Source organism: Geminicoccaceae bacterium, from assembly GCA_020638465.1.
Lineage (GTDB): Bacteria > Pseudomonadota > Alphaproteobacteria > Geminicoccales > Geminicoccaceae > JAGREO01.
This window is the reverse complement of record JACKIM010000002.1, coordinates 1555600-1667775: the sequence shown is the minus strand read 5'-3', so window position 1 is coordinate 1667775 and position 112176 is coordinate 1555600. Positions and strand designations below refer to the sequence as shown.

Below are 112176 nucleotides of genomic sequence, written 5' to 3'. Positions count from 1 at the left end.
CCGGTCGCAGGGCAAGGTCGTCCTGACCATGCGCGGGTGACGTCTGGTCGGATGATGCCTACTTCGTGCCGAAAAAGGGATGGATGACCCTGTCGCCGGTCCTTATGCCCAGCAACTGCGTCACATGGGCGTTGAGTTCCAGCACGCCCAGCACCTTGCCCTCGGAGGAGCGGGTGGTGTCGGTCCGGGGCTCGGCCGCCGCAATGATATGGTGGATGGTGCCGTCAGGGTTGATGAACAGCATGTCCAGCGGGATCAGGGTATTGCGCATCCACATGGCGACTGGCTGCAGCCGTTCGAATTCGAACAGCATGCCATGATCGACCGGCATGTCCTCGCGAAACATGAGCCCCTGCGCGCGACGCCCCGGAGTATCGGCAATCTCGACGGTGAAGCGATGCCTGCCGCTTGACGTTTCGATCCAAAGCTCGGATTGGGAAAAGGTCTCCTGGGCCATCGCGCCCGGGAGTACGTCGCCGCCGGCAACGATGCCCGAAAGGCAAGGGGCCAGCAGACATACCAGCAGGAGACGCAAGCTGATCATGGATCTCGACAGCCACATTCGACGCATTCCTGACTTTCCCAAACCCGGGATCCTTTTCTACGATATCTCGACGCTTCTGCAACATGCGCAGGCATGGAGCGAGGCTGCCCGACGCATGGCCGACATGATCGCGGACCTCAAGCCCGACCTGATCGCGGGCATCGAAAGTCGCGGTTTTCTCCTTGCGGCACCCGTCTCCATTCGCCTTGGTACCGGTATGGTCATGATCCGCAAGGTCGGCAAGCTGCCCGGCACGGTGGTGAGCCATTCCTACGACCTCGAATATGGCAGTGATACCCTGCAGGTTTCCGACGGGCTTGTACCCCGTGGTGCGCGCGTGGTGCTCATCGACGACCTGATCGCTACCGGCGGTACGGCGCAGGCTGCGGTCCAGCTCCTGCGCAAGGTCGGTGCGGATGTGGTCGGTGCCGCCTTCATGATCGAACTCGACGGTCTTGGCGGAGTGGCCAAACTCGGCACTCCCGCGCGCTGCCTGCTGAGCTATCCCGCGTGAGGACCGGACCGGGCCGGCGATTGTCGTTCTTCAGCCGGGGACGAACTGCTCCTTGAGGATCCGCTCTTCGAGATTGTGTTCGGCATCGAACAGGATCTCGAAGAAGAACGTCTCGTCTTCCCAGACTTCGACCTCCACCACATCGCGGACTTCGGTGAAATCCGCCACCGCGCTCACGGGTCGCTTGCGCGCTTCATTGACGCGGATGACGAAGCGCACACTGTTGGGCATCAGCGCTCCGCGCCAGCGACGTGGCCGGAACGCGCTGATCGGGGTGAGGGCCAGAATGGGGCTGCCCAGGGGTATGATCGGTCCATTGGCCGACAGGTTGTAGGCGGTCGATCCGGCGGGGGTCGCCACCAGCAGGCCGTCGCAGACCAGTTCGGACATCCGGCACACGCCGTCGATGTCGATGCTGAGCTTGGCCGCCTGCCGGGTCTCGCGGAAGATCGATACCTCGTTGACGGCATATTCCTCGAAAATGTCGCCGCGTCCGGTACGCGCCCTCATGCGCAGGGGGTGCAGCGCGAATCTCTTCGCCCGTCCAATGCGTTCGGGCAGCCCGCCTGGCCGGTACTCGTTGAGCAGGAAGCCCACCGTCCCCAAATTCATCCCGTAGATGGAGCACGGTCCCTCCGGCAGGTCGTGGAGGGTCTCCAGCATGAACCCGTCGCCGCCCAGCGGCACGATGACGTCGGCATCTTCCAGTCGAGCGTTCCCGTAACGGCGGATCAGTGCCGCCTGGGCGTCTCTTGCATCTTCAGAATCGGCTGCGGGAAATGACAGCTTCATTGACCGATGATATCCATGTAAAACCCGTTCTGGCGGTCCGGACCATAGGCCGGATTGATCGCACTGTCGCGACAAATGCCCTCGATACTTGACCGGCATGCAGGCAACGCCGACATAGAAGTGGGGCCATGGAGGAAGGAAATGCTGATCGACCCGTTCGATCGTCATGTAAGCTATGTCCGCATCTCGGTCACGGACCGTTGCGATTTCCGCTGCGTATACTGCATGGCGGAAAACATGACCTTTCTGCCGAAGAAGGACCTCTTGTCGCTCGAGGAACTGGCCCGGCTGTGTGGCGCCTTCGTGGATCAGGGCGTGCGCCGGATCCGTCTTACGGGAGGCGAGCCGCTGGTTCGTCGAAACATCATGTGGCTCATTCGCGAAATCGGTGCCGATGTGGGGAATGGCCGGCTTGACGAACTCACGATCACCACCAACGGCAGCCAGCTTTCCCGCTTCGCCGACGATCTCGTGAAGGCGGGTGTGCGTCGTGTCAACGTGTCGCTCGACACGCTTGATCGCGACCGGTTCGAGAAGATCACCCGCTGGGGCAAGTTCGACAAGGTGATGGAGGGGATCTCGGCAGCCAAGGGTGCCGGTCTTTCCGTCAAGATCAATGCCGTTGCGCTCAAGGGGTTCAACGAGGATGAGCTTGATCGCATGATCGGCTGGTGCGGTGCCGAAGGCTTCGATCTGACCCTTATCGAGACCATGCCGATGGGCGAGGTCGACGAGGATCGAACGGATCACTACCTCCCGCTGTCACTTCTGCGCGCGCGTCTGGAGGAGAACTGGACGCTCACCGATATTCCTTACAAGACCGGCGGCCCCGCCCGCTACGTCGAGGTGGGGGAAACCGGCGGCCGGCTGGGGTTCATCACGCCCATGACCCACAATTTCTGCGAAAGTTGCAACCGGGTGCGCGTCACCTGCACTGGTACCATGTTCATGTGCCTGGGACAGGATGCCGCTGTCGATTTGCGTGATGCCCTGCGCGCTTCGGACGGCAATCAGGTGCTCGCCGAAGCCATCCGCGGCGGCATTGCCAGAAAACCCAAGGGACACGATTTCATCATCGATCGCCGGCACAATCGTCCAGCCGTCAAGCGCCATATGAGCGTCACGGGAGGGTAGGCAGGAAACCGGTTTGCCGGCTGGCTTGCCTTGCCGCTCCTGTCCCGACCGATCGAGCCTGCTCCGGTGACCAGAGCCACCCGCCCTTCCAGAGCCCCTGCATGTTTGCCTCTCCCGTGTTCGACGGTGTTGAGTTAACGGCATTCAGATCCCAGGATGACCGCTCTCATGAGCGATTGTCTGCATTTTATCGGAGCCATCATGAGCGATCTCACTCATATCGATGCCGAGGGTAATGCCGTGATGGTCGATGTCGGCGGCAAGGATGTCACCGAGCGCAGTGCGACGGCATGCGGTGTGGTCATCATGGAGCCCGCTACGCTGCAGCGAATCTCGGATCGGGGTATCAAGAAGGGCGACGTGCTGACGATAGCCCAGCTTGCCGGAATCATGGGAGCCAAGCGCACCAGCGATCTCATCCCCCTTTGCCACCCTTTGCCGCTGACATCGGTCAGGGTTCGTCTCGAACCTGATACCGAATTGCCGGGAGTGCGTATCGAGGCTGTATGCAAGGTGAGCCACAGGACAGGTGTCGAAATGGAAGCGTTGACGGCAGTCAGTGTTGCAGCTCTGACGATCTACGACATGTGCAAGGCGCTCGACCGGGGCATGCGCATTACCGGCATACGGCTCATCCGCAAGACAGGTGGCCGTTCGGGCGATTATGCGGTGCCGGTTGCATGATCGAAGTGAGTGAAGCGCAGGAGCGCATCTATGCCGCGGCACCGGCCATGCCAACGGAGTGGGTGCCGCTCGGTAACGCATTGGGGCGGGTGCTGGCGTGTGATGTCGAGGCGCGGCGCGATCAGCCGCCACGAGCCGTTTCGGCAATGGATGGATATGCGGTCCGCTCGGTTGATGCGTCGGGGACGATGCGGGTTGTCGGCGAGGTTGCGGCGGGCTCGGCCGTCGACATAGGGCTGGGTTCGGGCGAGGCTGTCCGCATTTTTACGGGTGGCGTGCTGCCCAAGGGGGCGGATGCCGTCCTTATCCAGGAAAATGCGCGGCGAGAGGGGGACATGTTGTCTGCCACCGGGCCCGTGCATCCGGGTCTGTTCGTCCGCCCGCAGGGGCTCGATTTTGCGGCAGGATACCGGGGGTTGCGGGCAGGGCGGGTGCTTGATCCCCGCGCACTGGGGTTGGCAGCCGTGATGGGGCATGGCCATGTCGGTGTTCGGATCCGTCCGCGCGTGGGCGTGCTCGCCACCGGAGATGAACTGCGGCTGCCTGGTGAAACGCCCGAAGCGCACCAGATCACTTCGTCAAACTCCACGGCCCTTTGCGCCATGCTTCGCTGCTGGGGAGCCGAGCCGGTGGATCTGGGCATTGCCCGTGACGACAGGAATGCCCTTGCCGATGCGCTGGCCCACGCCCGGAATGTCGACATGCTGGTAACGACAGGAGGCGCTTCGGTAGGCGAACACGACCTCATCCGCGAGGTCATGACGGGAGTCGGGATCGAATTGAATTTCTGGAAGATTCGCATGAGGCCCGGGAAGCCCCTGATCTTCGGCCGGCTCGCCGAGCGACCGTTCCTCGGACTGCCTGGGAATCCGGTATCGACCATCGTTTGTGGGATTATGTTCCTGCGCGGCGCTGTATACAGCAGTCTCGGCCTGTATGCGGGCTTGCCATGGAGGGATGCCGCGATTGCCCACGATCTGGAGGCCAACGACACCCGGCGCGATTTCGTACGCGGCTTCCGGCTCGATGATGGAAGGGTTGATGTCGCCGCACGCCAGGACAGTTCGATGCTGGCGGTCATGAGCGGTGCCGACGTGCTGCTCGAACGTCCCCCATTCGATCCAGCGCGCAAGGCCGGTGAAACCATGCGTGTACTCGACTTGGCCGAGGTGCTTCACGTGATGGTTTAACTGGACGAGCTGCCGACTGCTAGATGGTTGACCTGAAACGAGAACCAAATTAGAACATCCTGAGATGGACGGGAGTGATACCTTCCCGGTTTTTGCTGCGATGACATTCGGGTGAACGGGTCCGTGCTGACGCAACGACAACTGCAACTTCTGCGATTTGTTCATGAACACATGGATAAGCACGGGATTTGTCCGTCCTTTGAGGAGATGCGGGCGGCGCTTGGTTTGAGATCGAAGTCGGGAATACATCGGCTTGTCTCGGGACTGGAAGAGCGGGGGTTCATTCGCCGGCTTGCATACCGGGCGCGTGCGGTGGAAATCCTCAAGTTGCCACCGGTCGGAAGTGGCGACCGTGACAAGGGCGTGCCGAGACTGGTTGACGATCAGGCCGGTGGGTTGCGCGAGGAGGCTGCGCGGGATTTTGGCAAGGCGAGCGAGCCCGTTCTCTTTGGTGACGCATCGGTGCCGGCGAGTGCATTTGCGAGTGAAGAACCGGGGCGAGACCTTGTCGGATGTCGTGAAGCGGCAAGCAACATCCTGCGAGGCAATTTTCGCGGACGCTCACATCGACCCAGTGACATTGATGGCGGCAGTGTAAGCTTGCCGCTTTATGGCCGAATCGCGGCCGGTACACCCATTGAAGCCTTTGCCGACAACGAGACGGTTATCCAGGTGCCAAACCTGCTCATGGGCGACGGCGAGCACTATGTCGTTCAGGTGGCCGGCGATTCGATGATCGAGGCAGGGGTGGTGGACGGCGACTATGTCGTCATCCAGCGCTGCGACACGGCCGAGAACGGTACCATCGTGGTGGCCCTGGTCGAGGGCCGCGAGGTTACTCTCAAGCGTATCCGCCGGCGTGGCGCGTCCATTGCCCTGGAGCCGGCCAATCCCAACTACGAAATCCGTATCTTTGGCCCGCATCAGGTCAAGGTCCAGGGAAGGCTCGTGGGGTTGTTGCGGCGCTACTGATCGCTCTTTGCCATGTTTCTCCCTCTCTGGATGCTTGCCCGAATGACGTGACGGGAGCATACCAAGGTCGAGTCTCGGCTCGCTGCTGCTATTTCGGGGGATGGACGCATGGATATCGGTGTACCGCTACGCGATCTCGGGCCGGTCAAGGTCGGGCCGTTGGTTGAGCTGGTCAACGGTCTGAGCGAGAAGGATTGGACAGAATACAATTTCCGTCGGGATGCGCTGGCGGACAAGGTTCATTCGGTGACGGACAACATCGTGCTGAAGACCGAATGGCATCCGTCGGCCACCACGACAGGCATCAAGCATTTCGAGGATCTGGTCTGGGCCTGGGCCACCGAGCGCGGCCTCGACCCCACAAAGTTCCTGCCTGTGGCACGTGAGGAAACCGACACATGGCCAGTGTTCACCATGCCCGATTACGCCCGCTACCGGGATATCGTCGAACCCGTCGTGGAACAGGTCGTCGAACGGATCAAGGGACCGCGTGGCATCGTCACCCGCATTGCTCTTGTCCGGTTGCGTGGGGGAGACAAGATTGCTCCCCATGTGGATGGTCACCTGATGGCTACACGCTCCCATCGGATCCATGTGCCGCTCAGTCCGTCCCAGTCGGTCACCTACAAGATCGACGGCCGCAAGCTCGAAATGAAACTCGGGCACGCCTATGACTTCAACAACCGCAAACGGCATTCCGTGCGCAATGAAGGCCGAAGGCACAGGGTCAACCTGTTCATCGACTATTGTCCCGACCGTGGGCTCTTCATACCCGATCCATTTTCCTCTGACGCACCGCTCTATGCGCCTCGTACGCCGGTGCTGGCAGCCTGAACTTACCCGACAAAGCCGGACGAGGAAGGGCAGGCCGTTACGATGTCCGCAGGACAGGGCAGGCGTGACGGCCGGTCGACGGCGATGAAGGCTGCTGCATGCAGCCCCGTTGTGACTGTATGCGATCGTTGCTCAGCGAAGCGGCGCCGTTCCACCAATGGCATCAAAGATGACATCCGGAGCATCGGTGATGATCGAGCTTGCACCGGCCTGCAACAGCTCTACCGCGCGACTTCCATCATTGACGGTATACAGCAGCACGGGAATGCCTTCTTCCGTTGCCGTGGAGAGAAGGTCCGGTGTCACTACCTTGTGGTTGATGTGCAGGCTTGCGCACTGCAACTCATCCAGTGCGCCGGGCCAGTCTCGCATGAACTCGTCGATCAGAAGGCCGCGAGGCATGTCGATGGCGATATCACGTGCTCTGGCCAGGGCCGCCAGGCTGAAACTGGAAAGCAGGGGCCATGGTCGGTGTTCGGGCCAGTGACGACGCAGCACGTCGACGATCGCATCCGTCGTCTCCCTGTCGCTGCCGGGTGTGGGCTTGATCTCGAGATTCAGTCCCATGTCGAGCCGGTCGAGCAAGGCAATCAGTGCAACCAGTGTCGGGAGCCTTTCGCCACGACTGGCCGCGGCGAACCAGCTGCCGGCATCCATGACTGAAAGCTCTTTCATCGTGCGCCTGCTGGCGCGGCCCCTGCCGTCGGTGGTGCGGTCGAGTTTCGTATCATGGAGCAGGAAGGGGATCCGGTCTGCGGACAGCTTGACGTCAACCTCGACCCACTGCACTCCGAGTTCATGCGCCTTCCTGACGGAAGCAAGCGTGTTCTCGGGGGCGTATCGGGCGGCACCCCGGTGGCCGATTACCGCAGGGACGTTCTGGCGAAGATAAAAGCGCTGGTCGTCCAGGTTTTCGGTCGCGACGCTGTCCAATCGGCCTTTCCTCCACTGGTGGATACTCGCCCCGCAGGGTATCGTGAAGCCAACGAGAATAGGTGGTCGGGTGACTGCCTGCCAAGCACAATCCGGGGCGAAGTTTGAGCGAGGGCGAAACGACATTGTCGGGGGTGGTCGAACGGATCATCACCACGCGGCCGGATACGGCGTTTGTCGTGCTCGCGGTGCGGACCCACGACCATGGCAAGCCGGCGACGGTGGTAGGCGAGGTCGTCGACGCGAAACCCGGGCAACTCCTGCGCGCCGAGGGCAACTGGCAGCAGACGGAAGCCTGGGGGCGGCAGTTCAGGGCGCATTCCATCACACTTCTTGCGCCCGCAACCGAGGAAGGGCTGATGGGATTCCTGGCTTCGGGGGCCATTCGCGGCGTGGGCGAGAGTGTCGCGCGCAAGCTCGTCGACCATTTCGGTTCCGGGCTCGGAGCGGTCATCGAGGAGAATGCGACGCGTCTGGAAGAAGTTCCCGGGATCGGCAGGAAAACCGCCGAACGGATCGCCGAGACGTGGCAGGCGGAGAAAGGCAGTCGCGATATCCTCATGTTTCTCCACGGACAGGGTGTGAAGCCCGCGCGTGCGCGCCGCATCCTGGACGCCTATGGCGAAGGAGCGATCACCCGGGTTCTTGGCGATCCCTATCTCCTGGCCCGCGATGTCCGCGGAATCGGCTTTGCGACGGCTGACGCGCTGGCCCGGCAACTGGGGATCCGCCCGGAGGCAGAGATCAGGCGCATGGCGGCACTCAACGAGGCCTTGCGGCTGGCATCGGAGGACGGTCATACGGTGTTGCCCATGGACGAGGTTGTCGTCCGTGCTGCGGACCTCATCGGTGTCGAGGCCGCAGCGATTGCCACGTCGGTTGACTCGGCCATTGACTCGCATCGAATCGTCGCGCGCGGCATGGACGAAACAATTTACCTTCAGTTGCCCGATCTGGCCGCGGCCGAGGAGGGCATCGCGGCGTGGATGAGGGAAAGCCGCGACAGATCACCGGCGGCCCTCTGCAGTGCCCGGCTCGACGATGTGGAAAGACGGCTCGGGCTCACGCTGGCAGCCTCCCAGCGCGAAGCGGTTGCAGGCGCGTTCGCTGCTCATGTCGCCATCATCACCGGGGGACCGGGCACAGGCAAGACGACATTGGTCCGGGCCCTGCTGGCGATCTTCGAGGATGAGGAGCCGGAAATCGCGCTGTGCGCACCGACCGGCCGTGCGGCGCGGCGCCTGACGGAGAGCACAGGCCGGTCTTCCAGCACCATCCACCGGCTGATCGAGGCGGATCCGTTACGCGGGTTTGGCCGCCATGGCGATCGGCCGCTTGTTGCCGACCTGGTGATTGTCGACGAGGTGTCGATGGTCGACACCGTATTGATGCACGGCCTGCTCGATGCATTGCCGCGTCATGCCCGGCTCATACTCGTCGGCGATGTCGATCAGTTGCCTCCCGTGGGGCCGGGGCAGCCGCTTGCCGATCTCATCGAAAGCGACATCGTCCCGGTGTTCAGGTTGACCGAGATCTTTCGGCAGGCAGCGCAAAGCGGCATCGTCCGGAGCGCCCATGAGGTCAATGCGGGCCGGATGCCGCAGCTCAGGAGCTCGGCCAGCCCCGATTGCTTCGGTATCCGTGTCGTCGATGCCGAGGACGCCACCCGCAAGCTGCTGGAACTGGCGGCCCGCCGTATTCCCGAACGTTTCGAGCTGGATCCTGTCGACGATATCCAGATATTGGCACCTGTGAATCGTGGTCCGGCCGGTACGCGCATGCTCAATGACAGGTTGCAGCCCGTGCTCAATCCCTCGCCGGAAGCCTGGATCGAGAAGTCGGGCTTGCGGTTCGCGGTCGGCGACAAGGTCATGCAGACCGAGAACGACAATGCCCGCGAAGTGTATAATGGTGATATCGGCCGTGTGGTGGCGGTCGACACGCGGGCGCGCCTGGTCGATGTGCGTTTCGATGACAAGACCCTGCTCTACGCCTATGACGAACTCGGCCAGCTGTTGCCGGCCTATGCCATAACGGTACACAAGGCGCAGGGGTCCGAATATCCGGCCGTGTTGTTGCTGCTGCTGCGCGAGCATGGGCGCATGCTGCGCCGGCAGCTGCTGTATACAGCCATGACGAGGGCCCAAAGACTGCTCATCGTCGTTACCCAGGGCGACGCGCTGGAGCGGGCCGTGCGGACGGTCCTTCCTCCGCGACACTCCATGTTGAGATATCTTCTGCAAGAGGAAACAGTTTCGTGAATGAGATCGAGGAACGCTTCGAGGAAGCGCAGCGTATCGCCCGTGCGGCAGCGGCACTCGCATTGGACTATTTCGGCCGGCGGGACGAACTCGAAATCGAGCACAAGGGCAAGCAGGATCTGGTATCGATTGCCGACAAGGAGGTGGAGAACCTCATTCGCCACGAACTCGAAAGGCTGTTCCCGGATGACGCCATCCTCGGCGAAGAGGGAGGCGGTAGCGATGCGTCGCGATTGTGGGTCATCGATCCGATCGACGGCACCAGCAATTTCCTGCGCGGCATACCGCTTTGGGGAGTGCTTCTCGCCTATGTCGTCGATGGTGTCACGGAGATCGGCATCACCGTGCTCCCCTGCCAGAACGAGCTGTATGCAGCCCGGCGTGGCCATGGGGCTACCTGCAACGGCCGTCCGATCCGGGTTTCGGGCCATGACCGGACGGAGGAATGCTGTGCGCTGATAAGCTTCAGTTTCAAGCAGCCGCGAGAGCAGATCACCGAAGCTGTCGGGCGCTTGTATGACCTTGGCGTCGATCAGCGGCGCGTCGGTTCGTCGGCTGTCAATCTCGCGTGGGTCGCCGACGGTCGTGTGGACATGGTCGTACTCGTATCCTGCAACAGCTGGGATTGTCTGCCCGGATTGCTGCTGGTGGAAGAGGCCGGCGGTATCGCCACGCGCTACACGGCTGACGGGACGTCGCTGGTCGACCGGCGGCCAGTGGCGGCCTGTACGCCGGCGATTGTCGCGGAAGCCAGCAGTATACAGCCTGGCCTGGGGCTGGAACGATGAACCGCGATACGTCGCGTATCATGCCGGAACCCATTCCGGCCCATCTGCTGGGCAAGGCCGCCATTACCCCGAATGGCGCCTTCGAGGCCGGCTCGTTGCAGAGCTTCGAACTGGTGTATACAGCCGGTTTCTACGGTATCGATGACAGTGGCACAATTCGCATCGTCAGTCGTTTCGCCTCTGACCAGAGCTTGCCACAACTGGATGATCCCGAAGCGTGGAACTACACGACGGTGGAAGCCAGCAATGGCGCTGTCTTGCGGGTGAGGTTCGACAACAAGGGAAATGTCCGTCCGTGGGACCGTACCCTTGAGATCCGTGTCGTGCGGGGATACCTGACCGAGGGAGATACGATCACCGTGCGTTTCGGTGACCGCCGCGAGGGTTCTCCGGGAATGCGCCTGCAGACGTTCTGCGAGGAGACCTTCGAGTTTCGGGTGCTGGTCGACCCCATTGCCACCTTCGTGTTCCAGCCGCTTCCCCGGCAACCGACGATTGCCATTGTGCCGGGCAAGCCCGTTCGATGGCAGCTGGTACTGCCGACATTGAGACGGCCGTCCGACCGGTTCAGGTTGTCGATCAAGGCCGACGACATCTGGGGAAATCCCTCGGATCAGGTCGAAGGCGAACTCCACCTCGCGAGCAACCTGCCTGTCGAAGGACTTCCGTCAACGGTGAGGGTCGTCCGCGGGCAGCGTTCCGTGGTCATCGACGGTCTGCAATGCGGCCATGAAGGTGAACTGGTCATCGAGGCCACGGTCAATGGCGACCGGATTGCCACGAGCAATCCCCTGCGGATCGATGCACAGGTTGAGAATGTGACCTTCTGGGGCGATCTGCATGGCCAGAGCGAGGAAACCATCGGCACCAATTCGGTGCGCGACTATTTTCTCTTCGGCCGCGATCTCGCATTTCTCGATGCCTGTGCGCATCAGGGCAACGACTTCCAGATGACGCAGGACTTCTGGCAAGAGTTGAACGATATCACCGGGGAACTGAACCAGCCGGGCCGCTTTATCACTGTCCCGGGTTTCGAATGGTCGGGAAATACGGCGCTCGGCGGCGATCGCAATGTATATTATTTCAGCGAAGGACGACCGATCCGCCGTTCGTCCCACGCCATGGTGCTCGACCGCTCCGACATCGACAGCGATACCCCGACCGCGGGAGCCCTTTTCGCAGCGCTGGCGGCCGACGACGAGAACGCGATCTGCTTTGCGCATTGTGGCGGACGCTATGCGGATATCAAGCTGTTCCACGATGGCCGCTTCGAACGCTCGGTCGAAGTGCATTCGGCCTGGGGCACCTTCGAATGGCTGCTGCACGACGCCTTCGACAGCGGGTATCGTGTCGGGATCGTCTGCAACAGCGACGGCCACAAGGGCCGACCGGGTGCCTCCTATGCCGGAGCCGCGGCATTCGGCGCCATCGGCGGCCTCACCTGCTACATCATGCCCGAACTCACCCGGGAGGCACTGTTCAGCTGCCTGCGTCGCAGGAGGCATTATGGCACGACCGGATCGCGGATGCATCTCGATGTACGGATGAGCTTCGACCGTGAGGTGCTGGTCCATGCCGACGATCCGAAGATCGTTCCGTCCTCGGGAATGTTATCGCATCAGGCCCTCATGGGCGACATCGTCGAACATGGCGGCGGCATCATGCGATTGAGCGTCGACATTGCGGCCGCGGCTCCCATCGAGCGTGTCGACATTCTCGATGGCAAGACGGTCATCGCGACCCACAGGCCCTACAGTGCGGTCGATCTGGGGCGGCGTATCCGGGTCATCTGGGAAGGAGCGGAATACCGGGGCCGTGCCCGACAGGTCATATGGGATGGCGATGCCCGGATCGAGGGCAATGGCATCCGCGATGCCCGTGCGATCAATTTCTTCAACCGGGACAAGACACTCGACCGGATCGGTGACAACGAACTCCGTTGGCGACACCTCACGACCGGTAATTTCGGCGGGTTCGACCTGTGGCTGGAAGATGAGGGTGCGGGGACATTGATCCTGAATACTCCCCTGATCCGGGAGCGGATCGAGATCGGGGCCATCGGTCTCGACGACATGCTGTTCGATGCTTCGGAGGTACTGCCAAGGCGGATCCGTGTCTTCCGCCTGCCGGACGACAATCCGTCGCGTGGCATGCGTTTCACCGGAGAAATCGCCGTGGAAGGGGCGGGTGACCATCCTGTCCATGTGCGGGTTACCACAGAGGACGGTCATCAGGCCTGGTCGAGCCCGATCTATCTGATCTGACCCGTTCCCGCCATGTGGACAGTTGGAAGAAAGAGAAATGATCGAGTTCGAGGAAATCCGTAACGCGGCAATCATCCGCCACGGCAGCCAGGCCGTCGAGGCAAGGATGCCGGTAGTGAAGACACAGGAAGAGCTGCGGGACATTCCTTCTGACCGGCTGCTCTCGATGATGTCGTTGCGGATCTTCCGGGCCGGCCTGAAACACAGCGTTGTCGATGGCAAATGGCCTGCCTTCGAGGAGGTCTTCCACGGATTCGACGTGCCGCGTGTCGCCGCCATGGGGGACGAGGACATCGAAAGCCTCCTGGGAGATGCGCGGCTGATCCGGCACATGGGGAAGTTGCGGGCCGTGCGCCACAACGCCATGGTGATGCAGGAGATCGGGGACTTCGCAGGCTGGATCGCCGATTGGCCGGGCAGCGACATCGTTGGCCTGTGGGCCGCGCTGGGCAAGCGGATGAGCCAGCTGGGCGGCAATTCCGGGCCGATGTTCCTGCGCATGACCGGCAAGGATACCTTTGTCCTCACTCCGTCGGTGACGAGTGCCTTCGGTCAGTGGAAGCTGGCCGACACGCCACTCGGCGGCAAGTCGGGGGCAAGAGTGGCGCAGGCCGTATTCAACGCCTACGTTGAAGAGACGGGGCTTCCCCTTGCCCATCTGTCGATGATCATGGCCATGTCCGTGGACTGATCGCGACAAGGCGCCCGACCGGATGAAGCCGTCAGTGCCTGCCCGCCGGCAGATGGAAATTGAGCTGGTGGCCTATGGTGGCAAATCCCAGGCCCCGATAGAGCGCGAGGCTTTCTCCGGTTGCAGCCGAAAGCCAGACCAGACGGCCGCCGTGATCGAAGAAGCGGGGCAGCAGCGTGCGGATGACGCGGCAGGCATAGCCCCGGCGGCGGGCCCGGGGGCAGGTCCAGACCGCCGCAAGTTCGGCCACCTCGCCGATGCCTGTCAGCGATGCGCCGGCCACGGGCGTTCCGCAATCATCGCGCAGGCAAACGGTGAGCGTTCGGCCGTCTGCCAGTCGTTTGCGCATCCGCTGGATCTCCATGGGTGCCGGCGGCTCGACGGCACCGAAACTCGCTTCGGCTGCCATCATGTAGATATCGACATCATCGCCGGCAGCGAGCCATTCTCCACCTTGGGGCCCCTCCGCAGGTGTCGAGCGGACCATCACCGGTGCTTCCATGTCGGTCAGAAAACCGCGTTCACGAAGGGTGCCAGCCAATAGCGGATGGCATTCGGCAAAAAACTCTAGTCGTGGAACCCGACCATGACGGGCGAACAGCTCGATCATGCCGTCGATGGCCGAAGGGTCGTTTGCGCGATCGTCCAGTGGAATGGCGACATTGCGGTAGAATGGATCCGGCTCCGGCCAGATATGGACCCTGTAACCGGTCGTCTCCAGGAGATGCGATCCATCGGCGACGGCTGCGGCGAATTGCCGGGCCGCATGTGCGAGAAGAACAGGCGGTTCCTGTGAAGGCAGGCCGGACCAGCGAGCCGTGGCAGTATCCGGAATCTTCATTGAATGCTGGTCATGGCCGGTCGTCAGCGGGTCAGGACACCGCAATACTGACCCTGGGTCCTTATCCGGTCGCAAGCCTCGACGGCCAGTTCATGGGTCGCAAACGAGCCACCGGCGACGCGATAGAACGTGCCCTTGTCCTTGGTCTCGATCCGTTCCGGAGTACGCTGCGGCCAGTCGGAAGGCAGCTTGAGACTCTTCTTCAGCCTCGCCCATTCGGCATTGGCCGCATCGACCGTACGGACCGACGAGAGGTGAATGGCGTAGTTATCGTCGCCATCGACCTGCAGCGGACCACCGGCGGCCGGCTGGACATCGCTGAACGGCTCGCTGTCAACCGTTTCAATGGGGCTGCTGGACATCGTTTCGAGATTGCGCTCCAGCGTGACCGTCGTCGGGTGGTCATCGCCCATCGTCTCCCTGGCAATGTCGAGTGCCTGTTCGATCAGTGGCCTGGCCTGATCCCGCTTGCCCTCGATATCGTAAAGGACTGCCAGGTTGTTGAGGCTCTTGGCGACGTTGGGATGGCGCGGACCCAGCGTGTGCTCAAGGATGTCGAGCGAACGTTCGTAGAGCTGCTCGGCTTCTGTCAGGCGGTTCTGCGCGCGGTAGAGCAGGGCCAGATTGTTGAGGCTGGTGGCGAGATCCGGGTCGTCGGTGCCGAGATTGCCTTCATCCAGCTCCACCGCCCGTTCGTAGAGAGGTTCCGCCTCGTCGTAACGACCCAGCACCCGGTAGGCTTCGGCAAGGTTGTTGAGCTCGACGGAGATGCGCGGATCGGTGGGGCCGAAACGCTGTTCGGCGAGACTCAGCGCCATTTCGAAATGGGGCAGGGCCTCGTCGACACGATTGGCACGATACAGCTCAAGAGCTTCGGCATGTGCATCGCTCAGCGGATCCGCCCGGGGTACGAAAGGCGTCGCCAGAATGGAAAGTGCCAGTAGCAGGATGTAGGGGGCTGCAAACCGTCGCATGAAACAACCTCGAATTTTATTTTCACCTACACGAGATCGGGCAGGACGTCACCGTCCGATGTTGCCATCGCTCGACATGAGTATGGCCGCGGGCCTGGTCAGTTCGAAAAACGAAAGCACGATGGTGAGGCTCACGGTAATCGGCACGCAGAGGAACATGCCGGCAATCCCCCATATCGAGCCCCACAGGGTCAGCGAGAGGATGATCACCAGCGGGCTCAGATTGAGCGAATTGCCCATCATTTTCGGTTCGACCAGATTGCCGACGATGAACTGGATGCCGGTAAGCGCGAGGAGGACGCCTGCGCCCATGGCCACCGAGCCGAACTGCATCACGGTGAGGATCGAGGGAAGCGCCACCGCGAACAGCGAGCCGATATTGGGTATGTAGTTGAACAGGAAGATCACCAGCGCCCAGAATATCGAATAGTCCACACCCACCACCACGAGTACGGCATAGCACAGGGCGGCGGTGAGGATACTCACCAGCGTCTTGATCCACAGATAGCGTTCGATGCGATATTCGATCTCGACGAGCATTCCCCGGATCCGCGAACGTTGCTCGTCGTCACGGAACAGTTTTTCCAGCTTGCGGTCGAAGCTCGCCTGCTCGGCCAGGAGGAACATCACGTACAGGGCCACCAGTCCGGTATTGCCGACGAGTCCGCCAAGGGTTCCCGACAGCCGGGTGATGGCGGAGGCGATGTCGATCTTGTCAGTGATCTGTTCGATGCTGGGCAGATGGGCAAGACCATCGCTCCCGACGACACGGTGAAACATGTTGCGCAGGTTCTGCTCATAGCCCGGTGCTGCCTCGCTCACCTTGGCGACATTGGTGGCGACGATGTTCACCAGGAACCAGCAGGCCAGCACTATGGTGACGACCGCTGCCAGCAGACAGAGCAGTTCACCGGGATGCCAGCCACCGATGGATATGCGGCCGAACAGCCGGGCAATGCCGTTGATCAGTTGCCACAGGAAGATGGCAACCGCGATGGGAATGGCGAATTCCGCACCATAGACCAGCAGGGAACCGATGATCCATACGCCCGCCAGCATGGAGACCCAGACGATGGCTGCCGCAAGGGTCGCATCATCGATACTGCAGACAGAGATGGCCGCCCGGGGGCAGTCGTCGCGTGGTGTCGTCATGGGCGGTTCCGCATCGTCGCTATCCTGACCTGCCGCCATCTCGCACGTCTTTACCAGTCAGGGCAATGTCTGCCATAGCGGGCAGGACTTGTGCCGCAAGGGATTGGAACATGGCCATCGAAACCCCGCCGGGCTATCGCGCCCTCGATGAATCGTCTCTGCCCGCCTATCTGGCCGGGTTGCCTCCGATCGTATCGAGACTGGGCGGTCGCGCCGAAGAATGGACGGTCAACGAGGTCGGCGATGGCAATCTCAACCTTGTCTTCATCGTCGAGGGGCCATCGGGTGCGATCTGCGTCAAGCAGGCCCTGCCCTATGTCCGGCTGGTGGGCGAGAGCTGGCCCCTGCCGCTGGATCGCGCATTCTTCGAATATCGGGCGAGCGTGATCCAGGCGGGGCATGTCGGCGCGCTGGTGCCGGAGATCCTGCACTATGACGCGGGGCTCTATCTCATCGTCATGGAAAGGCTGAGCCCGCACATCATCATGCGGCAAGGTACGATCAGGGCGGTCATCTATCCGCAGTTTGCCGGGCACATCACCGATTATCTCGCAAGGTCACTGTTCTTCACGTCCGATCTGGCGATGAAGGCCGGTGACAAGAAGGCCATGGTGGCCACGTTCTGCGCCAATACCGAGTTGTGCAGGATCACCGAGGACCTCATCTTCACCGACCCTTACCGGATCGCGGAGCTCAATCGCTGGACCAGTCCGGGGCTTGATGCCGAGGCGGCCGCCATCCGCGGGGATGAGGGGCTCAAACGCGCGGTCAGTGTTCTCAAGATGAAGTTCATGACTGAAACGCAAGCCTTGCTGCATGGTGATCTTCACACGGGGTCGATCATGATCACGCAGCAGGATACCCGCGTCATCGACCCCGAATTCGCGTTCTTCGGTCCCATGGGCTTCGATGTGGGCAAGCTCATCGGCAACCTTCTCCTGGCCTATTTCAGCCAACGCGGACACGAGCATCAGCCCGGAGAGCGTGATGCCTACCGCCGGTGGTTGCTTGAGACAGTCGAGACGGTATGGAACGGATTTGCCCACAAGTTCACGGCATTATGGAATGCCCATGGCACCGGCGATGCGTTCCCGGCCTCGTTGTTCGAGGGCGAGGCCGGCCGTCTGTCGCTTGGCAAGGCACAGCATGGCTTCATGCGCCAGCTATTCGAGGATGCGCTCGGTTACGCCGGTTGCTCGATGATCCGCCGGACGCTAGGGCTTGCCCATAATATCGACATGGAGCAGATCGAGGACCATGGCAGGCGGGCTGCCTGCGAGCGGCGCAATCTCACACTGGCCAGGGACCTCATCCGCAATGCCGCTTCCATTGCCAGCATCGAGGCAGTCACGGCCAGGGCCGCGCTGATCGAGGCCGGTGGCAGCTGAGACCGACCCCATCGGGATCAGATGCCGTCGACCCGCTCGCAGGCCGGTGCATCGTCGAACAGCCGGTCGCCGCGTTCGAAACAGTCGATGAAACGTTCGAGCCCATGCGCACCGCCATTGACCAGCCGCCGGGCGCGGCGAAGGTCCCGTTCCATCAAGGCTTCCCTGATCGCCCGTTCGCGGGTGGCCAGGAATGCGCCAAGGATCTGGCCGGCCGTCTCTCCTTCGGCCGCCATGTCGGGGTCTTCCTCAAGACGGTCGCCCAGGCCGATCAGGCGACCGACACGACGGTAATTGGCTCGTCCGGTAAGCTGGACGAAGCCCCTTCCACGAAAGCGCCACCCGTCGGGCGCTCCCAGGTTGCCGAGATCGCAGCGATGGTCATACAGGTCGAAATCGTCACGGCCTGACGAACAACTGTATCGCGATGGCTGTTCATTCAACGGCTCGAACGGTTCGCATTCTGCCCTGATCGTTGACAATGCCATCAACGCCATGGGCTTGTCGGTGAGATCGAAGGCGGCAAGTCCGGCGCGGATATGGGGCAGGTTGCGGGCAATGGCTGGTGGTCGGGTATAGGGGAAGAGCTTGCGGATGCGCCCGGGAGTGATCCGTTCGAGGATGTCGCTTCGCCGGGTCCGTTCGACACCAAGTGCCGCAAGCGTTACGGGGCCGGCTATTCCATCGACCAACAGACCGGCATCGTCCTGAAACTGCATCAATGCGGCGCGGGTCTTCGGTCCGAACCGGTCGTCGGCCTCGCCACATTGGTAACCTTGTTCGAGGAGCCTCTGTTGCAGCCGGCGGATCAGGTCGTCGGCATGGTAACGGGTTTCACGGGCAGGCATGGAAATACTCCTATATAGGTATTTAATCATATATATTCTCCTTGCGATTTCTGCAAGGAGAAGTTGTGCCGGCTGGGGTGTACCGGCTATTCTCCGCCCCGGAAGGGGGGAACACATGCTGATCAACGGTCGCCGATCCCGAACCATCTGGCTGGACGAAGACGGTCGTACGGTCAGGACGTTCGACCAGACCCGGATTCCTCATGCCATTGATATTCTGGCTTTGTGCAATGTCGGGGATGCGGCCCGGGCGATCTCGACGATGCAGGTCCGCGGTGCGCCGCTGATCGGTGCCACGGCCGCCTATGGCATGGCCCTGGCGATGGCTGAAGATCCGGGTGATGCCAACCTCGAAAGTGCGGTCTCACAGCTGATGGCGACCCGGCCGACGGCGGTCAATCTCCGCTGGGCTCTGGAGCGCATGACCGACAGGTTGCGCGCGCGGGATGGTCGTCATCGGGTGGATGTCGCCTATCGCGAGGCTGCGGCAATTGCGGACGAGGACGTGCTCATCTGTCGCGCAATCGGCGATGCCGGTCTTGCGCTCATTCGCAACATCGCCATGACCAAGAGCGATGGCGACCCGGTCAACATTCTCACCCACTGCAATGCCGGCTGGCTGGCCACCATCGACTGGGGGACGGCGACGGCACCGGTCTATCGCGCGCAGGAGGAGGGCATTTCCGTCCACGTGTGGGTCGATGAGACCCGGCCGCGCAATCAGGGCGCTTCGCTGACCGCCTTCGAGCTCCTGCACCAGGGTGTCCCGCATACGGTGATTGCCGACAATGTCGGTGGACATCTCATGCAGCACGGGAAGGTCGACATCTGTATTGTCGGGACGGACCGGACCACCCGGACAGGTGACGTCTGCAACAAGATCGGCACCTACCTCAAGGCGTTGGCAGCGCATGACAACGGGGTTCCGTTCTATGTCGCCCTGCCGTCGACGACCATCGACTGGACGATTGCGGACGGGGTGAAGGAAGTCCCCATTGAACAGCGTTCCCCGGATGAGCTGACGCGCATGACGGGTCGTACGGACGACGGCCGCATCGAGACGGTAACCATCACTCCGGATGGCAGCCCCGCCGCCAATTACGCGTTCGACGTCACTCCGGCACGGCTGGTGACGGGGCTGATCACCGAACGTGGTGTCAGCGGTGCGACAGCAGAAGAACTTGCCGGTCTTTTCCCGGACCTCGCCGCCTGACGGGTCTGCCCGAACGGCTGTTGGCGGCCTTCATGGCCCGGCATCGCCGGGACGAGCGGCTGTGTCTTGTCCCCGGTCTGGTCGACGGTGTTCCAGCGGGCTCGCGGATCTGGGTCCATGCCGTCAGCGTCGGCGAAGCGATGAGTGCGTTGCCGGTGATCGACTGCATGCTGCGGGTTGCGGATCGCCATGTCATCCTGACGGTCACGACCGATGCCGCACGCAACGTCATGGGCCGCTTCCTGCCCGCGGGCGTCACCCTGGCGCTGGCGCCGCTCGACATGCCTGGCATCGTCCGGTCTTTCATCGATCACTGGCGGCCGGATCTGGTGATCCTGATGGAATCCGAAATCTGGCCGGTCACCCTGTACATGCTCGACGGCCGCGGCGTTCCGGTCGCTGTCGTCAATGCGCGCATGTCACAGCGGTCGTTTTCCCGCTGGCGGCGCGTGCCCGTCCTTGCAAGGCCCCTGTTCTCCAGACTGACAAGGGTGCTGGCGCGCGATATTGTCATGGCTGATCGCTTTGCCCGGCTGGGAGCACCGTCGGTGACGGTTGTCGGTGATATCAAGGCCGCGGCTGCCCCGCTGCCCGTTGATGGCGCGTGGCTCGACCAACTGAAGCAGGCGGCCGGTTGCAGGCCGGTCTGGCTGGCCGCCAGTACTCATCACGGTGAGGAGGAGATCGTCGCCGGCGTTCATATCCTGCTCGAACGGACGACAGCCAATCCACTTACCGTGCTGGCCCCGCGGCATCCGGAGCGTGCCGATACCGTCGAGAGGCTGCTCCGGCAAAGCGGGCTGCATGTCGGACGCCTGTCGCAACAGCCTGTGCCCGATGCAACGACACAAGTCTTCCTGATCGACAGGATCGGTTGTCTCGGGACGCTCTACGACTGGGTGCCCGTTGCCTTCATCGGCGGGTCCATGACATCGCAGGGCGGCCACAATCCGCTGGAGGCGATCCGTCATCAATGTCTGCCGGCCATGGGGCCGCATACCGGGAAGCTCGGGCATGACGGGGAGCGGCTGCGGCAATCGGGTGCCTTGGTCGTTGTCGAGGATGGATCCGCATTGACACGGTGCATCCAGTCGATCTGGCATCGACAATTCCCACCGGAGGCGATTGCCGCCGAACGGGAAAGGCTGGCCGCGTGCCGCACCCGGCTTCTGGACCGCCTCGCCATCGAGCTTGAACCGCTTGTTCGATGCGGGACATGAAGGAGCCCCGATTCTGGCAGGAGGGTGGTTGGCAGGTAACGGCACTGCTGCCGCTGGCCGGGCTCCATGGATGGTTGCGGGACATTTACGACAGGTGGCGAAATCACAAGCCCGTGCCATCCGAAGTCCCGGTTGTCGTCGTTGGTGGCCTGCGCGTGGGCGGCTCGGGCAAGACGCCCTTCGTGCGCCACTTGCGCCGTCGGTTGCTTGCATGCGGCGAAATGCCTCATGTATTGCTGCGTGGCTATGGACGGTCCGGCGAAGGGGTACATGAAGTCGACCCGGACAACGGTGATTTTCGCATGTTCGGCGACGAGGCTCTGCTGCATGCGGCCGATGGCACCACATGGGTCGGTGCGGACCGGGTTGAAGCCGGTCGCCGAGCTGTCGCGGCGGGCGCCAGTCTCCTGTTGCTCGATGATGGCCTGCAGTCGATGCCGTTGCGGGCCGATATCGCTTTCCTTGTCGTGGATGCGGCGGCACCCACTGCAAATGGCCACCTTATGCCTGCCGGACCATTGCGCGAAAAGCCGGAGCGCGCCGCGAGTCGTGCCGATGCCCTTGTTCTTGTAAATCAGGGGTATACGCCATCATTCTGGCATCGGGACAAGCCGTTATTCCGCTTCCGGCGACGGCTGAGATCGCCCGTTGCGCTAAACGGTAGGAGTGTCACGGTGGTGACCGGCATCGCTGATCCATCGCGGTTCCTGCGGGATCTGACAGCCCTTGGAGCGGGGATAGTCGACCATTACGCCTTTGCCGATCACCATACCTTCACCCATGAGGAAATATTCACGATCTGGCGCCATTCCGGGGACCGCCCGATCCTGACCACGCGCAAGGACTGGATTCGGCTCGACGAAGGATGGCGGGCGCGGGTCCATCCGGTCGATCTCGACCTGACCGAGGAGCCGCGCAGCCAATTCGGCAGCTGGTTCGACGTGAAAAGGCGAGGTGACAGGCGGAACTGAAAGTCCTTCCCGACGGTTTCTTGCGAGGATCCGAGGAGCTGTCGAAGCTTGCGGAAATCCGAGACGGCATCGAAGGAGGTGTCCTGTGAGCGGACGTTCGCATGGAATTTGGGATACCGCCGACCGGCAACTGGTCCGGCAATCCATGGAAATGCCGGTTCTCAGTCACGAGCGCGAGCGGCAGCTCGCGATGGCGTGGCGTGATGAACGCGATTCGCAGGCCCTCGATGAGCTGATCCGCTCCTATTTGCGTCTGGTCGTCAGTCAGGCTTCGCGCTTTCGTCACTATGGGCTGACCATGAGCGACCTCATGCAGGAGGGCGTAATCGGGCTTATGCAGGCGGCCGAGCGGTTCGAGCCGGAGCGAGGATTTCGCTTTTCGACCTATGCCGGATGGTGGGTAAGGTCCTCAATGCAGGAATTCATCCTGCGTAACTGGTCGATCGTCAGGCTCGGCTCCACTGCCGCCCAGAAATCCCTGTTCTTCAATTTGAGACGTTTGCGTGCCCGGGTGGGAAACCCCGTGGATGGCCCCATGGATGATCGGACACGCCGACAGATCGCCGAGATCCTCTCGGTCAAGGTCGAGGACGTTGAAAACATGGAACGGCGACTTGGCGTCGGCGATCAGTCATTGCACACGCTCCTCGGTGGCGATCGCGGCGGGGACTACGAGAGCCGGCTCGTCGATGAACGGCCCGATCCCTCGCAGGTCATCCAACAGGAGATGGACGGCCGCAAGTGGCGCGTTCTCCTGCGCCAGTCGATTGCCGGTCTCAATGAACGGGAACAGACCATCATCCGCGAACGTCGCCTGAGTGAGCAGGGATGCACGCTGGAGGAGCTGGGCATGCGCCTCGGGATCAGCAAGGAACGGGTTCGCCAGATCGAACAGGGGGCGCTGAACAAGATCAGGGGAGAGATGACCACTCGCATGGGGGAAGATGCCTGCGCGTTGATGGTACGCGGCTGAGTACTGTTCTCGCTGCGGGGCGGTGAAGCCAGAGAGGGGCGACGACCTTGCTGCTCGACCGCATCGCCGAGATGAGGCATTGTCATCACCATGATGAAACAGGTCGACCGTTGTCAGATTGCCGTCGTCGGTGGAGGCCATGCCGGGCTGCTGGCAACGATTGTGCTTGCCGCGGCCGGTTTCAACGTCCGCGTCATCGATCCCATGGGCCCCGGACGTCCGCCGGCCAGTGGGCGAACGCTGGCCATCCTCGCGGGCAGCCATGCGGCCCTGCGACAGCTGGGTGCCTGGCGTTACCTGGCTGCCGTGGCGTGGCCGGTGCGGCGGGTGGATGTACGGGATACCGCATCCGGCGGTCATGTGGTCTATCGTTCCAGCGAGGTCGGGCACGAGCCGCTCGCCTACGGAGTCGACAATTCGGTCTTGCGCGGTGCGCTTTCCGCAGCCGTCGAAAGGGATTGCTGGGTCAGGGGATCGCTGGTGTCCATGGAGCGCAGGGGGGTGCTGGTCGTCGATGATGGCCGCAGGCTTCGGGCGGATCTCGTGATCGGCGCGGATGGACGGGGGTCGGTGGTGCGCCGGCTCGCGGGTATTTCCATCGACAGCCTGTCCTACCGCCAGTCAGCCATCTCGTTCATTGTCGCGCACGAGCGCGACGGCCGGCACGTCGTCATGGAGCGGCTGCGGCCTCAGGGGCCGTTGGCCACCCTGCCGCTGGGACGGCATTCTTCGGGGATTACCTGGGTCGAAGCCGACACCCGTGCTGAAGCGGTATATCGTCGGTTGCGATCCGGCGACATGTCGCTGGTCGAGGCGGAACTGGGAAGTGAACTGGGGTCGATGCACATCGACGGACCCGTGCAGTTCTATCCGCTCAGCGCCCAGCATGCCCGGCGTTATGTCGCCCCCGGAATTGCCCTGATCGGCGATGCGGCCCACGGAGTTCATCCCATTCACGCACAGGGCTTCAACATGGGCGTTGCCGATATCGTCGCATTGCTCGATGTGCTGGATGATGCGCGCAGGAGATCCCTGCCCATCGGGGGAGAAGCCATCCTGCGATATCAGCGGGCGCGGCAGTCCGACAACGCCTCGCGCCTGCGCATGACTGACGCTCTCAATCGCCTGTTCTCGAATGATATCGCACCATTGCGCCAGGGACGCCGCCTGTTGCTCGATACGTTGGCCGCGGCCGGGCCGGTGCGCAGGCGGGCGATACGTCATGGCATGCGGATGTCGGCCTGATCATCCAGCTTCTGTCCATCCGATATCCGTTCCTGCCGCATTCAGGAAGGCTTCGGAGCGTCAGCCAGCAGGCGGTTGCTGGCTGTCTCGATGCGTTCTTCCAGCAATTTCATGAATTCCCTTCGCTGGAGTCCCGGCTCGATGGGATCGAGAAATTCCAGCGTGATCATACCGGGATGCTTGATGAAACTGCGACGCCCCCAGTACAGGCCGGAATTCAGTGCTACGGGAACGCAAGGGACACCGAGCGTGTTGTAGAGGGCCGCTATTCCGGATTTGTAGTCCGGCTTCGCCCCTGGGACCTGACGTGTTCCTTCGGGGAAGATGAGGAAGCTCACGCCCTCGGCAACCGCGGCCCTGGCCCCGCGGACAAGCGAGCGCAGCGCCTGTGCCGCTCCACCGCGGTCGATCACCACGCTGCCGGCAAGCTGGATGTACTGGCCGAACAGTGGAATGCGGCTGAGCTCATATTTCAGACCGATCACAATGTCGGAACTTATTCGATAGAAGTAGATGGTCTCCCATGCGGACTGATGCTTGCTGGCGATGAGTACGGGTCCTTCGGGCAACTTTTCGCGCCCGACGACGCGGCAGTCGAGACCGATGATGAGCCGCAGCAGGAACTGCACACCGCCAGCCCAGATCCCTGCCACCATGCGTATGCTGTGCGGACGAATGAACCAGGCGAACGGTACCAGCGCCAGAAGCACCATGATCGTCCAGATGTAGAAGGCGATGTTGAACAGCAGGGAACGCAGGAAAGGCACGTTTTCGGATCCTCGCAACGAAAGCGCTTTTCCCGTACAGTGCCGCGCTCCCGCCGCTCCGGCAAGCGTCGAAGGTGCGCGTCAGGGCTGGCGCAGCAATCCGAGATGGGCGGACAGTCTTGCGCCGACGGCTACCAGAAGCGCCATCACCATCGGCGGCACGGCCAGCACGAACCAGTCGAACGGCAGCAGCCGGATGGAGAACGGAAGCTCATACTGGATCAGCCGGTTGCCGTAGATTGCCAGCAGCAGGGTTGCGGCCGCGCAGCCGAACCCCCACAGGCCGCCGCGAAAGGCCCTGAACAGGGCGTGCAGCTCGAACTGATGGGCGAGGTAGCCGTCGCTGGCTCCCATCTGTCGCAGCAGGTCGATGGAATCGCGTTCGAAGCGAACGTGAATGCGTGTGATGTAGATGAAGGCAATCATGCAAATGAAAAGGGCGGCGCCGGCAATGCCGATCGCTGCCATTCGGGTGAATTCGAGCGTGTGCTTGCGGGCATCCTGCGTCGAGCCTGTCTCGCCGATTGCCGTTCCGGGGACGATCTCCTGAAGCTTTCGGCCGAGTTCATCGAGGTCGGGTGGATTCCAGGCGTTGAGACCGACATCGATGAGCCGTGGCATGGGAAGGGAATCGGTGGCTTGCGGATCGCTCAGCCACGGTTCCACCAGTTTGCCGAGCTCGGAATCGGACAATGGGTCGACAAACAGCACGCCGGGCTGGACCTTCAGCCAGTTCACCACCTCGCCCATCGGGTCGGCGCGTCCGGCAGCCGGTACGCCGGAACTGCTTTCATTCAGGGATGGCATGGCAATCGTGACCATCAGCGGTTCACGCAAGAGCTCGCGGAGTTGCGCATGGGCGATGACGGCGACGGAAACGGCGACCACGGCGATGAAGGCGAGCCCGGCGGCGAGCCATGTCAGCACCTTGTTCAGGGGAGCATCCTGCAACGGCAGGTCGAGAACGCGTCCGACCATGGTCGTCAGCCCGCCGCCTGCAGACCGGCTCGCGGTTGGGTGCGCAACCGGCCCTTTTCCATGTGTAAAGCCGGGAAACGGTGCCGGCGCAGCAGATCGCCGCTATGCGTGGCAAAAATTACCGATGTGCCGAGTTTCTCCATCTGGAGAAAGAGATTGATCAGGCGATCGGCTCGTCGCTGGTCGACATTGCTGGTGGGTTCGTCGGCCAGCAGCAATTTCGGGCGGGTGATCACGCCGCGGGCAATCGCCACCAGCTGCTGCTGGCCGATCGACAGCTCTGCAGGCCGCTTCTCCATGATCTCCTCCAGTTCGAGCCAGGTGAACATGTCGCAGACGGTCGAGGCGATGCGGTCCTCCTTCATGCCCGCGATACGCAGGGGAAGTGCGACATTGTCAAACGCTGTCAAATGTTTCAACAGGCGGAAGTCCTGAAAGATCACTCCGATCCGCTGCCGCAGGGATGCGCGTTCCCTGCGGTGGAGACGTGCGACATCACGGCCGAACAGGTTCATCTGTCCGCGTTCGGGGTGCACCGATAGACTTAGGAGGCGCAATAGCGACGTCTTGCCCGCCCCGCTTTCACCGGTGAGGAAATGGAAACTGCCGCTTTGAATCTTGAGATCGACTCCGGCGAGGGCCTTTGCGCCCGGTTCGTAAGACAGGTCGACATCGCGCAGCAGTACTATTGTGGTATCATCCACCTTTATCGGGCTCTCCGGCTGCAGGTCCGTCGATCGGAGTCTTGGCATATCGACCTCGGGACGTCTAGGGTTACATCAACCTTTGCGTTATAATGCCGATTGCGGCATGGTGCCGGGTCATCCGGCAGGAATGACAGACAACCGGAAACGTGCTTTGAAAAGAAGTACGTCATGAGTTTTGTGGGCGACATGCAGATCACCTGTCCAAGTTGCGGCAAGCTGTACAACATTCCCGATGAATCGATCGGTGATCAAGGCCGAAAGGTCCGATGCACCTCATGCAGCCACCGCTGGCAGGTCATGCCTGCCGTGGCCGAGGAGGAGGATGCGCGACGATTGGCGGAATCGCTCGACCGGGCTGCCGAGGAAATCGATGCGGAGGTCGGTGGCGATGACGACGACGATCTCGATGTCGATCTTGACGCGGCCTTCGATACACGGGCTGACGAGATCTTCCACGATGGCGATGACGACGACGGAGTCGACCGGCCCGAAGCGGAAGACGAGGATGACCGGCCGGAAGGTGCTGATGCCGGCGAGACTACGACAAGATCGATCGAGCGGCAGAATATCGCCGACAAGTCCCCGGCTCTCTCCCTCGCGGTCGTGGCAGGGTGGCTGTTGCTGCTGGTCAGTGTGCTGACATTGGGTGGGCTGGTCATTGCACGTGACGAGATCGTTGATTCCTTCCCCGGAACCCAGCCAATCTATCAGGCTCTGGGGCTGCCGATCACACGGGTCCTGGGCCTCGAGATCCGCGATGTCATCACCGAAACCCTCGAAAGGGACGGGAATCGCGTCCTGAGGGTCAAGGGCGAGGTTCACAATGTGACCAGCCGCGAGCGCGACGTGCCGATCATCATCGTCAAGCTGCTCGATGGCGACAATGCGGCCATTGACGAGCAGATGGTCATGGTCGACCAGCCGATGCTCCCCACGGAGTCGGTCGCGCGTTTCACGCTCGATATTCCCTCGCCACCGGCGGACGCCAAGACCTTCAGCGTTTCATTCGACCTCGGCGAGTGAACGCCTCGCCAATGCTCCGGGCACTGGAACTGGCGAGGATGGCCGCGAAGGCCGGCGAGGTACCGGTAGGCGCAGTGCTGGTGTCGGCGCAAGGCAAAGTGATCGCGGAGGCATGCAACCGTGTCGAGCGTGACAGCGATCCCGCGGCTCATGCCGAAATCCTGGTGTTGCGCGAGGCCGGTCGGCGTCTGCTGACACCGCGCCTGACCGATCATGATCTGTACGTGACGCTGGAACCCTGTCCCATGTGCGCGCAGGCCGTCGCCTTTGCCCGCATCCGGAGACTCTATTACGGTGCGGAAGATCCCAAGGGCGGGGGTGTCGACAATGGAGCAAGGGTGTTTTCCGCCTCCAGTTGTCACCACAGGCCGGACGTCTACGGGGGAATGTACGAAGCGGCGTCGGCCTCGTTGCTGCGCGAATTCTTCCGCCAGCGGAGATGACGGCCATGATGCTCGATCTCACACAGGCTCCGGTGATCGTGACCCCGCGTTTGCGCCTGTGTCTGCCGGCCGGCGATCATCTCGATGAGTTTGCAACGATGATGGAAGATGAGGAGACCGCAAGATTCATCGGCGGCGTACGCAACCGCACGGACGCCTTTCGGCTGCTGGCGGGAATCCTCGGCCACTGGGCCTTGCTCGGTTTTGGATTGTTTGCTGTTGAGGACCGGAATTCCGGTGCCTTCATGGGACGCGTGGGCCTGTTGCGTCCCGAGGGTTGGCCCGCCATGGAACTGGCCTACGGATTGCACCGGCCATTCTGGGGCAAGGGCTATGCCGAAGAGGCTTGCCGCGCCGTTCTGAAGCACGAGGTGCCGAAGTTCGCTCCAGGACGCCTCGTCAGCATCATAGCCGACGAAAATCTCGCCTCGGCACGTCTTGCCCTTCGCCTTGGCGCGCAGAAGCGTGAGCCGATGAGCTTCAATGGGACGCCAGTCACACTGTACGAGTACGATCTTTCGCATTGAGCGGCGCGAACCGGCGCCATGCGGCGGCTGCCCACAGGCGGAACCCGTCCGTCATGGCATGCCCATTTCATTGATCACGGCCATGAAGTTCGTGGCCGCGTCATCCGGTGACATGACGGGATTGTCCCAGTAGTCCTTGACGAGGTTGCGGATGGTCGCGACACGGACCGAATCTCCCACGCCCACCAACGGGACCAGCGTATTCCGGTGCGCTTCCCACTCGGCATAGATGTCGCGCTCGCAAGGACCCAGAAGTTCGTGTGGAATCCCCTTGCGCACCGGCAGGGCACCCTTACGGCGCGCAAATTCCGCCTGCACCGCCGGATCCATGATGACATCCATGATGAGGGCAACACCCGGATCGGGATCGCTGGCTTCCAGGTTGAGCGGTACGAACACATCGGCCGCCCAGAGCTGGATATGCTGGTTCCCGGGAGCAAAGGTGCAAAGGAAATCGGTGCCGGGATTCAGTCCGGCAGCAACCATGTCGCCCTTGGCGAAATCCCCCATGATGGCGGTTGCAGCACGACCGTCGGCAACCATGGCCGTGACTTCGGCCCAGTTGCGCGCCAGTCGGGGCTCAAGCGCGTAGCCGCGCAGTTCGCGCAGGATCGAAAAGGCTTCGCTCAGGATCTTCCCTTCGCTTCCAAGTCGCGCATCGCTGTGAATGGCCCTGTAGGCTTCCACTCCACCAAGATCGATGACGATGGTGATGAAGAGGTTCTCGATTTGCCAGTCTTCGCTGCTGGTGGCGATGGGTACGTAGCCTGCGTCCTTCAGGCGGGGTGCCAGTTCGAGAAACTGGCGCCAGCTTGCCGGCGGATCGCTGTGGATGGCCGCATAGGCCGCTGCATTGTGGAGGGCGTAGTTCTGCATGTGCATGCCGACAGGAATGGCAAGTGCCACCCCGTTGTCCTGCACCATCTCCCAGAGTTCTTCGAAGATCAGCGACTTCAGCGGCTGTCCGCGCCAGGTCTGCGGCATCGGTCCGAGCTTGTTGATTTCGTGGAGGGCCATGAGGTCACTTCCGCTGATCCATTGGGTCAGGGTCGGCGGCATGCCCAGTTGCAGGCGTTTCGAGACGACGGTCTTCGTGGCGAGATAGCTCTCGACGGCAATCGCCTTCCAGACGCCGCCGCGCCGTTCGACCTCTTCGCGGAACAGGTCGACCGCGTGGGCTTCCCCAGGCGAGATCCACCAGTGCACCAGTTCGACCTCAGGGGCTTCCCCGGCGCGGGGCATGGCGGGCATGATCGACGCCAGCATGGCCGTCACCAGGCCGGCGACGGCCAGTCGAAGTCCGCCGGATGAACGGGAGCGTTCTTGTATGATCGTCATCATGCCGTTCTCCCCTGCTGAACCTTGAAGGGTACCACCTCAGCCGTATGTTGCGCTCTTCGCTCGAACCGTTGCAGGCAGTGACTGATCAGCCGCTCGAGCGGCTGCGGGCGGGAGAAGTGGTACCCTTGGCCGAATTCACAGCCGAGATCTGTCAGGATGTTCAAGACGGGTCGGGTTTCGATGCCCTCGCAGACCACCTGCTTGCCGAGCCCGTGGGCAAGCTTGATCATGCCCTCGATGATCACCCTGTTGCCCGCGTCGCTGTCGATATCGGCGACGAAGCGACGGTCGATCTTGATCATGTCGAACGGGATTTGCTGGAGATGCGCCAGCGACGCGAAACCGGTGCCGAAATCGTCGAGGCTGATGACCCCGCCGGCATCGCTCAGGCGCTGGAGGTGATGGTGGATATTGCCGGAGCCGCGCTCGATCATGCAGCCCTCGGTGAGTTCGATGCTGAGCCACGAGTGACCATTTTCCGTGCGACTGGAAATGATTTCCTGTTCAAGCCGGCCATCGGCAAGCATCACGCCGGTGACGTTCAGGGCGATCGATTCGAGATCGGGAAATGCGCGGCGCAATCTCGGAGCATCGGACTTGATGATTTCCAGCATCCGCCAACTGATACGGCTCATCAGTCCGAGCCTTTCTGCATCGGCAATCCAGGCTCCGGGCGCGAGAAGCTTACCGTCGGCGCCAACCAGTCTCGCAAGGGCTTCGAGCCGCCGCACTCGGCCGCTCTTGAGGCAGACGATCGGCTGATAGAACGCCTTGAACCGTTCGAGGCGAACGGCGTCGATCAGTTGCTGGTCGAACGAGATGTAATGCGTGATCGAACGGTCGAAGAGTTCATCGTAGCAGGCAAGCTGGTCACCTCCATGGAGTTTTGCATGATAGAGTGCTTTGTCGGCGGCCGCGAGCAGGCTCTCCGCACCGGGCGTATTCCCGGTCGACGATGCAAGGCCGATGCTCACGCTGAGGTTCAGCGTCATGTCCGGGAACTCGATCGCCTCACGACAGGCCAGCAGGATGTTCTCAAGTGTCCGGTGGATCGAACGGGCTTCCCAGAGATGATCGAAGACGACGGCGAACTCGTCGCCGCCTAGTCGGAAGATGTGCGCGTCTCCGGCCGCTGCCTCGCTCATCCTCTGCCCGATGGCGACCAGTGCGCCGTCGCCGTGCAGATGGCCGAAACTGTCATTGATGGACTTGAAGCGGTCGACGTCGATCAGAGCAAGCGAGCAGCGCTTGCGCGATGCGACGAGACTGTCGAGCGTCTGATGGAACAGATGGCGATTGCCAAGCTTGGTCAGCCTGTCCCAATGGGCCAGGTAGGCCAGCTGCATGTGCTGGTTGCGGATGGCCTTGCGGTTGATCTCGATCTGTCGCCGCAAGGGCAGGAAGACGAGGTACCAGATCATCGTCAGGCCCGAGAATATGCCGCCGACCATCACCGTGAAGCCGATCATCAACGTGGACTGCTGTTCGCTGATATTGGCCTGCAGCTTCTCGGTCAGCCGGTTCTGCGTGGTGAGAAGCTGGGGCATTTTCATCGCGATGAAATGCTCGTGGGTATCGAAGAACCGCTGGGGATCCTTGCCCGACTGGAACTCCATCATCTTGAGGTAACTTGCATAGGAGCGGAAATGCTTTTCATGCTCGCGCAACAGCTTGAGCAGGTCTCCACTCTCGTTCGACAGGATATTCGTGATCGACCCGTATCGGCTGATGACCTGCTTGTCTTTCCTTATCCGTTCGTTGAGTGCCAGCAGGCGATCGAGTTGCCTGTTGTTCTCGTTGATGACCTTGGTAATCAGGTCGACGGTGATCGGTTCCATCGTACCCTGATCGAACAGATAGTCGAAGCGGTCGGAAATTCCCCGCAGGATGGACAGTTCCTCCACGGTCACTTCGCTGATGCTCAGCAGCCGCGTCTGCAGCCGGAGACCGAGTGCCAGCATGAGGGCACCCACCGCCAACAGCATGAAGACGATGCCATAGGCGAGGTAGTTTCGCCGCCAGATGGCTTCGTTCTCGTCCAGAAGCCCTTCTGCCGATGCAGGCAATTGCGCTTTCGCCGTCTCGATCATGGTCACGACGTGAAGGACTCCGCCTTGAAACCTTGTGGCCGATACCGGCAATCCGTTCCGGAGCACCGATGGTCTCGTCGAAGGTCATGCAGACTGGAGTTGTCAGTCCGGGCTATGGAGAACCACTCAACTCCATGCCATGTTGAATGGCATTTTCTCCGGAAACAGACTATCCTTCCATGGAGAAGAGGTAAAGTATATATCATTCATGAAGATGTTTTATTAGATTTTTTCATATGATGATGCGAATCTTGTTCAAATCCACAATACTCCGATAGTAATGTAAAATACCTGAAGGAATGTATTTCCCGGATTTTTGTCTGTGCATTGAATTACGCTCGATATGTGCCGTTTTTTCGTCGTTCAGCCGATGATCCCGGCCTCGCGCAGCCGCGTCAGTTCGACCTCGTCGAGCTCAAGCATGTCCCGCAGGACCTCATCGGTATGCTGACCGAGTGTCGGCGGTGCACATTTGTATACAGGAGGTGTCGCGCTCATCTTGATCGGATTGCCCAGAAGGGGAACGGTACCCGATCCGGACTGGTGGTGCGGGACCTCGATTCGCATTTCACGGTGAATGATTTGTGGATCCTCGAACACCTGCGCGATGTCGTTCACCGGGCCGCATGGAACCCCGAGCCTTGCCAGCCCGTCGACCCATTCTGCGGTCGTATGTTTTTTGAAATAGGGGATCATCTTCTCATATAGGGCATTGCGGTTGCGCACCCTTTGCGGATTGGTAGCGAAGCGCTCGTCCCGAAGCAGGTCGTCGGCTCCGGCAAATCCGCACCAGCGGCGGAACTGTCCATCATTGCCGGCAGCCAGAACCACCTCGCCATCGCTCGTATCGAATCGCTTGTAGGGCACGATGTTGGGATGCTCGTTGCCCAGCCGCTTCGGGACGATACCCGAGACGAGATAGTTCACGCCCTCGTTGGCGAGCCATGCAACCTGGGTGTCGAGCAGGGACAGGTCGATCTCCTGGCCTTCGCCCGTTGCGTCACGATGGCGCAGGGCGGCGAGGATGGCAACGGTTGCATACATTCCGCACATGATGTCGGCGATACCGACGCCAACCTTGGTGGGTTCGCCATCCGGGGCGCCGGTGACGCTCATGAGACCGCCATAGCCTTGGGCTAGATAGTCATAGCCGGCTCGGCTGGAATAGGGGCCCGTCTTGCCAAAGCCCGAAATCGAGCAATAGACCAAAGAAGGGAATTCTTTTTTCAGGGTATCATAGTCGAGACCGTATTTGGTCAATCCGCCGGCCTTGAAGTTCTGTGCCAGTACATCCGATTTGGCGATGATCGCGCGGGCGAGCCTTTGCCCCTCGGGATGGGCGATATCGATGGCAACCGAGCGCTTGGAGCGATTGGCGGCAAGATAATAGGCGCTCTCGTGGGTGTCCTCGCCGCGGGTATCTTTGACATAAGGCGGGCCCCACTTGCGTGTGTCATCACCGGCGCCGGGTTTTTCGATCTTGATGACGTCCGCACCGAGATCGCCCAGGATCTGGGTACTGAAGGGTCCCGAGAGAATGCGGGTCAGATCGAAGATGCGCACACCGTCGAGTGCCTTTGCCATTCTGTTTCCTCCGTCGGCCGAATCGAGGGCGCATCGCGTGCCCTCCACGTCAATAGAGCCCTTTGCCTCCGGGTGGAACCACCTCCGCAGGGGGAAAATAAGACGATGGCTGTATGCAGGCGCTGTATACAGGGACAGGCGGGTGAGGGCACGCGTCAGTGCGCAAAAGTGCGCAAATATCGTCGGAGGCGACTTGCATTCAGGTGGCAAGGTGGCCCAGGGCGGCCATCGCGACCAGCAGCGAGGTGGACAATGCTGCCAGGGGGGCATCGTCGAGCGCTTCGCCAAACCTGTCATTGTCGAGGAGGTGGAGGATGCGGGCCATGGCGCCAAGGAGGAGGCTGCTGGCCAGCAGGGAGACCAGGCCATCGAGCAGGTCTGCCGAAAAGGGGTTGCCCATCGTGATGATGGTGGCAAGGCCGGCAGCCGTGAGCAGCAGAACCGAGCCCTGACGCATGAATTGTTCGGGCGCTGCCTCGATCCGGGTCATGCGCCAGACTCGATGGTTGTTCTCGATGGCGAGCAGAACGCCCGTGGCCGCTGCTGCCAGGCTGAAGCTCATGGGTATGTCGGCGCCGACGGCAACGCCGCCCGCTTCGGCGGTCAGCGCCCAGACCATGCCCTGAATGAAGCCGTGGATCGCGGGACGATCGTGAAAATGTGCACGGGCGATGTCGAGACCGATGATCATCACTGCCAGCAGGAGAAAGCCCCGGCCCAGCAACAGCCCGACGATGATCGGCAACAGGGCGAAGGCTGGCGAGAGGGGGCGCACCTCGGCCTGGCGTTCGAGCAGTTCCCTGCTGGGCGCCAGCACGAGTTTGCCGGCACTTGCGATGAACAATGCGGCCAGCACGGCGTGCAGCAGCGTGCCCGCTCCGAATGCCGGCGCGAAGAGAAGGGCGGCTGCCAGGAGAACTGTCTGGCGGCGGATCATCGGCGTGAGCCGGATACCCGATGACGAGTGATCCGCTGCCGTCGTGACGGACGGCAGCGGATATCTCCTGACGTTGATTTCCCTGCGACGGGCCGGAATGAGATGGATCGCTTGACGGGTGAAATGCTTGAGCCGTGACAGGGGCAAGGACAGTGGCGGGGATGCCTCCACCCGTCTGTCGATCAGTCGTGTCGCCATGATTGCCCTTCTTGCCGCTGTCGGTCAGCTTACCCGGGACCGAGTGACGACAGTCTGACCGAACATGGTTAACGAGTGGTTAACGGATGCAGGGGAATTGCATGTCGGATCGTCTCCGACTGCGGATCATGCCGGTGCAAATCGAAATGGGCGTTTCCTGGAATCGTTCCGATCTTGACATTTTGAGCGATGACGCCATTTTTCGAAAAAAAGGGGACCAGATCGGTGCTCTTTGCTGCAATGTCAAGTTCCGGGCTGCAATGTCAAGTTCCGGGCTGCAATGTCAAGTTCCGGGCTGCAATGTCAAGTTCCGGGCTGCAATGTCAAGTTCCGGCCTCCGGGAGGTGCGATCGCGTGATCAGACTGAGCAAGCTTGCCGACTACGGGATCGTCATGATGACCCATCTTGCCCGCGAGCAGCGGGTGCATGGTCGTTCGGACGAAGAAGGAGCGCAGTCGAGTGCCCAGGCGATCGCTTCCGCCACGGCGATCCCGCTTCCCATGGCGAGCAAGATCCTCAAGCTGCTGTGCAAGGCAGCGCTGCTGCGTTCGCAGCGCGGCGCGCGCGGTGGTTACGAACTGGCGAGTGCCGCATCGGCCATCACGGTTGCCGACATCATCGAGGCTCTGGATGGCCCGATAGCGCTGACCGCCTGCGTCGAGGACGGTGACAACGATTGCGGCATCGAAGCCCTGTGTCCGGCGCGGAGCAACTGGCAGAAAATCAACGGTGCAATCCGCGATGCGCTGGACGGCATCACCCTGCAGGACATGGCGGAATCGATACCGCAGCAATTCATGCTCGATCACGTGTCGGAACGGCACGGGTTAGCACAGGTCGTGGAGTAGACAATGGCAACCGCTCTTGAGACGGTCAGCGATTATTCCGGCAAGGAATACAAGTACGGCTTTGTGACCGACATTGAATCCGAACTGGCCCCGAAGGGGTTGAGCGAGGATACGGTTCGGTTGATCTCGGCCAAGAAGAAAGAACCCGAATGGCTGACCGACTGGCGGTTGCAGGCTTATCGTCGCTGGCTGACGATGGAAGAGCCCGCCTGGCAGAAGGTGACGTTTCCGAAGATCGACTATCAGGACATTCACTATTATGCCGCGCCGAAGGTGACGGAACGGCCGGAAAGCCTCGACGATATCGATCCGGAGATCCGCGCGACCTACGACAAACTCGGCATTCCCATCAAGGAGCAGGAGATTCTTGCGGGCGTGGCGGTCGACTACGTGTTCGATTCGGTTTCGGTGGCCACCACCTTCAAGAAAAAGCTCATGGAGCTCGGAGTCGTCTTCTGCTCGATGTCGGAGGCGGTGCGGGAACATCCGGAACTGGTGAGGCGTTACCTCGGATCTGTGGTGCCCCAGGGCGACAACTACTTTTCGGCGCTTAATTCCGCCGTATTCTCCGATGGCAGCTTCGTCTATGTGCCCAAGGGGGTGCGTTGCCCGATGGAGCTTTCCACCTACTTCCGCATCAACGAGATGAATACGGGCCAGTTCGAGCGCACGCTGATCATCGCCGACGAGGGCGCCTACGTGTCCTATCTCGAAGGTTGCACGGCACCGATGCGCGACGAGAACCAGCTGCATGCGGCGGTGGTCGAACTCGTGGCTCTCGACGATGCCGAGATCAAGTATTCCACGGTGCAGAACTGGTATCCAGGCGACGCCGAGGGCAAGGGCGGGATCTACAACTTCGTCACCAAGCGCGGCGCCTGCCGCGGCAGGCGCAGCAAGATCAGCTGGACCCAGGTCGAGACGGGATCGGCAATCACCTGGAAATACCCGTCCTGCATCCTTCAGGGCGACGACTCGGTGGGCGAGTTCTATTCTGTGGCGGTCACCAACAATCGCCAGCAGGCCGATACGGGCACCAAGATGATCCACATCGGCAAGCGTACCCGTTCACGTATCGTTTCCAAGGGTATATCGGCCGGGACATCCGACCAGACCTATCGCGGCCTGGTCCGCATCCAGAAGGGGGCGGAGGGCGCGCGCAACCATACCCAGTGCGATTCGATGCTCATCGGCGATCGCTGCGGCGCTCACACGGTGCCCTATATCGAGATCAAGAATCGCTCGGCCAGGGCCGAGCACGAGGCGACCACCTCCAAGATCAGTGACGACCAGCTCTTCTACTGCCGCAGCCGCGGGATCAGCGAGGAAGATGCGGTGGCACTGGTGGTCAATGGCTTCTGCCGCGAGGTGATGGACGAACTGCCCATGGAGTTCGCCGTCGAGGCTCGCAAGCTGCTGGGCATTTCGCTCGAAAGCAGCGTCGGCTGACGCACACTGTTTTTTTGGAATTGGACATGCTGAAGATCGACAATCTGCAAGTTGCCATCGAGGGCGAGGACAACCTCATCCTCAAGGGCCTGTCTCTCGAAGTGAAGCCGGGTGAGGTGCATGCGGTGATGGGGCCGAACGGTTCCGGCAAGAGTACGCTTTCCTATGTCCTGGCGGGTCGTGAAGGCTATGAGGTCCGGGGCGGCAGCGTAGCTTTCGATGGTCGGGACCTGCTGGAAATGGAACCCGAGGAACGAGCCGCCGCCGGTGTCTTCCTAGCCATGCAATATCCTGTCGAAATTCCCGGTGTGGCCAATAGTTATTTCCTGCGTCAGGCGATGAATGCCATCCGCCAGGCTCGCGGTGAAAAGGACATTCCCGCTGGTGAGTTCATCAAACGCCTGAAAGAAAAGGCGGAACTCGTCGGTGTCCGCCCGGAACTGCTCAAGCGCGATGTCAACAGCGGCTTTTCCGGCGGTGAGAAGAAACGCAACGAGATCCTGCAGATGGCCATGCTTGAGCCGAAGCTGTGCATCCTTGACGAGACCGATTCGGGGCTGGACATCGACGCGCTGAAGACCGTGGCCGACGGCGTCAACCAACTGCGCGATCCGTCCCGGGCGATGATCGTCATCACCCACTATCAGCGACTGCTGGACTACATCGTTCCCGATGTGGTTCACGTTCTGGCCGACGGCCGCATCCGCAGGACTGGCGGCAAGGAACTCGCCCATGAGCTGGAAGCGTCCGGCTACGAGAACATTCTCGGCGAGGTGGCCTGAGGCAATCATGAGCGCTGTACACAGTCATCCTCCGATTCAGGCGTTCCACGACCTGTTCGCCCGGACCACCGGCGCGCTTGCCGGCGGCAAGGGGGCCTTGACCGGCTTCCGGCAGAAGCGTTTCGACAGTTTCGTGCGGGCTGGTTTTCCCAGCCAGCGAACCGAAGCCTGGAAATTCACCAACATCGCCCGCCATGCCAATGTTCCAATGGTCCTGGCTCCGAATACCGAAATCGCCGTCAACGATTATTCTGCCTGGTTCTGCGGTGGTCATGCGGCAAGGCGGATGCTTTTCGCCAACGGCCATCATCAGCCGGATCTCAGCCATGTGCGCGGCATGCCGGCCGGTGCGAGCATGCGCAGTCTCGACAAGGCCCTTGACGACAGCGATGTGCGGGAATCGATCACGGCTTTCGATGACGGCCGCAGCTTCACCGATCTCAATGCAGCGCTCATGCAGTCCGGAGCCGTGATCGATGTGGGCGATGGTGTGCATGTCGATTTTCCGCTTCAGCTGCTGTTCGCCACGACCACCTACCAGAGCGCGTCGTCGATGAGTCATCCGCGTATCCTCGTGCGGCTGGGCAAAGGTGCGCGTCTGCATCTGGTCGAGACCCATACGGCTATCCGCGATGGTGCTTCGTTCACCAATCTCGTCAGCCAGATCGAACTGGGCGAGGGGGCAGAGCTGGTGCATGACCGTCTGCAATTCGGTCGCGACGGCACAACCATCGTGTCCAAGGCCGACATGCGCCTGCACAAGGACGCGCGGATCCGGCAGACGCTGGTGACGTTGGGTGGTGCCATGATACGCAATGAGAGCGAGGTTCATCTCGACGGCACCGGTATCGACGCGCAGCTCAACGGAACGTTCATGCCGACCGCGCGTGAACATGTCGACAACATGATCCGCATCCATCATCTTCAGCCCGATTGCCATTCCGATCAATTCTACAAGGGTGTGATGGATGGCCACGGGCGAGGTGTGTTTGCCGGCAAGATCGTCGTGCATCCCGATGCCCAGAAGACCAATGCCTTCCAGACCAACAACAATCTCCTGCTCAGCGACGATGCCGAGATCGACAGCAAACCCGAACTCGAGATCTATGCAGATGACGTCAAGTGCAGTCATGGAGCGACTTGTGGCGATCTCGATGAGACCTCGCTGTTCTATCTGCGCAGTCGCGGTCTTGACGAGGGAACGGCGCGCAGCATGCTCACCTATGCCTTTGCTGGCGAGGTGATCGAGCGGCTGGCCGATCACGGCGCGCGCCAGCTTGGCATGCGCCAGGTGTTCTCGCGCCTTCCGGGCGGCGACTCGCTTGCAGGTATGCTGGGGGAATGAACCGATGGATGTAGCGGCCATCCGTGGGGAATTTCCCATTCTGCAGACCGAGATGCATGGCCGTCCGCTGGTCTATCTCGACAGTGCCGCCTCGACGCAGAAACCGCGCGCGGTGATCGAGGCGCACAAGCACTTCTATGAGCACGATTACGCCAATATTCATCGGGGTATCTACGATCTCTCGCAGAGGGCCACGGCCGCACATGACGAGGCGCGGCGCAAGGTGCAGCGCTTCATCCATGCTCCAAGCGAGCGGGAGATCATCTTCACCCGCAATGCCACGGAAGCGCTCAATATCGTTGCGGAGTGCTTTGCCGCGCCGAGACTTGAGGCTGGTGATGAAATTCTTGTTACCGAGATGGAACACCATGCGAATATCGTTCCCTGGCAGATGGTGGCTGCCCGTACGGGGGCCCGAGTCGTCCCGGCACCCGTGACGGATGAGGGCGAGATCGACATGGACACCTTTGCGGGGTTGTTGTGCGAACGTACCCGGCTGGTGTCCGTGGCCTGGGTGTCGAACGTGCTGGGGACCGTCAATCCGGTCGAGGAGATCATTGCCCTCGCTTCGGCACGGGGAATTCCGGTGGTGCTCGATGCAGCCCAGGCGGTGCAGCACATGCGCGTCGATGTTGGTATGCTCGGCGCCGATTTCATCGCCTTTTCCGGGCACAAGATGTATGGCCCCTCGGGTACGGGTGTGCTTTGGGGACGCGAGGAGCATCTCGAAGCCATGCCACCCTATCAGGGCGGCGGCGACATGATCGAGCGGGTGTCCTTCGGCGGCACGACGTGGAACGAGCTGCCGTTCAAGTTCGAGGCAGGGACGCCCGATATCGCTGGCATCGTCGCTCTCGGTGCCGCGATCGACTGGATTGATGCCATCGGGATCGAAGCCATTGAGACGCATGAGACGGTGCTTCTGGCTTACGCAATGCGTGCTGTCCAGCAGGTGCCGGGACTGCGCGTGCTGGGTACGCCGCGCAAAAAGTGCAGCGTTATCGCCTTCACGCTCGAAGGTGCGCATCAGCAGGACATAGGCACCATGCTCGACCTCGATGGTATCGCCATACGAACCGGGCATCACTGTGCCATGCCGCTGCATGAGCGGTTCGGGTTGACCGGCAGTGCGAGGGCTTCTTTCGCAATCTACAACAATGAGGCGGATGTCGATGTGTTCGTGCAGAGTCTCCGTCACGTTGCGGGAATGTTCCAATGAGTGAGAAGTCTGGCGTCCATGGTGGACGTGACGACCTGCGGGAAGAGGGGGACGAGGCCATGGAACGCGCGCAAGCCATTCTCGACGGAACGACGCCGGCATCCGGGACCGGCGGCGGGAACAACAGCTCCGAGCGCATGGCTGAAGTCGAACAGATCGGCGAGGCGATCGTCGAGCAGTTGCAGACGATCTTCGATCCGGAAATTCCGGTGAACATCTACGAACTCGGACTAATCTACCGGATTGATGTGCACGACGATAATTCCGTCACGGTGGACATGACCCTGACATCGCCGCATTGTCCGGTGGCTGAAAGCCTGCCGATGGACGTGCAGCACAAGGTCGAGGCGATCGAGGCCGTCACATCCTGCGAGGTCCGCATCGTCTGGGAGCCGCCGTGGCATCCCTCCATGATGACCGAGGAAGCCCAACTCGAACTGGGCATGATCTACTGAATCCATTCCCGACGGTGGGCCGGGACCGACCGGCCGGTTGCAGTTCGGGCATCTGGATGAACCGGGCGGTACATTGTGTCGAACCGGTGAAATCTGACATTGCCGTTGTTCGGCGTCCGGTCAGGTTCCCGTTCGCATCGGTCCTCAGTTGTCTGCCACGAAATCCGGTACCAGAGGCGAGTCGATGGCCTGGATACCCGCAGGCGGAGAATTGCGCACGACCAGCTTCTGGCGGTTCTGGCGCAGTTGCAGGGCAATGGCACGGGCCGTCTTGGGCTGTCGGGCGAGATAGGCCCAGTCACCGTAGTCCACCACGAGCATCTGGGCCTGCAATGTGCTCTGGGCAAGGCTGCGCAACCGGGCGGTGTCGAAGGTGACCGAACGCATCAGCGAATAGGGGGAAGCCACCATCATCGCCTGGGCGATCCGCCCTTCATAGGTCGACTGGTCGAAATCGTTGACGTTGATGATGACCTGACGGCGTGTCAGATGCCCGTGGGTTTGCAGCAGGGCCAGGTAGGGGTCGCGGACCACGGGCCTCGCCAGGGTGGTCAGGGAGACATCGAGCAACACATGGACTCCCGGTGAAAGGTTGCCTATCGACAGATCGTCAATCACCAGTTCGAGCATGTGCTGGTCGACCGCGCGCATCACCTGGTCGGTTGGCAGGTTGCCGTGCATCATGGTCCGGATGGCTTCCTGACCGGCCGAGTTGGGGGTGGCGTAGACGTGATCGGTCGGCGTGAGGTCCGCGAGGTCGAGCGATCGATAGGTCACGCCGATGCGCGGCAGATTCTTGCTCAGCGTCCGCTCCGATGTCGAGCAGGCGGCGGCCTTGCGTTCGCGAAGGGCGGCAGTCACCAGGTCGGGCGAGTCCCGGCTGGCGATTTCCGCCCTGGGCAAGGGGCGCGGCGCGGGCACCTTATTGGCAATGGCTGTTTCCTTGGGCGGTACAGTACGAACCGCTTGCGCCGGCTCGTCATTCCCGAACAGCCTTGCCATGATCTTGAGTGTGATTTCACGGGTCTTGCCGGCCGCGGTTTCGCTACCGGTGCTGAGCCATGCAATCAGGTAATCGCCATTGTTCAGCCGGACGAAACTGTCATTGGGCTTGATGCTGTGCCGGATCACGGATTCGAATGTCTGGTGAACGGTATTTTCGAGACGGTGGTACTTATCGCCGAGACGGTGGCGGATTTCATCGAGTGTGATGCCGTGCAGCGCCCCGGTGATGGGGACGCCTTTCGAATCCAGACCTTTGAAACCGCTGAGCAGTCCGGAACCGGCCATGTCGACGGCCTGGGTCATCTCCGTCTCGGTGAGGAACCGGACCAGCCATGCCCGGTTTTCCGGCGAAGAGGGAAGCGGTTTGACGAAGATCCGCGCGTCTCCGGAATTGTTCTTGATGTGGACGGCTAGTTCCACATTCTCGACCATGCAGCGTCCGGTACGGATATCGAAAAGGGGATCTTCGTCTTCGGTGTAGATCAGGCTGTCGACATCCTTGCCGATGAGTTCGGATGCGGGCTGCCCGAACATGACGGCGAACGGATCAGCACAGCGCCGGATCACGCCGGACTTGCCCACGATTGCCAGCGGGCAGCGGGACTGGTTGAGCAGAATTCCAGCGACCTGTTCAGCATTGCGTTGGGCCTGAAGCAGACGCAGTGATACGGAAGCGGCGGTCAGCCGCTGGACCACGTCGCAGGTCAACCGGGGCAGAATGTCGATGATCGCGAGATTGTCGTTGAAAACGTCGCGGATGCCTTTCCCATGTATGAGCTTTTGTGCCTCGCTGTTGCGGCTGAGCGCGATGACGGGCCTGCCCATGGCAGCCTCGACCAGGAACGCCGCCTGCTTTTCCGCCTTCTCCGGGATGACCGACAGGATGGCGACGATGACGGCCAGCGGACGCGTCAGGAATTCAGGCAGCAGGCTTTCCATTCGCGAACCGGAGATCGGTGTCAGGTTGAGGTCCCGCTCGAACAGCTTCGATACCTCCTCGACGCGGCCGGGAGGCGCATACACGAAGACATCAAACTGGGCTCCCTCGAAGGAGAGCTGGCTGGTCATATGGACTCCATCGACATTGACACAATTTTTCAATGGAGAGTGTACCAGACAAATCACAACAGGATGTTAACGGTCATGTACAAGACAACGGCGATGGATATTCGTGAAATTCCACAACAGCGCACGCTCTGTTGTTTTCTGATATATTTTGAAATTAACCACGTAACACTTGTCACCAAGTTGATAAATTATTACGATGACAGGTTAACCGCATGGGTGAAGAGCTGGCTGCCCGGACGCTACTTGACCGAACCCAGCGCCAGTCCCTTGACCATGAAGCGCTGCAACCAGCTGAAGACCACGGCGACGGGCAGGGTAGCCAGCAGCGTGGCAGCCATGACATGGTCCCAGTTGACCTTGTAGGCAGCGCCGACGAGGGAATAGATGCGTATCGTCAGCGTGTAGCTTTCCTGCGAGCGAAGCAGGGTGAAGGCCAGCACGAATTCGTTCCACGTGTTGACGAAGGTCAGGATCGCCGTCACGGCAAGCGCCGGCACCGCCAGCGGCAGGAAGATCAGCCGCAGGCTTTGCAGCCAGTTGGCTCCGTCGATCCAGGCTGCCTCCTCAAGCTCCAGCGGGATGGTGGCAAAATAGCTCTGCAGCATCCAGGTGGCGAACGCCATGTTGAATGCGCCATATGCCAGGATGAGACCCACCGGCTGGTCGACGAAGCCCATCGCCGCCATCATGCGAAAGATGCCCAGCACCAGCACGATCGGCGACAGCATCTGGGTGATGAGCAGGAACTGCCGATAGGCGGGCTGTCCCCTGAAACGGTAGCGGGCCATGGCATAGCCTGCGGGAATGGCTGCCAGAAGACACAGGACGACGGAACTGCCCGAGACAACCAGGCTGTTCATCAGCGCGTGACCGAAGCCGATCTCGTTCCACATGTCGACGAAGTTCGACCACATCAGCTTGCTGGGCAGCCATGTGGGGGTAAAGACGAAGATTTCGCTGCGCGGCTTGAGTGCCGTCGAGAGCATCACCGCATAGGGAAACAGGATCACGATCACCAGCGGCATGAAGATGATCCAGTAGAGGACCGAACGGATCAGCTTCTTCATGCCGCTTCCTCCCGGCGTTCGCGCATCAGCATGCGGGCATAGATGATGGTGAAGGTGAGCAGGATTGCAAACATGACCAGCGACATGGCACTCGCGTCACCGATCCGTCCGTAGCGGAAGGCCAGCTTGTAGAGATAGGTGACGAGGATGTCGGTGCTGTTGGCGGGGTCGCCCTGGGTCATGACCCAGATGATCGGGAAGGAGTTGAACACATGAATGATGTTCAACACCATGGCGATGTTTATGAACGGCCTCAGCAGAGGAAGGGTGAGGTTGGTGAAGCGCTGCCAGGTGGTCGCCCCGTCGATCCTTGCCGCTTCGTAGATGTCTTCAGGCAGGGATGACAGCCCGCCGATGAAGACCGTCGTCGTGAAGGGGATCGAGACCAGGATGCCGATGGCAATCTCTACCGGAAAGGCGATTTGTGCCGTTGCAAGCCATTCCACCGAACGACTGAGAATGCCCAGATCCTTCAGCGTCTGGTTGACCATGCCGTACTGGCCGTTCAGCGACCATGTCCAGACAATGGCCGTCATCGTCAGCGAAACGGCCCAGGGTAGCATGATGATGACCCGCATCAGCCCGCGCCCGTAGAAATCGTCGTTGAGCATGATGGCGATCGGTACCGAGAGGATGAGGGTGCCGGCGACCACACCGACCGTCCAGACAAGCGTGCGTGCGAGAGAGGCCCAGAAGATCGGATCGGAGGCAAGGGTGACGAAATTTCCGAACCCGACGAAATCCCGCAATTTGCCGAAACGGTTGACTTCGTGTGTCGCCGCCATGACGACATCGAGAATCGGATAGCCGATGATCCAGAATGCGAGGAGCAGGCTGGGGACGATCATCAGCCACGGGACTACGGATTTCTGCATCGCCGGGGGCCATATTGTTATTGGCAGTCATCCCGCAACCACTTGCGGTTGCGGGATGCAGCATGTTGGGCTTCAGGTCTTCAGTCGAGAATGCCGTCGATCTTCTGGGCGGCCTCGCCGAGGGCTGCGGCACTGTCGGATTCACCGAGATAGATCTTTTGCAGGGCTGCCTTCGTCGTGTCGGCGATCTCCTGCCAGTTGGCCACCAGCGGTGCGAAGTGGGCGTACGGCAGCATGTCGGTGAATGCCTTGAGCTCGGGATCATCGGCGAAATGCGGGTCGGCGGCTACCGAATTGAACACCGGCAGGAAACCTTCCTTGAGCGTGAACTCGCGGCGCCACTTGTCGGAAAAGGCGGTCTCCTCGAGAAACTGCCATGCTTCCTGCTTCACCTGGCTGGAGGCGAACATGACGATGCTGTCCGTCACGCCGTATGTTGCCGGCTGGGTGCCTTCGGGAATGGCGGTGATGCCGTATTGGAGGTCGGGCGACTCCTCTTTGAGCTGGCCGCGCAGCCACGGGCCGGACAGGATCATGCCGACCTTGCCTTGCTTGAGCAGGCTTTCGACATCCTGACGGTTGTAATTGGTCACCGATGGCTGGGTAAGGCCGGAATCGATCAGGTTCTTGTAGATATCGGCCGCCTTGATCGCGGCATCGCTGGCGATGCCGCTCTTGCCGTCGACGATGATGTCGCCGCCCTCGCTCCACAGGGAATAGTACCAATAGGCATCGGTCTCAGTGTCGCCGCCGCCCTGGAGGCCAAAACCGTAGATGTCATCGCCAAGGTCGGAGATCTTCTTTGAGGCATCCGCCAGTTCATCCCAGTTCTTGGGGGGATTCCCGACGCCGGCCTTCTCGAAGAGATCCTTGTTGTAATACATCGCCCGCGCCGAGGCAGCGACCGGCAGTCCGTACACCTCGCCATCGATCGTCGACGGCGACATGAAGGTGCCGATGAAGCGCTCCTTGAATTCATCGCTCATGTAGCCGGATAATGGCTCCACGATGTCGTTGTCGACGAAATCCACCAGCCAGCGCGTGCCGATGATCGAAATGTCGGGAGCGGTGCCGCCGGCGATGTCGGTCGTGAGCCGCTGCTGTAGGGCACCCCAGGCGACGTCCTCGATGACGATATCGATGTCAGGATGGGCGGCCTCGAAATCCTTGGCCATGCCCTCGAAGATCGGCGCGGTCTGGTCGCTGTAGTGCGACACGATGACACGGACTTCGGTCGCGGCCTGAGCGGTGCTGGCGGCTGCCAGTGCAATCAGGGCCACGCCACCGTTGAGCCATCGACTTGTCATTGCTTTCTCCTGATCCCGGTTAGGCGTTGTTCTATGGCAGTCACATTAACTGCTCCTGTCACCTTAGCAAGATGGATACCTTCTCGATGCCGGACATCCGACCTGGTGCTTTTCACGGAGGATGTCCGGACAATGAGACCTCTTTGATCGATGCATGGATACAATCGTCCCTCTTGCATTAACCATTCCCGGTTTGCAACTTGGTTTTTTGCAACCTTCCGGCTGTCTGCCGAAGACGAGGTGTGGTCCGGCATTGAACTGGATCAATGCCGGATGTGTGGAGCGGTGATAGCCGGTCGGCAGTGGCAGGTCATCGATTAGCCCGAGCCGTTGATTAACCCGAAGGGACGCACGACAATGTCCGTGGACTATCTCGCTCTCGAAAAGGACTATGTGGCCCGTTCCGCTCTCCTCGCAAAAGCAGGCGGCGAGCCGATGAAGGCCTTTCGTGCCCTGGTGCGTTCGGTGGGTGGCGACAGTGCCCTCAGCCACAAGCACAAGGAACTCATAGCACTGGCCATTGGCGTGGCCATTCGCTGCGAGGGCTGCATCGTCTTTCACGTCCGTGCTTGCATCAAGGCTGGAGCGACGCGTGACGAACTGGTCGACATGCTGGCCGTCGCCGTGGAGATGGGCGGCGGCCCGAGTTCGGTCTTCGGTGCCCAGGCACTGGAATGTTTCGATCAGATGGCGGCCGGCTGACACGCCGGTCGTTCAGGTGGTATCGGGCCAGATGTCGGGGTGTGCGCTGGCGAAGGTATCGTTGGTCAACCCCAGCTCCTCCACTCGTGCGACGAGCGGCCAAGTGACGATATCGAGTTCGAGAAGCACCTGATCGGCTCCCTGAGTGGGTCACATGACCTCTCGGCAATGTTGCAGCCTGAATTTGCCGGACTTTCAGCCATTCACCAAAGGCAGGCCACGGGGAGCCATGATGGTGCGCAGCACGAAGCTGGAGCGCATGCGGGCGACGCCGGGCAGGCGGGTGAGCTGTTGGCGGTGGATACGTTCGAAATCGGCAGGTCCCGATGCGGCAACGCGCAGCAGGAAATCGGCGTTACCCGCCATGAGATGGCATTCAAGCACGTCCCTGCAATCTCGCACGGCATGTTCGAACTGATCGAGTGCATCCTCGGACTGGCTGGCCAGGGTAATTTCGACGAAAATCGTCGTCGGTCGACCAATGACCGCCTGATTGAGCATGGCCCGATAACTGTCGATGACGCCGGCTTCTTCCAGCCGGCGGAGGCGGCGATGACAGGCGGATGCCGAAACGCCGGCCTTGTCGGCCAACTCGGCATTGGTCATGCGCCCATGGTCCTGCAATAGTTCGAGAATGCGTCGATCGGCAGCGTCGAGTTCAATCATGTGAGATTTCTTGTCATGTTTTGGCAATTCTGCGGAATAATCTTCACCTGTCGATAGGTTGGTGAATCAAGTTTGCAAGGACATTTCGCAAAAATGCGATAAAATCCTACGTATTGAAAAGATGCGGGATCCAAGCCTTGCGAGGGAGAGCTATCCATGCTTGTCGGCGTACCCAAGGAAATCAAGAATCACGAATACCGGGTGGGGCTCACTCCGGACAGCGTCCGCGAGATGGTTGCGCACGGTCACAAGGTGATCGTCGAGACCCAGGCCGGTGCGGGTATCGGTTCATCCGATGAGGACTATGGGGCGAGCGGCGCTGAGATCGTCGGCACGGCTGCCGAGGTGTTCGACCGGGCCGGGATGGTCGTCAAGGTCAAGGAGCCTCAGGCGGTCGAGCGCAAGATGCTCAAGGAAGGGCAGCTCCTTTTCACCTATCTGCACCTGGCTCCCGATCCCGAGCAGACGAAGGATCTTGTCGACAGCGGTGCCGTCTGTATCGCCTACGAGACTGTGACCTCGCCGGCAGGCGGCCTGCCGCTGCTGGCGCCGATGTCCCAGGTCGCCGGGCGGCTGTCGATTCAAGCCGGCGCACACTGTCTCGAGAAGGCCCATGGCGGGCGGGGTATGCTGCTGGGCGGCGTTCCGGGTGTGGAATCGGCCAATGTCGTCGTCATCGGCGGCGGTGTCGTCGGCGAGAACGCCATCATCATGGCATTGGGCATGCGTGCCAATGTCACCGTTCTCGATCGCAATGTCGATGTGCTGGGCAGTCTGGCTGCCCGCTACGCCGAGCATGGCCTGAACACGGTCTACTCCAACAAGGCGTCGCTTGAGCGGTACGTGCTTGCAGCCGATCTTGTGGTAGGCGCCGTACTGGTGCCCGGTGCCGGTGCACCCAAGGTGGTGACCCGCGACCATGTCCGGCGCATGCAGCCGGGATCGGTGCTGGTCGATGTGGCGATTGATCAGGGCGGCTGCTTCGAGACCAGCAAGGCCACGACCCATGCCGATCCTACCTATGTGATCGACGACGTCGTGCATTACTGCGTCGCCAACATGCCTGGTGCGGTGCCGCGCACCTCGACCATGGCCCTCAACAATGTCACGTTGCCTTATGCGCTGGCACTGGCTGACAAGGGATACAAGACAGCACTCTCAGAAAACCCACACTTCCGCAACGGTCTCAACGTGGCCAGGGGCAAGGTCACCTACAAGGCTGTCGCCGAAGCGCTCGGTTACGACTACGTCGATCCGCGCGACATGCTCAAGGACTGACAATTGTCCTTGCGAACCTGAAAAGGGTTCGACGCGCCCATCGCGAACCGGTAGGCCAGCCCCTGCGGATCCGGCTTGCCGGTCGCGAGCGCATTCCAGTTCCAAGAATCCTGAACCGGGAGGATAACAATGACAACGATATTTCTCGTCGGATACGGCGAGGCCGATGATTCCCAGCGTGCGCTGGATTTTGCCGTCGAGCGGGCGAAGCCGGCCGGTGCCGAGATACGCCTCGTTTTCGTGCTCGAATGGTCGCCCTACAGCTTTCTTACACCCGACGAACTTGCCACCCGGCACAAGCGACGCAATGAGGAAGTCGCTCGTGCGACGGCGATGATCGAGCCTGTCGCACAGAAGGCGGCGGCGAGCGGTGTGAAAGTCGAGACCATTGTTCGCTATGGCCATGTCGCCGAGGTACTCTGCGATGTCGCCAAGGAGACCAGTGCGGTGCAGGTCTTCGTTGGTCGCGGCGGCAGCTCTTCCAACCTGACAACCCGGCTTTTCGGCAGCGTGCCCGGCGCGCTCGTCCAGGCATCCCCCATTCCGGTCACCGTAGTTCCCTGATTGGCGGATGACCCAATTCATCGAAAGAAAAACACGGAAAAAGGGAAGAAAATCTTATGACATCATGGATCAGGCGTGGCGGTCGTACCGCGCGGGAGCTCGGCCTTGCGCTGACGCTTTCATTGCTGCCGATGATGGCCTGGGCTCAGGACCAGGCGGCTACCGCTCCCCCCAGCATGGACGAGAAAATCAACGAGGCCTTTGCCAATTCGACCGGCTGGTTCGTCAATTTCATCTTCAGCCCGTTCCCCGGCACCACATTCCCGTGGATTGTCGCCTGGCTGGTCATTGCGGCCACCATCTTTACCCTTTATTTCGGTTTCGTTCAGTTTCGCGCCTTTCCTCACTCCATCGCCTTGGTGAAGGGCGACTACTCCGATCCCAACGACGCAGGTGAAGTCAGCCACTTCCAGGCACTGGCAACTGCTCTTTCGGGGACAGTCGGCCTCGGCAACATCGCCGGTGTGGCCGTGGCCGTCGGTATCGGCGGTCCGGGTGCAACCTTCTGGATGATTCTCGCCGGTCTGCTGGGCATGGCATCCAAGTTCACCGAATGCACGCTGGGTGTGAAATATCGCAACGAGTATGAGGACGGCACGGTCTCGGGCGGCCCGATGTACTACCTGACCAAGGGGTTCGCCGCCCGTGGCCTGTTCGGTGGCAGGATCCTTGCCGTGATCTTCAGTATCTTCTGCATCCTCGGTTCACTGGGCGGCGGGAACATGTTCCAGGCCAACCAGGCGCATCAGCAGATTGCAGGTATCGTCGGCGACTACCCCGGCTGGATCACCGGCATCATCTTCGCCGCCATCGTCTTTGCCGTCATTGTCGGCGGCCTGAAGTCGATCGCAAGCGTCACCGAAAAGATCGTGCCTTTCATGGGTATCCTCTACTGCGGTGCGGCCATCGTCATCATCGCCATGAATTCGGACAAGATCGGCTGGGCATTCGGCCAGGTCATCGACGGTGCCTTCACCGGCCTTGGCGTTGCCGGCGGACTTGTCGGTGCGCTGATCCAGGGTTTCAGGCGTGCGGCCTTCTCCAACGAGGCCGGCGTCGGTTCCGCGGCCATCGCCCACTCCGCCGTCCGCACCAAGGAGCCGATCACCGAGGGCTTCGTCTCGCTGCTTGAGCCCTTCATCGACACCGTCGTCATCTGCACCATGACCGCCCTGGTCATCATCATCACCGGCCAGCTGGCATTCGATGCCGAGACCGGGCGGTACATCGTCGGCGAAAACGGTGCGATCCAGACCATAACCGGAGCATCCGGCGTCGGCCTGACCTCGGCTGCCTTCGAGAGCGCGTTCAGCTGGTTCCCCTACGTTCTCGCGGTGGCGGTGATCCTGTTCGCCTTCTCGACCATGATCTCCTGGTCCTATTACGGGCTCAAGGCCTGGACTTACCTTTTCGGCGAGGGCAAGACCAAGGAGGTCGTCTTCAAGGTCATCTTCTGCATCTTCGTCGTCATTGGTGCCGCTGCCAATCTTGGTCCCGTCATCGACTTCTCCGACGCCGCCATCTTTGCCATGGCCGTCGTCAACATCTTCGGCCTCTACTTCCTGATGCCGATCGTCAAGGAGGAGTTGAACAGCTACCTGTCGCGCCTGAAGTCCGGCGAGATCAGGAAATTCAAGTAAAGACATTTGGTGGAACAGTATCGGTCGACAGACCGATACTGTTCCAGAAATACGTCAAAGGCCGGATGATCCATCCGGCCTTTTTTCTTCGTGCACAAGCATCGACTGATCGGGGAAGGCAGGAGTCCGGGGCCTCTACGGCTGCAGGTATGGGGGCTGGGATCGTGAGACCCGCCCCCGATCCTGAATTCAGGAAATAAAACTCTTTATGGTCTCAATGACTTCGGCGGCCCGCTCCATCTGGGGAAGGTGTCCGGTGTCGTCGAAGCGGGTGACCGGTATGGTGTCGGGCAGTCCTTCACTATGGCTTACAGGCAGGATACGGTCGTTCCTACCCCAGATGACCTGCAGGGACGGGGTCATGCGCTGGACGCGTTCGGTCATTTCGAGTGTCTGGTGACCACCCTGGAAGCAGGCTCCCGCAACGGTGTTGAGGGCGGCTTCGGCACCATCGAGACGCTTGAACCGGATGACCTCCTCGACCATCTCGCCGCTGATGAGCGAGGGATCGTTGACCAGCATTTCGAGATAGGGGCGCAGCTTGCGGCTACGCTTCTCGCGGATGAAACCGTCGATATAATCCATGTTGATCTCGGGACCGAGACCGGCCGGGGCAATCAGCGTGGCACTCTCGATCTTTTCCGGATGGTTGCGGGCCATGTCGAGACACACGCCTCCGCCGAGCGAGTGGCCAACGAAATGCGCCTTGTCGATGTTCATGGCCTGCATGAACGCGAATACCGCACTCGTGAGACTGCCGATATTGCCGTGGCCGACGTCCTTGGTTGATCCGCCATGACCGGGCAGGTCGATGGCATAGCTCTTGCGGCCATCGGAAAGATCGGACTGGATAAGCATCCAGTTCATGTAGTCGCCACCGAAGCCGTGGACGAAGATAAGCGGGGTACCGTCGCCATCGCCCGCCGCGAGATAGCGGATACGACCGGCGTCGGTCTCGACGATGCTGGTGGCGGGGCCGCCGTCACCGGCATCCTCTACGACGAAATTTGCCTTGAAATCATCGATATAGGTATTGATGTCGGCATCGCTGACACTGTCATCGGCAACGACCGCGAGCAGGAAGCCCACCGGGACGGTTTCACCCTCTCCAGTTACCAGGCGCCGCAGCTTGCCTGACACCGGGCTTTCGAAGACATTGGCGATCTTCGATGTCTCGATGTCACAGATTTCCTGCCCCTTGGCGATCGTATCGCCTTCCTTGACCGACCAGGCGGCAAGCATGCCCTCCTGCATGGCCAGCCCCCATTTGGGCATCACGATCCGTTCAATTCCGCCACTCATCCGTCGCTCCCCGTCAAACTCCAAAAAACATGTGTCGAATGATCCATGAAGACCATTCCCCACCGCATCCGGTGTTGACCGGACACGATGGGGTCTTGCCTGTGTCAGTGACCCTTGCCCATGGTCTGGCGAACGGCGGCCTCGATCTTCGCGACGCTGGGAATGTAGATATCCTCAAGCGCCGGCGAAAACGGTACCGGGCAATGCGGCGAGGTCACCATCTGAGGCGCTGCCTTGAGCGCACCGAAGATTTCCTGGGTCACCAGGCCGACGATATCGGTGGCCATGTTGCAGCGCGGGTGAGCCTCGTCCACCACGACCAGCCGACCGGTTTCCTCGGTGGTCTCAAGGATGGTGTCCTTGTCCAGCGGGCTGGTGGTCCGCGGATCGACGACTGTGCAGGTGATACCCGACTTTTCGAGGTTGTCGGCGGCCTCATTGGCGAAATTCACCATGCGGCCGAAGGCGACGATGGTCACATCATCGCCTTCACGGGTGACGTTGGCCTCGCCGAAGGGGATGGTGTAGGGCTCGTCGGGCACGTCGGCCTCGTCATCATACATGGCCTTGTGCTCGAAAAAGATCACCGGGTCGTCGTCGCGGATGGCCTGGATAAGCAGGCCCTTGGCCTCGTAGGCGTTCGAGGGCAGTGCGACCTTCAGTCCCGGGATATGGGTGAACAACGGATAGAGGCACTGGCTGTGCTGCGACGCGGCCCGGAAACCCGCTCCGTACATGGTCCGGATGGTGAGCGGAGTGACCGCCTTGCCGCCGAACATGTACTTGAATTTTGCAGCCTGATTGAAGATCTGGTCGAAGCACACACCCATGAAGTCGACGAACATCAATTCGGCGACGGGGCGCAGGCCGGTTGCGGCGGCACCGGCGGCGCAACCGATGAAGGCGCTTTCGGTGATCGGGGTATCGAGCACGCGGTCGCGGCTGAATTCGGGCATGATACCCTTGGTGACGCCCATGGGACCACCCCAGGCGTCCTGCTCTCCCGGCGCGCCGAGGCCGCCCGAGATATCTTCGCCCATGATGACGACGCGCTCGTCGCGGGCCATTTCCTGGCGCAAAGCCTCATTGATGGCCTGACGATAGGATTTCTTCGGCATGACTGGAATTCCTCAATAGGCGGAGGTGTAGACGTCGGTGAGCAGGTCGGCTTCGGTGGGCACGGCACCCGCCTTGGCCTCGATCACGCACTGCGCGATCCTTTCCCTCACCTCGCGGTCGATGGCGTCCATGTCGCCGGCATCCAGCAGGCTGGTCTCGATGACGCGGTTGCGGAACAGCATGAGCGAATCCTTCTCCGCCTTGACCTTCTCGATCTCGCCTTCGCCCTTGTAGGAAATCGCATCACCCTCGAAATGACCATAATAACGGTTGAGGCGTACGTGCAGCAGAGAGGGACCATCGCCGTTGCGCGCTCGCTCGATGGCCTCGCGGGCCGCTTCCCAGACCGCAAAGAAATCATGGCCGTCGACTTCCGTGGCCGGCATGCCGAAGCCCTTCGCGCGATCCGACTGCGATCCGCCCACCGACCATGCGCTGGCCGTGCTTTCGGCGTAGCCATTGTCCTCGACGACGAAAATGGCAGGCAAATTCCATACCTTGGCCAGATTGTAGCTTTCGAAGGTCGTTCCCTGATTGGAAGCGCCGTCGCCGACGAAGGCAATGGCGACGCCGCCGGTCTTGAGGACCTTGGCGGTCAGGGCGGCGCCGCAGATGAGCGGCGGTCCGCCACCGACGATACCATTTGCGCCCATCATGCCTTTCGACAGGTCGGCGATGTGCATCGAGCCGCCCTTGCCACCGCAAAGTCCTTCCTTCTTGCCGAAGATCTCGAACATCATGCCACGCTCATCGCAGCCCTTGGCGATGCAGTGACCGTGGCCGCGGTGAGTCGATGCGATGGCATCGCGATCATCGAGATGCATGCATATTCCCACGCCGGAGGCTTCCTCACCGGCATAGAGATGAACGAATCCCGGAATGTTGCCGGCCGAGAATTCCTCGTGGACGGCATCTTCGAACTCGCGAATCAACCGCATCCTCTTGTAGGCTGCCAGAAGATCGCTTCGACTGAGTTGCATTTGATCCTCCCCTTTGAATGTCTAGTCGCTGTCAACAGGCGCCTCCGGCGCCGATGGATACGAACGGCAAACAGGCAAGCGGCCACCAACGGCCGGAGTACATGCGAAGTCCATGCATTTCAGCGCTGGACACAGACCAGCCGGACGGCCGGTAAACACGAATGACCAGTGTGGAATAAATTTCACGTGGTTCTGACGCGGTCCGGTAGAAACGCGATGCCTCCCCTGTCAAAGCCCCTCGACATCCCGCACAACCTGACAGACAAAGATCGCTGACAGGAAAATGCACGCTTCGGGGGCCTTTTCCGTGAGTAAACGATTAGCAGCCGGAGAAGGCAAGTCAAGTACGCGGGAGGGGGGGAGACACCGGCAGTTGTCCGACATCCGGGAGTTGTGACAGCCAGCCGCTTTCAATCCACCGGAACCCGAAATGATGGCCTAGTCGTCCATCGAGGTGCCGGTCGACCGTCTCGCACCCCGAAGCATCCCCCTCGATCCGGATGGAGGGGCTGGCATGCAGGCCCGCAAGGTCCAGCAGCGAATCGAGGAAAGCCTTGATGGTCGTTTCCGGCCGGCCCATTTCGATCAGGCGCAGCCAGTCGATGCTGAGCGTCGACCGGGGGGCGAGCTGGTGGAACATGGCGACGACGACGATGCAGCCGCTGGCGGTTCGAACCGTCATGACGCCGCCATACGGCTCGTCCAGACAGGCTTGTGCCTGTCTCGAAAAACCGGCGAGGTCGTGTGGTGCAATTGCCGAAAGCAGGGGAACGGCAAGGTCGAGTTCCCGTTTCTGCAATGCTTGCCAGGTCCACATTCGAGGTTGTCCTACTGAACCATTCCAAAACCAATACGAGAATAAGTTCGGGGCTTTGAATTTCTTTCAACGACAGCAGGGTCACATTGACCCAGGTCAATGGTAACAGCTAGTTTTCGCGTGATTATGGTCTTGATGAGAAAAACGTTACCAAACAGGCATTGCGAGCAGAGGAAAGCTCAATGATTCGGTCTGATGTGCGCCTTGAACATCGTGGCGTCGTCCATTACTGCGACCACTGCGCTGTCCGTCATCTGAGTATCTGTGCTGGCCTGGAACGGGATGTTCTGAGCCGGATGTCCCAGCTCTGCGCGCATCAACGCATCCAGCCCGGAGTCTGTCTTATCGAGGAAGGGCAGCCGGCGGAATATGTCTTCACGGTGGTGGATGGCATGGTCAAGCTCTACAAGCTGATGCCCGATGGCCGTCGTCAGGTGACAGGGTTTCTCATCAAGGGGGATTTCGTCGGCTTGGCCTATGGCGACAACTACATCTATACGGCCGAAGCGGTGGTGCCGACGCTCGCATGCCGCATAAAGCGCTCCCAGTTCCACAACATGATGGAAGATCACCCGTCATTGGAACGTAACCTGTTGTCGAGGGCCAGCACCGAACTTGCGGCAGCCCAGGGACAGATGTTGCTGCTGGGACGAAAGACCGCGCGGGAGCGTCTGGCGACCTTTCTGCTCGGCCTGGCGCAACGTCTGGATCGCAAGGAGGGTGACGTGGTACTCCTTCCGATGGGAAGGAGTGATATAGCGGATTTTCTCGGACTGACGGTTGAAACGGTGAGTCGAACGTTTACGGCAATGCGCAAGGATGGAACCCTCGCCCGGGTGGACAAGGCAGGTATCGTCATCGCAGACATGGCGCAACTTGCCAGGGTTGCGGGCGATTGAAGCACGGCGATCTGCTGGCCGTATGGCTGTTTGTCCTGTTCGTTCTGACGGCCTGCGGTCGGGACGAGGTGCCTGCTCGTCCGGAATCGTTGCCGGAAGTGGCTGCACCTCAGCCCCAAACCAGTGTTGTTCCCGAGCCCCCGCCATCGATGTGCGATTCCATGGCGCGGCTGGTCGAGGCCATGCGAGGTGGCTTCGCGAGCCTGCGTGCCGGCACGATCGAAGCGAACTGGCGCTGGAGTGGCGCGGAAAAGCCCTATCCATTCGTCAAGTGCGAAATCGAGGGCACGACGTTTCCGACGGCGGTCTACAGGTGCCAGGGAAGCCCGGTCCGCATGGGACGAACGGATATCCTCGAGTCGAGTTTCGCCGATCTGGAACATGCCATTCAGGCCTGCTTGCAGCGACCGACGTGGTATCCCCGTGACTGGCGGGAAGGCAGTGTCTACGAGTTCGCAGGTGCCGAAAAGCAGCTCATGTGGCGCGATGTCAGTGCCCGTCCGGCCGCGGCCTTCATCCTGGCCGTTACGGAAAATGCCCAGGGCAACCGAATGAAGCTCGACCTGACCCTGCGTACGTTCCGATAGCTTTCAGTCGAGCCCGAGAGCTTTCCTGGCCCGGTTGCGCGCCTCGGCACTTTCGGAGCCGCTGACATAGAGCAGGCCGGTGATGCGTCGCATCAGCGAAGCCTCGTAGTCATGCAGCCGGCCATCCGACAGCACGACCTGCCAGAGCATTTCGATGAGTTCGACATGGGCATCGTGATCGAAGGCCCGCATGATGGTGTGCGTAAAGCCGTGCCATTCGACACTTTCCCGTGCGGCCTTTTCCCCTGCATCGAGAAGGGATCGCGCCTCGTCGGTGTCCAGTCCGAAATGGTTGGCAAGAAGGGATTCGATCTGATCGCGTTCGATGCCATCCATCTGGCCGTCAACGCAGCCCGCCTCGACCAGCAGCGCGGCTGCCGCAATTCGATGGGCGTCGGCCTTGCGGGAGGATGGGGGAGTGTTGCCGACGAGTCCGGTCAGTGTCTTCCAGAGATCCAGCATCAGGCTCGCCAAAAAGCGGGAACGAACAGGACGAGAATGGTGAACAGCTCCAGCCGTCCGGCAAGCATGGCGAAGGACAGGACCCATTTGGCCGAATCGGTCACGGTGGCATAGTTGCCGGCCGGGCCGATGATCGGGCCGAGACCCGGGCCTACATTCGCAAGCGCGGCGATCGAGCCGGACATGGCGGCGACGAAATCGAGCCCCGACATGGCCAGCAGAAGGCAGACCACCACGAAGGTCAAGCCGAAGATGAAGATGAAGGCGAGCACCGAGGTGGCGGTGGCATCGGCCAGCGTACGCCGGTTATAGACCACACGGAAAACGCCGCTGGGCTGGAACAGGCGCAGCAACTGCACGCGGGAGATCTGGTAGAGGACAACGAAGCGAAAGATCTTGATGCCGCCGGTGGTGGAGCCGGTGCATCCGCCGATACAGGAATAGAAGAAGATCATGGCGATGGCCAGCGGACCCCACTTGCTGTAGTCGTCAGCCGAATATCCGGTTCCGGTTATGACGGTTACCGCACCGAAAACCGAGTGTCGCAATATTTCCCCGGGTTGCTGGAACGGGTCTCCGTTGATGAAATGTTCGGTCGCGAGAGCTGCGACGCCAATGCCGATGATGCACAGATACCACCGGACCTGAACATCGGTGACAATCGGCCGGAAGCTTCCCCTGAGGAACTGGATGTAGAGCACGAAGGGCAGGCCGGCGAGGGTCATGAACAGTGAGGACGTCCACTCGATCGCCGAGTTGTTGAAGCCGCCAATGGACGCGTCGCGAGTCGAAAGACCGCCGGTGGAAAGTGTCGTCATGGAATGGGCCACGGCCTCGAAGCTTTCCATGCCGGCAATCATGTAGGCGGCTGCACACAGGATGGTCAGCAGGACATAGACCACGCCACTGTTGGAGGCGATCTGGGCGGCGCGCGGCAGGATCTTCTCCGAGCGATCCGAGCTTTCCGTGCGAAACAGTTGCATGCCGCCGATATTGAGCATCGGCAGGACGGCAATGCCCATGACGATGATGCCGATGCCTCCCAGCCATTGCAATATGGCACGCCAGAGCAGGATCCCGCGTGGCATGTTGTCGAGGCCGGTCAGGACGGTGGCACCAGTCGTCGTGAGACCGCTTGCCGCCTCGAAGAAGGCATCGGTGATCCCTATGCCAAGTCCGGAGAGCATCAAAGGCAGGGCGCCGAACAGGGACGTGACGAGCCAGACCGTGTTGGTCAGCACGAATCCCTGCCGGATCGTGAGCTCGCCCGTGCGATGGCCCCGGTTCATCAGGACCAGGACGGCACCCAGGAAACATGTGGCGCAGGCGGATACGAAGAACACCTGCCAGTCGGGGTTGTCCAGCACCAGGTCGGCGATGAGAGGCGGTATCATGAACACCGACAGCACGATCAGCACCGTGCCGGTGACCAACCCGATCGGTCGCAGGTCGACGACTGCACTGAGTTGCGGGAGGATGGAAAATTGTCTTTTCAAAGCCAAAGGTCGATCCCGGCCCTCGATTTCTCGTCATCCAGGCATGCTGCTCGAACGACAGGACATGCATTACAATGGGAGAATGGCGCACATCCAGGGTTCAACAGTTCGATGAATGCCCAACGCCACCTCTATCGTACCGGCTGGCGGGTCTGTCCAGAGCCGAGTTGACGGAGGTCCATGCGGCGGATCTTGCCTGTGGCCGTCATGGGCAATTCATGAAGAAATTCTATTTCCCTGGGATATTCGTGCGCGGCCAGTCTATGACGAACGAAATTCCGGATATTGTTCGAAAGTTCTTCGCCTGGGGATGCTCCCTGACGCAGGACGATGAACGCCTTGACGCGTTCGCCGCGCAACTCGTCGGGAACGCCAATGACGGCGCACATGGCCACCGCCTCGTGGCGCATGAGGCAGGCCTCGACCTCGGCCGGCCCGATGCGATAGCCCGCGCTGGTGATCAGGTCGTCCTCCCGACCGAGATAGGTGAAGAAACCGTCCTCATCCATGCGTCCGAGGTCGCCGGTGACCAGCCAGTTGCCGCGGAATTTGGCGCGGGTGGCCTCGGGCTGGTTCCAGTAGCCGAGAAACATGACGGGGTCGGGGTGGCGTACCGCGATGCTGCCGGTTTTGCCCGGCATTACCGGGTCGCCGTTCCCGTCGATGATCGCGACTTCGTGGCCCGGCACGGCCATGCCCATCGACTCCGCCCTTGGCGCTGCAAGCTGGGCGAGATTGGAGACAACCAGATTGCATTCGGTCTGGCCGTAGAACTCATTGATGGTCACGCCGAAGCTGTCCTGCGCCCAGCCGAGAACCTCGTCGCCGAGACGCTCGCCGCCGCTGCCGATCGAACGCAGGATGGCACCGTGCGCTCGCGCGTCGATCTGCGCATCGCGCATCAGCTTGAGCGAGGTCGGGGGCAGGAAGGCATTGCGAACGTCATGGCGGCCCATCAGGTCGGCAGCGGCGTGCGGGTCGAACTTTCCAAGCCGGGTAGCGACGACCGGAACACCGAAATAGAGGCTCGGCAGCAGGACATCGAGCAAGCCGCCGATCCAGGCCCAGTCGGCCGGCGTCCAGAAGCAGTCGCCGTCATGTGGAAAGAACTCATGCGTCATCTGCACGCCCGGAAGGTGCCCCAGCAGGACGCGCTGCGCGTGCAGCGCACCCTTCGGCGGGCCACTGGTGCCGGAGGTATAGATCAGCACTGCCGGGTCGTTGCTCGATGTGGAAACGGCGTCGAACCGGTCGCGGGCATTCTCCAACTGGCATTCGAGCGGGACTCCGGTGACGAGCACGGTCGCGAGTTCGGGCAGTTCGTCGCGGATCATGGCGATGCGCTCGCTGCCCTCCGCATCGGTGAGCACGAGTTTCGCGCCGCTGTCATGCAGTCGGTGCTGCAAGGCGTCCGGGCCGAACAGGCGAAAGAGCGGAAGGGCGATGGCGCCGATCTTGCTCGTGGCGATGTGGGCGGCGGCAGTATCCAGTTGCTGGTCGAGGAAGATCGCCACGCGATCGCCACGCACCACTCCATGCGCCGCCATGACATGGGCGAGGCGCGATGCCCGGCGTTCGAGGTCGAGGAAACCTACGGTCCGGTTTTCATCGTGGAGGATGAGGGCCGGTCGGTTGGATCGGTCCGCATGCCGGGTACAGCACAATTCTGCAATGTTCATGCTCGCCGGAATATGCCAGCGAAAGGATCTTCTCAGTTCATGGATTGTTGACGCGCGCTCAAGCATGTGAAGACGTTAGCACGCCTGCAGGCGCCAGTGATAGAGCAGCACCGCGGCGGATGCCGCGAGGTTGAGCGAGGAGACGCCTTGCTGCATGGGTATGGCCACACGGCGGTCGGCCAATGCCAGGAGTTCGCTGCTCAGCCCCTGCCTTTCACTGCCGAATGCCAGCAACACATCATCCGGAATGGTCAATAAGGCCAGATCTTCTCCTTCGGGATGGATCGCCCATAGCGGCCGGGCCATGTCATTTTGCAGGTCGTCGGGATCGATGCGACCGACGGGCAGCGCGAAATGGAGCCCGGCACTGCCGCGCAGGGCGCCCGCCTGCCACGGATCGTCATCGCCCAGAGCGAGTACGGCATGGGCACCAGCGGCGGCCGAACTGCGGATGACGGCACCGAGATTGCCGGGGTGGGCGGTGCGTTCGACGATGATTGTCGGTGCGCGCCGTGTCATTCCCATCACGGCACCGATATCGAATGCGGGACGTGTGGCAATCGCCAGCATGCCGGTGTCGACCCTGCGCGATCCCAGTCGCTCGAACAGTCCTGGAGAGATGACGTTGCAGCCGGATTCAAGCTGCGCCCCGATATCCGGAGCAAGGGTAGCGACCATGTGACGCATCTGTTGCGGGTCGCGGCAAACCGTCAGCGAGATTTGTGCACCAAACCGGAGAGCATGCTTGATCGCGTGAAATCCCTCGATCACGAGACGTCGACGATCGTGCCGGGCTTCACCGAACTGTTCCAGAATGTTGTTCTCTGTTTTAATTTCCACCGTTGCGCTTTTTCCCGTCAGTCCGTTCGCATGCTCCGTCCTTGTCGATCGTCAAGGATTCGGGATTTTTACCCATGGAGTTGGAGAGATGAACGTGATTGTCAGCCGAAATGATCTACGTTAGGGTCCTTATCAACAACAAAAGCTAAGGGAATAACCCTCAGCCAGCGCAGCGTCTCGTCGGGTCAGCTGTTCTGCAGAAGCCTTGAGTCGAGGTCGCCATACGTGGCGACCTCTTTTGTTTTCTGCCCCCTTGAAGGCGATGGTTTTGTTCAGGTTGCGGGATATTCGCCGCTTGGGTCAAGCTACCGGTTTGGTAGATACGTTTCCTGTTTCAGTTTCGTCGACGTCGACGGCGGCTTTCCTCGGTTGCCGAAGCGGGCTTTTTTGCAGGAAGATCGACCGCAGCTGCGAGATGCGGCGTCGGAGCCGTCTTGTGCGGAATGGCCATCGCAGCCACGAAATGCTCCTGGAAGCGGGGTTCCACAGCCGTTTCGACCTTCTGGATGGTACGCACCACGGTTTCGATCTGGCGCCGTTGCGCCTTGTTCAAGAGGGCTATGCGAGCACCCGTCCCGGCAGCATTGCCGGCGGCATGGACACGGTCGAGGGGACAATCGGGAATGAGCCCAAGAAGTACGGCGTAGAGAGGGTCGATATGGCTTCCGAATGCGCCGGCCAGCATGATCCTGTCGACCTGATCAACGTTCAGCCTGTCCATGAGCAGCCGGCATCCGGCGTACAGGGCCGCCTTGGCAAGCTGAATGGCCCGCACGTCGTTCTGGGTGATACGTATTTCCGGCTCGCCGCGGTGCAGCACATAGGAGAAGGTTCGTCCATCGGCCACGATCCGGTCGGTGCGCTCCATCATCCGGCCGTCGATGACCCCATCCTGATTGATGAGGCCACAGAGATACATCTCGCCGATGACCTCGATGATACCCGAGCCGCAAATGCCGGTAACGCCCGTGGATCTGGCCACCTGCCCGAACGCCTCGTGATCCGACCACAGATCGTGTCCGATGATCCGGAAGCGCGGCTCGAACGTCGCCCGGTCGATGCGGACTCGCTCGATGGCGCCCGGTGCCGCACGCTGGCCGCTCGACAGTTGTGCGCCCTCGAAAGCCGGACCGGTGGGGGAGGAACAGGCGACAAGGCCGTTGTGATTGCCCAAGACGATCTCGGCATTCGTGCCGACATCGACGACGAGCGTCATCTCGTCGCGCAGGTGAGGGGTTTCCGAGAGGATCACGCCGCTGCAATCGGCTCCGACATGCCCGGCGATGCAGGGCAGGATGTAGACGCGCGCGCTGTCATTGACGGCGGTCATGCCGATCTCGCCTGACCATAGCTCCATCGCTCCGTCCGTCGCCAGGGCAAAGGGAGCGCCGCCCAGTTCGACCGGATTGATGCCGAGAAGGAGATGATGCATGACCGGGTTGCCGACAAACACCATCTCGAAAATGTCGTTGGGATCGATCATCGCTTCTACGGCGAGCTGGCCGATAAGTGCCGTCAGCGTCTCGCGGACCACCAGGGTCATTTCCGCATCGCCGCCGGGGTTCATCATCACGTAGGAAACCCGGCTCATCAGGTCTTCGCCGAAGCGGATTTGAGGGTTCATCATGCCCGATGAGGCCAGCACCTCACCCGACAGGAGGTCGCACAGATGGGCGGCGATGGTCGTCGAGCCGACGTCCACGGCGACCCCGTAGACCTTGTCGTGAAAGCCCGGCCGCGTCGCGATGATGCGATGGTCGTCATGCACCATCACGGTGATCTTCCAGTCGCCCTTGCGCAGCTTGGCCTGCAGTGCGCGCAATGTCTTCAGGTCGATGGAGACACCGCCCAGGTTCCACTGGTTGCGCAGGGCTTCCTCGACCCGTTCCAGGTCGCCCCGGGCATGGTACATGTCCGGTTCCTCGACCTCGATGTAGTAGGGTCGCAGGACGGGATCGATCTCGATGGCACGGGCCTCGGCACGCTTGCGCACGACCTGCTTGTGCACCTGGCTTTCGGCCGGAACGTCGATGACCACGTCCTTGACCAGCCGCGCCTGGCAGGAGAGGCGTCGGTCGGAAGCGAGGTGTTTGCGCCCGGCATAGCGGGTCTCGCTGCGAGTCAGCTGTTCGAGATGGCTGGAGGAACTCGTGATTCCGTGCTTGGCGAATTGTCCCTCGGCAATCCGGATCTGACACCGTCCGCATATGGCGCGGCCACCGCATACGCTGTCGATATCGACACCCAGCGAGCGGGCAGCCTGCAGGACCGGTGTGCCGACGGGAAAGCGACCGCGCCTGCCCGACGGCATGAACACGACGAGCGGGTCGTTGACCGATCTGTCCAAGGTGTCAGCCCGCCCTGCGCCGGCGTCGTTCACCACGCTCCCCGCGGGCGCCTGCAGCGGTCCCTTCCGGGGCGGGTTCGCGGAACCTGGTGAGCCAGCGGCGGCAGTTCTCGTCCTTGCCGAGCATCACGTCGCTGCCCATGATCGCCGACATTTCCTCGGCATGCAGCGGGTTCATGATGGCCGAGGTCATGCCGGCGCCGGCAGCCATGCACAGGAAGGCCGCGTTCAATCCGTGTCGGTTGGGCAGGCCGAAGCTGACATTGGATGCCCCGCAGGTGGTATTCACCTTGAGTTCTTCCTTCAGGCGACGCAGCAGGTGAAAGGCGGAGTTCCCCGCCTGGCCCAGAGCACCGATCGGCATCACCAGCGGATCGACGACGATATCGCAGGCGGGAATGCCATGATCTGCGGCGCGCTGGACGATTTTCCTCGCCACTTCGAAGCGCACGTCGGGATCTTCGGAGATGCCCGTCTCGTCGTTGGAGATGGCGACCACCGCGGCATTGTACTTCCTGATCAGGGGCAAGACGACTTCCAGCCGTTCCTCTTCACCGGTGACCGAGTTCACCAAAGGTTTTCCCTGATAGACGGCAAGGCCGGCTTCCAGCGCCGCCACGATCGAACTATCGATCGACAACGGGACATCCACCAGCGACTGAACCAGCTTGATGGTTTCCGCGAGGATGGCGGGCTCGTCCGCCAGCGGGATACCGGCATTGACGTCGAGCATGTGGGCCCCCGCCGCGACCTGCGCCAGCGCGTCGGCCTCGACGGTGGAAAAGTCGCCTTGTGCCATCTCGGCGGCGAGCTTCTTGCGTCCCGTCGGGTTGATGCGCTCGCCGATCACGCAGAACGGGCGGTCAAAGCCGATCACCACTTCCTTGCTGTGCGAACTGATGCGGGTCTCTGTCATGGTCCGGCATTCTCCTGAGAGGGGGAGGAGGGTCTGCGGGCGAGCGCACGACCGCGCCGGCCCTGCAGCACTCCCGAACTGGTGATGATCTCGGAAACAAACTCTTCTTGACGGTAAGCCATCACATGGACGCCGCTCACGCCCTTGATCTCGCGCAGGCGCTGGATCAACTCGATACAGATGGTCTTGCCCTCGGCCTTCGCCGCCTTCGGCGAGCCGGCCCTGTCGAGCCGGTCGATGATGGCGTCGGGGATGTGGACGCCCGGCACGTTCGAACGCATCCAGCGCGCGGTCCGCGCCGAGGCCAGCGGCCCGACTCCGGCCAGGATGAAGCATCTTTCATGGAGGCCCTGTTCCCGTACCCGTTCCATGAACCGCTCGAACACCGGCAGGTCGTAGACATACTGTGTCTGGATGAAATCGGCTCCGGCCCGTACCTTCTTGGCAAGGTGCAGCGCACGGAAATCCAGCGGCGGCACGAAGGGATTGGCGGCGGCGCCGATGAACATTCTCGGTGGTACGCTGATCGTGCGGCCTGACAGAAAGCGGCTTTCGTCGCGCATGGTGCGTACGGTCTCGAGCAGCGAGATGCTATCCAGATCGAAGACGGGTTTCGCTCCCGGCTGGTCGCCGCACTGTACACCGTCGCCGGTGAGACAGAGGATGTTGGTGACCCCCATCGCCGCCGCGCCGAGAATGTCGCCTTGAATGGCAATCCGGTTCTTGTCGCGGCAGGCAACCTGTAACACAGCCGCATAACCAGCCCTGCTCAGTAACGAACAGATGCCCATTGACGACATGTGGACATTGGCTCCCGAGGCATCGACGGCATTGATTGCATCGCAGACTTCGGAGAGCACCAGCGCACGGTCGAAGACTTCGTTGGGGTCGGCGCTGTCGGGGGGATTGAGTTCGGAAGTGACGGCAAAGCGGCCCGTGCGCAGGACGCGTTCGAGACGCCCGGTACTGGAATATCCCGGAAGGGGTCTGAGCTGTGCGGCGGGATCGAGGCGATCGGTGCTCATGTCCCGTGCGTCTCCGCAACCGGTGTGCGGGTTGAAGCCGGCGCCTTCTCCTGCATGACCCGGATCCAGGAAGATGAGCCCTCGATGCTGCGATCCACCGGTTTTTGGACATCGAGGATGGCGTGGCCGCCGGACATCCGTCTCGAGCCCTCATAAGCCTGTACCCAGACACAGCGCATCTGCGGCCGGACCTCGCAATGACCATTGGCGCGGACGCCGCCACAGGGGCCGTTGCGCATCTGCTTGGGGCAGTTCATGGGGCACGACATGCCGGTCGAGGACAGGACGCAGCGGCCGCACATGCGGCAGTCGAACAACGTACCCTTGACGATCCTTTCGACGGCGGCAACCGGCTTTTCGACTCGTTCGACGCCGATCCTGCGGATCAGTGGCGCCATCGCGACATAGCTGCGCTCGAACAGCCTGTAGAATCCTTCGAAGAGACGGGCGTGGCGGACCGACCACAAGCGAATATCGTACATCTCAGGAAGCCTTCGCGAAACCTAGATTGTCGACCATTTCCCTGATTCGTTCAGCGTCGTACTCGGTTTCCAGAGCCTCGGCGGCGTTGGCCGCCTCGTTTTCGAGATCGTCTCCTACCTCGATGGGATCGCTCCGGCGCCACTGTTCGAGATAGGCATCGGTGCCGGTGAGCTTCGCCCGCATCGCCGCCCGGTCGATGGCCTGCTCGAAACGCTCGGGCAGTTGCCGCCTTGCCGTCCTGCGGCCGGCCTTCACGGTCACCTGGGCCGGGATATCCCTCCAGAAGACGATGATCTTTTGCGCCATCAGGTCTGCTCCCGGATCGCCTGCGAAAGCCGTTGCCCTCGACAAGGTGGCTGCCGGTTCATCCGGCCTCTCGCCGTTTGCTCCGATTGCGCCGCGACATCTATCAAAATCGCGCCAAGTTCTTGCGCCAGACAGGCACGCCTCACGATCGTCGCGATATCCGCCCCCTGCGACGCCCTCGCGTCCGCGCCGAACGGCGCTTCCAGACGGAGCCCGGCATGACGGCGGCGGCTGTCGCCAGATGATCGGGGAGACTGTCGACCGATGGCGCCCGGCCTTCACCATGCGCAGCGGATTCTACGAAGTTCGCAAGCTCACCCATGCCGGTGTGAACCTGTTCGAAGGCAAGGCCCAGTCGTTCGGCCGCACATTTCGCCTTGCCGGTCAGATCCTCATCCGCGGTCTGCGAAAGGTAGATGAGCCGCTTGTAGTGGCTGAAATAGGCATCGCGCAGTTCGGGATGACAATCGAGACCCAGCGCCTCGATAACGAGCGTGTCGAACTGACGGACGAGAAAATCGGTGAGGTAGAATGTTCCGGGTTCGGGTTCGCTGAGCTCGGCAAAGGCATCCTGACCGGCGAAGAAGGCATAGCAATGCGCCCCTTCGAGCCGGGGGACGTTTTCGTGGGCCAGCACGCGGTCGAGCATTCCTCCGGTACCGCAATCGGCATAAGCGCAGTAGATTTTCGCATAATCGCCGCGCGCCTGCTCGATCCGGGCGCGCACGGCTTCGGGGATGAACTGCGGCGTGTTGTGCAGCGTAGCCGGAAGGCAGGCGAGATCGACATGGGTGAAGTCATTGGCGTCGACCAGCATGCGTATCTCGCGGGCAAGTGCGCCGCAGGCGATGATCAGGGTCTTGTCGACGGGAGGTGTCATGGGCCAACCTCTTTGGACAGGGCAGGATTGATCTGTGCGGAGGTGCAGGTAGCATGGGTGCCCGTGATTGGCCAAGTTCCGCATCCTGCCGCCAGGAGGCGGGCGAAGGCAGGGAGGAGGAAATCATGGATATCGACAAGGCACTGGATGCCATGCGCCAACAGTGTCCGCTTGTGCATTGTATCACCAATTATGTGGCGATGAACGTCGCGGCCAACACGCTTCTTGCGGCCGGCGCATCGCCCGCCATGATCCACTGCGCGGAAGAGGCTGGCGAATTCGCGGCCATAGCCGGTGCGCTGTCGGTGAATATCGGCACGATATCGCCTCCCTGGTTCGAGGGTATGCAACAGGCGGTGAAGGCTGCCGATGCTGCGGGCAAGCCCTGGGTCCTCGATCCGGTGGCCCATTTCGCCACGACCTACCGGGCAAGGGCCGCCCGGGATCTGTTGCAGATGAAGCCCGCTATCCTGCGGGGAAATGCGTCGGAAATCATGGCTCTCGCAGGCGGGATGTCCTCCGGCAGGGGGGTGGATGCCGGCGATCCCGTGGCCATGGCCGAGAGCGGCGCCCGCTCGCTCGCCAGAGACCACGGCATCGTCGTAGCCGTTTCCGGGGCGACCGACTTCATCACGGACGGCGAGCGGGGCTGGCAGCTTACGGGCGGTTCGGAACGAATGCCGCAGGTGACCGCGATCGGCTGCTCCCTGACCTGCCTGATGGCCGCTTTCGCCGCCGTCGTTCCTCCGGCCGAGGCCGCTGTCGCCGCGTCATGCATGTTCAAGGAGGCCGGCGAGCGGGCGGCGGCGAGGGCCGAGGGACCGGGTTCGCTCGGCTGGCGGTTCAGTGATGCGCTGGCAGCCATCCAGCCCGGTGAACTATTCCCGTCCGGTCGATTGACCGAGGTGTAGACTCTGTCCTGCCCAGACATGGGCGAGGGCGATTTTCTCGGTTGTCGGGAGTCATGGCGCGATGCGCAGCCTGCAAGTCATCCATACCGTCAGTTGTCATGCCGAGGGTGAGGTTGGCGATGTCATCGTCGGCGGTGTCGCTCCTCCGCCGGGCGCGACGATCTGGGAACAGTCCCGCTGGATTGCCCGCGACGGCAGGTTGCGGAACTTCATGCTCAACGAACCTCGCGGCGGTGTCTTTCGCCACGTCAACCTGCTGGTGCCGCCCAGGGATCCGGCAGCCGCGATGGGATGGATCATCATGGAGCCGGTCCATACTCCGCCCATGTCCGGGTCCAACTCCATCTGTGTGGCGACCGTCCTGCTGGAAACCGGCATCGTGCCCATGGTCGAGCCGGTCACGCGCTTCAGTCTTGAAGCCCCGGGAGGGCTGGTGGAGATCGAGGCGCACTGCCGGGATGGCAAGGCCGAGCGCATCAATGTGCGCAATGTCCCGTCGTTCGCGGATCGTCTCGATGTGCCGCTGATGATCGAAGGGCTGGGTGAGTTGCGTGTCGATATCGCCTATGGCGGCGACAGCTTTGTCATTGTCGATGCCAGGTCGACGGGTATCGAACTGGCGGCCGGACGGGCCCGGGAACTGGCTGAGCTTGGAACGCGCATTACTGCAGGCGCCAACCGTGAAATCGGTTTCCGCCATCCCGACAACCCCGACTGGTCGCATATCTCCTTTTGCCTGTTCGCCTCAGCCGTGGAGGATGGTGCAACCTGTCATGCGGTGGCCATCGAGCCCGGCAAGATCGACCGCTCACCCACCGGTACCGCGGTTTCCGCACGCATGGCTGTCCTTCATGCCAAGGGTAAGATGGACATCGGTGGCCTGCTGAGGGCACACTCGCTCATCGGCTCCACCTTCGAAGGTCGCATCGAGGCACTGGCACGACTGTCCGCCGGTGTGCAGGGAATCATCCCCAGCCTGTCCGGTCGTGCCTGGATCACCGGTACCCATCAGCACATGCTCGACCCGACCGATCCCTGGCCGGAGGGCTACCGGCTGAGCGACACCTGGCCGGGCGCCGGTTCAGTCTGAATACCGGTTGATGCGGGTGCGTACCTGACTGATGAATGAGGTCACTCTCGGGATGATACCATGATCATCCGCGGGAAAGCCGGGAGCCTCCAGCAATGGCGCATCAACGGCATGGTCGAATGCCCGGACCCGGGCTGGCCCGTTGCGGCCCCGGATCGCAATTTCCCTGGGCTCGCCTTCGCCGTTGTCAAATCCGGCACGCAACATCACTTCGTCGGAGACGAGCAATTCGACTCCGAGCTCCTTGGTCGCTGCCTCGAGCCTGCTGGCGACGTTGACGGTATCGCCGATGGCGGTCAGGGCGGTTGCATGTCCGTAGCCCATTTCGCCGATGATGGCCGGGCCGATATGGAGGCCGATGCCCATGCGCAAGCCTTCCGGAAGATCGTCGCCCAGAGAGCGATTGAGCAGTTCCAGAGCTTCACCCATACGGCGGGTCGCGGCAAGGGCCTGCCTTGCCGCGACCTCGCCATCCACCGATACGCCGAACAGCGCCATGATGCCGTCACCGATGAACTTGTCGACCATGCCGCCTTCGGATTCGATGGCCTTGCCCATGGCCCTGAAATAGCGATTGAGCACATAGACGACGTCATATGGCAGGCGACCTTCTGAAATTCGGGTAAATCCCCGCAAGTCGACGAACAACACGGCGATTTCCCGTTCGAGGCCCTGTCGGGGGCTCATCCTCCGCATGGCCTGGTCGAACATGGCATCGGTCGGTATCAGGCGGGTGACGCTCAGGTCGGCCGTCGGTCGCAGCTGGCAGGCGAGGCGGACGTGGCGCGGTGTGTCGAGACGCCTGAGGACCCGAAGCTCGTCGTGCTGGGGGTGGGGCAGTTGGTTCTGCCCGCGGGTGATCCGGACGCGGCAAGTGGAGCAACGCCCGCGCCCACCGCAGATCGAGGCATGCGGCACCCGCCCGATCATGCTGGCTTCGAGAACGCTGGTACCTGGAGGAATGTTGACTTCGGTGCCGTCATCATAGGTGACCCGGATGCGGCGGCGCTTGAATCCCAGAAGGCGCGCGGCGAGATGAAAGGCGATGGCTGCAAGCAGCGCGCACCCGACGAGTGCCAGGATGATATCTTGGGTTTCGAAAACCCATGTGGTTTCGCTCGGCGGAACCCAGTGGAATGTCTCGGCCCATGTTTCCAGCAGGCCCGGATTTTCGCTGACCGCCCGGTGGATATCGCGCCCGCCGGAGATGAATCCGGTGATGGAAAGCGTTGGAAGCAGCACCGCAAGGGCGAGCAGCCATGGACGCAGTGGCCGGTAAAAGGAACGCGATCGCAGCCAGTAATGGATGCCGAGGCAGCCGTGCAGCCAGACGAGAAGAACAAGGATGATCTGCCGGACAGCCAGTCCCGGCCAGAGCAGCCACAATTCCAGATAGTAATTCACACGGACGCCATGGACGAAGTCCATTCCCCGTGTGGACAGGATATGGATCACGAGCAGAAAGGGAATGGCCAGTCCAAGACCGATCTGTGCCAGTTGCCATGCCGGCAGGAGCAGGCTGCGGCGTCGGGCAAGGCCTGTCAGTGTTGCCCCCACATGCACGAACAGGGCCGCGAGCACGATGCTGCTGCCCCAGTCGGTATGCCACGAGCCCAGAGCCGTCCGTCGCGCGGCCTCGGCAGCCTCGTACGAGATCAGGCCGAAGGCGTGATTGATCAGGTGGGTGGTGGTGAAAGAGAACAGCACCAGCCCGGAGCCGATGCGCAGCCTGCGCACCCATGAATCGACATCGCCCCGGACGGCCATGCGGTCAACTGGCGGGGCGCAGGGCGTCTTCGATGGCCTTGCGCAACTGCGGATCATCCGGCTCGACATCTGATGGCCAGTAGGAGATGGCCTCGCCCTTGCGGTCGATCAGGTACTTGTAGAAATTCCAACCGGGGCCGGCATCATCACCCAGTGATTGGCGCAGTTCGATGAATAGTGGATCCGCATCGGCACCCTTGACCTTCACTTTCTCGCTCATCGGGAAATCGATGGCAAAATTGACCGTGCAGAATTCCTTGATCTCGCTGTTGCTGCCCGGTTCCTGATTGCCGAAATCATTGGAAGGTATCCCGAGTACCACCAGTCCCTGAGCGTGGTATTCTTCATGAAGTGCCTGCAGGGCCTTGTATTGCGGGGTATAGCCGCAAAGGGACGCGGTATTGACGATCAGCAGCGGCTGTCCGCGGAACTGGTTGAGCGGAAGAGGAGCACCATCGATCGATACCAGTTCGTTGTCGAGAATGTCAAAAGCCTGTGACGGTGAGGCCAGCAGGATTGCTGTCATGACAGCCATGGCTGCCATGAGGGTATGTTTCGCCATGACGGTGATCTCCTTCTGCCTGCCATTTCCCATTTGCTACCCATATAGGGCAAAGGCCGGTCTGGCCAATGTCGTACACGGCGCTATGCTGCGCGGAGGACGACAAACGGCATCGATGATGCTGACGACCGCCTCGCAGAAGGTTGGATTCGGAGGAAACGATGAATGACCTCATGGTGGCTGCGGTGTTCTTCGTCGGCACCCACCTCGGTATCGCCGGCACGCAGGTCCGTGGCCAGCTCATCGACCGCATCGGTGTCCGCATGTACCGGCTGCTGTATTCGCTGCTGGGTATCATTGCCCTGATCTGGCTTGTCGCTGCCTTCCGGGACGCACCCTACCGGCCATTCTGGCATGGCGGGGAGGCTGCGCGGCATCTTCCACTGCTGATCATGCCGATAGCCCTGCTGCTTCTCGTCAGCGGGGTGACCGCTCCCAATCCGACGTCTATCGGTCAGGCGCCGGATCCCGATGCCGCGGAGCCGGCTCGAGGTATCCTGAGGGTCACCCGTCATCCGGTCATGTGGGGTGTCGGGCTGTGGGCCATCGCCCACGTGCTGGCCAATCCCGATCTGGCCTCGCTGATCTTCTTCGGTTCGCTTGGGTTGCTGGCATTCGCCGGCTGCCATTCGCTGGACTCGCGTCTGGGCCGCAATCCGCCGCCGGGATGGGGGGTTTTCGTGCAGCGTACCTCGTTCGTGCCCTTTGCGGCCATCGTCGACGGACGGCAGAAATTCGTCGGCAGCGAGATCGGCTGGTGGCGTGTGGCACTTGCGCTCGCCCTGTACGTGTTGTTGCTGGTCCTGCATCCCTATCTCTTCGGCGTGCCGGTAATTCCCGGGACATGATCACGCTCTTCGTATGCCCGTCATTCTTTCGAAGCAGGTGAAAATGGAAGCCATAATCGAGGCGAACAGCCTCAAGAAGCGCTTCGGTGATCTTGAAGCGGTGCGCGGCATCGACCTTTCCATCGCTCGCGGGCTTTGCGTCGGACTGCTCGGGCCCAACGGTGCCGGCAAGACCACCACCATGCGCATGATCATGGGACTGACGACGCCGACCGAAGGCAAGATCACGGTCCTAGGGGCGAGGCCGTCGGCCATGCCGCGGGATGTGCGGGCTCGGATCGGACTTGTACCGCAGGAGAACAATCTCGATCCTGACCTGACAGTCGCCGGCAATCTCGAGGTATTTGGCCGGTATTACGGGCTTTCTGCGGCCGATATCACCGAGCGGGTTCCGCAGCTGCTCGAATTCATGCAGCTGTCCCATCGTGCGGATGCCCGGGTGATGCATCTTTCGGGCGGGATGAAGCGCAGGCTCATCATGGCCCGGGCGCTGATCGGCAACCCCGACATCATCATCCTCGACGAACCCACGACGGGTCTCGATCCACAGGCCCGCGTGATGATCTGGCGCCAGTTGCTCGCTCTCAAGCGACAGGGCAAGACGCTGTTGCTGACGACCCACTATATGGACGAGGCCCAGCGGCTGTGTGACACGATCTTCATGATCGACAACGGCAAGGTTCTGGACCGGGGCACGCCACGCCAGCTGATCGAACGGCACGTCAAGGCACATGTGCTGGAAGTCGACAAACCGCTGCCGCGCGACCTGCCACTGTCCCAGACGGAGGACCTCGGTGACAGCGTGCTGATGTTCGTGGACGACGTCCAGCCCATGCTGCAGGCCATGCCGCCCGAAACCACCTTTACGCATCGCCCGGCCAATCTCGAGGACGTCTTCCTGAGTCTCACCGGCCGCCAGCTTCGCGAGGGATGATGAACGCCGTGATCAGTCGCCAAGCCTACGCCGTCTGGCTGAGGAACTATCTTACCTGGAAAAAGATGATCTGGTCGTCACTGGTGACCAATGTGGTCAATCCGGTGATTTTCCTTTACGCCTTCGGCTTCGGCCTCGGGCGAGTCATCGATACCATGGCCGGCGTTCCCTACATGGCCTTCATCGTACCGGGGATGATGGCCTACGGAGCCATGTTCTCCTCAAGTTTTGAAGCCACCATAAGCGCCTATGCCCGCTTCCGCATCCAGCAGACATGGGATGCAATGCTGTCCACGCCGGTCACTCTGGCCGAAGTGCTCACGGGCGAGCTTCTCTGGAGTGCATTCAAGGGGTTCCTCTCCTGTGCAGCCGTCTTCGTAGTCGGTGTTCTGTGGGGAGGAGTGCCGTCGATCATGGGCGGGGTATTGACCCTGCCGGTACTATTCCTTGCATCGGTGACATTTGCCGCATGTGGTCTGGCTGCGACGGCTCATGCGAAGAGCTGGGAATTCTTCAGCTATTTCTTCACATTCTGGATCACGCCCATGTTCATGTTCTCGGGCGTGTTCTTCGAGGTGGACCGCTATCCTCACGTCATCCAGATGATCTCATGGGTCTTGCCCATGACGCATGTGATCGCCATTGTGCGCCCTTTGTCGGTGGGCATGCCGCTCGATGTGACTGCAGTATCGGGGCATCTTGCCTATCTGATCGTGCTGGCTGCCGCAGGCTCGGTTCTCGCCCACTACCGCCTCAAGCGCCGGTTGTTCGACTGACGCGGTGTCGCTCGCGTGAAGGGCTGTGCCTGGGGGTCAGTCCTGTCGTCCGGCAGTTTGGTCTGGACGAGGGACGGTGCCGCCATGCCGCGGCCATGTATTGTGAGCCGGTTGCCGGATCTCGTGGGGTGCATGCAGGCAGAACTGGACGTGCGTTCCGCAGACATGCGAGAGGTCGCTGCGTGCCAGCCTGTATTCGGGTGCGTGGACCCGCAACCAGGTGTCGATGGCGCCCTGAACGATATCGGCCCAACCGGCTTCGTCGCGATAGACCAGTGTTACCTTTTCGGACCGGGTGGCATGATCGGCAAGCCGCATGGCATTGCTGGATTCGATGATGCCGTTGATGACCGCGGCAAGACGCCGACCGAGCGCCGTGAGATCGGAATCGATCCGGACATCGGCCACCCAGCCAAAGGTGTGGTGGTCGATTAGCCATCCGCCGAAGGCTCTCAAGGTTTCCGCCCGGTTCGAGGCAAGGGCCATCGAGGCGAACTCTGCCGCCGCGCGCAAGCGTTGTCCGCGCTCTCCGATGCCGCCATGGGCAGGCGCGACGGAGGTTCCGGTCATGTCCCCGAGTTCGTCGAGTACGCAACGAACCGTTTCCTGTCCGTGGCGTTCCTCAAGGAAATCGAGGAACCTTTCCAGCATCAGATCCCGCATGCCGAGTTCTGCCATGGTTGTGCAATGTGCCCGGACTGCATCTTGACGCGAAAAGGCGAACAAAGTGTTAACAATGGCAGGGTAGCGTGATGAACGCATTGGAGTAAGCCGGGTCGATTATGATCCTCGCTCCGGTCGGGGTGTCGATATAGGATTATTGCGATTGATAGGGAGAATTCAGACTTGTGTGGAATTGTTGGTTGTGTCGGCCGGCGGCCCGTTACCCCCATTCTGATTGATGCGCTCAGACGCCTCGAATATCGCGGCTATGACAGTGCGGGCATTGCCACGCTGACTGAACGCGGCATCGACCGCCGCCGTGCCGAGGGAAAACTCGAGCGACTGGCTGCACGCCTTGCCGAGGATCCCATTTCAGGTACGACCGGTATCGGCCATACGCGTTGGGCCACCCACGGTGTACCGAACGAGACCAATGCCCATCCGCATCGCAGCATGGGCGTGGCAGTCGTCCATAATGGTATCATCGAGAATTTTCAGGCGCTGCGGAGCGAACTGGAGGGGCTCGGACATCATTTCGAAACCCAGACCGATACGGAGGTGGTTCCACATCTGGTCGCCCACCATCTTCGTGCCGGACTGTCGCCCGAGGATGCCTCGTTAGCTGCGGTGCGGCGGCTTGAGGGCGCTTTCGGTCTGGTGCTGCTGTTCGAGGGGCATGGCGATCTGCTGGTGGCGGCACGGCGCGGCAGTCCGCTTGCCGTGGGATATGGCGACGATGAGATGTTCATCGGTTCCGATGCGCTCGCACTGGCACCGCTCACCGAACGTATCCAGTATCTTGAGGAAGGCGATATCGCGTTCGTCCGGCGCGACGGTGCCCAAATCGTCGACGCCGAGGGTCGTCCCCAGGAACGTCCCATCATCCTGACGGCAATGTCCGGAGCGATGATCGGCAAGGGAAACCACCGGCATTTCATGGAAAAGGAAATCTTCGAGCAGCCGGCGGTCATCGGTGACACACTGCGTTCGTTTGCTGACCCGGTAACCCATCGCATCAACCTGCCGGAGCTGCCGTTCGACCTGCGCAACATCTCGCGACTGACGACAGTGGCTTGCGGTACGGCGTCCTATGCCTGCCTCGTCGCCCGTTACTGGTTCGAGGAGGTGGCCGGCATTCCCACCGACTGGGAGATTGGCTCCGAGTTCCGATACCGGGAACCGCCCCTGGTGCCGGGCCAGGTGGGGCTGTTCGTTTCGCAATCGGGCGAAACCGCTGACACACTGGCGGCGATGCGCCACATGCGGTCCGCTGGTCATCCTTGCCTCGCCGTCGTCAACGTGCCCGAGAGCACTCTTGCGCGCGAAGCGGATGCGGTGCTGCGCACCTTGGCCGGTCCGGAGATCGGCGTGGCTTCGACCAAGGCATTTACCACCCAGCTCGCCACACTTGCATGCCTTGCCATCGGTGCCGGCATGGCCCGTGGTAAACTCGATAGCGAAACCGAGAGCCACCTCGCGCGCCAGCTCGATGAAATTCCCGCCCGAGCACTACAGGTACTGGATCGCGATCGCGATATTCATGAGGTCGCGCAGTCGCTGCAGAATGCGCGCGACGTGCTCTTCATCGGCCGTGGCCAGCTTTATCCGATCGCCCTTGAAGGAGCGCTCAAGCTCAAGGAAATCAGCTACATCCACGCCGAGGGTTATGCTGCGGGGGAGCTCAAGCATGGACCGATCGCGCTGATTGACGACGACGTGCCGATTATTGTCATGGCACCCAGCGACCGATTGTTCGAAAAGACAGCGAGCAACCTGCAGGAAGCTGCCGCACGGGGCGGGCGGATCGTATTGCTGAGTGACGAGCGCGGTGTGGATAAGCTCGGCCGTTATGCGTGGCGCAGCATCACGCTTCCGGAAGTCGATCCCTTCGTCCTGCCGATCCTCTACTCGATCCCGGTACAGCTGCTGGCCTATCACACTGCCGTGCTGAAAGGGACCGATGTCGACCAGCCCCGCAACCTTGCCAAATCGGTCACGGTCGAATGATTGTCCGCTTCCAGCGACAGCCATCGTTCCCCTGCGCAAGCCGGAGAACGATGGCGCGTTTCCTTCGCGATGGGCACGGTCATCCCGTTCGGTTCTGGCCGGATGTCGCGGTGGCGGCATCGGGCGAGTAGCGGAGCCGGTTCGGGGCGGTCGATGGCGTGCCGATGAAAGGTTGTCCTGCTGACGGACGAAACGGACAAGAACCTGTCACGGAGAATATTGACGGATGTCAGCCTGTCCGCATTTCGGCCTTGTTGAACAGGTCCTGCAATGCGGGGTCGGGTTTCTCGGGAAGGGTGATCATCAGCCGGACTAGCTGATCGCCCTTGCCGCCGCTTTTGCGGTCATGAATACCTCGACCTCGCATGCGTAGGATCTGTCCCGAACTGGACCATGCGGGCACACTCAGCGAGACCTCGCCATTGATGGTCTTTACCCGGACCTTGCCGCCATTCACAGCTGTTTCCAGTGGAACCGGCTGATCCACGATAATATCGAGACCATCGCGGCGCATGTCGGGATGAGGGCGGACTTCAACCTCAAGCAGCAGATCTCCTGAAGGTGCATTCCCGCCATTGCCGGGATGTCCCTTGCCGCGAAGCCGCAATTGCGTACCGCTTGTCAGTCCCGCTGGTATCGTTACCTCGATCTGGCGGCCGTCTTGCAGACGCACCCGCTCGTTGCCACCGGCGGCAGCCTTGATGAAGTCGACTGACGTCCGGTAATGGATGTCGCCGCCTCGCACGGAGCGTCCTCCTCCTGTCGAGTTTCCCCCACCGGATGCGAAGCCGCCGAACAGGTCGCTGAGGATGTCATCAAAGCCACCGAAACCGCCTGCCGAGCGGTATTCGAAACCACCTTGGCCAGCCTTTGCGCGCGCGTTGTGGAAGCCACCCATGCCGCCAAACGGTGCCCGCTCGTTGCCGGCGTCATCAATCTCGCCGCGGTCATAGCGCGCCCGCTGATCAGTATCTTTGAGAATGGCATAGGCCGAGGAAATCTTCTTGAAGCGTTCCTCGGCTGCTTTGTCGCCGGGATTGGCATCAGGATGATACTTCTTGGCGAGTTTGCGATAGGCACGCTGAATGTCGTCGGCGCTTGCCGACTTTGCTACCCCCAGTTCTCGATAGAGACCCTCACTCACCGTCTTCGAACTCCAAACTCCGCTGAAACAAATGTCATGCCTGCACACAGGATGGATCCGGCCGGATTTGCCGGCCGGATCCTGCTGCCGCGTGATAGCGGACTACGACTACGGACGTTACCGCCAAACAGGCATACGCCAAACCGATATCCGCCTCATCGGCGTATTAAGATAGGCTCACGCGGCCCGGTCGGCCTGGCCTATGGAAATTGTGCGGGGCTTCAATGCTTCGGGTATTCTTCGGACCAGATCAATGCGCAGAATACCGCTATCGAGTTCCGCCTTGACGACCTCTACATGGTCGCCGAGCCTGAATGACTGGACAAACGAGTCTGTCGGAATTCCCTTGTGCAAGACCTGCGCGTTCTCGGCAAGTGCGGTATTCCTGCAGCCTTTGACCGTCATATTGTGGTCATGAAAGCTGATCTCAAGCTCATCCCGTTGATAGCCCGGAAGCGCGACCTGAATGACAAAGCTATCATCGCCATGGGACTCGATGTCATAGGCCGGACCGGGGACAGCGCCATTTGCAAGGGACTGGGAAACGCGACCGAAATGGCGAAGTGCAGGAAACGAATCGAAATGAACGATGCTCATGGTATCCTCCGTATGAGCGATACAGCTGACGCGGTGCTCCTCTCATTTGGACGCACCGTCTGGTGGAAAACTGATGGTCCCATCATCGGCGACCATCATGCCAGAGATAATATATCTTCACTCTGTTTCAAGGGCGGCAATAAGCCGAAACGTCCCGTGACCGGATAGGTGGTTCCCCGAAACGCCAATGCAGCTTGCGGGTACCTGCCAAAGTGAATGGCTCAGTCGCTACACCGGGCTTGACGTGGGGCTTTGTCGGGAATAGAACCCACCGCGACTTCGACACAGGCGTTGGTGGTGGGTCCGTGCGGCCCAAACGCGGTGCCTCCGTCCTAGGCTTGAAATCAGATTTGCATTGGAGTGACCGAAGCCCTGCAAAAGGCTTTCGGTCGTTTGTCATCGTTTGGACATTGTGTCCTTAGAGCGGCTCGAACCGGGAAGCGTCGTTATGCCGACCATCAATCAGCTGGTAAATCACGGGCGCAAGGTCCCCGGGAAGCGGAACAAGGTTCCCGCCATGGAGGCCTGCCCGCAGAAACGGGGTGTCTGTACCCGTGTCTATACCACGACACCAAAAAAGCCGAACTCCGCCCTGCGCAAGGTCGCGCGCGTACGCCTGACCAACGGTTACGAGGTGACGAGCTACATTCCCGGTGAAGGGCACAATCTGCAGGAACACTCTGTCGTGCTCATCCGTGGCGGCCGCGTGAAGGATCTGCCCGGCGTGCGATATCACATCATCCGCGGCACTCTGGATACGCAGGGTGTGAACGGCCGCAAGCAGGCGCGTTCGAAGTATGGCGTCAAGCGGCCGAAATAGGCAGGACCAGCGAGGAAATTGATCGATGCGTAGACGCGCGGCCGAAAAGCGGGAAGTTCTGCCGGACCCCAAGTTTCACGATGTGGTTCTGGCGAAGTTCATCAACAATCTGATGCTCGACGGCAAGAAGTCCGCCGCCGAGAAGATTGTCTACGGTGCATTCGAGAAAATGCAGAGTCGATCGGGACGCGATCCGGTCGAGCTGTTTCATGAAGCGATGGAAAATGTGAAGCCTTCGCTTGAGGTCCGGTCGCGCCGTGTCGGCGGTGCAACCTATCAGGTTCCGGTTGAGGTTCGTCCGGAGCGTCGGCAGGCTCTCGCCATCCGATGGCTGATCCAAACTTCTCGTAATCGTTCCGAAAAGACAATGACCGACCGGTTGGCCGGAGAGCTGCTAGATGCGGCAAATGGCAGGGGGGCTGCTTTCAAAAAGCGGGAAGACACCTTGCGGATGGCCGAAGCCAACCGCGCTTTCTCCCATTATCGCTGGTAACGGCTGAACGGCAGCACGGAAAATGGCACGCGAAGTTCCCCTCGAGCGCTATCGTAATATCGGCATCATGGCGCACATTGATGCCGGCAAGACGACGACGACTGAACGAATCCTGTTTTACACCGGACGCTCGCACAAGATCGGTGAGGTTCACGACGGTGCCGCGACCATGGACTGGATGGAGCAGGAGCAGGAGCGCGGCATAACGATCACGTCAGCCGCGACTACGGCATCCTGGCGTGACCATCGGGTGAACATCATCGATACCCCGGGGCACGTGGACTTCACCATTGAAGTCGAGCGTTCGCTGCGTGTTCTTGACGGCGCTGTCGCCGTGTTCGATTCGGTGGCGGGCGTCGAGCCACAGTCGGAGACGGTGTGGAGGCAGGCCGATCGGTATGGAGTTCCCCGCCTGGCGTTCATCAACAAGATGGACCGGATCGGGGCGAACTTCGATCGTTGCGTGGAGATGATGAAGGATCGCCTCGGCGCCGTTCCCGTGATCGTGAACTTCCCCATCGGCACCGAGTCCGAGCTTCGGGGTGTGGTCGATCTGATCCATAACCGGGCGATTGTCTGGCACGACGAGTCGCTGGGGGCGTCCTTTTCATATGAGGATATCCCGGCTGATCTGGCCGACCGGGCGGAAGAGTTGCGTACAACATTGATCGAGACGGCAGTCGAGGTCGATGACGAGGCGATGGAAGCTTACCTGGAGGGCGATACGCCGGATGCGGATACCCTGATTCGTTGCATCCGCAAGGGAACAATTGACGGCAGGTTCAATCCGGTTCTGTGCGGCTCGGCGTTCAAGAACAAGGGCGTACAGCCCCTGCTTGATGCCGTGGTTGACTTTCTTCCTTCGCCAGTTGATCTGCCACCTGTTGAAGGCATCAAGCCCGGAACCGAGGACGAGAGAGTTACACGCAAGTCCGATGACAACGAGGCGTTTTCGGCGCTCGCGTTCAAGATCATGACCGATCCCTTCGTGGGGACTTTGACCTTCGCGCGCATTTATTCCGGGTCAGTGGAGAGCGGCTCCTACACGATCAATTCGGTCAAGGACAAGCGTGAGCGTGTTGGTCGTCTTCTGTTGATGCATGCGAACAGTCGCGAGGAAATCAAGGAAGCTCGGGCTGGGGATATTGTAGCGTTTGTCGGCCTCAAGGATACGACGACGGGTGACACGCTGTGTGATCCGGCCAAGCCAGTCATTCTTGAGCGGATGGATTTTCCCGATCCCGTCATTGAGGTAGCGGTCGAGCCAAAGACGAAAGCCGATCAGGAGAAAATGTCTATTGCATTGGGCAAGTTGGCTCAGGAAGACCCGTCCTTTCGCGTGGGTGTCGACCATGAAAGTGGGCAGACGGTCATCAAGGGGATGGGCGAGTTGCATCTCGAAATTCTCGTCGACCGTATGAAGCGGGAATTCAAGGTCGATGCGAATGTGGGGGCACCGCAGGTCGCTTATCGCGAGACGATTACGCGCAATTCCGAGATCGACTACACGCACAAGAAGCAGACCGGTGGTTCGGGCCAGTTTGCCCGTATCAAGCTGTTGTTTGAACCCGCGGAGAAGGGGTCGGGCTTCAGCTTTGCCAGCAAGATTGTTGGTGGTTCCGTTCCAAAGGAATATATTCCTGGAGTCCAGAAGGGGCTCGAAAGCTCCATGCAGTCGGGTGTTCTCGCGGGCTTCCCGATGACCGATGTCAAGGTCGAACTCATTGATGGCGCCTATCACGACGTGGACAGCTCGGTGATGGCGTTCGAAATCGCGGCCCGGGCTGCGTTCCGGGAGGGAATTCAGAAGGCTGGCCCGCAGCTGTTGGAGCCTGTGATGCGGGTTGAGGCCGTGACTCCCGACGAATATATGGGTGACATCATAGGTGATCTTAACAGTCGTCGAGGGCAGGTGTCAGGCATGGAGCCACGTGGGAACGCGCAGGTCATTCGCGCCATGGTGCCACTTGCGAACATGTTCGGATATGTCAACACGTTACGTTCGCTTTCGCAGGGACGTGCGCAATTCACGATGCATTTTGACCACTATGAGCCGGTACCGCAAGCGGTCGCCGACGAGATCCGCGCCAAGTACGCGTGATCGACAGAACGCTCTGAGAAGGACACGGAGACGAGGCCATGGCCAAGGAAAAGTTTGAGCGAACGAAGCCGCATGCGAATATCGGGACGATTGGGCATGTGGACCACGGGAAGACGACGCTGACGGCGGCGATCACGAAGGTTCTTGCGGAGTCGGGCGGTGCGGCGTTCACGTCGTATGACAACATCGACAAGGCCCCCGAGGAGAAGGCTCGCGGCATCACGATCAACACGGCGCATGTCGAGTACGAGACGCCGAGCCGCCACTATGCGCATGTGGACTGCCCTGGCCATGCGGACTACGTGAAGAACATGATCACCGGTGCGGCGCAGATGGATGGTGCCATCCTGGTGGTTTCGGCGGCGGACGGCCCGATGCCGCAGACGCGCGAGCACATTCTGCTGGCCCGCCAGGTTGGTGTGCCGGCGCTTGTGGTGTTCATGAACAAGGTCGACATGGTCGACGACGAGGAGCTGCTTGAGCTGGTGGAGCTCGAGGTTCGCGAGCTTCTGTCGGCGTACGAGTTTCCCGGCGACGACATTCCGATCATCAAGGGTTCGGCGCTGGCCGCTCTCGAGGGCAGCAACAACGAGATCGGACACGATGCGGTCCTCGAACTGATGAAGGCGGTGGACGAGTTCATTCCGCAGCCGGAGCGTGCCGTGGACGGGACGTTCCTGATGCCGATCGAGGACGTGTTCTCGATTTCGGGTCGCGGGACGGTGGTGACGGGCCGCGTGGAGCGTGGCGTGATCAAGGTTGGCGAGGAGATCGAGATCGTCGGCATCCGTCCGACGACCAAGACCACCTGCACGGGCGTGGAGATGTTCCGCAAGCTGCTGGACCAGGGTCAGGCCGGCGATAATGTCGGCGTTCTGTTGCGCGGCACCAAGCGGGACGACGTCGAGCGTGGCCAGGTGCTGTGCAAGCCGGGTTCGATCAAGCCGCACACGAAGTTCAAGTGCGAGACCTACATCCTGACGAAGGACGAAGGGGGGCGTCATACGCCGTTCTTCTCGAACTATCGTCCGCAGTTCTACTTCCGGACCACCGATGTGACGGGCTCGATCAAGCTGCCCGAGGGCACGGAGATGGTGATGCCGGGCGACAACGTGACGATGGAAGTCGAACTGATCGCCCCCATCGCCATGGAACAGGGCCTTCGCTTCGCCATCCGTGAGGGCGGACGTACCGTCGGTGCCGGCGTCGTCGCCAGCATCGAGGATTGATCAGGCGCGGATAGGGACTGTTACCAATGGATACGCAGAATATACGCATACGCCTTAAGGCCTTCGATCATCGTGTACTCGATCAGTCGGTCCGCGAGATTGTTGGTACGGCGAAGCGAACGGGCGCCGCGGTGCGCGGTCCCATTCCGCTGCCCAATCGCATTGAGCGTTTCACGGTCAATCGCGGACCGCACGTGGACAAGAAGAGTCGCGAGCAGTTCGAGGTTCGTACTCATAAGCGCCTCCTGGATATCGTCAATCCGACCCCGCAGACGGTGGACGCGCTGATGAAGCTCGATCTGGCGTCTGGTGTGGATGTCGAGATCAAGCTGTAGGGCAGAAACGATGAGAACCGGCTTGATTGCCAAAAAGATAGGCATGACCCGAGTGTTCGGTGTCGACGGAAGCCATACCCCGGTAACTGTTTTGCAGGTCGATGACTGCGAGGTTGTGGCCGTTCGCACTCAGGATCGGGATGGATATTGCGCCGTCCAACTGGGTGTTGGCAAAGCCAAGACCAAGAATGTGTCCAAGGCCATGCGTGGGCATTTTGCCAAGGCCAAGGTGGAACCCAAGCGTAAGCTTTGGGAGTTCAGGGTAGCCGAGGATGCGTTGGTCGATGTAGGCTCGGCATTGCATGTCGGTCACTTCGTTGCAGGACAGTATGTCGATGTAGCTGGTGCGAGCATTGGCAAGGGCTTCGCCGGTGCCATGAAGCGGCACAATTTCGGTGGTCTTCGTGCAAGCCACGGCGTTTCGATTTCCCATCGGTCCCACGGTTCGACCGGTCAGTGTCAGGATCCTGGCAAGGTCTTCAAAGGCAAGAAGATGGCGGGCCACATGGGTGATCACTCCGTGACGGTCCAGAATCTTGAGGTGTTTGGTGTCGATCCTGACCAGGGCCTGATCCTGGTACGAGGTGGTGTGCCGGGCGCCAAGGGAAGTTACTTGCGGGTAACCGACTCGAAGAAAAAGTCCCTGCCGAAGAATGCTCCCTATCCGGCAGCAATCGTGCATCGGGGCGAAGCTCTCGAAGTGCACAAAGTCGGCGAGGAGGAGGAATAAGCATGCAGGTTGAGGTAAAGAACCTCGCCGGCGAGTCGGTCGGCACTGCTGAGTTGAGTGACGCGGTTTTTGGCGCGGATGTTCGTGAGGATATCCTTCATCGCGTTGTTCGATGGCAGCTTGCCAAGCGTCGCTCCGGCACCCACAAGGTCAAGGGGCGAAGCGAAGTTTCGGGCTCGACCGCGAAGATCTACAAACAAAAGGGTACCGGGCGGGCTCGACATGGTGCCAAGCGTGGTACGATGTTCCGGGGCGGTGGTATCGTCTTTGGTCCTACCCCGCGTGACCACGGTTTCGATTTGCCGAAAAAGGTACGCAAGCTGGGGTTGCGTGGTGCGCTTTCGAGCAAGGCCCGGGACGGTAAACTGATCGTTGTCGATGCCGTCACGATGAGCGAGCCCAAGACCAAGGTTCTTCGTGGTACGCTTGATGGTCTGGGTTTGGACTCTGCCCTTTTCGTTGTCGCCGGCGAGGCTGATCGCAATTTTGCGCTAGCTTCTCGCAATATACCACTCATTGATCTGTTGTCGCAGGAAGGGGCGAATGTCTACGATATCTTGCGACGCGATACCCTGGTTTTGACTCGTGACGCTGCCAAGTTGCTGGAGGAGAGACTCCAATGAGCGCTCTACCTCGATACTACGATGTTATCGTTGCTCCGGTAATTACCGAGAAGTCGACCCGCGTATCGGAATTCAACCAGGTTGTCTTCAAGGTGCGTCATGATGCCAGCAAGCCGGAAATCAAGGCTGCGGTGGAAGGGATTTTCGGCGTTACCGTCAAGGCGGTGAATACATTGGTTCAAAAAGGCAAGACAAAACGCTTTCGAGGACGGCTCGGTCGCCGGTCCGATGTGAAGAAGGCGATTGTCACACTCGCCGAGGGCCAGTCGATTGACGTGACGACAGGGGTGTGACGCATGGCACTGAAGACATATAAACCGACAAGTCCCTCCCGTCGTCAACTCGTTACGGTCGACCGTAGCGATTTGTGGAAAGGCAAGCCGGTCAAGCGGTTGACCGAGGGGTTGACGAAGAGTGGCGGTCGCAACAATTCCGGACGTACCACGGTCTGGTGGCGTGGCGGCGGCCACAAGCGCACTTATCGTGTTGTCGATTTTAAGCGTGCCAAGGTGGATGTTCCTGCCATTGTGGAGAGGCTTGAGTACGATCCGAACAGAACCGCATTCATCGCCTTGATCCGTTATGAGGATGGAGAACAGGCCTACATCCTGGCGCCGCAGAGACTCCAGGAAGGGGACCAGGTCATCGCTTCGGCGCGTGTCGACGTGAAGCCCGGCAATTCGGCACCATTGAGCGGTATTCCCATAGGAACGATTGTACACAATATCGAATTGAAGCCGGGCAAGGGCGGGCAGATTGCAAGGTCTGCAGGTGCCTATGCCCAGATCGTGGGACGTGACGGTGATTATACGCAGTTGCGTTTGGGATCGGGCGAAATCCGGATTGTTCCGTCGCGGTGTCGAGCTTCGATAGGCGCGGTCTCCAATCCGGATCATCAGAATATCAATCTTGGGAAGGCCGGGCGTAAACGCTGGTTGGGCAAGCGCCCCCATGTTCGTGGTGTGGTGATGAACCCGATCGATCATCCGCATGGTGGTGGTGAAGGTCGGACCTCGGGTGGGCGCCATCCTGTGACACCATGGGGTAAGCCAACCAAGGGACGCCGTACCCGCAACAACAAGAAGACGCAGACATTCATCATCCGTAGTCGTCATGTTGCCAAGAAGAGAGGAGGCTGACGAACATGCCCCGTGCTGTATGGAAAGGCCCGTTCGTCGACGGCTATCTTTTCGACAAGGCTGAAAAGGCGCGATCTTCGGGTCGTAACGAAATTATCAAGACGTGGTCGCGTCGCTCGACGATCATGCCTGATTTCATCGGGCTGACCTTCGCCGTCTACAACGGCAAGAAGTTCATACCGGTCTACGTCACGGAAAACATGGTCGGGCACAAGCTTGGCGAGTTTGCGCCGACCCGGACCTACTTTGGTCATGGCGTCGACAAAAAGGCAAAAAGGAAGTAGTGATGGGCAAGCCGAAGCAGGAAAGGTTGCTTGCAGACAACGAAGCGTCAAGCACGGCGACGTTGTTGCGTGTCAGCCCCCAGAAGCTCAATGTCGTTGCCGGTATGATCAGTGGAATGCCTGTCGATAAGGCGGTAGTTGCCTTGGAATTTAGTCACAAGCGTATCGCGGGGTCGGTCAAGAAGGCATTGGAGTCCGCGATTGCCAATGCGGAGAATAATCACGGTCTTGATGTTGATCGGCTGGTGGTTTCCGAAGCGAGTGTAGGCAAGCACATGTTGATGAAGCGGTTTCGACCGCGTGCCCGTGGGCGTGCGAGCAAAGTTGTGAAGCCGTTCAGCAAACTGCGGATTGTCGTTCGAGAATCCAGCGAGGAGGCTGTCTGATGGGACAAAAGGTCAATCCTATCGGTTTGCGCCTCGGCATCAATCGAACTTGGGATTCCAGGTGGTATGGCGATGCGGATTACGCCCAGATGCTGGACGAGGATCTCAAGATCCGTAAATTTCTGCACGAGCGCCTAAGCCAGGCGGCATTGAGTCGTATCGTCATTGAGCGGCCGGCTAAGCGTGCTCGTATCACCTTGTATTCCGCCCGGCCCGGTGTGGTCATCGGAAAGAAGGGGCAGGAGATAGAAAACCTCCGCAAGCAGCTGTCCCAGATGTGCAAGGGTGACGTTCACCTGAACATCGTCGAAGTACGCAAGCCGGAGCTTGATGCACGTCTCGTCGCTGAAAATATCGCCCAACAGCTTGAGCGGCGAGTGACGTTTCGTCGAGCGATGAAACGCGCGGTTCAATCTGCCATGCGTATTGGTGCCCAAGGCATCAAGGTGACGTGTGGTGGTCGTCTCGGCGGTGCGGAGATTGCGCGTACCGAATGGTATCGTGAGGGGCGTGTTCCGCTGCATACCCTGCGTGCCAGTGTCGATTTCGGCCGGGCGACGGCCAACACGGCATACGGTACCTGCGGTATAAAGGTATGGATTTTCCGTGGCGAGATCATGGAACACGATCCCATGGCCTTCGAAAAGCGGATGAACGAGCAAGGTCCTGGCCGGGGCTAAGGAAACCGATCGATGTTGCAACCGAAACGAACAAAATTTCGCAAGGCCCATAAGGGGCGCATTCACGGTCTCGCAAAGGGTGGGGCTGCGTTGAATTTTGGGGCCTTCGGCATGAAGGCGACCGAACCTGGACGCATTACCGCGAGGCAGATTGAGGCCGCTCGTCGGGCGATTACCCGACATTTGAAACGTGCGGGGCGGGTGTGGATACGCGTCTTTCCGGACAAGCCGGTATCGAAGAAGCCGGCTGAGGTGCGGATGGGCAAGGGCAAGGGATCGGTTGAATTCTGGGTTGCTCCCGTGAAGCCCGGTCGCATCATGTTTGAAATTGACGGTGTTCCGGGAGAACTGGCTGAAGAGGCTATTCGGCGGGGTTCGGCGAAGTTGCCGATCGGTACGCGTTTCGTGCGTCGCGTTCAGGAGGTTTAAGTGATGAAGGCTTCCGACGCGCGTGCGCAGACGGTCGATCAGTTGGGTGATCAACTGATTCAGCTCAAAAAAGAGCAATTCAATTTGAGGTTTCAAAAGGCAACAGGCCAGCTTGAGGGAACTTCGCGAGTTCGCGAAGTGCGCCGTGATATCGCCCGGATCATGACAGTGCTGCATGAGCGCCGCGCGGCTGAAAATCCGACTTCGGCGGTCTAAGGAGACAGAAATGCCTAGGCGCGTTTTGCAGGGTACGGTTGTCAGCGACAAGGGCGACAAGACGGTGATCGTCAATGTCGAACGTCGTTTGATGCATCCCTTGTATAAGAAGTACATTCGTCGTTCGAAGCGCTACGCTGCTCACGATGATGCCAATCAGTTCAAGGTTGGTGATGTCGTACGTATCCGTGAATGTCGTCCTATTTCGAAGAGCAAACGCTGGGAAGTCCTTACTGACCAGTCCGATGCCGCCGCTGTAGTGGGAGGCTAGGGAACCAGGTCATGATTCAGCCAGAATCAAATCTCGACGTTGCCGACAATTCCGGTGCACGTCGTGTTCAGTGTATTCGCGTACTTGGCGGATCCCAGCGTAGATATGGTTCCGTTGGCGATGTCATTGTCGTGGCCGTCAAGGAGGCCATTCCGCGTGGTCGTGTGAAGAAAGGTGATGTACATCGAGCGGTCATCGTTCGGACGGCCAAGGAGATTCATCGACCTGATGGCACGGCCATTCGGTTCGACCGGAATGCCGCTGTGTTGATCAACAACGCGGGGGAACCGATTGGTACTCGTATCTTTGGTCCGGTGACCCGCGAGTTGCGCGCCAAAAGATTTATGAAGATCATCAGTCTTGCGCCGGAGGTGCTCTGATGGCTGCCAGGATTAGAAAGGGCGACAAGGTTATCGTACTCGCCGGGCGCGACAGGGGGCACGAAGGCGAAGTCGTCAAGGTACTGCCGAACGAACAGCGTGTGATCGTGTCTGGTGTTGCAATGATTAAGCGTCATGAGAAGCCAGGCCCTCGTGGCGAGGGGGGCATCATCAGCCGCGAAGCGCCGATTTCGGTGTCCAATGTCGCTCACGTTGATCCAAAGGACGGAAAACCGACGCGTGTCGGTTTCAGATATCTCGAAGATGGCAAGAAGGTCCGCTTTTCCAAGCGCTCCGGCGAGATCATCGATCGATGAGGAACGGACAATGACTCGATTGAAGCAACATTATGACAAGGTTGTCCGCAAGAACCTCACTGAAAAGTTCGGGTACAAAAACTCGATGGAAGTTCCAAGGCTGGACAAGATCGTCATCAACATGGCGGTTGGCAAAGCTGTTTCGGACAGTAAGAAGCTGACCAATGCCGTCGCCGAACTTACGAAGATCAGTGGCCAGAAGCCCTATACATGCCGGGCACGCAAGTCTGTTGCCAATTTCAAACTTCGTGAAGGCATGGCGATCGGAGCGAAGGTCACGCTCAGACGTGAACGGATGTACGAGTTTCTGGATCGGTTGGTCACAATTGCGCTGCCTCGTGTTCGGGATTTTCGGGGTATTTCGGACAAGAGCTTTGACGGCCGGGGGAATTATGCTTTCGGTCTGAAGGAACAGATCGTCTTTCCCGAGATCAATTACGATGAGGTTGACGAGATGCGGGGAATGGACGTCATCATTTGCACCACGGCCAAGACCGATGATGAAGCAAGAGAGCTTTTGCGCGGTTTCGACATGCCGTTCCGGAAATAAGGAGAAACGGGCATGGCCAAGAAAGGCATGATCGAGAAGAACAATCGTCGTCGCGCGATGGTAGACAGGTATGCAGACAAGCGTGCATCGCTTAAGGCGCTCATTTCCAACAAGGAAGGTGATCCGGAAGAGCGGTTTGAGGCGGTGCTTGCACTTGCCAAGCTGCCGCGCAACAGTTCGAAGGTGCGTGTCCGCAACAGATGTAATCTGACAGGACGCCCACGTGCCTATTATCGAAAATTTGGTCTTTCACGTATTGCACTTCGGGATCTGGCCTCTGAAGGCCTGGTACCGGGTGTCGTCAAGGCTAGCTGGTAAGGCGGGAGCATAAGAAAATGTCCATGAGTGACCCGCTTGGCGATATGCTCACTCGTATTCGCAACGGACAGATGGCGTACAAGAGCTCCGTTCGTTCTCCAATGTCCAAACTTCGCTTGAACGTTCTCGATGTGTTGCGTCGGGAGGGATATATTCGAGGTTACGACGCGGTTGAAGACAATCCTACAAAACGGGAGCTGTCGATCGAGCTTAAGTATCAAAATGGTGAACCTGTCATCCGGCAACTCAAGCGTGTCAGTCGTCCCGGCAGGCGAATCTACGCGGGCGTGAGTGATCTGCCTCGGGTCTATAACGGTCTCGGCATTGCCATACTGTCGACACCGCGGGGAGTGATCTCCGACAATGAGGCCCGCGAGCAGCATGTCGGTGGTGAAATTCTCTGCACGGTGTTTTGACCATGTCGCGTATCGGAAAACATGCTGTCGTGGTTCCCAGTGGAGTAACCGTGGCAATTGATGGCCAGGAGGTTGTCGTCAAGGGCAAGCTTGGCGAGCTATCGGAAACGTTGCCACAGGAAATTGCCGTTGAACTCAATGATGGGGCAGTGAAAGTTGCACCTCGCAACGAGGACAAGCGCGGGCGGCAGATGTGGGGACTTTCTCGGTCTCTGGTTCAGAACATGGTCACCGGTGTCAGCCAGGGCTTCACCCGCAACTTGGTGATTGCCGGTGTTGGATATCGCGCGGCAGTTGACGGCAGGGTCTTGAACTTGCAGCTTGGTTACAGCCACGATATCAAGTTCGCGATTCCGGAAGATGTGAAGATCGTCTGTGAATCGCCCACTGCGATCAGTATCAGTGGTGCTGAAAAGCGGCGAGTGGGGCAGATCGCCTCCGAGATCCGGAGTTTTCGTAAGCCAGAGCCTTACAAGGGTAAGGGGATTCGTTACTCTGATGAGGCGATCCTGCGCAAGGAAGGCAAGAAGAAATAGCCATGCTAAATTCTAAGCAAAAGCATCTTCGGCGTGAAATGAGGTCTCGCTTCGCTTTGCGGCAGCGATCGAAGGGGCGGTTGAGGCTTTCGGTGTTTCGTTCTGGCCGGCATATTTACGGTCAGATTATCGATGATGTGGCAGGTAGGACAATTGCAGCAGCATCAACGCTTGACAAGGATTTGCGGTCGGCACTTAAAACGGGTGCTGATCAGGAAGCCGCAAAAAAGGTAGGTGAGTTGTTGGCTCGACGCGCGAAAGCCGAAGGAATTGAGCAAGTTGTGTTCGATCGTGGTGGCTATCGGTATCACGGACGGGTCAAGGCGCTCGCGGATGGTGCCCGTGAAGCCGGCTTGGCGTTTTAAGTGAGGATTTGAGATGGCACGAGGTCGCGGTAACGAAGACCGTCAGGATTCCGAGCTCACGGATCGGCTGGTTAATGTCAATCGTGTAGCGAAGGTGGTAAAGGGTGGCCGGCGTTTTGGCTTTTCCGCACTTGTCGTCGTTGGTGATGGAAAGGGGCGCGTCGGTTACGGTAGCGGCAAGGCCAGGGAGGTTCCCGAGGCGGTTCGCAAAGCCACGGAACAAGCCAAGCGTTCCATGATTCGCGTGCCATTGCGCCAGGGGCGTACTCTGCATCATGATACGGTTGGTCGATTTGGTGCAGGCCGGGTTCTGCTGCGCTCGGCACCGCCCGGAACGGGTATCATTGCCGGCGGGCCGATGCGCGCGGTTTTTGAGGCACTGGGTATAGGTGATGTCGTTGCGAAGTCGACGGGCAGTTCAAACCCGCACAACATGGTCAAGGCCACTTTTGCGGCGCTGAAGGGAATGGATTCTCCGCGTTCGATTGCGGCCAAGCGAGGCAAGAAGGTGAGCGATATCGTTGGTCGCCGAGACCATGATCAGGGCAGCGAACAGTTCAAGTCGGAGTAGGCCTGAAAGATGGCGGAAAAATTCAAGATCACGCAGACCGGAAGTCCCATTGGCCGGCCGGCTTATCAGCGGAAGACCTTGGTGGCGCTTGGGCTCAACAAGTTGCACCGTACGAGGATTGTGGAAGATACACCTACCAATCGGGGGCGTATTGACACAGTGAAGCACTTGCTTGACGTCGAGCGCGTCGGCAGCTGACGCGGAGAGTATTATGCAATTGAACGAGCTGCGGGACAATGATGGTTCCAGAAGGGCACCCAAGCGTCTTGGTCGTGGGATCGGTTCGGGGACGGGCAAGACTTCCGGCAAGGGCCACAAGGGGCAGAAAGCCCGTAGTGGCGGAGCATCGCGCTATTTCGAAGGCGGTCAGATGCCGATCTATCGGCGGTTGCCCAAGCGGGGTTTCAAGAATCCCGGACGCCTCCGATTTGCCGTGATCAACCTAGATACACTTGAGATGGCAATAGAGACCGGCAAGATCGAGGCGGGCGGAACGGTAGATGCCGATCTGTTGGTGAAAGTTGGGGTTGTTCGTCGCGCTCTGGATGGTCTTCGCCTTCTTGGGCGTGGCGAGTTGAGCAAGCCGGTGACCATTGAAGTAGCGGGTGCGTCGGCATCCGCGGTGGCTGCTGTCGAGAAGGTTGGCGGGAAAGTCGTGATTTCCGGCGGTGCGGCTGTCGTAGAGGGCTGAGAGCATAGATTATGGCATCGGTAGCGGAGCAACTCGCGGCAAACCTGAATTTCGGAGTCTTCGCGAAGGCGACGGAGCTCAAGAAGCGGATTTGGTTCGCGCTCGGTTGTCTGATCGTCTATCGTATTGGTACCTACATTCCGCTTCCGGGAATAGACCCCGAAGTGATGGCGCAGATCTTCCAGCAGCAGTCTGGTGGCATCATGGGCATGTTCAACATGTTCGCCGGTGGCGCCTTGGAGAGGATGTCCATTTTTGCACTTGGCATTCTTCCTTATATTTCAGCTTCCATCATCATGCAGCTGATGACCGCTATTTCGCCCACTGTGGAGGCCATGAAGAAGGAGGGCGAAAGCGGACGAAAAAAGATCAACCAGTACACCCGCTATCTCACGGTGTTGCTAGCCGCATTTCAAGCTTATGGTCTGGCAGTGGGGCTTGAGGCGATGCAAGGTCCCGGTGGGTCTGCCGTGATTGAATCCGGGGTGTTTTTCCGGGCGACCACGGTAATCACCATTGTTGGCGGGACGCTGTTTTTGATGTGGCTTGGTGAGCAGATCACGGCGCGCGGTATCGGTAATGGAATTTCGTTGATCATATTTACCGGCATTATCGCGCAGTTGCCCGGAGCCGTCGCGAGTCTCTTTGAGCTTGGTCGTACCGGCGCCATTTCGACGCTCCTGATCCTGTTCATTCTGGTTCTCGCCGTCGCCGTCATCGCGTTTATCGTATTCATGGAAAGAGCACAGCGACGTATTCTGGTGCAGTATCCCAAGCGGCAGCAGGGAAATCGCATGTTTGGCGGCGAAAGTTCTCACTTGCCTCTCAAACTCAACACCTCCGGTGTTATTCCCGCTATTTTTGCGAGTTCACTACTGCTGTTGCCGGCGACGCTTGGCAGCTTTGCGGGCCCGGGGGCCAGTGGGGGCATTCTGGCGACGGTGAGCGCGCTGTTGGGAAGAGGACAGCCGCTGTTCTTTGTTCTCTACATCGGGCTTATCATGTTTTTTGCATTTTTCTACACGTCGATAGTGTTTAATCCCAAGGAAACTGCCGACAATCTCAAGAAGCATGGCGGGTTCATTCCAGGTATACGGCCCGGGCAGCGAACCGCCGACTATCTTGACTATGTATTGACCCGGTTAACCGTCGTGGGCGCCCTATATCTTGCCGCCGTGTGCATTTTGCCGGAGATCCTGATCTCTCAATATGCCGTACCCTTCTATTTTGGTGGTACGAGCCTACTGATTGTTGTTTCGGTGACCATGGACACAGTGGCGCAGGTCCAGTCCCATTTGATCGCACATCAGTATGAAGGCCTCATCAAGAAGGCGAGACTGAGAGGACGACGTTGATCAACATTATTTTATTTGGCCCTCCTGGTGCAGGGAAGGGTACCCAGGCCCTGCGCATCAAGGAACGTTTTGGTTTGGCCCATCTTTCGACGGGAGACATGTTGAGGGACGCTGTGGCGGCCGGGACCGATATCGGCAAGCAAGCCAAGGCGGTCATGGATGCGGGCAAATTGGTTTCCGACGAGATCATTTGTGGTGTTGTTTCGGAGCGGATCGAACAGCCCGATTGCGCAAGGGGATTCATTCTGGACGGTTTTCCCCGTACCGTGCCGCAGGCTCATGCTCTTGATCAAATGCTCGCACGCAAGAAAAAGAAGATTGACGCCGTTCTTCTCATTCAGGTCGACGACGATGCCTTGGTCGAACGGATCGAGAATCGGAGTCGTGAGAGTGGCGGTGCGCGAAGCGACGATAATGTCGAGACGCTGAAGAAGCGTCTTCAGGTCTATTACGATCAGACCGCTCCCGTATTGCCGGTCTATCGTGACAAGGGACTCATCCGGACGATCGACGGAATGGCGTCGATTGACGAGGTGACGTCGGAAATCGAACGGGTCCTTGAAGCCCACAATTGACACGTTGGCTCAAGGACCTATAGTCAGGCGTCCTCCGCGCGGGTCTGCGTGGCGGTATGCTTTTGTTTTGACATATGCCATGTCAGTAGTTGAGTGGGAGACAGGCAGGTGGCGCGTATCGCCGGTGTGAATGTTCCTGCGCAAAAACCGGTTTGGGTCGCTTTGACCTATATATACGGGATTGGGCGCACGACTTCGAAGCAGCTCCTCGACGAAGTCGAGGTGCCCTATGATCGTCGGGTGAATGAACTCTCCGACGCGGAGCTTTCCCGTATTCGTGAAAAGATCGACCGCGATATCAAAGTCGAGGGCGATCTTCGTCGCGAAGTGGCCATGAGCATCAAGCGGCTCATGGATCTCGGTTGTTATCGCGGCCTGCGTCATCGCAAGGGACTGCCGGTGCGTGGTCAACGGACGCACACCAATGCTCGCACGCGCAAGGGGCCAGCCCGCGCCATTGCCGGCAAGAAGAAGGTCAAGAAGTAAGACATGGCTGCCGAAACCAGGCTTCGCCGCAGAGAGCGGAAAAATATTACCTCGGGCGTGGCGCATGTGAATGCTACGTTCAATAATACCATGATCACCATCACGGACGCGCAGGGTAACGCGATTGCGTGGTCCAGTGCCGGTGCGCAAGGTTTCAAGGGATCAAGGAAGTCAACTCCATTCGCGGCGCAGGTGGCGGCGGAAAATGCGGCCCGCAAGGCAATGGAGCACGGGATGAAAACCTTGGAGGTTTTTGTCAAGGGTCCCGGTTCGGGGCGGGAGTCGGCGCTCCGGGCGCTTCAGGCTGCCGGTTTTGCCGTAACCACTATACGGGATGTCACGCCGATCCCGCATAATGGGTGTCGGCCGCGGAAGCGTCGACGGGTCTAGGCCGTCTTCAAGGCCATGCTACTACAGCGTTAAGGGTCGCCCGATCGTGATGCGGGCGACCTCAAGTGCACTTGACAGGGTTCATCACTGAGTCTGCGAGGTAATCTGGTGCTCCAGAGAAACTGGCAAGAGCTGATCAAGCCGCAAAAGCTCAATATCCAGCCGGGTCGCCGGCCCGATCGCGAAGCGACGATTATCGCCGAACCTCTCGAGCGTGGTTTTGGGATTACGGTCGGAAACGCGCTTCGTCGCGTGTTGTTGTCGTCGTTGCAGGGGGCCGCGATTACCGCGGTGCATATCGATGGCGTTCTTCATGAATTCTCGTCGATTGCGGGTGTTCGCGAGGACGTGACGGATATCGTCCTCAACCTGAAGACCGTCGGTCTCCGGCTGCACAGTGATTCTCCCAAGCGGGTCTATCTCAAGGCGGAAGGGCCATGTGTCGTCACGGCGGGCATGATCGAGACGGGGCATGATGTCGAGATCATGGATCCCGATCACGTCATCTGTCATGTCGATGAGGGCGGTTCGCTGAGCGTGGAGCTGACGGTCGGTATCGGCAAGGGCTATGTCCCCTCATCGCTCAACAAGTCCGAGGATGCGCCCATTGGCCTGATCGCCATTGACGCCATCTACAGCCCGGTCCGAAAGGTCGCCTACAGGGTGGACAATGCCCGGGTTGGGCAGCAGACCGATTATGATCGTCTCACGTTGACGATCGAGACGGATGGCTCGGTCGCCCCTGACGATGCTGTGGCATTGGCTGCGCGTATCGTTCAGGATCAGCTGCAACCGTTCATCAATTTCGAGGAACCGAACCTTCAGCAGCCGCAGGAACGCCGTCCCGAGTTGCCGTTCAACCCGAACTTGCTGCGCAAGGTCGACGAACTGGAGTTGTCGGTACGATCGGCGAACTGTCTCAAGAACGACAACATCGTCTATATCGGCGATCTGGTTCAGAAAACCGAGGGAGAGATGCTGCGGACGCCGAATTTCGGCAGGAAATCGCTGAACGAGATCAAGGAGGTGCTGGCCCAGATGGGATTGCACCTTGGTATGGATGTGTCCGGTTGGCCGCCGGAAAATATCGAGGAGCTTGCCCGCAAGGTAGAGGAACCTTTCTGATCCCGTTGTGCCTTGATGATGTTGAAGCCTCGTGGTTTCGACGATAAGAAGCGTCCGTGAAATCATGACATCTGTCTGGCGGCTCTGGCACCGGACGGAACAATCGAGAAGGAGGCCGGCTTGTTGCCGGTAGGATGCCATGCGACATCGCAATAGTGGCCGCAAGCTGAACCGTACGGCGTCTCATCGTCGGGCCCTTTTTGCCAACATGGCCCAGGCGCTCGTAAAGCATGAGCAGATAGTGACGACACTCCCGAAGGCCAAGGAGCTTCGTCCTGTTGTCGAGAAACTGGTGACGCTGGGCAAGCGCGGTGACCTTCACAGCCGGCGATTGTTGATTGCCCGGACGCGGTGCGAGAGGACGGCGGCAAAGTTGATCGACGTGCTTGGCCCTCGATACGAGTCGAGGATGGGCGGTTATGTCCGCGTTCTCAAGGCGGGTTTCCGTTACGGAGACAACGCGCCAATGGCGGTCATCGAGTTCGTTGATCGTGATGTCAAGGCGAAGGGGCAGGATTCCGGTCCGCCGCAGAATGTGGGTGAGGAGGAGGATGTCGAACTCGCGGCCTGAGCTGCGTCGTTCCATCTTGACCTTGGGAAGAGGGCGGGCGCCTTGGTTGGTACTCGCCTTTTTTCTTGTGTCCTGGTCGACCATGGTTGGTCCCAGGGCATCTGCATCTGGTACGGTACCTGCGGATCGTGCCCAGATCAGCTTGAGTTTTGCCCCCGTGGTGCGTTCGGCAGCACCGGCAGTCGTGAGTGTCACCTCGCGCAAGCAGGTCGAGGTTCGCCGGGATCTCTTTGCCGGCGATCTGTTTTTCCGACATTTTTTCCGGGATTTTGATTCACCAGCTCGGCAGCGTGAACAGAGCTCGCTCGGTTCCGGAGTGCTCGTTCGAGGCGATGGCCTGATCGTGACGAACAATCACGTGATCGATGGAGCCGATGAGATCAGGGTCATCCTGCAGGACCGGCGGGAGTTTCCCGCACATGTGGTTTCAGCGGATGATCGGGCCGACCTGGCGTTTCTGCAGATCGACGGGAAGACCGGGAATCTACCGGTTCTGCCACTGGGAGACAGCGATCGGATCGAAGTCGGCGATCTTGTCCTCGCCATCGGCAATCCGTTCGGCATTGGACAGACAGTCACCAGCGGTATTGTTTCCGCAAAGTCCCGGATATCGCCCGGTGTCGATCGCGAGGTTTCGTTCATCCAGACCGACGCCGCGATCAACCCGGGCAATTCCGGCGGGGCGCTGGTAGGTGTCGATGGCTCGCTGGTGGGCATCAATACCGCGATCTTCACGCGCGGAACCGGCGGTTCGATCGGCATCGGCTTTGCCATTCCCGCCAATCTTGTCAGGGCACAGATACTCAGTATCGATTCACAGGGCACGGTCAGGCGCCCCTGGCTGGGGGCAGCCGTGCAAATGATCGATCCGGGGGTCGCGTCGGCACTGGGATTGGACCGGCCCGTGGGCGTGCTCGTCAACCGGGTCTATCCCGGTGGCAGCGCGGAGCGTGCCGGCTTGCGTGAACGCGATGTCATTGTCGCGGTCAATGGCGTCGAGGTGTACGACCTGCCCGGTCTCAATCTGCGGTTGGCGCTTCAGCCCATGGGCGAGAAGGTCCGTGTGCGACGTTGGCGCGATGGGAGACTGATCGATGTGGAACTCAATGTGGAGCCGGCACCGCGCGAGCCGGCACCCGACGAAACCCTGCTTGAGGGACGGCATCCTCTTGATGGTCTATCGGTTGCGAACATGTCGCCAGCCTTCAATGAGGAAATCGGGATCGACATGTTCGATCAAGGGGTCGTCGTCGTGACACTCAAGCGCCGAGGTTATGCGTCAAGATTGCGTCTGCAGGCAGGCGATGAGATCGTAGCGGTCAATGGTGAAAATGTGGGGAATGTCAGGCAGTTGAAACAATCCCTCGAACGCCAACACCGTCAGTGGAAGCTGACAATCCGGCGAGGTGGTCAAGACTACAATCTTACGGTCGCTGGATGAACGATCTGTTTGGTGGCCTGGCGGGCGACGGGGCTGCGGCACCGCCGCCGCCGGGCGGCAGCGTGGCCCCCTTGGCCGACCGCCTGCGACCTTCCCGGCTGCGAGATTTGGTGGGTCAGGAGAAGATCCTGAGCGGTGGTGCACCGTTGGCACGAATGATCGAGCGTCACCGCCTGTCCTCACTCATCCTCTGGGGTCCCCCCGGTTGTGGCAAGACGACGCTCGCACGCATGCTGGCACGGGAAGTGGGAGAATTGCTCATTCCGCTGTCGGCCGTGCTGTCCGGTGTGGCTGACCTTCGCAGGGCATTCCAGGAAGCGAGGAAGATCCGCGCGCGTGGCGGTCGGCCGATCCTCTTCATTGATGAGATACATCGTTACAACAAGGCGCAGCAGGATGGACTGCTGCACGAGGTCGAAGACGGTACGGTGACCCTGGTCGGGGCCACGACCGAAAATCCGTCCTTTGCGCTCAATCCCGCCCTGATTTCACGTTGCCATGTGCTGGTGATGGAGCGGCTTTCGCATGATGCGTTGCAGGAGCTGGTGAAGCGCGCGGAAACCGAGCTCGGGCAGGTTCTGCCGCTTACCGACGAGGCCCGGTTGCGGTTGGTGGAGCTTGCAGACGGCGACGGCCGCTATTTGCTGAACATGCTGGAGAGTATTGCCGATCTGCCGGACGAGCCGGTGCTGGACGTTGAAGGGCTTGCTGCAGTCCTGCAACGCCGCGTGCCTGTCTATGACCGACAGTACGAGGCGCACTACAATCTTGTCTCGGCTCTGCACAAATCCATTCGTGGCAGCGATCCCGATGCGGCGCTCTACTGGCTTTGCCGGATGTTGCAGGGCGGGGAAGATCCGCGTTTCATCGGCAGGCGTCTGGTGCGGATGGCGGCCGAAGATATCGGACTGGCCGACCCGAACAGCGTTGCCCGTGCACTTGCCGCCGTCGAGGCCTATGAGCGCCTCGGTTCGCCGGAGGGCGAGCTGATGTTGGGACAGTGTGCCGTCGAGCTGGCGCTGGCTCCCAAGTCCAATGCGGTCTATGTGGCGATGAAGTCGGCCATGGCGTCGGCGCGGGAACACGGTTCGTTGATGCCGCCGGCTCACATACTCAACGCGCCGACGAGTCTGATGAAGGAGATCGGCTACGGGCGTGGCTATCAGTATGATCATGATGCTCCGGATCGCTTTTCGGGCCAGAACTATTTCCCGGAAGGTATGGATCGGCAGTGCTATTACAGGCCGACGGAAGAGGGATTCGAGGCATCGCTGGGTGAGCGTATCGAGGAGCTGGAACGGATGCGCAGGGAGCGGCAGCGGTGAGCGGTGTGCGTATCGTCGAGATCGCCGAGGGTGATGGCGATCAGCGCTTCGATCGCTGGGTGAAGAAGCACTATCCGGCGCTGGGCCATGTCCAGCTGCAAAAACTGTTGCGTACCGGCCAGTTCCGGCTCGACGGCAAGCGTGTCAAGGCGGGTGACCGGGTTCAGCCCGGACAAAGCGTGCGCATTCCGCCGCTGGAGGTCGCCGAAAGGCGCGAGCGACCCGGTGTCTCTGAACGCGATGCAAGATTCATCCGTTCGCTGGTGATTCATGAAGATGACGAACTGATCGTCATCGACAAGCCTGCGGGGCTCGCGGTGCAGGGCGGGTCGAAGACGACGCGGCATGTTGACGGCATGCTCGACGCCTTTGGCAAGGAGAGCGCACGGCCACGGCTGGTCCACAGGCTCGACCGCGATACCAGCGGGGTGCTGGTGCTGGCAAGGAATGCGGCGGTGGCGCGCGAACTCATGCATGCCTTTCAGGGCCACAGCGTACGCAAGCTGTATTGGGCGGTCGTTCAGGGAAAGCCGGAGCGGAACGAGGGGCTGATCGATTTGCGCCTCGGCAAGTCGGGTCCGCCGGGGCAGGAACGGATGACATCCGAAGCCATTGATGCCCGCAGGGCGCAGACCGATTTTCGCGTCATTGCCCGTTCGGGCAAGATCGGGGCTTGGGTTGGACTGATGCCCGTTACCGGCCGCACGCACCAGTTGCGCGCCCACATGGAAGCCATCGGAACTCCCATCATGGGCGATGGCAAGTATGGCGGCGAGCGGCCATCGACCGCACCGGCCGGGCTGATGCTGCACGCGCGGGAGCTTTTTCTGCCGCGGTCCGGTGGTCGTCCGCCACTGTCGGTCAAGGCCGATCCTCCACGGCATTTCGTCGAAGGTCTCGCATGGCTGGGCTTGTCGCCAGAAGCTATTCCCTATTCTGCAATCGCCGATTGGGACAAGGAGGAGTGAAGAAGCGACGGCCTTCACGGAGACGCAGCGGCGAAGGTCGACGCGTTCGAGCAGGGTAGCGAGGCGGTTGCCCCTGATCCGGCTGAGCACTGGCAGCCCCGAGTTTGCGGTGAATGGGCATGTTTGGCGTGATTTTTTGGCGATCTTCGTCAGCAAGCTGTTGAAAATGTTGAATTTGGTTTTCGCCTCCGGCCGATTTTCGTCGAAAAACATGTGGGCACACGAATTGACGTTTTCTGGCTTTTCGGGACGTTCAAGCATGCTATTGTCGTGGGCATGTACTTGCGAACGACCAGGCGGCGGAACAAGGATGGCAGCGAGGTGTGCTACTACGCGCTCGCCGAGAACCACCGCCATCCGGAAAAGGGCCATGTCGAGGCCCGGGTGGTGCATAGCTTCGGCCGTGCCGACAAGCTGGACCGGGCGGTGCTCGAGCGGCTGGTGGCCAGCATCCGGCGGGTTCTGGCCGAGGAGAAGGACGAGCCGGTGGTCAAAGGCGGCGGTGCTGGCGGGATCGAGATCGGGGCGGTGTTCGAGCTCGGCGTTGTCCATCTGGTCAAGGCGCTGTGGGAGCAGTTGGGCATTGGTGCGGCGGTTGCTTCCAGGATTGCCACCCAAAAACTGAAAGCGCCGCATCTGGCGGCCTTGCTGGCGATGACCGTCCAGCGGCTGGCGCGGCCGGGCTCGAAGCTGGCCTGTCATGAGTATTTTCTGGATCGGGTATGGCTGCCGGAGGCCAAGGATCTCGCCTTGGGGCAGCTTTACCGGGCACTCGACCTTCTTGCCGAGCATGGCGACGCCATCGAACGCGAGGTGTTCTGGAACAGCGTCGATCTGTTCAAGCTGGATGTGGATCTGGTCTTTTATGACGCCACCACCGCCTGGTTCGAGACCGATGAGGAGGATGTTGCCAGCCACGAGTGGCGCGGGCTGCAGTTCGAACCGCTTCGAAAGCGCGGTCATTCCAAGGAGGGCCGCGACAACGACCCGCAGATCGTGATTGCTCTTGCCGTGACCCGTGAAGGCGTGCCGGTCCGTTCCTGGATCTTTCCCGGCAATACGCCGGACGTCACCACCGTGCAGAAGGTCAAGGATGACCTCAGGGAGATGCGCTTGGGGCGAACCCTGTTCGTCAGTGATGCCGGCATGTACTCCAGGGGGCCTCAAAGCCCCGGTATCCGTTCAGGCCTGATGGAAAAGAAAGGGGCGATCCAACTCTAACCCGGTCCCCAAACGACCGGCTTTTCCGCGATCCGTCCCCTTCCGCCCGATCCGGGGTGGCCACCCCGGATCGGGCATCCCAATCTGGCCCAAACGGATGGCAAAGTCATAAGACAAGCTTTTCCCGATTCGGTGAAATCGGAAAACTGGCTCTATCTGTTTGTTTCGACGCATTTCCTGATCGTTCAGGCTATTCCGCCTGAACGGGAAAAGCTAACCGGAGGTACTGCTCGGCGATGATCGCACGCAAAGCCACCGGATCGTCGGGCAGGTTGTCGAGATGGATCTTCATGACCGGATTCTAGCCCGGAACAGATCATTCAAAAAGGATAAAACAACGATGATTCAATACTATAGAAGATGATTCGAAGAGTGCTCAAAATCGCGATGGCGGGGATGACCAAACTGGCCGGCGCCAGTCGATTCCCTCCCACAACATGGCCAATTGCGCCGAGGTGAGATGAACCATGCCGTCGGCGGGCGACGGCCAGGGAAAGCGGCCATGCTCCAGCACCTTGTAATAGAGGCAGAAACCCTGGGTGTCCCAATAAAGCAGCTTGATCCGGTCACCTCGACGTCCACGAAAGCCGAACACCGCGCCTGAGCACGGATCCTGCTGAATGACCTGTTGCGCCGCAGCCGCCAGGCCCTGGATCCCCTTGCGCATGTCGGTGACCCCGCAGGCCAGATAGACCCGCACACCCGTGCCCGGCCCGATCATGACGCCTCTACCGTCCGGATCAGGGCCTGCAGCCGCCGGCGCTCGATCGTCAAGGGGACGACCAGCACACGACCGCCATGCAGGCGAACCTCCACCGTCTCTGAAACCGCGCCCGTGCTGACAGCATCAGTTATCTCGCCACCACTCAATGCCACCTGCGCAAAAACCGCCGCGCCTTCGGCTGGTGCCGGCAAAATCCCGGACCGGAAATCCGATCGCCATTGATACACCTGCTGACGCGTCACCCCAAACCGCCGCGCAACATCCGCTATCACCGCACCCGGCTCCAGCGATGCCCGAACAATCGCAAACTTCTCCCGAGCCGTCCGCCTCCGACGACACTCCGGACCCGTCAATATCTCCACTCGACCCAATGCTCTTGCTCCAAGACACACCTATCGCGACGTATCCTAGATTTCAGACACCAAACCCAGTACGCCAACCGGCGGCCGGTTACGGCAGAGCATCCGGACGTCAAATCCCATTGAAAGCGCCTTCGCCCCCATCCGCCATCGCACAAAGCGCACCAAAGGCTGCCTGAGCCGGGACGGGATGCTTCATATGATGTTCAAGATCGAACAATGCGCCGAGCAAAGCTGGCGCAAACTGCGCGGCTTCGCTCATCTCGCCGATATCATCCAGGGCGTCGATTTCATCAACGGCATCAAGCCGTCAAACAAACTTCAGGCCGCCGCTTGATGATCGCCCAGACACCAGATTTGACAATAGCTCGTTTATGGCGAACGCCGACGCAACTTTGTTGGCCGACATTTCTGGGCAAGAGGATATTTCGTCAGCACGGTCGGACGAGATGAAGCCTTGATCCGTAACTACATCCGCAATCAGGAGAAGGAAGACAGGCGCCTCGATCAACTTGCGTTGCTACCTTGACCATGCCGCCTTCAGGTAGCGAATGACTGGTGCCGCATGACGGACTTGAACCGCCGACCCCCTCATTACGAATGAGGTGCTCTACCAGCTGAGCTAATGCGGCAACGGCCGTGCTCTTAGACGGTTCGAAGGATTGGCGCAAGTGTTCAATCATCGCGCGGGCCATCGCCCGGTCAGTGGTCAGTGCCGTTCGCTGTCGTCATCGGACCGCGGGAACTGGCGCAGACGGGCGAAAGGACTGCGTGGGACATGCCCATCGGTGAAGTCCTCGTGCGGCAGGGCGTAGGCGGGCCGCTGGCCGGCGGCGAGGCGCACGATCTTGGGCGGGCGATGCCACTGGACGCTGTCGAAGCGGCCGGTGGGGCCGTAAAGCTGCCACTCGGGGAGAACTTCGCCACTGTCCTCGCAGACCCAGCAATCGTCCGGTTGCGCGTCGAGTGTCTTGGCCAGCCAACTGCGGGCCTTCTCGTTGCCACCGCCACTGGCGCGCTCGAAATCAGCGTAGAGACGATAGACGCCGGCCGTCGGGTCACGTTCCAGCGCATCGTCGAGATGATGCTTTGCCGTTTTCCACTCGCCAGCCGCCATGGCAAGCTCGGCCATGACCACATGGGTCAGTGCATGTTTCGGTTGCAGGCGCTCCAGTTGCTCGAAACGCTTGAGTCTGGCCTTAGGCTCCTCGTTATCCTCGAGCCGGGCATAGGCATCGGCAAACTCCGGGTGCGGCGACAGCTCCCATGCCCGCTCCAGTAAGCGGCGGGCCTGTCCCTTGCGACCAAGGGCGGCCGAAACGGTCGCGGCGAGCACGGTCGCCGGAGCGAAGCGGGGGAAGCGCCTGTTGGCATCCCGGGCATAGACCAGGGCGTCTTCGAGGCGGTCGTTGTCAAGTGCCTCCTCGGCCATCATGTGGTGCAGGAGGGCACGGCGGCGCTGGACCTCGTCCTTGTGGAACAGCTTGAGGCGACCGATCTGGTTGACCACGTTCATGGCCTCGGCCCACTGCTCGGAGCGCGTAAGCAGGTCGAACAGCGTGGTCAGCACCCATGGCGTACTGGGCCGCAGGGAATAGGCTTCGCGGGCAAGGGCGAGCGCCTCCTGGTAGGCGCCACGGTTGACGGCGTCGGCGAGGAGGCCGCGCAGACCCAGAAAGCGGGTTTCGGGCTCTTCGAGCATGGTCTTGAACTTGAGCTGGGCGACGTCATCCTTGCCTTCGAGCTGCGCTGTCTGGGCTGCGAGCAGCAGGGTCGCCGGTTCGTCATCCAGCAGCCGGGCCGCCTGCCTGCCGAACTGGCTGGCGGCGACGGCATCTCCGGCTGCTGCCGCGATCATGCCGTTCGACAGGGCCTGATAGCCGGTCATCTGCCGCCTGTGCCGTTTGCGTTCACGGTGACGGGCCGGCAGGCCGACAAGCCAGTGGATCAGCTCGAATATGAAAATGATGCCGACGATGACCAGCAACATCATTCCCACCAGCAGCCCGCCATGGATGCGGATATCGTAGTCACGCCATGAGATGGCGACGATTCCGCTGTCGGCAAGCCAGGCACCGACGATACCCAGCACCGTCCACAGGGCGAGAATGACGGCAAGGCGGATCATGAGCGGGACGGCGGGGCAAGAAGTTCGCGTATGGTCCTTTCCAGCGCCGCCATCGTTTCGCTGACCGCCAGCCGGGCCCTGGCGTCGGCGAGCCATTGGCGCAGGGCGGGACCACCGGTATCCTCAAGTGGTGAAAGCATGGTGATGGCGAGAGCGAGATCGTCCGAGTGCATGGCTGCGCGGGCGAGGTCGAGGGGCGTATGCCCGGAATCGCCGTCCTTGCGAATGACGATGAGGCTCTCGAGATTAGTCAGTGTTCGAGCAACCCAGGCCGGTCGATGCCCGTCGTGCCCGACCTCGATGTCGAGGTTGTCGAGGCGGGCTGTCAGGTCATCGAATGTCGCCACGCCTGCTGCAAGCGGCCGGATGCGATCGACGAAGTGCGCGAGCTTGTCGTCATTGTCGACAAGGTTGGCGAGACGGTCGAGCTGCGTGCCAAAGGCGTCTCCGCCGTCGAGGGCATCGCGCAGATCACCCAGCAGCAGGGCGGCTGCGGCAATGCGCCCGTCACCGCCATGCCCCAGCCGGCTGCGGGTCTCCAGCAACGCCATGCGTGCCGCCAGGCTGTCCGAACGCTTGGCGAGGCGAGCTTCGAGCGATGTCACCCTCGTTTCCAGTGGCATGATGACCGGTGCGACGGTGTTCGCCGTATCCTCGGTGGAATCCAGCCGGTCCTCCAGCGCTGTGAGTTTTGACCACAGCGGGCTCAGATAGGGGGCGAGTTCGGGAACGACAGCGGCGGCATCTCCGCTTTCCAGCTGGTCGAGGCGCTTTTCGAGGCTTGCCAGGCGCCGATCGATGGTATCGAGATCGGCGACCTCGCGCGGGTCACGATTGAGACGGTTGTCGAGCTCTGAGGCGGTGTGTTCCAGCACGTCGAGGCGTTGATCGACGGTTGGACCTTCACTGGGCCTCAACATGCCTGCGCCGCCCAGCGCAAGGATTGTCGCTGTCGAGACGACACCACCGATCAGTCCGGCGCCGAGCGCCCTGATCCACATGATGACTCCTTGTACCCGCAAAGTTGACCGACCATCGAATCGCGACGCACCCGATAACAGCGCTAGCATCAACCCGACGAAGCATCAAGCTGACGCAGCAGGGCGCGTACATCCTGTCTTGGCGAAATACGGACATCATGGGCAGCCAGAGGCCTCGCTGCCGCAGCGATGTCGTCGCTGAGTGCCAGGACACACAGATTGCGCGCCTCGTTATGAAGGTTCTTCGCGCTGATGATGTTGCAGAAGATCGTGGCCGCGCGGGGCGACATCAGCGCCACACCCTCGACCGATCCGCGGCGCAGGGCGAGTTCGACCAGTCCGGCCGCATCGGCAACCGGCTCCATCGCGTAGACGACAACGCGGTGGTAATATAACCCGCTGTCGCGGAGCAGGGATGCGAGGTCGCCATTGATGTCGCGGCCGCACAGATGCACCAGCCGAGCACCCGGGGGAAGTCCCGAATTCAGGATCAACTCGCCGAGTTCATGCCAGTTGCTGCCACTGGCCGACACGTCCCGGGCTCCGGCATCGCGGGCTGCGCGCTCGGTCGATCTGCCGACAGCATAGACGGGACGCGGTGGCAGTTCCGCCAGGGCGAATGCGGCGCGCGCGCTGGTGAGTATCCATGCATCCGGCTCATCGATGACCAGTGGATCGAAGTCGATCTGAACCTCGCAGGTCAGCGGGCAGACGATGGCATCATGGCCCATCTCGCGGATGGTTTCGGCCATCAGCGAAGCGGCGGGCTCGGGGCGGGTCACGAGGATTTTCATGGTTTTGCTGGCATGATGCTGGGGCGGATCAATGCGGGGCGGCGAAGTAGCCGGGACCGAGCCGCTGATGCAGTTCGCGACCCTGTTCGACGGCCATGGCCATGGCCTCGCCGGCCGGGATTTCGAAAGTCCTGCGGATGATGTCGCTTCCATCGGGGCGGGCGACAAGGCCACGGAACAGCACCTTGTCGGCCATCATCTGGGCATGCGCGGCGATGGGTGTCCGGCAGGAGCCGTCAAGCTCGGCGAGGAAAGCCCGCTCGATCTCTACGCAAAGGCTGGTTTCCCGGTGGTCCAGAGTGGCGAGCAGGGGCCGAATGTCGGCCCGTTCTGTCGCATATTCGACACCGATCGCGGCCTGTGCGACGGCTGGCAACATGTCCTCGATGTCCAGGGGAACCCCCGTCGTCGCCCCGATGCCGAGACGATCCAGCCCGGCCTGCGCCAGCAGCGTGGCATCGAAATCGCCATCCTCGATGCGGCGCAGCCGCGTCTGCACGCTTCCACGCAAGGTGGATATCCGCAGGTCGGGACGTCTGGCAAGAAGGATTGCACCTCGCCGGAGCGAGGCCGTGCCGACATGAGCTCCCCGCGGCAGCTCGTCCAGGCTGCGGGCAGAGCGTGATATCAGGGAGTCCCGTGGATCAGCACGGTGCAGCATGGCGCCGATGGCAAGGCCATCCGGCAGGGCTGTCGGCATGTCCTTCATGGAATGGACCGCGATATCGATCCGACGGTCGAGGAGCTGTTCCTCGATTTCCTTGGTGAACAACCCCTTGCCGCCGATCTCGGACAGGGGGCGATCGAGGATGTGATCGCCGGTCGTCCTGATGACGACGATTTCGGTGCGTCTGTCCAGCGCGGCTCCGACCATGCGGGCCTGGGCCAGGGCAAGCGGCGAGCCGCGCGTTCCGATCCGGATCAGCTCTTGAACACTCACTTCGGGTTCCCGTTTTGATATTGCCGCGCGGTCATTTGTAGAACTGTTTGCTTCCGGGTGGAACCGTCTTGACCGGAAGCGCCGTGCTGCGTTCCGTGCAGAAACGAGCGGTGCCGCAGTCGCAATCGCCGCGAGAGTGCGCTAGTTGCCTCCCGTCCACAGTGGGGAAGGGCGGAGAAACACGGGATGTTGGTCCTTGGTATCGAGACGAGCTGCGATGAAACCGGCGTGGCGCTGGTCGATGATGGGCGCCGGATCCACGCGGAACAATTATACAGCCAGCTGGATGTCCATGCCGTCTATGGCGGTGTGGTTCCCGAGATAGCCGCCCGCGCCCATGTGGAAAGGCTGGATCAGCTCGTCGGCGCGGCGATGCGCGAGGCGGGTGCCGGGTTCGGGGATCTTTCGGCCATGGCTGTCACCTGTGGACCAGGGTTGATAGGCGGCCTCATCGTCGGGCTGGTGACGGCAAAGGCGATAGCGGCCGTCACCGGATTGCCGTTGGTGCCGGTCAACCACCTCGAAGCGCATGCCCTGACGGTGCGCCTGACCGCGAATGTGGCATTTCCTTACACCTTGCTGCTTGTCTCGGGCGGCCATGCACAGCTCATCGAGGTCGAGGGCGTGGGATGCTACCGCCGGCTCGGCAGCACCATCGACGATGCGGTGGGAGAGGCCTTCGACAAGCTGGCGAAGATGCTGGGGCTCGGCTACCCGGGTGGCCCAGCGGTCGAGCAGGCGGCGTTGCGGGGAGATTCGGGGCGCTTCAGTCTGCCGCGGCCCCTCCTGCACAAACCCGGTTGCAATTTCTCCTTTTCGGGCCTCAAGACCGCGTGCCGTCAACTCATCCTTCAGGAAAGGTTGGAAGAGGGGGATACGGAGGCGATTGCCGACCTGTGCGCCGGCTTTCAGGCTGCGGTCGGCGATTGTCTGGCCGACCGCACGCGGCATGCCATCCGTTCGGTTCGTCGAGAGGGCGGCGGCCGGCGGCTGGTCGTAGCGGGAGGTGTGGCAGCCAATGCCGCCATCGGAGCGCGTTTGCAGGAATTGTCACGCGCTGAAGGTGTGGAATTGTATCTGCCGCCTCCTCGTCTGTGTACAGACAACGGGGTGATGATCGCCTGGGCGGGAATAGAGAGGATACGCGCCGGTCTCGCCGATGAGCATGTTGCCGAAGCGCGGGCACGATGGCCCCTCGATCCGGCGGCAAGCCCGCTTGTCGGAGCGGGCGTCAAGGCATGAAACGGAGGCGGTCCACATCTTCGTGCCGATCGGTGGAAAGCGGGAATTCGACTGTCAGGCGACAATGGCAAGCCAGCCTGTCCATAGGCGGAATTGCGTAGATATAGGCAAGTCTGGAATAACGTGTTAAGTGTCAGGTTGTCATATACCAAAGCACAATGATTTGTAGTCGGCGAAGTTTGTCAGTCGTGCATGACGGGATTTCACGTTACCCGTCGGTGAAATCAAGGGTGAGAAACGAGGAATGCTGCTTGCTCGGGAAGTCGGGTTGTCGTCGCGCATGGTGCCCGTTGGTTCGTGCGCGAATGCGGTGTCATCTTACGTGGCCCTGCTGTGCCAGTCACACCGTATGCCGTCTACCCCACCATGAACAAGGTGCACTTGAGGACGGCGATACGCTTTCTTGTCAGTTTCAGTCTACTTGGCGTGTTGTTCTTCACCCTGGATGTGGACGACCTGCTTCGGGGACTTCGTCACGCCGATCTGCGCTGGCTGGGTATTTCCCTTGCATTTTCGATTGCGACCCTGGCGTGCAGTGTGTGGAAATGGCGACTGCTGATTGATGCGCACGGGCATCGCCTGTCGTGGCGCTCGCTCTGGGGATTCTATCTTCTGGGCCAGCTTGCGAACAATTTCATGCCGTCGAATGTCGGCGGCGACGTCGTGCGCGTCGCCCTTGCATCACGGAAGCTCGGCCTGTCGAGCTGGCCTGCGGTCGCGGGGTCGGTGCTGGTCGAGCGCATGACAGGGCTTGTCGGGCTGTTCATCGCCCTGCTTGCGGGTGTCGCCGTGCATCTCCCATGGGTCGAGCGGCTGGGCATCCTGTTGCCGGTCATGGGTGGGGCATCGGCGGTGGCGATTGCCTGCATGCTGATCTTTTCCAAGAGTTCGAACCGTATTCTGGCCGGGATGCGTGCCTGGCCGTTCATGGAGCAGCCAGTCAACCTTCTAACCCGGCTGCACGACGCCTGTCTCACCTATTCGAACCAGCCGCGCCTGCTGGTGCAGGGTGTTCTTATCAGTGTGTTGTTTTACGTCATCGCTGCCGTTCAATTGTCGGTGCTGTGTCGGATGTTCCCCGGCGTCGACGTAAGCTGGTCGAGCCAGCTCGTGGTCTTCGGCATCATCAGCCTCGTGGCGGTCCTGCCCATATCCGTCAACGGCTTCGGCGTACAGGAAAGTGCGCACACCTTGTTGCTGATGTCGCTGGGATTCTTCCAGTACCAGGCGTTGATCATCGCCCTCGGGCTTCGATTCATCCTGTTGGCGCCGGCCATGGCCGGCGCGCTCGTCTTCGCATCCAGCAGCATGGTGCGCTCGGCGTTCCAGCGGTCCGTTCCCAACGGGATGGCCTGAGGAGCGGATTTCCTGTCGGGACACGGGCCCACACTGCCGGAGGACGATGCCCGGACGGTGGGCCCCGCCGGTCAGTGATCGTGGCCCGGCTCGGTGGCTTTGTGGATCAGTGACATGATGACAACGATCCCGAAAAGACACAGTCCCCAGCCGAAGATGGCGATGTGGGCGTCATGGGCCCTCGCGGCGAGTGTCAGGCCGAGGAGGCTCAACAGCCCCATGATCGCGCCGAAAACATAAGATGCCATGGCTTGTCAGTCCGTTACTTCGATGGGGTCAAGCTGTACTACATCGCGATAGGCATGCCAGGTGGCATGGCCGATCAGCGGCAGGGTAACGATGAGGCCGAGATAGAGGGTGACCAGTCCGACCAGGCTGAAAGCGACGATCAGGCCCGCCCAGAGCAACATGGCACCGGGATTGATCTGAACCGACTTGAAGCTGGTGGCGATCGCCTCGATGACGTTCATCTCGGGGTGATCGAGGAGCATCGGAATCGAGATGACGCTGATCGAAAAGGCGAGGAACGAGAGGACGCCGCCGATACCCGTGCCCAGCACGAGGAACTTCCAGCTGCCGGACGACAGGAACGTCTCGACGAACAGGTTCTCGAAGGAAGGCGGATCCATGCCGAAATAGAGGAAGAACAGCAGGGCGGCGATACGGGCCCAAAGGAACATCAGCAGCATCAGCGCCACACCCATCAGCGCCAGTTGCGACAGGTTGCGGCTGAAGGCGCCAAGTGCGTCGCCCAGGGTGGTCGACTGCCCGAGCTCAAGTCGACGGCTCACCTCATAGATGCCGACGGTGAGGATGGGACCGATGATGAGGAAGCCCGCCATCAACGGCAGGATCAGGTAGACCATGTCGAGCGCGAACAGCCCCGCCGTGACGAGATAGCCGGTGATGGCGGCGAGAACACCATAGGTGAGCCCGACGGTGGGCTGACTGCGCAGATCCTTCCAGCCTTTCGCCAGCCATGTCCAGGGCTGGTCCATTTCGAGCTTGCGTATGCTCGCTTTCGGGTGCGCAAAAACGGGTACAGCCTCGGCCATGATCTCTCTCCAATGCTCGCCTTACTTTCTGCAACCGGCGGCGGCTATGCAAGTCGCTTGGTAGTTCAAGACGTCGCAGGCGAATTTGACATGGATCAATGTGGGTGCGCGACGTTTCGACAGTTTGAATACGTGCGCGTTGCGCCTAATGTAGCGCGTGTTGGTTGAGGAATTGAAGTGGTCTTGTACACGGTTGGTCGGCGGGGCTTCGCTCGTCGAGGTGTTGGGAGAGCGGTATGACGGCTATGGCCATGGCGGGGGGGCAGGCGGGGCAGGCAATGTTTTCCGCGTATAATGAGGACGTCGTCAGGAAATTCACGATTGCCACCATGTTCTGGGGGGTGGTCGGTTTTCTCGCTGGGACGTTCATTGCCTTCCAGCTGGCGTTTCCTGTTCTGAACTTCGATATAGAATGGTTGAGTTTTGGACGGTTGCGGCCCGTTCATACCTCGGCGGTCATTTTTGCCTTTGGTGGAAATGCGCTGCTCGGGACCTCTCTCTATGTGGTGCAGAGGACCTGCCGGACCCGGCT

Annotated in this window: 122 protein-coding genes, 1 tRNA gene and 2 pseudogenes (2 of these 125 cut by a window edge); 78 read left to right on the top strand and 47 right to left on the bottom strand. The window is 60.7% G+C overall.

Annotated elements, in window-relative coordinates:
* Positions 1 to 40, top strand: partial view of an NADPH:quinone oxidoreductase family protein gene (locus H6851_18120; GenBank protein MCB9945522.1) — the 3' portion only. It extends 941 nt beyond the left edge of the window; only the last 40 of its 981 coding nucleotides appear in the window; the start codon falls outside the window, past its left edge; the stop codon is at positions 38 to 40.
* Between the two features lie 18 nt (positions 41 to 58).
* Here H6851_18120 and H6851_18115 read toward each other — a convergent pair whose 3' ends face one another.
* Positions 59 to 544 (bottom strand): DUF192 domain-containing protein, encoded by a 486-nt coding sequence (locus H6851_18115; GenBank protein ID MCB9945521.1) that lies wholly within the window; start codon positions 542 to 544, stop codon positions 59 to 61.
* Here H6851_18115 and H6851_18110 point away from each other — a divergent pair.
* Positions 543 to 1058: an adenine phosphoribosyltransferase gene (locus H6851_18110; GenBank protein ID MCB9945520.1), complete on the top strand. Its 516-nt coding sequence runs from the start codon at positions 543 to 545 to the stop codon at positions 1056 to 1058. The two genes, H6851_18115 and H6851_18110, sit on opposite strands and share 2 nt — an antisense overlap.
* A 30-nt stretch (positions 1059 to 1088) precedes the next feature.
* Here the strand turns inward: H6851_18110 and H6851_18105 are convergent, their stop codons facing one another.
* Positions 1089 to 1850: an NAD kinase gene (locus tag H6851_18105; GenBank protein ID MCB9945519.1), complete on the bottom strand. Its 762-nt coding sequence runs from the start codon at positions 1848 to 1850 to the stop codon at positions 1089 to 1091.
* 141 nt (positions 1851 to 1991) lie between these two features.
* Between H6851_18105 and moaA the strand changes: the two genes are divergently transcribed.
* The 5 genes from moaA (at position 1992) to H6851_18080 (ending at position 6664) form a co-directional block, all read left to right on the top strand.
* Positions 1992 to 2984, top strand: a complete 993-nt coding sequence (moaA, locus tag H6851_18100) for a GTP 3',8-cyclase MoaA (protein ID MCB9945518.1) — start codon at positions 1992 to 1994, stop codon at positions 2982 to 2984.
* Positions 2985 to 3185: 201 nt separating this feature from the next.
* On the top strand, positions 3186 to 3668 hold the full coding sequence (gene moaC, locus H6851_18095) for a cyclic pyranopterin monophosphate synthase MoaC (GenBank protein ID MCB9945517.1): 483 nt from the start codon (positions 3186 to 3188) through the stop codon (positions 3666 to 3668).
* Positions 3665 to 4858 carry a molybdopterin molybdotransferase MoeA gene (locus H6851_18090; protein ID MCB9945516.1) on the top strand — a complete coding sequence of 398 codons (1194 nt, stop codon included), beginning with the start codon at positions 3665 to 3667 and terminating at the stop codon, positions 4856 to 4858. Before moaC ends, H6851_18090 begins: the two co-directional genes overlap by 4 nt.
* Before the next feature lie 123 nt (positions 4859 to 4981).
* The gene (lexA, locus tag H6851_18085; GenBank protein MCB9945515.1) at positions 4982 to 5830 is read left to right on the top strand and encodes a transcriptional repressor LexA; all 849 of its coding nucleotides are present in this window, start codon (positions 4982 to 4984) and stop codon (positions 5828 to 5830) included.
* A 108-nt stretch (positions 5831 to 5938) separates the two neighbouring features.
* On the top strand, positions 5939 to 6664 hold the full coding sequence (locus H6851_18080; protein ID MCB9945514.1) for an aspartyl/asparaginyl beta-hydroxylase domain-containing protein: 726 nt from the start codon (positions 5939 to 5941) through the stop codon (positions 6662 to 6664).
* A gap of 132 nt (positions 6665 to 6796) precedes the next feature.
* Here H6851_18080 and ugpQ read toward each other — a convergent pair whose 3' ends face one another.
* Entirely contained in the window at positions 6797 to 7597 is an 801-nt protein-coding gene (gene ugpQ / locus H6851_18075) for a glycerophosphodiester phosphodiesterase (GenBank protein ID MCB9945513.1), read from the bottom strand.
* 104 nt (positions 7598 to 7701) lie between these two features.
* Between ugpQ and H6851_18070 the strand changes: the two genes are divergently transcribed.
* Genes H6851_18070 through H6851_18055 form a run of 4 tightly spaced genes read left to right on the top strand, consistent with a single transcriptional unit; the run spans position 7702 to position 13601 of the window.
* Positions 7702 to 9858, top strand: a complete 2157-nt coding sequence (locus tag H6851_18070; protein ID MCB9945512.1) for an ATP-dependent RecD-like DNA helicase — start codon at positions 7702 to 7704, stop codon at positions 9856 to 9858.
* Positions 9855 to 10646, top strand: a complete 792-nt coding sequence (locus H6851_18065) for an inositol monophosphatase (GenBank protein MCB9945511.1) — start codon at positions 9855 to 9857, stop codon at positions 10644 to 10646. Before H6851_18070 ends, H6851_18065 begins: the two co-directional genes overlap by 4 nt.
* A gap of 20 nt (positions 10647 to 10666) precedes the next feature.
* Positions 10667 to 12910 carry a DUF3604 domain-containing protein gene (locus H6851_18060; GenBank protein MCB9945510.1) on the top strand — a complete coding sequence of 748 codons (2244 nt, stop codon included), beginning with the start codon at positions 10667 to 10669 and terminating at the stop codon, positions 12908 to 12910.
* Positions 12911 to 12947: 37 nt separating this feature from the next.
* Positions 12948 to 13601: a DNA-3-methyladenine glycosylase I gene (locus H6851_18055; GenBank protein ID MCB9945509.1), complete on the top strand. Its 654-nt coding sequence runs from the start codon at positions 12948 to 12950 to the stop codon at positions 13599 to 13601.
* A 31-nt stretch (positions 13602 to 13632) separates the two neighbouring features.
* On the opposite strand, the gene H6851_18050 is transcribed toward H6851_18055, so the two are convergent.
* From H6851_18050 to H6851_18040, 3 genes are read right to left on the bottom strand one after another with little or no spacing between them, the layout of a single operon-like run.
* The gene (locus tag H6851_18050; GenBank protein ID MCB9945508.1) at positions 13633 to 14442 is read right to left on the bottom strand and encodes a GNAT family N-acetyltransferase; all 810 of its coding nucleotides are present in this window, start codon (positions 14440 to 14442) and stop codon (positions 13633 to 13635) included.
* Positions 14443 to 14465: 23 nt separating this feature from the next.
* Entirely contained in the window at positions 14466 to 15416 is a 951-nt protein-coding gene (locus H6851_18045; protein ID MCB9945507.1) for a tetratricopeptide repeat protein, read from the bottom strand.
* Positions 15417 to 15464: 48 nt separating this feature from the next.
* A complete protein-coding gene (locus H6851_18040) occupies positions 15465 to 16568 on the bottom strand; it encodes an AI-2E family transporter (GenBank protein ID MCB9945506.1) in 1104 nt (367 codons plus the stop codon).
* A 110-nt stretch (positions 16569 to 16678) separates the two neighbouring features.
* Between H6851_18040 and mtnK the strand changes: the two genes are divergently transcribed.
* Positions 16679 to 17956 carry an S-methyl-5-thioribose kinase gene (gene mtnK, locus H6851_18035; protein MCB9945505.1) on the top strand — a complete coding sequence of 426 codons (1278 nt, stop codon included), beginning with the start codon at positions 16679 to 16681 and terminating at the stop codon, positions 17954 to 17956.
* A 17-nt stretch (positions 17957 to 17973) separates the two neighbouring features.
* Here mtnK and H6851_18030 read toward each other — a convergent pair whose 3' ends face one another.
* Positions 17974 to 18804, bottom strand: coding sequence for a peptidoglycan-binding protein (locus H6851_18030; protein MCB9945504.1), 831 nt, complete (start codon positions 18802 to 18804; stop codon positions 17974 to 17976).
* Positions 18805 to 18919: 115 nt separating this feature from the next.
* Between H6851_18030 and mtnA the strand changes: the two genes are divergently transcribed.
* The 5 genes from mtnA (at position 18920) to H6851_18005 (ending at position 24426) form a co-directional block, all read left to right on the top strand.
* Entirely contained in the window at positions 18920 to 20017 is a 1098-nt protein-coding gene (gene mtnA / locus H6851_18025) for an S-methyl-5-thioribose-1-phosphate isomerase (GenBank protein MCB9945503.1), read from the top strand.
* Between the two features lie 32 nt (positions 20018 to 20049).
* Entirely contained in the window at positions 20050 to 21237 is a 1188-nt protein-coding gene (locus H6851_18020; GenBank protein ID MCB9945502.1) for a 3-deoxy-D-manno-octulosonic acid transferase, read from the top strand.
* Entirely contained in the window at positions 21234 to 22208 is a 975-nt protein-coding gene (lpxK, locus tag H6851_18015) for a tetraacyldisaccharide 4'-kinase (GenBank protein ID MCB9945501.1), read from the top strand. The genes H6851_18020 and lpxK overlap by 4 nt, the downstream gene beginning before the upstream one ends.
* A gap of 145 nt (positions 22209 to 22353) precedes the next feature.
* Entirely contained in the window at positions 22354 to 23181 is an 828-nt protein-coding gene (locus H6851_18010; GenBank protein MCB9945500.1) for an RNA polymerase factor sigma-32, read from the top strand.
* 90 nt (positions 23182 to 23271) lie between these two features.
* A complete protein-coding gene (locus tag H6851_18005; protein MCB9945499.1) occupies positions 23272 to 24426 on the top strand; it encodes an FAD-dependent monooxygenase in 1155 nt (384 codons plus the stop codon).
* A 41-nt stretch (positions 24427 to 24467) separates the two neighbouring features.
* Here the strand turns inward: H6851_18005 and H6851_18000 are convergent, their stop codons facing one another.
* From H6851_18000 to H6851_17990, 3 genes are all read right to left on the bottom strand, one after another.
* Positions 24468 to 25193: a 1-acyl-sn-glycerol-3-phosphate acyltransferase gene (locus tag H6851_18000; protein MCB9945498.1), complete on the bottom strand. Its 726-nt coding sequence runs from the start codon at positions 25191 to 25193 to the stop codon at positions 24468 to 24470.
* Positions 25194 to 25274: 81 nt separating this feature from the next.
* Positions 25275 to 26171 carry a hypothetical protein gene (locus H6851_17995; protein MCB9945497.1) on the bottom strand — a complete coding sequence of 299 codons (897 nt, stop codon included), beginning with the start codon at positions 26169 to 26171 and terminating at the stop codon, positions 25275 to 25277.
* Between the two features lie 5 nt (positions 26172 to 26176).
* Positions 26177 to 26851, bottom strand: coding sequence for an ATP-binding cassette domain-containing protein (locus tag H6851_17990; protein MCB9945496.1), 675 nt, complete (start codon positions 26849 to 26851; stop codon positions 26177 to 26179).
* A 195-nt stretch (positions 26852 to 27046) separates the two neighbouring features.
* Here H6851_17990 and H6851_17985 point away from each other — a divergent pair, with 195 nt between their 5' ends.
* From H6851_17985 to H6851_17975, 3 genes are read left to right on the top strand one after another with little or no spacing between them, the layout of a single operon-like run.
* Positions 27047 to 27901 (top strand): zinc-ribbon domain-containing protein, encoded by an 855-nt coding sequence (locus tag H6851_17985; GenBank protein ID MCB9945495.1) that lies wholly within the window; start codon positions 27047 to 27049, stop codon positions 27899 to 27901.
* Between the two features lie 11 nt (positions 27902 to 27912).
* The gene (locus H6851_17980; protein MCB9945494.1) at positions 27913 to 28344 is read left to right on the top strand and encodes a nucleoside deaminase; all 432 of its coding nucleotides are present in this window, start codon (positions 27913 to 27915) and stop codon (positions 28342 to 28344) included.
* 5 nt (positions 28345 to 28349) lie between these two features.
* Positions 28350 to 28871 (top strand): GNAT family N-acetyltransferase, encoded by a 522-nt coding sequence (locus tag H6851_17975; GenBank protein ID MCB9945493.1) that lies wholly within the window; start codon positions 28350 to 28352, stop codon positions 28869 to 28871.
* Between the two features lie 51 nt (positions 28872 to 28922).
* Here the strand turns inward: H6851_17975 and H6851_17970 are convergent, their stop codons facing one another.
* From H6851_17970 to H6851_17955, 4 genes are all read right to left on the bottom strand, one after another.
* Positions 28923 to 30212: a carbohydrate ABC transporter substrate-binding protein gene (locus H6851_17970; GenBank protein MCB9945492.1), complete on the bottom strand. Its 1290-nt coding sequence runs from the start codon at positions 30210 to 30212 to the stop codon at positions 28923 to 28925.
* On the bottom strand, positions 30209 to 32308 hold the full coding sequence (locus tag H6851_17965; GenBank protein MCB9945491.1) for a bifunctional diguanylate cyclase/phosphodiesterase: 2100 nt from the start codon (positions 32306 to 32308) through the stop codon (positions 30209 to 30211). Before H6851_17965 ends, H6851_17970 begins: the two co-directional genes overlap by 4 nt.
* Positions 32309 to 32665: 357 nt before the next feature.
* Positions 32666 to 33886, bottom strand: a complete 1221-nt coding sequence (locus H6851_17960; protein MCB9945490.1) for a CoA transferase — start codon at positions 33884 to 33886, stop codon at positions 32666 to 32668.
* Between the two features lie 199 nt (positions 33887 to 34085).
* Positions 34086 to 35021: a hypothetical protein gene (locus H6851_17955; protein MCB9945489.1), complete on the bottom strand. Its 936-nt coding sequence runs from the start codon at positions 35019 to 35021 to the stop codon at positions 34086 to 34088.
* Between the two features lie 354 nt (positions 35022 to 35375).
* Here H6851_17955 and H6851_17950 point away from each other — a divergent pair, with 354 nt between their 5' ends.
* From H6851_17950 to H6851_17925, 6 genes are all read left to right on the top strand, one after another.
* On the top strand, positions 35376 to 35870 hold the full coding sequence (locus H6851_17950) for an SUF system Fe-S cluster assembly regulator (GenBank protein MCB9945488.1): 495 nt from the start codon (positions 35376 to 35378) through the stop codon (positions 35868 to 35870).
* A 3-nt stretch (positions 35871 to 35873) separates the two neighbouring features.
* Positions 35874 to 37319, top strand: a complete 1446-nt coding sequence (gene sufB, locus H6851_17945) for a Fe-S cluster assembly protein SufB (GenBank protein ID MCB9945487.1) — start codon at positions 35874 to 35876, stop codon at positions 37317 to 37319.
* Between the two features lie 26 nt (positions 37320 to 37345).
* Entirely contained in the window at positions 37346 to 38101 is a 756-nt protein-coding gene (sufC, locus tag H6851_17940) for a Fe-S cluster assembly ATPase SufC (protein ID MCB9945486.1), read from the top strand.
* Positions 38102 to 38108: 7 nt separating this feature from the next.
* The gene (gene sufD, locus H6851_17935; protein MCB9945485.1) at positions 38109 to 39446 is read left to right on the top strand and encodes a Fe-S cluster assembly protein SufD; all 1338 of its coding nucleotides are present in this window, start codon (positions 38109 to 38111) and stop codon (positions 39444 to 39446) included.
* A 4-nt stretch (positions 39447 to 39450) separates the two neighbouring features.
* The gene (locus H6851_17930; protein ID MCB9945484.1) at positions 39451 to 40665 is read left to right on the top strand and encodes a cysteine desulfurase; all 1215 of its coding nucleotides are present in this window, start codon (positions 39451 to 39453) and stop codon (positions 40663 to 40665) included.
* Between the two features lie 137 nt (positions 40666 to 40802).
* On the top strand, positions 40803 to 41120 hold the full coding sequence (locus tag H6851_17925; protein ID MCB9945483.1) for an SUF system Fe-S cluster assembly protein: 318 nt from the start codon (positions 40803 to 40805) through the stop codon (positions 41118 to 41120).
* A 144-nt stretch (positions 41121 to 41264) separates the two neighbouring features.
* On the opposite strand, the gene H6851_17920 is transcribed toward H6851_17925, so the two are convergent.
* The 4 genes from H6851_17920 to H6851_17905 all read right to left on the bottom strand — a co-directional run bounded on the left by H6851_17920 (position 41265) and on the right by H6851_17905 (position 46442).
* Entirely contained in the window at positions 41265 to 43193 is a 1929-nt protein-coding gene (locus H6851_17920) for a hypothetical protein (protein ID MCB9945482.1), read from the bottom strand.
* 239 nt (positions 43194 to 43432) lie between these two features.
* Positions 43433 to 44260, bottom strand: coding sequence for a carbohydrate ABC transporter permease (locus H6851_17915; protein MCB9945481.1), 828 nt, complete (start codon positions 44258 to 44260; stop codon positions 43433 to 43435).
* Positions 44257 to 45135 (bottom strand): sugar ABC transporter permease, encoded by an 879-nt coding sequence (locus H6851_17910; GenBank protein ID MCB9945480.1) that lies wholly within the window; start codon positions 45133 to 45135, stop codon positions 44257 to 44259. Before H6851_17910 ends, H6851_17915 begins: the two co-directional genes overlap by 4 nt.
* Positions 45136 to 45215: 80 nt before the next feature.
* Positions 45216 to 46442 carry a sugar ABC transporter substrate-binding protein gene (locus H6851_17905; protein ID MCB9945479.1) on the bottom strand — a complete coding sequence of 409 codons (1227 nt, stop codon included), beginning with the start codon at positions 46440 to 46442 and terminating at the stop codon, positions 45216 to 45218.
* A 357-nt stretch (positions 46443 to 46799) separates the two neighbouring features.
* Here H6851_17905 and H6851_17900 point away from each other — a divergent pair, with 357 nt between their 5' ends.
* A complete protein-coding gene (locus tag H6851_17900; protein MCB9945478.1) occupies positions 46800 to 47144 on the top strand; it encodes a carboxymuconolactone decarboxylase family protein in 345 nt (114 codons plus the stop codon).
* Positions 47145 to 47339: 195 nt separating this feature from the next.
* Here H6851_17900 and H6851_17895 read toward each other — a convergent pair whose 3' ends face one another.
* Entirely contained in the window at positions 47340 to 47807 is a 468-nt protein-coding gene (locus H6851_17895; protein MCB9945477.1) for an Lrp/AsnC family transcriptional regulator, read from the bottom strand.
* 159 nt (positions 47808 to 47966) lie between these two features.
* On the opposite strand from H6851_17895, the gene ald reads away from it, so the two are divergent.
* The 3 genes from ald to H6851_17880 all read left to right on the top strand — a co-directional run bounded on the left by ald (position 47967) and on the right by H6851_17880 (position 51292).
* Positions 47967 to 49088 (top strand): alanine dehydrogenase, encoded by a 1122-nt coding sequence (ald, locus tag H6851_17890; protein MCB9945476.1) that lies wholly within the window; start codon positions 47967 to 47969, stop codon positions 49086 to 49088.
* Positions 49089 to 49217: 129 nt separating this feature from the next.
* Entirely contained in the window at positions 49218 to 49652 is a 435-nt protein-coding gene (locus H6851_17885; GenBank protein ID MCB9945475.1) for a universal stress protein, read from the top strand.
* Positions 49653 to 49783: 131 nt separating this feature from the next.
* On the top strand, positions 49784 to 51292 hold the full coding sequence (locus tag H6851_17880) for an alanine:cation symporter family protein (protein ID MCB9945474.1): 1509 nt from the start codon (positions 49784 to 49786) through the stop codon (positions 51290 to 51292).
* A gap of 189 nt (positions 51293 to 51481) precedes the next feature.
* On the opposite strand, the gene H6851_17875 is transcribed toward H6851_17880, so the two are convergent.
* From H6851_17875 to H6851_17860, 4 genes are all read right to left on the bottom strand, one after another.
* Positions 51482 to 52594: an acetoin dehydrogenase dihydrolipoyllysine-residue acetyltransferase subunit gene (locus H6851_17875; protein ID MCB9945473.1), complete on the bottom strand. Its 1113-nt coding sequence runs from the start codon at positions 52592 to 52594 to the stop codon at positions 51482 to 51484.
* Positions 52595 to 52698: 104 nt separating this feature from the next.
* Positions 52699 to 53712, bottom strand: coding sequence for an alpha-ketoacid dehydrogenase subunit beta (locus tag H6851_17870; GenBank protein ID MCB9945472.1), 1014 nt, complete (start codon positions 53710 to 53712; stop codon positions 52699 to 52701).
* 12 nt (positions 53713 to 53724) lie between these two features.
* Positions 53725 to 54693: a thiamine pyrophosphate-dependent dehydrogenase E1 component subunit alpha gene (locus H6851_17865; GenBank protein ID MCB9945471.1), complete on the bottom strand. Its 969-nt coding sequence runs from the start codon at positions 54691 to 54693 to the stop codon at positions 53725 to 53727.
* Positions 54694 to 55033: 340 nt separating this feature from the next.
* Positions 55034 to 55510: a hypothetical protein gene (locus tag H6851_17860; GenBank protein ID MCB9945470.1), complete on the bottom strand. Its 477-nt coding sequence runs from the start codon at positions 55508 to 55510 to the stop codon at positions 55034 to 55036.
* A 182-nt stretch (positions 55511 to 55692) separates the two neighbouring features.
* Between H6851_17860 and H6851_17855 the strand changes: the two genes are divergently transcribed.
* Both H6851_17855 and H6851_17850 read left to right on the top strand, forming a co-directional pair.
* The gene (locus H6851_17855; GenBank protein MCB9945469.1) at positions 55693 to 56409 is read left to right on the top strand and encodes a helix-turn-helix domain-containing protein; all 717 of its coding nucleotides are present in this window, start codon (positions 55693 to 55695) and stop codon (positions 56407 to 56409) included.
* Positions 56406 to 56996, top strand: coding sequence for a hypothetical protein (locus tag H6851_17850; protein MCB9945468.1), 591 nt, complete (start codon positions 56406 to 56408; stop codon positions 56994 to 56996). The genes H6851_17855 and H6851_17850 overlap by 4 nt, the downstream gene beginning before the upstream one ends.
* Positions 56997 to 56999: 3 nt before the next feature.
* Here H6851_17850 and H6851_17845 read toward each other — a convergent pair whose 3' ends face one another.
* The 10 genes from H6851_17845 to H6851_17800 form a co-directional block, all read right to left on the bottom strand.
* Positions 57000 to 57458: a TerB family tellurite resistance protein gene (locus tag H6851_17845; GenBank protein ID MCB9945467.1), complete on the bottom strand. Its 459-nt coding sequence runs from the start codon at positions 57456 to 57458 to the stop codon at positions 57000 to 57002.
* Positions 57458 to 58852 carry a TrkH family potassium uptake protein gene (locus H6851_17840; GenBank protein MCB9945466.1) on the bottom strand — a complete coding sequence of 465 codons (1395 nt, stop codon included), beginning with the start codon at positions 58850 to 58852 and terminating at the stop codon, positions 57458 to 57460. The genes H6851_17845 and H6851_17840 overlap by 1 nt, the downstream gene beginning before the upstream one ends.
* 233 nt (positions 58853 to 59085) lie before the next feature.
* Positions 59086 to 60699, bottom strand: coding sequence for an AMP-binding protein (locus tag H6851_17835; protein MCB9945465.1), 1614 nt, complete (start codon positions 60697 to 60699; stop codon positions 59086 to 59088).
* Positions 60700 to 60708: 9 nt separating this feature from the next.
* Positions 60709 to 61473, bottom strand: coding sequence for an RNA methyltransferase (locus H6851_17830; GenBank protein ID MCB9945464.1), 765 nt, complete (start codon positions 61471 to 61473; stop codon positions 60709 to 60711).
* Between the two features lie 334 nt (positions 61474 to 61807).
* The gene (locus tag H6851_17825; protein MCB9945463.1) at positions 61808 to 63784 is read right to left on the bottom strand and encodes a DUF4445 domain-containing protein; all 1977 of its coding nucleotides are present in this window, start codon (positions 63782 to 63784) and stop codon (positions 61808 to 61810) included.
* A 40-nt stretch (positions 63785 to 63824) separates the two neighbouring features.
* Entirely contained in the window at positions 63825 to 64736 is a 912-nt protein-coding gene (locus H6851_17820) for a methyltetrahydrofolate cobalamin methyltransferase (protein ID MCB9945462.1), read from the bottom strand.
* Positions 64733 to 65761, bottom strand: a complete 1029-nt coding sequence (locus H6851_17815) for a methylenetetrahydrofolate reductase (protein ID MCB9945461.1) — start codon at positions 65759 to 65761, stop codon at positions 64733 to 64735. The genes H6851_17820 and H6851_17815 overlap by 4 nt, the downstream gene beginning before the upstream one ends.
* Positions 65758 to 66243 (bottom strand): methylenetetrahydrofolate reductase C-terminal domain-containing protein, encoded by a 486-nt coding sequence (locus H6851_17810; GenBank protein MCB9945460.1) that lies wholly within the window; start codon positions 66241 to 66243, stop codon positions 65758 to 65760. The genes H6851_17815 and H6851_17810 overlap by 4 nt, the downstream gene beginning before the upstream one ends.
* Before the next feature lies 1 nt (position 66244).
* Positions 66245 to 66550 carry a virulence factor gene (locus H6851_17805; protein ID MCB9945459.1) on the bottom strand — a complete coding sequence of 102 codons (306 nt, stop codon included), beginning with the start codon at positions 66548 to 66550 and terminating at the stop codon, positions 66245 to 66247.
* Positions 66551 to 66692: 142 nt separating this feature from the next.
* Positions 66693 to 67430 carry a DUF1638 domain-containing protein gene (locus H6851_17800; GenBank protein ID MCB9945458.1) on the bottom strand — a complete coding sequence of 246 codons (738 nt, stop codon included), beginning with the start codon at positions 67428 to 67430 and terminating at the stop codon, positions 66693 to 66695.
* A gap of 125 nt (positions 67431 to 67555) precedes the next feature.
* Here H6851_17800 and thiM point away from each other — a divergent pair, with 125 nt between their 5' ends.
* Positions 67556 to 68341 carry a hydroxyethylthiazole kinase gene (gene thiM / locus H6851_17795; protein ID MCB9945457.1) on the top strand — a complete coding sequence of 262 codons (786 nt, stop codon included), beginning with the start codon at positions 67556 to 67558 and terminating at the stop codon, positions 68339 to 68341.
* Between the two features lie 61 nt (positions 68342 to 68402).
* Entirely contained in the window at positions 68403 to 69431 is a 1029-nt protein-coding gene (locus H6851_17790) for a proline racemase family protein (GenBank protein ID MCB9945456.1), read from the top strand.
* Here the strand turns inward: H6851_17790 and H6851_17785 are convergent.
* Both H6851_17785 and H6851_17780 read right to left on the bottom strand, forming a co-directional pair.
* The gene (locus tag H6851_17785; protein MCB9945455.1) at positions 69423 to 71198 is read right to left on the bottom strand and encodes an adenylate/guanylate cyclase domain-containing protein; all 1776 of its coding nucleotides are present in this window, start codon (positions 71196 to 71198) and stop codon (positions 69423 to 69425) included. The genes H6851_17790 and H6851_17785 overlap by 9 nt on opposite strands.
* Before the next feature lie 4 nt (positions 71199 to 71202).
* Positions 71203 to 71760: a glutathione peroxidase gene (locus tag H6851_17780; GenBank protein MCB9945454.1), complete on the bottom strand. Its 558-nt coding sequence runs from the start codon at positions 71758 to 71760 to the stop codon at positions 71203 to 71205.
* A gap of 161 nt (positions 71761 to 71921) precedes the next feature.
* Between H6851_17780 and H6851_17775 the strand changes: the two genes are divergently transcribed.
* From H6851_17775 to H6851_17765, 3 genes are read left to right on the top strand one after another with little or no spacing between them, the layout of a single operon-like run.
* The gene (locus H6851_17775; GenBank protein ID MCB9945453.1) at positions 71922 to 72608 is read left to right on the top strand and encodes an NnrU family protein; all 687 of its coding nucleotides are present in this window, start codon (positions 71922 to 71924) and stop codon (positions 72606 to 72608) included.
* 43 nt (positions 72609 to 72651) lie between these two features.
* Positions 72652 to 73542: an ATP-binding cassette domain-containing protein gene (locus H6851_17770; protein MCB9945452.1), complete on the top strand. Its 891-nt coding sequence runs from the start codon at positions 72652 to 72654 to the stop codon at positions 73540 to 73542.
* 8 nt (positions 73543 to 73550) lie between these two features.
* Complete coding sequence (locus H6851_17765; protein ID MCB9945451.1) at positions 73551 to 74318, top strand: ABC transporter permease; 768 nt, start codon at positions 73551 to 73553, stop codon at positions 74316 to 74318.
* A gap of 36 nt (positions 74319 to 74354) precedes the next feature.
* Here the strand turns inward: H6851_17765 and H6851_17760 are convergent, their stop codons facing one another.
* Entirely contained in the window at positions 74355 to 74996 is a 642-nt protein-coding gene (locus H6851_17760; protein ID MCB9945450.1) for a hypothetical protein, read from the bottom strand.
* A gap of 168 nt (positions 74997 to 75164) precedes the next feature.
* Here H6851_17760 and glmS point away from each other — a divergent pair, with 168 nt between their 5' ends.
* Positions 75165 to 76988: a glutamine--fructose-6-phosphate transaminase (isomerizing) gene (gene glmS, locus H6851_17755; protein ID MCB9945449.1), complete on the top strand. Its 1824-nt coding sequence runs from the start codon at positions 75165 to 75167 to the stop codon at positions 76986 to 76988.
* 229 nt (positions 76989 to 77217) lie between these two features.
* Here the strand turns inward: glmS and H6851_17750 are convergent, their stop codons facing one another.
* Together H6851_17750 and H6851_17745 are read right to left on the bottom strand one after the other, a co-directional pair.
* Positions 77218 to 78132 carry a DnaJ domain-containing protein gene (locus H6851_17750; protein ID MCB9945448.1) on the bottom strand — a complete coding sequence of 305 codons (915 nt, stop codon included), beginning with the start codon at positions 78130 to 78132 and terminating at the stop codon, positions 77218 to 77220.
* 177 nt (positions 78133 to 78309) lie between these two features.
* Entirely contained in the window at positions 78310 to 78729 is a 420-nt protein-coding gene (locus tag H6851_17745; GenBank protein MCB9945447.1) for an Hsp20 family protein, read from the bottom strand.
* Positions 78730 to 79177: 448 nt separating this feature from the next.
* On the opposite strand from H6851_17745, the gene rpsL reads away from it, so the two are divergent.
* The 35 genes from rpsL (at position 79178) to H6851_17570 (ending at position 102066) form a co-directional block, all read left to right on the top strand.
* The gene (rpsL, locus tag H6851_17740; GenBank protein MCB9945446.1) at positions 79178 to 79549 is read left to right on the top strand and encodes a 30S ribosomal protein S12; all 372 of its coding nucleotides are present in this window, start codon (positions 79178 to 79180) and stop codon (positions 79547 to 79549) included.
* Positions 79550 to 79574: 25 nt separating this feature from the next.
* Positions 79575 to 80042 (top strand): 30S ribosomal protein S7, encoded by a 468-nt coding sequence (gene rpsG, locus H6851_17735; protein ID MCB9945445.1) that lies wholly within the window; start codon positions 79575 to 79577, stop codon positions 80040 to 80042.
* Positions 80043 to 80064: 22 nt separating this feature from the next.
* Complete coding sequence (gene fusA, locus H6851_17730) at positions 80065 to 82143, top strand: elongation factor G (GenBank protein ID MCB9945444.1); 2079 nt, start codon at positions 80065 to 80067, stop codon at positions 82141 to 82143.
* Positions 82144 to 82181: 38 nt separating this feature from the next.
* On the top strand, positions 82182 to 83372 hold the full coding sequence (tuf, locus tag H6851_17725; protein MCB9945443.1) for an elongation factor Tu: 1191 nt from the start codon (positions 82182 to 82184) through the stop codon (positions 83370 to 83372).
* A 26-nt stretch (positions 83373 to 83398) separates the two neighbouring features.
* Positions 83399 to 83707: a 30S ribosomal protein S10 gene (gene rpsJ, locus H6851_17720; protein MCB9945442.1), complete on the top strand. Its 309-nt coding sequence runs from the start codon at positions 83399 to 83401 to the stop codon at positions 83705 to 83707.
* A 10-nt stretch (positions 83708 to 83717) separates the two neighbouring features.
* The gene (gene rplC, locus H6851_17715) at positions 83718 to 84437 is read left to right on the top strand and encodes a 50S ribosomal protein L3 (GenBank protein ID MCB9945441.1); all 720 of its coding nucleotides are present in this window, start codon (positions 83718 to 83720) and stop codon (positions 84435 to 84437) included.
* A gap of 2 nt (positions 84438 to 84439) precedes the next feature.
* On the top strand, positions 84440 to 85060 hold the full coding sequence (gene rplD, locus H6851_17710; GenBank protein ID MCB9945440.1) for a 50S ribosomal protein L4: 621 nt from the start codon (positions 84440 to 84442) through the stop codon (positions 85058 to 85060).
* Complete coding sequence (locus tag H6851_17705; protein ID MCB9945439.1) at positions 85057 to 85353, top strand: 50S ribosomal protein L23; 297 nt, start codon at positions 85057 to 85059, stop codon at positions 85351 to 85353. Before rplD ends, H6851_17705 begins: the two co-directional genes overlap by 4 nt.
* Positions 85354 to 85356: 3 nt before the next feature.
* Positions 85357 to 86199 carry a 50S ribosomal protein L2 gene (gene rplB, locus H6851_17700; GenBank protein MCB9945438.1) on the top strand — a complete coding sequence of 281 codons (843 nt, stop codon included), beginning with the start codon at positions 85357 to 85359 and terminating at the stop codon, positions 86197 to 86199.
* A 5-nt stretch (positions 86200 to 86204) separates the two neighbouring features.
* Complete coding sequence (gene rpsS, locus H6851_17695) at positions 86205 to 86483, top strand: 30S ribosomal protein S19 (protein MCB9945437.1); 279 nt, start codon at positions 86205 to 86207, stop codon at positions 86481 to 86483.
* Between the two features lie 2 nt (positions 86484 to 86485).
* Positions 86486 to 86869 (top strand): 50S ribosomal protein L22, encoded by a 384-nt coding sequence (gene rplV, locus H6851_17690; GenBank protein MCB9945436.1) that lies wholly within the window; start codon positions 86486 to 86488, stop codon positions 86867 to 86869.
* On the top strand, positions 86869 to 87549 hold the full coding sequence (gene rpsC / locus H6851_17685; protein MCB9945435.1) for a 30S ribosomal protein S3: 681 nt from the start codon (positions 86869 to 86871) through the stop codon (positions 87547 to 87549). The genes rplV and rpsC overlap by 1 nt, the downstream gene beginning before the upstream one ends.
* A 12-nt stretch (positions 87550 to 87561) precedes the next feature.
* Positions 87562 to 87978 carry a 50S ribosomal protein L16 gene (rplP, locus tag H6851_17680; GenBank protein ID MCB9945434.1) on the top strand — a complete coding sequence of 139 codons (417 nt, stop codon included), beginning with the start codon at positions 87562 to 87564 and terminating at the stop codon, positions 87976 to 87978.
* A 3-nt stretch (positions 87979 to 87981) separates the two neighbouring features.
* On the top strand, positions 87982 to 88194 hold the full coding sequence (rpmC, locus tag H6851_17675) for a 50S ribosomal protein L29 (GenBank protein MCB9945433.1): 213 nt from the start codon (positions 87982 to 87984) through the stop codon (positions 88192 to 88194).
* A 10-nt stretch (positions 88195 to 88204) separates the two neighbouring features.
* Positions 88205 to 88465 (top strand): 30S ribosomal protein S17, encoded by a 261-nt coding sequence (gene rpsQ / locus H6851_17670; GenBank protein ID MCB9945432.1) that lies wholly within the window; start codon positions 88205 to 88207, stop codon positions 88463 to 88465.
* Between the two features lie 11 nt (positions 88466 to 88476).
* On the top strand, positions 88477 to 88845 hold the full coding sequence (rplN, locus tag H6851_17665) for a 50S ribosomal protein L14 (GenBank protein MCB9945431.1): 369 nt from the start codon (positions 88477 to 88479) through the stop codon (positions 88843 to 88845).
* Positions 88845 to 89162 (top strand): 50S ribosomal protein L24, encoded by a 318-nt coding sequence (gene rplX / locus H6851_17660; protein MCB9945430.1) that lies wholly within the window; start codon positions 88845 to 88847, stop codon positions 89160 to 89162. The genes rplN and rplX overlap by 1 nt, the downstream gene beginning before the upstream one ends.
* Positions 89155 to 89712, top strand: a complete 558-nt coding sequence (rplE, locus tag H6851_17655) for a 50S ribosomal protein L5 (protein ID MCB9945429.1) — start codon at positions 89155 to 89157, stop codon at positions 89710 to 89712. Before rplX ends, rplE begins: the two co-directional genes overlap by 8 nt.
* A 12-nt stretch (positions 89713 to 89724) precedes the next feature.
* The gene (rpsN, locus tag H6851_17650) at positions 89725 to 90030 is read left to right on the top strand and encodes a 30S ribosomal protein S14 (GenBank protein ID MCB9945428.1); all 306 of its coding nucleotides are present in this window, start codon (positions 89725 to 89727) and stop codon (positions 90028 to 90030) included.
* Between the two features lie 17 nt (positions 90031 to 90047).
* On the top strand, positions 90048 to 90446 hold the full coding sequence (gene rpsH / locus H6851_17645) for a 30S ribosomal protein S8 (protein ID MCB9945427.1): 399 nt from the start codon (positions 90048 to 90050) through the stop codon (positions 90444 to 90446).
* A gap of 2 nt (positions 90447 to 90448) precedes the next feature.
* Complete coding sequence (rplF, locus tag H6851_17640; protein MCB9945426.1) at positions 90449 to 90982, top strand: 50S ribosomal protein L6; 534 nt, start codon at positions 90449 to 90451, stop codon at positions 90980 to 90982.
* Between the two features lie 2 nt (positions 90983 to 90984).
* On the top strand, positions 90985 to 91347 hold the full coding sequence (gene rplR / locus H6851_17635) for a 50S ribosomal protein L18 (GenBank protein MCB9945425.1): 363 nt from the start codon (positions 90985 to 90987) through the stop codon (positions 91345 to 91347).
* Between the two features lie 13 nt (positions 91348 to 91360).
* Complete coding sequence (gene rpsE, locus H6851_17630) at positions 91361 to 91918, top strand: 30S ribosomal protein S5 (protein MCB9945424.1); 558 nt, start codon at positions 91361 to 91363, stop codon at positions 91916 to 91918.
* 9 nt (positions 91919 to 91927) lie between these two features.
* Positions 91928 to 92116: a 50S ribosomal protein L30 gene (gene rpmD / locus H6851_17625; GenBank protein ID MCB9945423.1), complete on the top strand. Its 189-nt coding sequence runs from the start codon at positions 91928 to 91930 to the stop codon at positions 92114 to 92116.
* 13 nt (positions 92117 to 92129) lie between these two features.
* Entirely contained in the window at positions 92130 to 92609 is a 480-nt protein-coding gene (gene rplO, locus H6851_17620) for a 50S ribosomal protein L15 (GenBank protein MCB9945422.1), read from the top strand.
* Positions 92610 to 92620: 11 nt separating this feature from the next.
* The gene (gene secY, locus H6851_17615) at positions 92621 to 93964 is read left to right on the top strand and encodes a preprotein translocase subunit SecY (GenBank protein MCB9945421.1); all 1344 of its coding nucleotides are present in this window, start codon (positions 92621 to 92623) and stop codon (positions 93962 to 93964) included.
* A complete protein-coding gene (locus tag H6851_17610; protein MCB9945420.1) occupies positions 93964 to 94539 on the top strand; it encodes an adenylate kinase in 576 nt (191 codons plus the stop codon). The genes secY and H6851_17610 overlap by 1 nt, the downstream gene beginning before the upstream one ends.
* A gap of 108 nt (positions 94540 to 94647) precedes the next feature.
* Positions 94648 to 95025: a 30S ribosomal protein S13 gene (gene rpsM / locus H6851_17605; GenBank protein MCB9945419.1), complete on the top strand. Its 378-nt coding sequence runs from the start codon at positions 94648 to 94650 to the stop codon at positions 95023 to 95025.
* Between the two features lie 3 nt (positions 95026 to 95028).
* Positions 95029 to 95415, top strand: a complete 387-nt coding sequence (gene rpsK / locus H6851_17600) for a 30S ribosomal protein S11 (GenBank protein ID MCB9945418.1) — start codon at positions 95029 to 95031, stop codon at positions 95413 to 95415.
* 108 nt (positions 95416 to 95523) lie between these two features.
* Positions 95524 to 96540 (top strand): DNA-directed RNA polymerase subunit alpha, encoded by a 1017-nt coding sequence (locus H6851_17595; protein ID MCB9945417.1) that lies wholly within the window; start codon positions 95524 to 95526, stop codon positions 96538 to 96540.
* 139 nt (positions 96541 to 96679) lie between these two features.
* Positions 96680 to 97111: a 50S ribosomal protein L17 gene (gene rplQ, locus H6851_17590; protein MCB9945416.1), complete on the top strand. Its 432-nt coding sequence runs from the start codon at positions 96680 to 96682 to the stop codon at positions 97109 to 97111.
* 142 nt (positions 97112 to 97253) lie between these two features.
* The gene (locus H6851_17585; protein MCB9945415.1) at positions 97254 to 98552 is read left to right on the top strand and encodes a Do family serine endopeptidase; all 1299 of its coding nucleotides are present in this window, start codon (positions 97254 to 97256) and stop codon (positions 98550 to 98552) included.
* Entirely contained in the window at positions 98549 to 99877 is a 1329-nt protein-coding gene (locus H6851_17580) for a replication-associated recombination protein A (GenBank protein MCB9945414.1), read from the top strand. Before H6851_17585 ends, H6851_17580 begins: the two co-directional genes overlap by 4 nt.
* Entirely contained in the window at positions 99874 to 100845 is a 972-nt protein-coding gene (locus tag H6851_17575; protein MCB9945413.1) for an RluA family pseudouridine synthase, read from the top strand. The genes H6851_17580 and H6851_17575 overlap by 4 nt, the downstream gene beginning before the upstream one ends.
* 213 nt (positions 100846 to 101058) lie before the next feature.
* The gene (locus tag H6851_17570) at positions 101059 to 102066 is read left to right on the top strand and encodes an IS1634 family transposase (protein ID MCB9945412.1); all 1008 of its coding nucleotides are present in this window, start codon (positions 101059 to 101061) and stop codon (positions 102064 to 102066) included.
* A 376-nt stretch (positions 102067 to 102442) separates the two neighbouring features.
* Here H6851_17570 and tnpB read toward each other — a convergent pair whose 3' ends face one another.
* Entirely contained in the window at positions 102443 to 102787 is a 345-nt protein-coding gene (gene tnpB / locus H6851_17565) for an IS66 family insertion sequence element accessory protein TnpB (GenBank protein MCB9945411.1), read from the bottom strand.
* Positions 102784 to 103161 (bottom strand): transposase, encoded by a 378-nt coding sequence (locus tag H6851_17560; protein ID MCB9945410.1) that lies wholly within the window; start codon positions 103159 to 103161, stop codon positions 102784 to 102786. The genes tnpB and H6851_17560 overlap by 4 nt, the downstream gene beginning before the upstream one ends.
* An 85-nt stretch (positions 103162 to 103246) precedes the next feature.
* Between H6851_17560 and H6851_17555 the strand changes: the two are divergent.
* Together H6851_17555 and H6851_17550 are read left to right on the top strand one after the other, a co-directional pair.
* A pseudogene (locus H6851_17555) lies at positions 103247 to 103486 on the top strand (IS256 family transposase).
* 33 nt (positions 103487 to 103519) lie between these two features.
* Positions 103520 to 103678 (top strand): annotated as a pseudogene (locus tag H6851_17550) (transposase).
* Positions 103679 to 103705: 27 nt separating this feature from the next.
* Here the strand turns inward: H6851_17550 and H6851_17545 are convergent.
* From H6851_17545 to hemC, 5 genes are all read right to left on the bottom strand, one after another.
* Positions 103706 to 103781: transfer RNA gene (locus H6851_17545), tRNA-Thr, on the bottom strand.
* A gap of 77 nt (positions 103782 to 103858) precedes the next feature.
* The gene (locus tag H6851_17540) at positions 103859 to 105277 is read right to left on the bottom strand and encodes a hypothetical protein (GenBank protein ID MCB9945409.1); all 1419 of its coding nucleotides are present in this window, start codon (positions 105275 to 105277) and stop codon (positions 103859 to 103861) included.
* Positions 105274 to 106278, bottom strand: coding sequence for a hypothetical protein (locus tag H6851_17535; protein ID MCB9945408.1), 1005 nt, complete (start codon positions 106276 to 106278; stop codon positions 105274 to 105276). Before H6851_17535 ends, H6851_17540 begins: the two co-directional genes overlap by 4 nt.
* Before the next feature lie 68 nt (positions 106279 to 106346).
* Entirely contained in the window at positions 106347 to 107051 is a 705-nt protein-coding gene (locus tag H6851_17530) for a uroporphyrinogen-III synthase (protein ID MCB9945407.1), read from the bottom strand.
* A gap of 28 nt (positions 107052 to 107079) precedes the next feature.
* Complete coding sequence (gene hemC / locus H6851_17525; protein ID MCB9945406.1) at positions 107080 to 107991, bottom strand: hydroxymethylbilane synthase; 912 nt, start codon at positions 107989 to 107991, stop codon at positions 107080 to 107082.
* Between the two features lie 186 nt (positions 107992 to 108177).
* Between hemC and tsaD the strand changes: the two genes are divergently transcribed.
* Both tsaD and H6851_17515 read left to right on the top strand, forming a co-directional pair.
* Positions 108178 to 109233: a tRNA (adenosine(37)-N6)-threonylcarbamoyltransferase complex transferase subunit TsaD gene (gene tsaD, locus H6851_17520; protein MCB9945405.1), complete on the top strand. Its 1056-nt coding sequence runs from the start codon at positions 108178 to 108180 to the stop codon at positions 109231 to 109233.
* A 333-nt stretch (positions 109234 to 109566) separates the two neighbouring features.
* A complete protein-coding gene (locus tag H6851_17515) occupies positions 109567 to 110589 on the top strand; it encodes a flippase-like domain-containing protein (GenBank protein MCB9945404.1) in 1023 nt (340 codons plus the stop codon).
* Positions 110590 to 110660: 71 nt separating this feature from the next.
* Here the strand turns inward: H6851_17515 and H6851_17510 are convergent, their stop codons facing one another.
* Both H6851_17510 and H6851_17505 read right to left on the bottom strand, forming a co-directional pair.
* Positions 110661 to 110837, bottom strand: coding sequence for a hypothetical protein (locus H6851_17510; protein ID MCB9945403.1), 177 nt, complete (start codon positions 110835 to 110837; stop codon positions 110661 to 110663).
* Between the two features lie 6 nt (positions 110838 to 110843).
* Positions 110844 to 111644, bottom strand: coding sequence for a DUF2189 domain-containing protein (locus H6851_17505; protein ID MCB9945402.1), 801 nt, complete (start codon positions 111642 to 111644; stop codon positions 110844 to 110846).
* A 236-nt stretch (positions 111645 to 111880) separates the two neighbouring features.
* Between H6851_17505 and ccoN the strand changes: the two genes are divergently transcribed.
* A protein-coding gene (ccoN, locus tag H6851_17500) for a cytochrome-c oxidase, cbb3-type subunit I (GenBank protein MCB9945401.1) crosses the window boundary here: on the top strand, positions 111881 to 112176 show its 5' portion. It continues 1201 nt past the right edge of the window; 296 of the gene's 1497 nt are visible here — the first part of the coding sequence; its start codon is at positions 111881 to 111883; its stop codon lies beyond the right edge, outside the window.

Coding starts and splice junctions, on each gene's coding strand:
- H6851_18110 (MCB9945520.1), top strand. CDS start 543: ATGGATCTCGACAGCCACATTCGACGCATTCCTGACTTTCCCAAACCC.
- H6851_18115 (MCB9945521.1), bottom strand. CDS start 544: ATGATCAGCTTGCGTCTCCTGCTGGTATGTCTGCTGGCCCCTTGCCTT.
- H6851_18105 (MCB9945519.1), bottom strand. CDS start 1,850: ATGAAGCTGTCATTTCCCGCAGCCGATTCTGAAGATGCAAGAGACGCC.
- moaA (MCB9945518.1), top strand. CDS start 1,992: ATGCTGATCGACCCGTTCGATCGTCATGTAAGCTATGTCCGCATCTCG.
- moaC (MCB9945517.1), top strand. CDS start 3,186: ATGAGCGATCTCACTCATATCGATGCCGAGGGTAATGCCGTGATGGTC.
- H6851_18090 (MCB9945516.1), top strand. CDS start 3,665: ATGATCGAAGTGAGTGAAGCGCAGGAGCGCATCTATGCCGCGGCACCG.
- H6851_18080 (MCB9945514.1), top strand. CDS start 5,939: ATGGATATCGGTGTACCGCTACGCGATCTCGGGCCGGTCAAGGTCGGG.
- H6851_18060 (MCB9945510.1), top strand. CDS start 10,667: ATGCCGGAACCCATTCCGGCCCATCTGCTGGGCAAGGCCGCCATTACC.
- H6851_18055 (MCB9945509.1), top strand. CDS start 12,948: ATGATCGAGTTCGAGGAAATCCGTAACGCGGCAATCATCCGCCACGGC.
- H6851_18050 (MCB9945508.1), bottom strand. CDS start 14,442: ATGAAGATTCCGGATACTGCCACGGCTCGCTGGTCCGGCCTGCCTTCA.
- H6851_18045 (MCB9945507.1), bottom strand. CDS start 15,416: ATGCGACGGTTTGCAGCCCCCTACATCCTGCTACTGGCACTTTCCATT.
- H6851_18040 (MCB9945506.1), bottom strand. CDS start 16,568: ATGACGACACCACGCGACGACTGCCCCCGGGCGGCCATCTCTGTCTGC.
- mtnK (MCB9945505.1), top strand. CDS start 16,679: ATGGCCATCGAAACCCCGCCGGGCTATCGCGCCCTCGATGAATCGTCT.
- H6851_18030 (MCB9945504.1), bottom strand. CDS start 18,804: ATGCCTGCCCGTGAAACCCGTTACCATGCCGACGACCTGATCCGCCGG.
- mtnA (MCB9945503.1), top strand. CDS start 18,920: ATGCTGATCAACGGTCGCCGATCCCGAACCATCTGGCTGGACGAAGAC.
- H6851_18020 (MCB9945502.1), top strand. CDS start 20,050: ATGGCCCGGCATCGCCGGGACGAGCGGCTGTGTCTTGTCCCCGGTCTG.
- lpxK (MCB9945501.1), top strand. CDS start 21,234: ATGAAGGAGCCCCGATTCTGGCAGGAGGGTGGTTGGCAGGTAACGGCA.
- H6851_18010 (MCB9945500.1), top strand. CDS start 22,354: ATGGAAATGCCGGTTCTCAGTCACGAGCGCGAGCGGCAGCTCGCGATG.
- H6851_18005 (MCB9945499.1), top strand. CDS start 23,272: ATGATGAAACAGGTCGACCGTTGTCAGATTGCCGTCGTCGGTGGAGGC.
- H6851_17995 (MCB9945497.1), bottom strand. CDS start 26,171: ATGGTCGGACGCGTTCTCGACCTGCCGTTGCAGGATGCTCCCCTGAAC.
- H6851_17985 (MCB9945495.1), top strand. CDS start 27,047: ATGAGTTTTGTGGGCGACATGCAGATCACCTGTCCAAGTTGCGGCAAG.
- H6851_17980 (MCB9945494.1), top strand. CDS start 27,913: ATGCTCCGGGCACTGGAACTGGCGAGGATGGCCGCGAAGGCCGGCGAG.
- H6851_17975 (MCB9945493.1), top strand. CDS start 28,350: ATGATGCTCGATCTCACACAGGCTCCGGTGATCGTGACCCCGCGTTTG.
- H6851_17970 (MCB9945492.1), bottom strand. CDS start 30,212: ATGATGACGATCATACAAGAACGCTCCCGTTCATCCGGCGGACTTCGA.
- H6851_17960 (MCB9945490.1), bottom strand. CDS start 33,886: ATGGCAAAGGCACTCGACGGTGTGCGCATCTTCGATCTGACCCGCATT.
- H6851_17955 (MCB9945489.1), bottom strand. CDS start 35,021: ATGGCGACACGACTGATCGACAGACGGGTGGAGGCATCCCCGCCACTG.
- sufB (MCB9945487.1), top strand. CDS start 35,874: ATGGCAACCGCTCTTGAGACGGTCAGCGATTATTCCGGCAAGGAATAC.
- sufC (MCB9945486.1), top strand. CDS start 37,346: ATGCTGAAGATCGACAATCTGCAAGTTGCCATCGAGGGCGAGGACAAC.
- sufD (MCB9945485.1), top strand. CDS start 38,109: ATGAGCGCTGTACACAGTCATCCTCCGATTCAGGCGTTCCACGACCTG.
- H6851_17930 (MCB9945484.1), top strand. CDS start 39,451: ATGGATGTAGCGGCCATCCGTGGGGAATTTCCCATTCTGCAGACCGAG.
- H6851_17925 (MCB9945483.1), top strand. CDS start 40,803: ATGGCTGAAGTCGAACAGATCGGCGAGGCGATCGTCGAGCAGTTGCAG.
- H6851_17920 (MCB9945482.1), bottom strand. CDS start 43,193: ATGACCAGCCAGCTCTCCTTCGAGGGAGCCCAGTTTGATGTCTTCGTG.
- H6851_17915 (MCB9945481.1), bottom strand. CDS start 44,260: ATGAAGAAGCTGATCCGTTCGGTCCTCTACTGGATCATCTTCATGCCG.
- H6851_17910 (MCB9945480.1), bottom strand. CDS start 45,135: ATGCAGAAATCCGTAGTCCCGTGGCTGATGATCGTCCCCAGCCTGCTC.
- H6851_17905 (MCB9945479.1), bottom strand. CDS start 46,442: ATGACAAGTCGATGGCTCAACGGTGGCGTGGCCCTGATTGCACTGGCA.
- H6851_17900 (MCB9945478.1), top strand. CDS start 46,800: ATGTCCGTGGACTATCTCGCTCTCGAAAAGGACTATGTGGCCCGTTCC.
- ald (MCB9945476.1), top strand. CDS start 47,967: ATGCTTGTCGGCGTACCCAAGGAAATCAAGAATCACGAATACCGGGTG.
- H6851_17885 (MCB9945475.1), top strand. CDS start 49,218: ATGACAACGATATTTCTCGTCGGATACGGCGAGGCCGATGATTCCCAG.
- H6851_17880 (MCB9945474.1), top strand. CDS start 49,784: ATGATGGCCTGGGCTCAGGACCAGGCGGCTACCGCTCCCCCCAGCATG.
- H6851_17875 (MCB9945473.1), bottom strand. CDS start 52,594: ATGAGTGGCGGAATTGAACGGATCGTGATGCCCAAATGGGGGCTGGCC.
- H6851_17870 (MCB9945472.1), bottom strand. CDS start 53,712: ATGCCGAAGAAATCCTATCGTCAGGCCATCAATGAGGCTTTGCGCCAG.
- H6851_17865 (MCB9945471.1), bottom strand. CDS start 54,693: ATGCAACTCAGTCGAAGCGATCTTCTGGCAGCCTACAAGAGGATGCGG.
- H6851_17860 (MCB9945470.1), bottom strand. CDS start 55,510: ATGTGGACCTGGCAAGCATTGCAGAAACGGGAACTCGACCTTGCCGTT.
- H6851_17855 (MCB9945469.1), top strand. CDS start 55,693: ATGATTCGGTCTGATGTGCGCCTTGAACATCGTGGCGTCGTCCATTAC.
- H6851_17845 (MCB9945467.1), bottom strand. CDS start 57,458: ATGCTGGATCTCTGGAAGACACTGACCGGACTCGTCGGCAACACTCCC.
- H6851_17840 (MCB9945466.1), bottom strand. CDS start 58,852: ATGATACCGCCTCTCATCGCCGACCTGGTGCTGGACAACCCCGACTGG.
- H6851_17835 (MCB9945465.1), bottom strand. CDS start 60,699: ATGCTTGAGCGCGCGTCAACAATCCATGAACTGAGAAGATCCTTTCGC.
- H6851_17825 (MCB9945463.1), bottom strand. CDS start 63,784: ATGCCGTCGGGCAGGCGCGGTCGCTTTCCCGTCGGCACACCGGTCCTG.
- H6851_17820 (MCB9945462.1), bottom strand. CDS start 64,736: ATGACAGAGACCCGCATCAGTTCGCACAGCAAGGAAGTGGTGATCGGC.
- H6851_17815 (MCB9945461.1), bottom strand. CDS start 65,761: ATGAGCACCGATCGCCTCGATCCCGCCGCACAGCTCAGACCCCTTCCG.
- H6851_17810 (MCB9945460.1), bottom strand. CDS start 66,243: ATGTACGATATTCGCTTGTGGTCGGTCCGCCACGCCCGTCTCTTCGAA.
- H6851_17805 (MCB9945459.1), bottom strand. CDS start 66,550: ATGGCGCAAAAGATCATCGTCTTCTGGAGGGATATCCCGGCCCAGGTG.
- H6851_17800 (MCB9945458.1), bottom strand. CDS start 67,430: ATGACACCTCCCGTCGACAAGACCCTGATCATCGCCTGCGGCGCACTT.
- thiM (MCB9945457.1), top strand. CDS start 67,556: ATGGATATCGACAAGGCACTGGATGCCATGCGCCAACAGTGTCCGCTT.
- H6851_17790 (MCB9945456.1), top strand. CDS start 68,403: ATGCGCAGCCTGCAAGTCATCCATACCGTCAGTTGTCATGCCGAGGGT.
- H6851_17785 (MCB9945455.1), bottom strand. CDS start 71,198: ATGGCCGTCCGGGGCGATGTCGATTCATGGGTGCGCAGGCTGCGCATC.
- H6851_17780 (MCB9945454.1), bottom strand. CDS start 71,760: ATGGCGAAACATACCCTCATGGCAGCCATGGCTGTCATGACAGCAATC.
- H6851_17775 (MCB9945453.1), top strand. CDS start 71,922: ATGAATGACCTCATGGTGGCTGCGGTGTTCTTCGTCGGCACCCACCTC.
- H6851_17770 (MCB9945452.1), top strand. CDS start 72,652: ATGGAAGCCATAATCGAGGCGAACAGCCTCAAGAAGCGCTTCGGTGAT.
- H6851_17760 (MCB9945450.1), bottom strand. CDS start 74,996: ATGGCAGAACTCGGCATGCGGGATCTGATGCTGGAAAGGTTCCTCGAT.
- H6851_17745 (MCB9945447.1), bottom strand. CDS start 78,729: ATGAGCATCGTTCATTTCGATTCGTTTCCTGCACTTCGCCATTTCGGT.
- rpsL (MCB9945446.1), top strand. CDS start 79,178: ATGCCGACCATCAATCAGCTGGTAAATCACGGGCGCAAGGTCCCCGGG.
- rpsG (MCB9945445.1), top strand. CDS start 79,575: ATGCGTAGACGCGCGGCCGAAAAGCGGGAAGTTCTGCCGGACCCCAAG.
- fusA (MCB9945444.1), top strand. CDS start 80,065: ATGGCACGCGAAGTTCCCCTCGAGCGCTATCGTAATATCGGCATCATG.
- tuf (MCB9945443.1), top strand. CDS start 82,182: ATGGCCAAGGAAAAGTTTGAGCGAACGAAGCCGCATGCGAATATCGGG.
- rpsJ (MCB9945442.1), top strand. CDS start 83,399: ATGGATACGCAGAATATACGCATACGCCTTAAGGCCTTCGATCATCGT.
- rplC (MCB9945441.1), top strand. CDS start 83,718: ATGAGAACCGGCTTGATTGCCAAAAAGATAGGCATGACCCGAGTGTTC.
- rplD (MCB9945440.1), top strand. CDS start 84,440: ATGCAGGTTGAGGTAAAGAACCTCGCCGGCGAGTCGGTCGGCACTGCT.
- H6851_17705 (MCB9945439.1), top strand. CDS start 85,057: ATGAGCGCTCTACCTCGATACTACGATGTTATCGTTGCTCCGGTAATT.
- rplB (MCB9945438.1), top strand. CDS start 85,357: ATGGCACTGAAGACATATAAACCGACAAGTCCCTCCCGTCGTCAACTC.
- rpsS (MCB9945437.1), top strand. CDS start 86,205: ATGCCCCGTGCTGTATGGAAAGGCCCGTTCGTCGACGGCTATCTTTTC.
- rplV (MCB9945436.1), top strand. CDS start 86,486: ATGGGCAAGCCGAAGCAGGAAAGGTTGCTTGCAGACAACGAAGCGTCA.
- rpsC (MCB9945435.1), top strand. CDS start 86,869: ATGGGACAAAAGGTCAATCCTATCGGTTTGCGCCTCGGCATCAATCGA.
- rplP (MCB9945434.1), top strand. CDS start 87,562: ATGTTGCAACCGAAACGAACAAAATTTCGCAAGGCCCATAAGGGGCGC.
- rpmC (MCB9945433.1), top strand. CDS start 87,982: ATGAAGGCTTCCGACGCGCGTGCGCAGACGGTCGATCAGTTGGGTGAT.
- rpsQ (MCB9945432.1), top strand. CDS start 88,205: ATGCCTAGGCGCGTTTTGCAGGGTACGGTTGTCAGCGACAAGGGCGAC.
- rplN (MCB9945431.1), top strand. CDS start 88,477: ATGATTCAGCCAGAATCAAATCTCGACGTTGCCGACAATTCCGGTGCA.
- rplX (MCB9945430.1), top strand. CDS start 88,845: ATGGCTGCCAGGATTAGAAAGGGCGACAAGGTTATCGTACTCGCCGGG.
- rpsN (MCB9945428.1), top strand. CDS start 89,725: ATGGCCAAGAAAGGCATGATCGAGAAGAACAATCGTCGTCGCGCGATG.
- rpsH (MCB9945427.1), top strand. CDS start 90,048: ATGTCCATGAGTGACCCGCTTGGCGATATGCTCACTCGTATTCGCAAC.
- rplF (MCB9945426.1), top strand. CDS start 90,449: ATGTCGCGTATCGGAAAACATGCTGTCGTGGTTCCCAGTGGAGTAACC.
- rplR (MCB9945425.1), top strand. CDS start 90,985: ATGCTAAATTCTAAGCAAAAGCATCTTCGGCGTGAAATGAGGTCTCGC.
- rpsE (MCB9945424.1), top strand. CDS start 91,361: ATGGCACGAGGTCGCGGTAACGAAGACCGTCAGGATTCCGAGCTCACG.
- rpmD (MCB9945423.1), top strand. CDS start 91,928: ATGGCGGAAAAATTCAAGATCACGCAGACCGGAAGTCCCATTGGCCGG.
- rplO (MCB9945422.1), top strand. CDS start 92,130: ATGCAATTGAACGAGCTGCGGGACAATGATGGTTCCAGAAGGGCACCC.
- secY (MCB9945421.1), top strand. CDS start 92,621: ATGGCATCGGTAGCGGAGCAACTCGCGGCAAACCTGAATTTCGGAGTC.
- rpsK (MCB9945418.1), top strand. CDS start 95,029: ATGGCTGCCGAAACCAGGCTTCGCCGCAGAGAGCGGAAAAATATTACC.
- rplQ (MCB9945416.1), top strand. CDS start 96,680: ATGCGACATCGCAATAGTGGCCGCAAGCTGAACCGTACGGCGTCTCAT.
- H6851_17580 (MCB9945414.1), top strand. CDS start 98,549: ATGAACGATCTGTTTGGTGGCCTGGCGGGCGACGGGGCTGCGGCACCG.
- tnpB (MCB9945411.1), bottom strand. CDS start 102,787: ATGATCGGGCCGGGCACGGGTGTGCGGGTCTATCTGGCCTGCGGGGTC.
- H6851_17540 (MCB9945409.1), bottom strand. CDS start 105,277: ATGATCCGCCTTGCCGTCATTCTCGCCCTGTGGACGGTGCTGGGTATC.
- H6851_17535 (MCB9945408.1), bottom strand. CDS start 106,278: ATGTGGATCAGGGCGCTCGGCGCCGGACTGATCGGTGGTGTCGTCTCG.
- H6851_17530 (MCB9945407.1), bottom strand. CDS start 107,051: ATGAAAATCCTCGTGACCCGCCCCGAGCCCGCCGCTTCGCTGATGGCC.
- tsaD (MCB9945405.1), top strand. CDS start 108,178: ATGTTGGTCCTTGGTATCGAGACGAGCTGCGATGAAACCGGCGTGGCG.
- H6851_17510 (MCB9945403.1), bottom strand. CDS start 110,837: ATGGCATCTTATGTTTTCGGCGCGATCATGGGGCTGTTGAGCCTCCTC.
- H6851_17505 (MCB9945402.1), bottom strand. CDS start 111,644: ATGGCCGAGGCTGTACCCGTTTTTGCGCACCCGAAAGCGAGCATACGC.